Raw genomic sequence first — 115,343 nt, 5'->3', positions numbered from 1 at the left:
ACGGGGGTAGAGTGCCAATAGGTTGTGTGACCCACAGTTGTTCACCCGCGACGACGGCTGTGCTGGAAGTACCAACCGGCACATAGAAACCATTCTTGCTATGTCATATGGAGGAATATCGTGGCGAATGTAAACATCAAGCCGCTGGAAGACCGCGTCCTGGTCCAGATCAACGAGGCCGAGACCACCACCGCATCCGGTCTGGTTATCCCGGACTCTGCTAAGGAAAAGCCGCAGGAAGCCACCGTCATCGCTGTGGGCCCGGGCCGCTGGGGCGACAACGACGAGCGCGTCCAGATGGACGTGAAGGAAGGCGACGTCGTGGTGTTCTCTAAGTACGGCGGAACCGAGCTGAAGTACAACGGCCAGGAGTACCTGCTGCTGTCTCAGCGCGACATTCTCGCAGTCATCGAGAACTAAGGAGGGGTCGAGCCACTTATGGCGAAACTCATTGCTTTTAACCAGGAGGCCCGCGAGGGCATCCAACGCGGCGTCAATACTCTCGCCGACGCCGTCAAGGTCACCCTTGGTCCCCGCGGCCGCAATGTGGTGCTCGAGAAGGCCTTCGGCGCCCCGACCGTCACCAACGATGGTGTCACCATCGCCCGCGATATCGACGTGGAGGAGCCCCTCGAGGACCTCGGCGCCCAGCTGGTGAAGTCTGTGGCCATCAAGACCAACGACGCTGCCGGCGATGGCACCACCACCGCCACGCTGCTCGCCCAGGCGCTTATCGACGAAGGCCTGCGCAACGTAGCGGCAGGCTCCAACCCCATCGGCCTCAACCGCGGTATCGCGGCTGCGGCGGACAAGACCGTGGAGTTGCTCAAGGCACGTGCCACCGATGTCTCCTCGGCCTCCGATATTGCGAACGTGGCCACTGTGTCCTCGCGCGATCCGGAGATCGGCGAGATGGTGGCCGGCGCCATGGAGAAGGTGGGCAAGGACGGTGTGGTCACCGTTGAGGAGTCCCAGTCCATGGAGACTACCCTCGACATCACCGAGGGCGTGTCCTTCGACAAGGGCTTCCTTTCTCCCTACTTCATCACCGACGTCGATGCCCAGCGCGCCGAGCTGGACGATCCGCTGATCCTGCTGGTGCGCAATAAAATCTCCTCGCTGCCGGACTTCGTGCCGGTGCTGGAGAAGATCGTGGACTCCAAGCGCCCCGTGCTCATCATTGCGGAGGACATCGAGGGCGAGCCGCTGCAGATGGTTGTGGTCAACGCCCTGCGCAAGACCCTCAACGTGGTGGCCGTGAAGTCCCCGTACTTCGGCGATCGCCGCAAGGCCTTCATGGATGATCTCGCCGTGGTCACCAACGCCACCGTGATCGACCCGGAGGTGGGCATCAACCTCTCCGAGACCGAGATGAGCCACTTCGGTTCCGCTCGTCGCGTCACCGTGACCAAGGATCAGACCGTGATCGTCGATGGTGCCGGCTCTGCCGAGGACGTCGAGGTGCGCCGCGAGCAGATTCGCCGCGAAATCGAGTCCACCTCCTCCACCTGGGATAAGGAAAAGGCGCAGGAGCGTCTGGCCAAGCTCTCCGGTGGTATCGCCGTGATTAAGGTGGGCGCCGCCACCGAGACCGAGGTCGGCGAGCGCAAACTGCGCGTGGAGGACGCCATCAACGCTGCCAAGGCTGCTGCCGATGAGGGCATCGTGGCCGGCGGTGGATCCGCCCTGGTGCAGATCGCCGAAGAGCTCAAGGCCTATGCCGAGGAGTTCGAGGGCGAGGAGAAGATCGGTGTGCTGGCTACCGCCCGCGCGCTGACCAAGCCCACCTACTGGATTGCCGCCAACGCCGGTCTGGACGGTGCCGTCGTGGTCGCCCACACCGCAGAGATGGACAATGGTTCCGGCTTCAACGCCGCCACCTTGGAGTATGGCAACCTCATCGAGCAGGGCATCATTGACCCTGTGAAGGTGACCCACTCCGCCGTGGTGAACGCCACCTCCGTGGCTCGGATGGTGCTGACCACCGAGGCCTCCGTGGTGGATAAGCCGGCCGAGCCCGAGGAGCAGGAGGGTGGCTGCGGCCACCACCACCACTAAACTCGGCTCATACTGCAGCAACGCCCAGCGCCCTGACAATCTCAGGGGCTGGGCGTTTATGCTGTGGTGCCTCCGGTGGGGCGTTTAGCGGGTGCGGAGGATGATGGCGCGCTCGGATTCAGAGAGCCCGCCCCAGATGCCATAGGGCTCGCCTACGCGCAGGGCGTGATCACGGCATTGCTCGAGGACGGGGCAGCCATGGCAGACTTCCTTGGCTTTGTTTTCGCGATTGAGTCGGGCGCGGCCGCGCTCCCCATCGGGGTGGAAGAACACCGAGGACTCGTGCCCGCGGCAGGCTCCCTTCATCTGCCAATCCCAAAAATCCGTGTAGGTGCCGGGTAGCTCGCTCGGCTGGGGCATGAGGATGCTCCTTGATGAATAAAAGGCGTGTGAACAAGACGATGGTGATACGCCGATCAGTGTGCGCGCTACGGGTAAACGACACATTAAGCATTCATGGCACCTGATTTAAAGAAATGCTTTTCCTAACAAACGCATATGCCCTGTACAGGGGCTATGGAGCGATATGAACGATGTGTGAACTCTTGGGTGGGGGCACGCTGGGGAGGGGGTTAGTCTGGCGGGGGGTGTTCAAAAAGTTTCAATAGGACGTGTCGTTATACTTAAAACGTACTGTTTACTGTCCGAGCTAATGTGCGGGCTCTTTAGCGAGAGGCGGCCACGCTGTGGTTTGCCAAGCGTGGTGCCGGTAGGACATTTGTCATATTCGTATCGCAGATAGTGGGAGGCCCGACGAACAGTGTCAGGTGAACTGGAGCAACAGCTCGCCCCGCTGATCGCGCCCGCTGCTGATGGGGACAACAGAGCTCTACAGGAAATTATTCGGCTGATTCACCCTTTGGTGACTCGCTATGTGCGGGCGCGTATCTCCCGCAGCCAGTACCCCGCGCCCGAGGACGTCATCCAGGATGTGTGCCTGGCGGTGGCTACCGCGGTACCGAACTATAAGGACCATGGGCGCCCCTTCATGGCCTTTGTTTATGGAATCGCTTCCAATAAAGTGATCGATGCACATCGAGCTATGGGGCGCGATCGATTACACCCCACCGACGAGGTCCCCGACACCGCAGATCGCTCGATGAATCCCGAAGATGTAAGTCCAAGTCTCGACGGTAGTAACGAGGTGAGGGCCTTGCTCGATCTATTAAGTGATAGGTCTCGCGAAATCCTTGTACTCCGCCTCTTTGTGGGACTGAGCGCAGAGGAAACTGCGGAGGTTCTGGACACCACAGCAGGGGCAGTACGCGTGGCGCAACACCGAGCGCTGAAGCAGCTGCGTAAGAAATTTGAAGGAAGCACACGATGACATCTCGTTCTCATGAAGATCCGAGGGATCTGTCTGTGCAGCGCGATGAATTTTTTCAGTGCGATGCGTTCCTCGACGAACTCGCCGCCGGCGCTGATCCCAGCCACGGCTCGGATCCCCTCGCCGCGGCCCTCGCGGGCATGCGCGAAGAAGTGCACAGCGATGCCGCCAGCGATGCGGTGCCGGATATTCGCGCGCTGCTGGACCAAGCGGCAGACAATGGCACGGCCACCACGGATTCCACCGCTGCGCCGGTGGCCTCGATGGCCACGCACCGCGCTCAGCGGCGCCGGCCGCAGCAGCCACGCTTGATGGGCATGGTCGGTGGCGCCGCACTCGGCGCCGTGGCTGCCAGCGCCATGATCGTCGTCGGCGGCACCACCGTCTACAACGCCCAGCCTGGCGGCCCCCTGTGGGGCGCTCGCGTCGCCGTCTTCGGCGAGCCCCGGGCCGATATGGTGCAACTCGCCTCTACCTTGGAGGAAGCCGATGAACTGCGCGAGCGCGGCGATGTGGAAGGGGCCAAGCGCCTCATCGCCCAGGCCCGTGAGTTGATCAACTACCTTGATGAACGTGATCGGGAGCTCGCACACCGCCGCGTGGAAGAAGCCCAGCGCACCGTCACCATGACTCCCGCCGCGCCGCGCCCGTCCACGCGGACCTCCACGGTGACGGCCACGGTCACGCAGTCGAATTCCTCGGCGAGCACGCAGTCCTCGAAGCCGAGTGCGACGACGGAGACCACTACCGCGACCGAAACCATCACGGAAACGGTCACCGAGGCCCATGAGTATGGCGAGACCACCCGACCGGTGCGGCCCAGCCGCGAGCCGGAGGCCGTGGACTCGCCGCTGGCCCCGGGCGAGCGCTCCCTCGAGGTGGACACGAAGGAGTCCAAGGACGACAAAGAGAAGTCCGTGGTGGAGCGTCTGATGCACGATGGCGGACACGAAGCGCCCGAGGCCGTGCGCGATCCGCTCTAAATACTGCCCAGCTATAGCAACAGGCCCCGCCATATGGCGGGGCCTGTTGTGATGTGTGGGAGCTTAGCGCCCGAAGCGGTGGTGGGTGATGCCGTCGAGAAAGCCCATGCAGTACTCCCAGGGGGCATATTCATCGGGATTGGGGTTGGCGCTCGGCTCGTGCACCGGCGGCAACTCGTCCTGCAAGGTGGCGCGAATATTGGATTGCATCATCTCCCAGTCGCAATAATGGGGGCGATCGCAATCCTCACAGAAATACACGATGCCCTTGATCCCGCGGGGAGCGAGATGAGTGCGGAACTCCTTAACCAGCTTGAGATCCTGATGCAGGCCGGCGCGCTCGTCCTCGCTCAGGGGAGCAAAGGGCTCGTCCTCATCCAACAGACGGGCGGGGTCGTTGGGATCGCCTTCAAAGGGATCACGTGGCATCTCAGAGAAATTCACATCGTTCAGGGTATTGAGTGTGCCCTCATTAATCAACTGTCATCCTCCGCTCAGCAATCGGGCATCCCCACCTCCTCCCTCTGCCACGAGTAGGGGTAGCAGGGGAAAAGTGTTCTCAACTCTGAGGCGGAGGGATTAGTCTTGAAGGCACCTGTATCTGCACCGTGCCGGTGAGCGTGGCCGCGAGGTGGCGTCGATAAGCATCGAACGGCCGCAAAGACGGTGGCGCTGGGACAGTGACGGGGATACGCGCGACTACGAGGAGGATCTTTCAAGCAGATGAATAACGAGCGAGTGACAACCGGTGGCGATGATCCTAATAAGGTGGCCTTGGTGGGGCTGACCTTTGATGATGTGCTGCTTTTGCCCAATGAGTCCAATGTGATCCCCTCCGAGGTGACGACGTCTGCGCAATTGACGCGCAAGCTGCGCCTGCACATTCCGGTGGTGTCGGCGGCTATGGACACCGTCACTGAGGCCCGCATGGCGATCGCCATGTCCCGCCAAGGTGGCATGGGTATTTTGCACCGCAACCTCTCCATTCAGGATCAGGCCGAGCAGGTGGAGCTGGTCAAGCGCTCCGAATCCGGCATGGTCTCCGACCCCGTCACCTGTCGCCCCGATCAGAGCATCGGCGAGGTGGATGCGCTGTGCGCCCGCTTCCGTATCTCTGGTCTGCCCGTGGTGGACGATAACGGCGTGCTGCTGGGCATCTGCACCAACCGCGATATGCGCTTCGAGCCGGACTTCAACCGCCCGGTCGCCGAGGTCATGACTCCCATGCCGCTGGTGGTGGCCAAGGAGGGCGTGAGCAAGGAGGAAGCACTACACCTGCTCAGCGCCAATAAGATCGAGAAGCTGCCGATCGTGGACAATGACAACCGCCTGGTCGGTCTGATCACGGTCAAGGACTTCGTGAAGACCGAGCAGTACCCGCACTCCTCCAAGGATCAGCGCGGCCGCTTGCTGGTGGGCGCAGGCATCGGCACCGGCGATGAGTCCTGGCAGCGCGCCGGGGCGTTGGTGGATGCCGGCGTGGATGTGCTCGTGGTGGACTCCGCCCACGCCCACTCCCGCGGCGTGCTGGAGATGGTCTCCCGAGTGAAGAAGGAATGGGGCGAGACCGTCGAGGTGATCGGCGGTAACCTGGCCACCCGTAGCGCTGCGAAGGCCATGATCGAGGCCGGCGCGGACGCCATCAAGGTGGGTATTGGCCCGGGTTCTATCTGCACCACCCGCGTGGTCGCTGGTGTGGGCGCCCCGCAGATCACCGCCATCATGGAGGCCGCCACCGAGGCCCACAAGGCCGGCGTGCCCATCATCGCCGATGGCGGTATGCAATACTCCGGCGATATCGCTAAGGCCTTGGCCGCCGGCGCCTCGACCGTGATGCTCGGCTCCATGCTGGCCGGTACTGCCGAGGCCCCGGGCGAGATCACCGTGGTCAACGGCAAGCAGTACAAGATGTATCGCGGCATGGGCTCGCTGGGGGCCATGCGCGGCCGCGGCCTCTCCGGCGAGCAGCGCTCCTTCTCCAAGGACCGCTACTTCCAAGCCGATGTGAAAAGCGAAGACAAGCTGGTGCCGGAAGGCATCGAGGGGCGCGTGCCCTTCCGCGGCTCGATCGACTCCATCACCCACCAGCTGGTGGGCGGGCTGCGCGCAGCCATGGGCTACACCGGCTCCTCCAGCATTGAGGAGCTTCACGACGCTCAGTTTGTACGGATCACCGGTGCCGGGTTGCGCGAGTCGCACCCGCACGACATTCAGATGACCGTTGAAGCTCCGAACTACTACCAGCGCTAAGATGAAGGCTCTAGGCAGACGACCTAGGGCCTTTCTTCTTGGCCCTAGGCACCTATACGCCCCCGACATAGACGGAAAGTGAATACCAAAGACTATGCGTGACATCGTGGAAATCGGCATCGGCCGGGAGGCCCGCCGCACCTACTCGCTCGCCGACATCGGGCTTGTGCCCGTGCGCCGCACCCGCTCCTCCAAGGACGTGGACACCACTTGGCACTTCGATGCCTACAGCTTCGATATTCCTTTCCTCTCCCATCCGACAGACAGCCTCGCCTCCCCAGAGTTCGTCAACGCCATGGCGGACAACGGCGGCCTGGCCGTGATCAACGCCGAGGGGCTGTGGGGCCGCCACTCTGATCTCAAGGGCGCCATCGCACAAGTGGTGAACACCGAGATGGAGCAGGGCTCCGAGGCCGCGGTGGCGCTGCTGCAGCAGCTCCACGCCGCAGAACTAGACGTGGATCTGCTCACGGAGCGCATCCGCGAGGTGCGCTCCGGCGACGCCACGGTGGCCGTGCGCGTCTCTCCGCAGCATGCCCGCGAGCTCTCCCCGGTGTTGGTGAAGGCCGGCGCCGAGATCATCGTCATCCAGGGCACCATTATTTCCGCAGAGCATGTGGAGACCGGCGGCGAGCCCCTGAACTTAAAGGAGTTCATCGGTACCCTAGATGTGCCGGTGATCGCCGGTGGCGTGGGCGATTATCACACCGCGCTGCACCTGATGCGCACCGGCGCCGCCGGCGTGATTGCGGGTGGCGGTTCTAATACCAATGACCTCACCGTGGGTATCCACACCCCGATGGCCTCCGCCATCGCCGATGTGGCTGCGGCGCGTCGTGACTACCTCGACGAGACCGGCGGCCGGTATGTGCACATCATCGCCGACTCCGATGAGCTGGTGTACTCCGGCAATGTCGCCCGCGCCATGGCCTGCGGCGCTGATGCCGTCATGCTGGGCAGCCCGCTGGCTTTTGCCACCGAGGCTGCCGCTCCCGGCTGGTTCTGGCCTTCGGTGACTGCGCATCCTCGGTTCCCGCGCGGCATGGTGCAGCAGGTGGGCTTCGGTGGAGATTCCGAGGGCAGCGACCTGGTGCCGCTGCAGACTCTGCTGCACGGCCCCTCCAGCTCCTGCTATGGCTCGGAGAACTTTGTCGGCGGCCTGCGCCGCGCCATGGCCAAGTGCGGCTATTCGGATCTGAAGAGCTTCCAGAAGGTGGAGCTGATGGTGCGTAACACGCCCTTTTAAAGCGGTGTGCACCGCCGCGCCCGAGACCATGGGCCGGCGGCCACGCTTCGTGCAGCGAGGCTGCACCCAACACGAACCCCACGCCGAAAGCGTGGGGTTCGTGTTTTTCTAGTGGGCGTTGAGCCAGTCGATGACCTTATCCATGGCCTCGTGCTTGGCGGGCTCGTTGAGCACCTCGTGCATCTGGCCCTCCCAGTAGATGAGCTCCTTATCGGCGGAGCCAATGGCGTTGTACCAGTCCTGGGCGAAGTACGGCGGCACCAGCCCGTCTTTGCTGCCGTGCATGATGAGTGTCGGGGCGGTGAAGAGATCAGCGTTCGCCGCATCGTAGAAGCCCGCGAAGGCCATCTGCTCGGCCATGCCGAGGCTGATCTTCTTATTGACCAGCGGATCGGTCTGGTATTCGGCGGTGACCGCCGGGTCGGAGGCCACCCCGTTGGTGAAGGCATTGGGCACCTGGATGAGGTCGCTGCCCAGCGGCGAGGGCATATGAATATCGCGGCGGCCGGGAATCATCTCATTGACCATGTGGGCATTAAAGGTGGTCAGCTCTCGGAAAGGCAGGCTCTCGTAGATGCTCGGCTGTGCATTGCGCTGAGTCTCGGTGATCGCCTCGGGGGTGATGGTCTGCCCCGGGTTGTTCACCCCAGAAAGGTTGAGCGGGGCGCCGCCACCATTGGTGACAAAGGCATCGATCTGGCCGGGGTATTTAATGCCGTAGAACTGTGCCGCAAGTGCGCCCATGGAGTGGCCGAGCATAAAAGTCTTCATGCCCGGGTTCTCGGACTTGGCTTTGTTCACCAGCTGGTTCATATCGTCGACGAGATAATGAAAATCATCGATGTGGCCGCGCACCACCGCATTACCCAGCTCGGGGAGGGCGGACTTGCCGTGGCCCCGGTGGTCCAGCCGGTAGACATTGTAGCCGGCGTCGAGCAGGCGGTTGCTCACGTAGTCATAGCGGCCCGAGTGCTCGGCGGCGCCGTGGATGACCACCACGGTGCCACGGGCGTGAGGCTGGGTCTGTGACTTCCACCAGATCTGGGTGCCCTTGCCATCGGCGCTGGTCATGTATCCCTCCTGCACCTGGACCTGGGCGTGGTCCTCTACTGCGGTGGGTGCCTCCGCGGCGTAGACCGGTGCGGCCACGGCGAGCGGTGCTGCCAGAGTGGCCAAGGCGGTGGTGGTGGCGATGAACAGTGTGCGCTTCGAGTTCATGGTCGGCCTCTTTTCCATAAAGTGACACGGGAGCACGAGCATAAATGCCCCCTTTCTGGGGTGGCGCGTTGTATGTGGATTAAATCGCGGCGTCGGTGCTTATCGACGCAATCCGCGGCACATGCGCGCCCGAGCACGTGGTGAAACGTTGGTGATGGCGAGGGTGTGGCGTCCCAGCAGTGCGGGGCGTGGCCTCGTCGGCATCAGCGCTTATTACGTAACCGTAAGTCTATGGCTCCCGCCGCACCTCATCAAGGATAGACCTGCACAGTTGTGGATCGGCGGGGTAGGCCCCTCGGCGTATTGTGTGCGGTGGGCATCACAACAACATCCGGGGCCTGTCGGGGCTCACAGCATAAAGGTGCTGGCTGGCGGCCTATTTTATGTCGCCGCTGGTCACTGCCGTTTTGGTCTCGGGGAGAGGGGTAGTACGTCAGGCGACCAGAAAGTAATGGGGGTAAAAACTACTGTGGGAATCTGCGGATAAATGGGGCTGTGATGTCCGTTTTGCTCTAGGTCGGCGCGGGGTGAGCGAGCGGCGGCGGGGTGCTGGGCAGGAGGTGGGCGTCGAAAAGCGCCTGCGGGGGAATGCACTAGAGTAATCAGTCATGAGCGAGCAGACTAAGAAGCAAAAACCCGCCGAACGCGTAGATGATGTGCCTGAGCAGTTGCGAATCCGTCGCGAGAAGCGCGAGAAGCTGCTCGCCGAGGGGCGCGATCCCTACCCCGTGGAGGTAGACCGCACCATCTCGATCACGGAGCTGCGTCGCCAGTTCTTTGTGCGCAAAGACGATGCCGCCGAGGCCCCGGAGGGGGCGCGAGTGCTGGAGGTCGGGGAAGAAACCGACACCGAGGTGGCTATCGCCGGGCGCGTGATTTTCGTCCGTAATACCGGCAAGCTGTGCTTCGCCACCCTGCAGGAGGGCAGCGGCGAGACCATGCAGGCGATGCTCTCGCTGCGGGAGGTCGGCGAGGACGCCCTCGCCAGTTGGAAGCAGGACGTGGACCTCGGCGATATTGTCTCCGTGCGTGGTCGTGTGATCGCCTCCAAGCGCGGTGAGCTCTCCGTGATGGCCGCGCGCTGGCATATGGCGGCCAAATCCCTGCGCCCGCTGCCGGTGGCACATAAGGAGATGAGCGAAGATACCCGCGTGCGCCAGCGCTATACCGACCTCATCATGCGCGAGCAGGCCCGCCGCAACGCCATGACCCGCATCAAGGTCATGCGCGCGCTGCGCCACCACCTCGAGGGTGAGGGCTTCGTGGAGGTAGAAACCCCGATGCTGCAGACCCTGCACGGCGGCGCTGCGGCGCGTCCTTTCGTGACTCACTCCAATGCCATGGACATGGATCTCTATCTGCGTATCGCGCCGGAGCTCTATCTCAAGCGCTGCGTGGTCGGCGGCCTGGAGCGCGTGTTCGAGGTGAACCGCAACTTCCGCAACGAGGGTGTGGACTCCTCCCACTCTCCGGAGTTCGCCATGCTGGAGACCTACCAGGCGTGGGGCACCTACGAGGACGGCGCCCGCACCATCCGCGAGCTAATTCAGGCCGTGGCCATGGAGGTCTTCGGCTCCACCACCGTCACCCTCGCCGATGGCACCGAGTACGACCTCGGCGGCGAGTGGAAAGAAATTGAGATGTATCCCTCGCTCAACGAGGCGCTGCAGCGTAAATTCCCCGGCCAGCCCGAGGTCACCATCGACAGCAGCGTCGAGGAGCTGAAGCAGATCGCTGCAGCGATCGGCCTAGACGTTCCGGCCACCGGCGGCTGGGGCCACGGCAAGCTGGTCGAGGAGATCTGGGAATTGCTCTGCGAAGATCAGCTGCACGGCCCGATCTTTGTCAAGGACTTCCCCGTGGAGACCTCCCCGCTGACCCGCTCTCACCGCGAGAAGCCCGGAGTGACCGAGAAGTGGGACCTCTACGTTCGCGGCTTCGAGCTGGCCACCGGCTACTCCGAGCTGGTCGATCCGATCATTCAGCGGGAACGCTTCGAGGATCAAGCCCGCCTGGCCGCGGATGGCGACGATGAAGCCATGGTGCTGGACGAGGACTTCCTGGCCGCCATGGAGCAGGGCATGCCGCCCACCGCAGGCTGCGGCATGGGCATCGATCGCCTGCTCATGGCGCTGACTGGCCTCGGTATCCGCGAGACCGTGCTCTTCCCGATTGTGAAGCCCGAGCTTTAAAACCTCGCTGCCAAACATACACGCACCCGCCGGCTGCAGCTGGGGATTCTTCCCGAGGCGCAGACGGCGGGTGCCGTGTGTATAGGGGCCTTTAGGAGCGCTCGCGGTTGTCCGCGTGGGCGGTTGCGGCGCGGTCTTTTCTCTCGCTGCGGGCGGCGGTCCATACCGCAGCGGCGGCCCGAGCGTCTCGCAGTTTTACGTGCGGCAGGTAGCAGCGAGACACAGCGAGGCCGATGGCGGGCAGCGCAGTGGGGTCGTCATAGCAGAGTAGCCAAGAGTGCTCCACTGGCTTGAACTTGCGCTTGAAAGCGGCAAGTGAGCGGAAGCCATAGAGGGGCTCGAGGACTCTGCCGAGTTCATTGAGCATCGTGCCCAGCAGGCTGGAGGTATCCCCGCCAGAGAGCGGAGCTCCGGAAAGGGAGACCCACTCCAGCTGCGGACCATAGATATCGGGGGCGGTGGTGATCGCCTCGGCGATGAGGAATTCCACCACGGGCCGAAATCCTTCGCGATCTCGACGCATGAAATCTAGGGTGATGCCGACGATCTCGCCATTATGGCGTACCGGCAGCCAGCTGGTGACACCGTGCACGTGCATGGTGTCATCTACGGCGATCAGCAGCTTCACCTCATCATCGATGAGTTCTGATACCGAGCCTAGGGTAAAGCCCATCTCCGGCAGGGCCTTTTCCGAGACCCATTGTTCGCTCAATGCGTGGATCTGGGCACGAATCACAGGGTTGGCCTGGGACCATGTGGTCCACTCGTAGCGAATATTCTCCTTGACGGCGCGGTTACGGGCCGTGCGCACATCCTGAAATTTCTTGCCCTTGAACTCGATGCCCACCTCTACCACGGACTCCTCGGCCACGTGCAGGGAGGAATAATGTGCGGCACGCGTGGAGGCGAACTCGTTATTCACCGAATACCAGGCCACCCGCCAGCCTTGGTTGCGGGCATACTGTTCGAACTCATCGGCCACACTCGACAACTCAGCAGCATCTAGCACCACCGGAGCACCGACGGTAACCGCGATAGAAGCGTGGACACGATAGGCTACATAGCCGCGTTCGTCTGCTGCGATCCAGTAGGAATTGTGCGGCCATGTACCCATCCACGAAATGTGGTCGCCGGTTCCGTTTTCCAAGATCCGGCGCACTGCTGGGGGCACGGTCGATGGGGTGGGGGCGGTGAACAGCCGCCACAATATGGTCGCTGCGGCCGTCCAGAAGATCACCGGGGTCCACTCAAAGCTGAGGCTCTCAATGCCCGATTCTGGAATAAGTGGTGCCGGCGAGAATCGGGACAACACTGGGGGGAGGAAGCGCCACGGTAACTCGCGCAGGCCGGTCATGGTGGGCAAGATCGCGAGCCAGAGCCCTGCGAGTACCATGGTGAGACCGCCCATGATGGCCATAGAGCGCACCACAGCTCGACGTGATCCCGCCGAGGTGAACCACTTCCTTTGGGCAATGAGGGCGAGAGCCTGCACCACGAAGGGGGCCCACGCGATACCGACGCGTGAGGATGCGGCGATAATCACGCCGGCGGTGGCGAGAAGCAACACGATAGTGGCATAGAGCGCGCGGCGGCGGCCACGGGCGAGTCCGTAGCAGAGCACTCCAAAGACGAGTGCGATGGCCACATTGCCGAGGAAGGGCGCAATACCTGCATTGTTTACGGAGTTCGCAGCGCTCATGCATGCTGCACTATGGCGAGCATGAGCGCATACCTCCTCCGCTGAGTCAAGAGACCAAGACGGGGAGGTGACAAATAGTCCGAGTGAGGAAAGTACCGCATTGCTGTGTGGATTCATGGCGGCCAAAAAGGGGCCGATGGCAACAGCGAATACTGTGATTGCGGAAATGCGGCGCTTTTCTCGCACAGTCGCCTGCCAGTCCCAATGGCGGATCGTGATCAACCCGCATCCCGTCACCGCGATCGCTATCGCAACATCCTGCAATGTTCCGGAATAAAGGAGCAAGACTACCGCGATCACGACAGAGAAGAACTGTACTCTGCGTCGCCACACCACGGTGTAGTGAGGTGCAGCCAACATGCTGACGGCCAGCAGCCACACTGTTGGGGTAAGAATTGTGCCCGAGGCGATCCCTCGGGCCCACCCAGAGTGCGCTGTCCAGAGCTCTCCGAGTGCGACCGCAGTGCCGACAGCGAGGGTTTGAGACAGTATCGCGGCGAGTAGATAGCGCCACGTACCTAGGGTGCGCTCAGCGGGTATGCCGAGGAGGAGTAACCCAAGTGTGGCGGGAAACAAGCCCTGCAGCGTTTGGGTACTGAGCCCGCTAATCGCTACCTTTTCCAGATAGCTTTCTGGGCCGAAGACGGCGTTTATTCCCACCAGATGGATGATCCACGCACAGGCGATCATCGAGAGGGTGACGGGTCCAGAGACTGCATAGTTGAGCAGTCGGCGGCGCAGGAGTACCAGCAGAGTTGGTGGCTCAGCTTTCGGGTCGGTTGTAGAATCGTGAGCCGTGGCGTCGGGTGAGTGTGTCATGTCAGTCCCCCTCGTTGAGCAATGAATTCAAAATCGTTGGTAATGGCCGCGCGCCATACTTGCCACGTATGGCCGCCTGGATATTCCTGGTAGTGGCTGTCTACCCCAAGGGAACGCAGTTGAGAGTCAAATCCCTGCATCGCCCGCTGAGCATCGTGATCGCGCGCCCCAGCAGCAAAGCGAGCGGCGCGCCCCCGATAGGCCGTGGAGTTGGAGTTCAGGGCAGCAGTGAGGACATCCCGTGGATTGTGAGCAGCGAAAGCATCTTCGCTGCCCTGAAAGAGCTGATCCACGGTCTGCTTATGATTGCCCACCGATGGTTCCGCCTCACCGGAATAGTCCAAAACTGTGCCGAAGGCATCGGGGTGTCGGGAGAATATCTGCAGTGCACACGTGCCACCGTAAGACAAACCTCCGATACTCCACCGGCTGCGATCTGGAGTGGCTCCGAGGGAAGAAATCGCATAGTTAGGCACTGTGGTGCGTACATAGTCCTCTACCTCGCCGACACATTTCGGGGCGCCCGCGAGGGTGCCGGTGGCATCGACACTCAGAATCAGGGGCGCGGTGCCGTTGTGCCTCTGCTGGAAGGCATCAGCTATGTGAGTGAGCTGTCCGGTGTTGAACCACTGGGGTGGCGAACCGGGAGAACCGGGCATGAGTATCAACACTGGTAATTTCTCCCCTGCAAAGAAAGCCGGTGGCAGATAAGCCTGGGCTGGGCGCGGCTGGTAGCCGCTGCCGCTGGGGATGTCGATGCTGACGAGTGCACCGACGGTGTCTCCGTCCTTATTCTCCGGAACGGTGTTCTTGGCACGCATCGCCTCCGCCTCGCTCATGCTCATCTTCGCTGCATGTGGCCGCGGATCCAAGGCTCCGAGCGTGGGATAGACCTGATAGGCGGTGTTGGCCACCATCAGCGCTCCGATCAGGGCAAGTACGACGAGGGGGAGAAGCAGCACTCCGCGTCGCCGCGGCCGGATTGCGAGGCTCGTCAGAGCTGCCACGAGTACAGCCACCGTCACTCCACCGGAGAGGTAGATCTCGGTGGGGATGTGATCGGGGAAGGGGCGCCAGATCTTTTCCAGTCCGATCCATATTCCGAGTGGCACCAGCGCTCCCGCTGCTAGAGCGACGAGCCCAGCTCGGCGATGCAGGCGGCCCCCGCGCAGCAAAAGTAGTGCTGCGGCCACGATCGCGATAATCAACAGCGCGATACTCACCGCAGCTGCCTTGTGCGTCGTCAACGGCACCGCCGTGAGTGTTCTCCACACTGTTGTCATAGTCGGAGACACTAGCCTGCTCTGCGCCGTCGCCCTAGTCGCTCCGCGGGTGTGATACCCCCTGTGATTCATTATTCAAAACAAATGCAAAAACCCAGCTCAGGGCGGTGCGCGGGGGTGGAAGGGAGGGGTAATCTGGAGATCAGCTGTGAATCCGCTAGCGGCTTGCTGAGGACTTGTACCCAAAATGCTCACAACACGCCGGAGTAGTGGGCCGAGCGTGTCCTAACTGTCATCAAATATGTGGCTGATCTCACTGCAGCTAGGGTAGGCGCAGGTGGGTGAATCGACGCGCAGCGGCTGGCTGGGGGCTACTACGCTTAATAAGCGAGACATGCGCCCGCCGCTCGCTGTGCTGCGGCGCGCACCCTACGATTGCATTTACGAGAAGCGAGGCAGGGCCCACGCCATGGAACCGAAGAACCGGCTAAACCACGATGAACACAAGGTCCAGAGCAATATCTCTCGGGTCCGTGCCCGCCCCTTCCGCCTCACCGAGGATCGCGTGACCCTGGCCCACGGTTCCGGTGGCAAGGCCTCTGCCGCGCTCGTTGAGCAGGTATTCCTCGATGCCTATGGCAATCCCATCCTCTCTGCCGGTGGCGATTCGGCTGTGGTGGCAGCAGACTCCTTCATCCGCGAAGCGGGCAGTGCGCTGGCGATGTCCACCGATTCCTATGTGGTCAATCCCATCGAGTTTCCCGGCGGTTCCATCGGCGACTTAGCCATCAACGGTACGGTCAATGATCTTTCGATGGCAGGTGCACAGCCCGCGCTGATCTCGGCGGCTTTTATCTTGGAAGAAGGGCTCGAGATTGCGGTGTTGCGTCGCATAGTGGAGGACATGCGCGCCGCCGCCGATGCAGCGGGGGTCACCATCGCCACCGGCGATACCAAGGTGGTGCCCAAGGGGGCAGGCGACAAGCTCTACATCACCACCGCCGGCATCGGCACCATCCAGCCGAACCTGCAGCTTGGCTCCGAGCATGTGCAGGTGGGAGACAGCATTATTATCTCCGGCCCTATCGCCGACCACGGCATGGCCGTCATGCTGGCCCGCGGTGATCTGGCCATTCACGCCCCCATCGAGTCCGATACCCGGGCCCTCAATTCCGCTGTGCAGGCGCTTATCGACGCCGCCCCGCAGGTGCGCTGGATGCGGGATGCCACCCGCGGCGGCGTGGCCACCGTGCTCAATGAGCTTGCTCGTTCCACCGGCCTCGGAGTTGCCATCGACGAGCACGGGGTGCGGGTGCGGGATATGACCCGCGCCGCCTGTGACATGCTGGGCATCGACCCGCTCTATGTGGCCAATGAGGGGACCTTTGTCGCCGTGGTTCCGGCGGCGCAGACCGAGGCGGCGCTGCGCGCCCTCCATGCCGCGGGCGCGCCTGAGGCCGTGGAGCTGGGGCAGGTCGTGGAACAACCGGCCGCCTCGGTGGTGCTACGCACCGGCTTCGGTGGCACCCGCATGGTGGACATGCTGGTCGGGGACCCATTGCCCCGCATTTGCTAGCCGCGCCGCCACGGCCTGGCCGAGGGAGAGCCCGCCATCATTGGCGGGAACGACGCGGTGCTCCTTCAATTCCGGCAGCGCGCGGCGCAGATGCCCGAGCACAAGCCGGTTGAGGCCACAGCCACCACTAATACCCATGATCTCCGCCCCAGTCTCGGCGGCAATGCGGCGCATCTGGGTGGCAAGAATCTGTGCCAGCCCGTGGTGGAAACGCCACGCCGCCGTCGCGGCGGCGGTGCCATCAAGAGCCTCCTGCACCAGCTCGGGAATGCTGTCCGCCTCCGAGGGCAGCTGCTCGGTGGCGCTGCGGGCGCAGGTTTCCAGCCGCAGCGCGGCATGGGCCTCAAAGCTCTGTTCGGGGCAGAGGCCAAGCATGGTGGAGATGGCGTCGATAAGCCTGCCTGCTGAGCTGCACTCCACCGCCCCGTATCCGGTGCGCAGCTGGGCTTCTACCAGCTCACGCTCTGCTGCGGGCGCGGGCAGCGGCGGGCACTCGAGGCCATAGGCGTGGCTGAGCCCGACGGCGATGCGCCAAGGATGACGGACCGCACGGTCGCCGCCGAGAAGCGGAAAGCGGGGGATGTGCCAGGCGCGGGTGCAGCCACGATCCGGGGAATAGCTGAGGATTTCGCCGCCCCAGATCGTGCCGTCGAGGCCATAGCCGGTGCCATCCAGGGTGGCGATCACCGCCGGCTGATCGAGAAGCTGCTGCTCGGCGAGCAGCGAGAGAGCGTGGGCGTGGTGATGCTGCACCTGCACCACGGGCAATCCGGTGCGCTCCGCCCACGCCGTGGTGGCATAGTTCGGGTGCAAATCGCAGGCTACGAGCTCTGGCTCAGCGCGACGCATACTCAGCAGCTGCTCCACGGCGCGCTCAAAAGCCTGCTGGGTCGCCCAGGAGCCCATGTCGCCGATATGCGCGGAAATATGGGCGGTCTCGCCGACGAGCAAGGTGAAGGTGTTTTTTAATTCCCCGCCCACGGCCAGCACCGGCGGCGAAGACCTCGCGCCGGGCAGCGAGAGCGGCAGCGGAAGCGGCGCCTTACCGCGCGAGCGGCGCACCGGCAGCAGCCGATCATGGTGGGCAAGATCCACGGAATCCTCCACTGGGACGTGGATCGGCCGGTCGTGCATCACCCACCCATCGGCCATTCCTGCAAGCTGGGCGCGGGCGCGCTCATTCTCGAAGCAGAGCGGCTCGCCGGAGATATTGCCGGAGGTGGCCACTACGGGGCGATCCACGAGCAGGGTGTGCAGCGGGGTATAGGGCAGCATAATGCCAATATCCGTATTGCCTGGGGCCACCTCGTCGGCGAGGTCATAATCGGCTGCCTGCGGGGCGATAACGATGGGCTGGGCGGGCTGAGACACCAGCGTCGGGTCGATCTCCGCGAGGCGTTCGACCTCGGCGAGCGGCGCCATCACCGCGAAGGGCTTATGGGGTCGCTGCTTCCGCCGGCGCAGCCGCGCCACGCTGGCTGAGTTGCGCGCATCGCAGAGCAGATGGAACCCGCCTAAGCCTTTGACCGCCAGAATCTCCCCTGCGGCCAGCCACTCGGCGGCGCGGGTGAGATCGCCCTCCACCCGGCGGCCCTCGCGCTCCAGCCAGAGCTGCGGGCCGCAGTCGGGGCAGCTGATGGGCTGGGCGTGATAGCGCCGATCCAGCGGGTCGGCGTATTCGGCGGCGCAGCGCGGACACATGGGAAACTCCCGCATGGTGGTGCGGGGGCGGTCATAGGGCAGGGACTCGATTATCGATAGCCGTGGACCGCAGTTGGTGCAGGTGGTGAAAGGATAGCGGAAGCGCCGATTGTGTGGATCCGCCATATCGGCCACGCACTCTGGGCAGATGGCCACATCTGGCGGCAGCAGGGTAGGGGTGGCGCCGGAGTGCTGTGAGGCGACAATGCGAAAGCCGCGTTCTGCAGGGCGCAGCGGTATCGCAGTGGTGTGGTGGTGCTGCACCTGCGCTAGCGGCGGCAGCTCGTCGATGACGGTGTGGAAGAACTCCGCAAGGACCGCCGGGTCGCCCTGGGCCTCGATATAGACGGCCGAGTCGGAATTACCGCAGAACCCAGTGAGCGGAAAGCGCGCGGCACACCGGGCGACGTGGGGTCGAAACCCGACGCCTTGTACCACCCCGAGAATCTCGGCGCGTCTACGCTCACTCACCATATCCCCGATAGTAGTAGCGGCTGCTAGATTCGATCACGTGCACGAAGTCGCTCTGTCCACCCAGCTCGCAGCGGTGGTGCGCCGCGCCGCCGCCGGCCGCCGCGTACGCGTAGTCCATCTCGAGGTGGGACAGCTGCGGCAGGTGGTGCCCGCCTCTTTCGAGTATGCGTGGCACTTCGTCTCTGCCGGCACCGAACTCGACGGCGCCCAGCTCGACACCCGCTGGATTCCGGTGTGGCTGGGATGCTCCTGCGGTTTTCACGGCGAGATGGGCGCCGAGCTGAACCTATGCTGTCCCCGCTGTGGTGGGGCTGCCGAGATTCTCTCTGGGGAGGAATTCCGGGTGGTCGATATCGAGGTGGAGGGGCCGGCCTCCGCGCTAAGCTAAGGGCACAGCCACTTTCTGCGAGCAGGCGAAAAGAGAAGAACTATGGGACGATTCCACCGGCACGATGATGGCACAGTACACAGCCATGAGCACGGGCATAGCCATGAGCACGGGCACGCTCCGGCACTGAGCAGCGAGCGCGATCTCGGAGATCACTCAGCCTATGACACTGGGCGCGAGCGTATCTCGGTATTGGAAGACATCTTTACGGAAAACGACCGCTGTGCCGCCGAGAACCGTGCCGCATTCGACGCCCACGGCGTCGAATGCATCAACCTCATGAGCTCCCCCGGCGCCGGCAAAACCACAGTGCTGCAGCGTAGCCTCGCCGCCCTCGCAGGCCAGGTGCGTATCGGCGTGATCGAAGGAGATATTGAGACCTCCCTGGACGCAGATCGGCTCCGCGGCCATGGCGCCCAGATTTCCCTGCTCAACACCGGCCACGGTTTCGGCGGGGAGTGCCATCTCGACGCCCCCATGGTGCACCGTGCCCTGCAGGGGTTGGATCTCTCCCAGCTGGATCTGGTGATCGTGGAGAACGTGGGCAATCTCGTCTGTCCTGCCGAGTTTGCGGTGGGAGAGCACCGCAAGGCCATGATCTTCTCCATTACTGAGGGCGAGGACAAGCCGCTGAAATATCCCGTGATGTTTAAAGCCGTCGACGCCATCGTGATGAACAAGATGGATCTCGCACCCCATCTGGACTTCGACATGGAGCTGTTCCGCTCCAATCTGCACTCAATAAACCCGAATGCGCCGGTGATCGAGATGTCCGCCCGCACTGGAGAGGGGCTGGAGGACTGGCTGGATTGGCTCCGGCCTAGCCCTGCCTAAAACTGGTGCGGGACTAGAGCAGGTACACCTTTTGGGGGTAGAAGACCGCACCGCTGTGCTCTTCTGGCAGATAAAAATGTGAATTACTCCATCACAGAGCGCAGTAATTCTCGCGATAAACAAGGTGTGCCTACTATTGGCTACGCTTCCGTAGAAATCCCGCACGCTTGGCGAAAGCGCTCAGAGCGCTATTCGCGTGGCCGGATACGCGCTGCGGGGTGTGAGATATGCCCTGCGCAACGCCCTGAAAGGGCGATGATGCGGTTGATAAAATCGATGCTGGACTATCCGCGTGACAATGTGGCTGCGCATCGCCGCTTCCTGTGTCTGTTCCAACGGTGAGATTTGCGACTTATCACAACACATTCATGCCACGCGGCAAGCGAATGGTTAAAGATAAGGGCACCATATATGCATCTGGCGAATAGTTGGCAAGGGAAAAACCTTCGAGAAAATCTGGAAATGCGCGGAGTACCGCGGCGTGACTTTCTCAAGTTATGTGGCGCCATGGCGGGAGTATTTGCCACCGGCGTTCCAGTAATGAGCGGATTTGAAGCCCAGGCAGAAGAAATTGCCGAGAAACTAGGCAACGTCGAGAAGCCCAATGTGGCGTGGCTGCAGCTGCAGGAATGTACCGGCTGTATGGAATCGCTCATCCGTTCCGGCGGCACCACCGTCGAAGATATGGTGCTGGATCTGCTGTCGCTGAATTACAACGAGCTGCTCATGGCCGCCTCTGGGCATGGGGCCGAGAAGGCCCTCGAGGATATGCGCGGCGAACCCCATATTTTGGTGGTTAATGGTTCGGTGCCCACCAAGGAAAACGGCATCTACTGCATGATTGGCGGCAAAACCTCGGAGCAGGTGCTGCGCGAGGCCGCCGAGGGGGCCTCGGTGGTGCTCGCCGTCGGGGCCTGTGCCGTCTATGGCTCGGTGCAGGCGGCTCGCCCCAATCCCACCGGCGCGGTGGGCGTGGAGGAGATCATCACCGATAAGCCGGTGATTAATGTCTCCGGCTGCCCGCCGATCGGCGAGGTTATTACCGCCACCATCACCTACCTGCTCACTCATGGCGAGCCGCCCAAGGTGGACGCCGAGGGGCGTCCGCTCTTCGCCTACGATCAGCGCATCCACGATTCCTGCCCCAAGCGCCCCCACTTTGATGCCGGGCAGTTCGTGAAGACCTTCGACGATGAAGGCGCACGCAATGGCTGGTGCCTCTACGAGGTGGGTTGCAAAGGCCCCTCCACCTTTAGCCCCTGCCCGATTGTGCAGTGGAATATGCGCTCCGGCTGGCCGATCGGCGCCGGTCACCCGTGTATCGGCTGTACCGAGAAGCACTTCTTTGACAAGTTCACTCCCTTCTACGAGGAACTCCCCAATGTGGGTGCTTTTGGCGTCGAGTCCTCCGCGGAGAAGGTGGGGTGGGGTCTAGTAGGCGCCGGCATTGCTGGGGCGGCCGTGCACGCCGGCATCACCACATTTAAAACAATTCCGATCCGCTCGGGAGATAAGGACGAGGAGCTGCTCGCGGCCTTCGGTGATCTTCCCGCTGCTGCTGGCGAGGCCGAGGAGACGGCGTCGTCACGCGCCCACCCTACCCCCGAGGCAGGGCCGGCGGAACCGCACACTAAGGAAGGTAAGTAAATGGCAGAGCGCGTTGTCATTGACCCCCTCACTCGCATCGAAGGACACCTGCGTATCGAGCTGGAGCGCGAGGGGGAGAAGATCACCAACGCATGGTCGGAGACCACGCAATTTCGCGGGATCGAGGAAATCGTGGAGGGCCGTGACCCGCGTGATGTGTGGGCCTTTGTAGGCCGCATCTGCGGGGTGTGCACCGGCGTGCACTCGATCGGATCGGTGGTGGCGGTGGAAGACGCCATCGGCTCCACCGTGCCCAAGCAGGCGCGACTGATTCGCGATCTGGTGCTGGGATCGCAGGAAGTGCACGATCACGTGGTGCACTTTTATCACCTGCACGCCCTGGACTGGGTGAATGTGGTCTCTGCGGCCGAGGCTGATCCGAAAAAAGCCGTAGAGTTTGCCGCCTCGATCGGATCGACGTGGAAGAACAACAGCGAAACCACCTTCCAGAAGGTGAAAGAGACCATCCAAGGGGTGCTGGATTCCGGCCAGCTCTCCATCTTTAGCAATGGCTACTGGGAGCACCCTGATTATCGCCTGCCGCCGGAAGCGAATCTCATGGCGGTCTCGCACTACCTCGATGCGCTGCAGTTCCAGCGCTCGATCATCCGCATCAATACGGTCTTTGGCGGCAAGAACCCGCACCCCAACTTCCTCGTCGGCGGAATGGCGTGCTCGATTGACCCCAATAAGTCCGAGACCGTCAACCAGGTGCAGCTCGATCAGGTGTCCTCCTGGATTGATGAGATCCTCGAGTTCGTCAACGACTGCTACTACCCAGATGCTGTCGCGATCATGGGGGCCTATAAGGACTACTTCGATATTGGCGCGGCGGCCCCGAACTTCCTCGCCGTAGGCATGGCGGGCGCCACCTATGGCGGCGATCCCACCGGCCGTCCCGTGTCCTCCTTCCACCCCGATATTCGGCCCGGCGTGATCCTCGACGGCGATTACTCCACCCTGCACGAGCTGGACCCAGCCAAGATCACCGAGTTCGTCAGCAGCGCGTGGTTCAGCTATAGCGAGGGCAAAGACGTGGGGCTGCACCCCTCCGAAGGCGAAACGGTGGTGGATTACACTGGGCCGCAGCCACCCTATGAGTGGCTCGGAGACAGCGAAGAATACACCTGGTCGAAAGCACCCCGCTACGATGGCCGCCCCACACAGGTCGGGCCGGTCGCGCGGGTGCTGCTGGCGTATCTGCAAAAAGAACCCACCACCACACGGCTGGTGAATGAGGCCATGAAGGCGCTGGATATTCGTGTGGAGCAGCTCAACTCCACCGCTGGGCGCACCTTCGCCCGCGCCGTGGAGGCGGTGACCACCGCCGAGGCCCTGGCGGATACGATTCTGCCCGCGTTCATCGACGGCCTGCGCCGCGGTGATATCGACGTCTTCGATTCCTCCACCTGGGAGCCTTCCAGCTGGCCGCAGGAATGCGAGGGGTTCAGCATGCTGGAGGTGGCTCGCGGCACGCTCGGCCACTGGGTGCGGATTAAAGACGGCAAGGTGGATAACTACCAGGCGGTGGTGCCCACCACCTGGCTGGCGGGCGGCCGCGATGCCCGCGGCCAGATGGGGCCCTATGAACACTCTCTCGCCCATGGCGGCAAGCACCCGCTGGTCGATCCGAAGCAGCCACTGGAGCCGCTACGCACCATTCACTCCTTTGATCCGTGCATGTCCTGCGCGGTCCACGTGCTCGACCCCAACGGGGAGAGCGTGATGGAGGTGATGACGCCATGACCACCCTCCACACACCGCACGGTTCGGGCCGCGGGGCCGAGTCACACTCGAAGAAGCGCCGCCCCCAAGGCGCAGAGCGCGTGCTGCGCCCGACTCGGGCCTATTCGGTGGGGCACTATTCCAGCGGTCGGCTTCTGGCCTTGGCCGCGGTGGGGCCGCAGGACAGCACCGATCCCGTGGAGCGGGCGCTACGCACCTCGCTGCACGTCAATCGCCCCGATATCGACCAAGCGGAGCTGACGGCCGTATCTTTCGACGCGGCCAGTACCGAGCGCCCCTATTCGCTGGCGGTCTGTGACACGATCACGATCAATAAAGAGCACCAGACCCGGATGATTATGCGCGGCGACTATGAGGCGGTACTCGAGCAGTCGCAACTGTCGAACGAGGAGCGCGCCCCACTGGTGCAGACCGTCAAGACGGCCCGCCGTAAGGGTGAACGCCTCCTCGGCATCGCCACCGCCCATGTGGATGCCGATGGCCAGCCCGGCCCCTTCCGCTTTCAAGGCGTGGTGGGGGTGAAGGTCGAGGACAAAGACCGCGCGATGAAGGATGTGCGCGCTAATCCCAACCAGTGGGTGCGGGTGAATCTGTGGACGGTGCCGCTTCGCCTGCAGCACTGGGGCAATGTGGCGCTCATCGTCATCCTCTCCGTCACCGGCTATTTCATCATGAACCCCGGCCTGCTTCCCGCCCAGCAACCCGGCGGCGATCTGGGCTATCTCATGGGCTGGGTGCGCTTTATCCACTTCGTGGCCGCGTTCCTCTGGCTGCTGCTGGGCTTTACCCGCTGCGTGATCTGGGTAACTTCGCGGCACCGCCAGCTACGATGGCGAGCGATGTGGCCCATTCGTTCCAAACGGGATCTACACGGGCTGGTGGGCACCCTGAAGTACTATCTCTTCCTGCAGAAGCACCCGCCGCTCTATCTCACCCACAACCCGCTGCAGCAATTCGCCTATACCGCGATCTATCTGCTCTGTCTCTTCCAAATGCTCAGCGGACTAGCGCTCTACGGGCTCTACAACCAGAACTCGATCATCTGGTCCTTCTTTAGCTACCCGGTGCACTGGACCGGTATCCCCACCATGCGGCTCATTCACGCCATGATCATGTTCATCGTGTGGATGTTCGTCTGGATTCACGTCTATCTCGCGGTGCGGGCGGACTCGGTCGAGCGCCATGGTGGCGTCTCCTCCATGATCAACGGCGGAGTGTGGCTGCGCCGCGGCGCCCAGCCCTATGACGCCCCGGAGATCGGCTAGTGGCGGCGCCGGTGACGGTGGTGGGCATTGGTAATCCCATCATGTCCGATGACGGGATCGGTCTCGAGCTGCTGCGTCAGCTGGCCACCGGCGACAGCGAGGTCGCAGAGCTGGCGTGGGTGCCGAGCCATCGCCGCCAGCCCCTCGCGGATCCTGCCTGCCCCGGCCCCGTGGAATTCATCGATGGCGGCACCTCCGGTATGGAGATTCTTCCCGTGGTACAGCAGGCGCGCCGTTTATTGCTTCTCGACGCCATCGCGGGTGCCCAGCCGGGACAGGTCACAGTCCTGCGCGGAGACCAGCTGCCGCGGCTCGTGCAGTCGCATCTTTCCCCGCATCAAGTGAGTCTGCTGGATCTGCTTGCTGCGGCGCGCTTATTGGGCACAGAACCCGAGGAGATAGCCGTGGTGGGCGTGGTGCCCGCCAGCACTGAGCTATCGGTGGGCCTGAGCGAACCGGTGATCGCCGCGCTGCCGGAGGCTGTCGCCGCCGCCCGCGAGGTGATCGCCGACTGGTTGGCCGCCGAGAGCACCGACACGGGGAGGTGAACGCTGTGGAGCTACGAAGCCGGGGGATCGGTGAGATCAATATAGGCGATCTCGAACTCGCGTCCCCGCCGCAGGTCCGCCGTGGGCGTGCCGCAGCGGGGGCAGGTCAGGGCAAAATACTCATCAATCTCCACCTCCCCAGCGCAGCTGGGGCAGTAAACGGTGGCGGTGATGTTCTCCACGTCCAGCGTCGCCTCGGCGCAGCAGGTGCCGCTGCGGGCCAGCGGCCACGCGGCGTACAGCGCCTCGGTGACCACACCGGCGAGGCTGCCCACGCGCAACGCCACTTTTTCCACAGTTCTTCCCGGGGCGTGGGCGGATACAGTGGAGACAACGCCGCTCAGCAGGCTGAATTCATGCATGGAATCTATTATGTCTAACTCCTCCACCAGCATCCGCCTCGACGCCATCATTGATCCTTTCGAGGCCACGGTGCTCTACACTCGCGATAGAGACGGGCGCATCGTTGATGCCCACTTTGACCTCTCGGGGCTGCCGCGACTGGAGCCGCTACTACTCGGAAAACCGGTGGCCGAGGTGGTGCACATGGTGACTCACCTCTGCGGACTCTGCCCCGTGGCCCACCACTTGGCGGGGATGGCGGCGCTCGATCGGATGCACGGTGTGTCCACTCTGCCCGCCACCGCCCGCGCTGTGCGGGAGCTCCTGCTCCACGGTGCCGCTCTGTCCGCCTATGCGCCCAAGTTCCTCAGCGTGAGCCCGCAGAGTGCACGGGCGCTCAAAGAGCGTGGCGACGCACTCATGGCGGCTGCCGGGGCCACCGGGCATTTTCCCCGCGTAGCCACCCCGGGTGGGGTGGTGGCCCCCGCCGATAGGGGCGCGGTGGAGGCGCTCGATCTGGATGTCGAGCAGTTGTGCGCGGAGCTGCTGGAGTGTGCCGCGGCGGAATCTCCCGTGCCCCCGTGGCAGGGAGTGGATATGCACCTGGGAACGGACCCGGTGGGGGACCGGATTGTGCTCTCCTCAGGCGAGAGCTTCGCCGCGGCGGACAGCGCTGAACGTATCCGCGAAACGCGCCCCGGTGATCCGGCACCCCGCCCGCAGGTGCAGCTGTCCTCGGGGCAGTGGCAGCCCTACCGGGTGGGCCCGGTGGCACATGCTGATGCCGCCACTGCGGAGCGGGGCCTGACGGCGGTCATGGTGGCGGAGATTCGCCGCCGCATGGCGGCAGTCGAGCGGCTCCGCTCGGAAAAGGAGCTCTATGGTGCGGATATTCAGGCGGAGCTGCAGCCGCGGGCGGGCAGTTTCACCGGGGTCGTCGATGGGCCGCGCGGGCTACTCGCCCACACATATACGGTGGATGAGCAGCAGCGAGTGGTGGAGTGCCGCATCCTCACCCCCACCGCCCAGAACGAGTACTGGTTGGCGCAGATGATGCGTCACGCGCTGGTGCAGGACTCCGATGTGGAGGAATCGATCCGTACCGCTGATCCCTGCCTGCCCTGCGCCGCTGCCCCGCGGGGGCAGATGGGGCTGCAGCTGCGTGAAGATACCGTATCGGCTGCGAGCGCCGAGGAGGAGGACTAAAGATGTGTCTCGGAATCCCCGCCAAGATTCTCTCCCGCGAGCCTGGCCTGTTGAGCATGGCCGAGGTGGATATGGCCGGGCAGCGGCGGGAAGTGAATATGTCCTATCTGCCCGAGGCCGAGGTGGGCGACTATGTGCTGATCCAACAGGGCTTCGCCATGACCGTGGTGGACGCGGCGGATGCCGAAGCCTCGCTTCGCGCTATCGCCGAGCTCAATCTGCTGCGGCCGGAGCGGCTGCCGCGGGGGCACCGCCAGGGCCCATCCGCGTTAGGTGAGCCCGCGCAGCGGGAGTAAAATTTGTGAATAAAGCTGAGAATCCTCGCTAGCACCGAAGAAGGGAACACCGATGTGTCTGGGAGTACCCGCACAAGTCGTGGACATTGAGGATGGCCACCGTGCCACAGTGTCAATGTCTGGGGTGAGCCGGAAGATTTCCACCGATCTCTTGGTGGGCGAGGCCCTCGAGGAGGGGGAATGGGTGCTGGTGCATGTGGGCTTTGCGCTATCGAAGATCGACGAGGATGAGGCCGCTCTCACCCTGCAGCAAATCAAGCAGCTCGGTGGTGGGACCTTCGATGATGAGCTCGATTCTTTCTCTCGTTCGGATATCGGATAGCGGTTGCGATGAAGTTTGTTGATGAGTTCCGTGACCCCGCCGCAGCGCGGGCCCTGCTAGATCGTATTGAACGCGATGCCGCTGCCCTCGAGGAGCCGTTGTCTTTGATGGAGGTCTGCGGCGGGCATACCCACACCATTTACCGCTATGGCATCGAGAATCTGCTCCCCGATTCCATCAATCTCGTGCACGGCCCTGGCTGCCCGGTGTGCGTGATCCCCATGGGGCGTGTCGACGACGCCCTCTGGCTGGCGTCCCAGCCGGACGTGCTCTTCACCACCTTCGGGGACATGATGCGCGTGCCCGGATCGGAGGGCTCGCTGCTTGATGCCCGAGCGCGTGGCGCCAATGTGGAGTTCGTGTACTCGCCCTTGGATTCTCTCGAGCTGGCGAAGAAGAACCCCGATAAGCACGTGATCTTCTTTGCCGTGGGATTTGAAACCACGGCGCCCTCCACCGCTGCCACGCTGCGCGCCGCCAAGGCGCTCGACATTAAGAACTTTTCGGTGTTTTCCAATCACGTCCTCATTGAGCCGCCCCTGCGGGCGATCGTCAATGGCTTCATCGGGCCTGGGCACGTGGCCGCGATCGTGGGCACGGACGCCTTCGAGTTTTTGCCCTTTGAATACGATATGCCCGTGGCGGTGGCCGGTTTCGAGCCGCTCGATGTGCTGCAATCTGTGGCGATGCTGCTGCGGCAATGTATCAGCGGTGACGTGGATGCTGGGCTGGCGCGAGTGGATAACCAATACGCCCGCGTGGTCCAGCCCGGCGGCAATAAACAAGCCATGGCCCTGCTGGGTGAAACCTTTGTGGTGCGGGAGAGCTTCGAGTGGCGCGGACTGGGGACACTGCCCGAGTCTGGCCTGGCTATCCACGAGGACTATGCGCCGTGGGATGCAGAGAAGCGCTTCGATATTCCGGGCCGCCGGGTGGAAGATCCGAAGGCCTGCGAGTGCGGGAGTGTGCTCACCGGCCGGATCAAGCCCTGGCAGTGCCGCGTCTTCGGCACCGCCTGCACGCCCGCCACCCCGATCGGTACCTGCATGGTCTCGCCCGAGGGGGCCTGCGCCGCCTACTACAATTTCGGCCGTATTGATCGCTCCGCCACCGCGGCCCTCAACCGCTAGATTCTCCTAGCGCCGCTTGTGAATACATCGATGAAGGAAAGGCTCCACGGTATGGATGCTCGCGATGAACAGGCCCTCCGCGCGGCGAAGCTCTACTACGAGTCTGAGATGAGCCAGGCCGAGGTGGCCGCCGAGATGGGTATTTCCCGCCCCACCGTGGCGAAGCTGCTGCAATACGCCCGGGAGCGCGGCTATGTCGTCATCCAGATCCTCGACCCGCGGGAAGAACGCGGCCATGTGGCCGAAACCCTGGTGGAACGCTTTGGCCAGTACGGGCTGAAAGAGGTGCGCGTGGTGCACACCGCCCGCGATTCCTCCGAGGAAATTCTCAAAGAGCTCGGCCGCATGGGGGCGCTGGTGTTGCAAGAGCACGTCGATGACGGGCATCTCGTGGGTGTGAGCTGGGGAAACACCATGTATGCCGTGGCGCGTGCCCTCGGCGATACCCCGCGCCAAGGCGTGGAGATCGTGCAGCTCAAGGGCGGGTTGAGCTATAGCGAACGCTCCAGCAACGATATCGAGACCATCAATCTCTTCTGCCGTGCCTTCGGTGCCTATGCCCGCACCCTGCCGCTGCCCGTGATTTTCGATAACCCCGAAACTAAAGCCGTGGTGGAGCAGGATCGGCTCATCAGCCACACCTTGGAACTCGGGGCGCATACGGATGTGGCGATCTTTACCGTCGGCGCGGTGCACCGCGACTCTTTGCCACTATCCATGGGCTATCTCAGCGAGCGTGAGATCCAGCAGCTGGAGAGGGACGCGGTGGGCGATGCCTGCTCGCGCTTTTTCACCAGCGAGGGCGCCATTGCGGCCCCGAGCGTGGACGAGCGCACCGTGGGGATTAGCCTCTCTGATCTCTCCTCCCGCCCGGTGCGCATTCTCGTGGCCGGAGGGCTATCCAAAACCGCCGCCATTGCCGCCGCGCTGCGCATGGGGCTGGCCACGCATCTGGTGATTGACCACCAGACCGCCTGCGCCATCCTCGAGCGCTAAGGATTCCCACCGGCTGGCGCGGCTGCGGCGTGGTGGCCCTGGACAGAGGAATGCCTCCCCACCGCAGTGTGAGTGGCGGCGGGGAGGCGTCGATAAGCGTCGAAGCTAGAAGGCGACGATGCCTACGATGGCGGCGTTGAGCATATTGGTGCAGAAGCCGGCGAAAAGGGCTTTGATGCCGAGCTCGGCTACCTCGGAACGGCGCTCGGGAACGAGGGCGCCGAAGGAACCAATCTGGATGGCGATAGAGGAGAAGTTGGCGAAACCAGCCAGGGCGAAGGAGGTGAGCATCACGGACTTCGCGGAGAGATCATCCACGTGCTCGGAGAAGGCGGTATAGCCGACAAACTCGTTGAGAATGGTCTTTTGGCCGATGAAGTTACCCACCAAGCTGGCCTCCTCCCAGGGCACGCCGATCGCCCATGCCAGCGGGGAGAGGAGCACGCCGAATAGTCCCTCGAGGGACCAATTCTCTTGGCCGAAGATGCTGCCGATGCCGCCGATGCCGGCATTGACCATAGCGATACCGGCGATGAAGGCCACCAGCAGGCAGGCCACGGTGACGGCGATCCGGCCACCGGAGAGCGCGCCGGTGCCGATGGCGTCGATAATGTTGCGCGAATCTTCATCGCGCACCTCGCGCACATTGGCGTTCACCTGCGATTCTTCCGTCTCGGGCATGAGGGCCTTGGCCACCATGAGCGAGCCGGGGGCGTTCATCACCGAGGCGGCCAGCAGATAGGGCAGCGGTGCGCCCAGCAGTGAATAGCCCACCAAGGTGGAGCCGGCCACGGCGGCGAATCCGCCGGACATGCAGGTAAATAGCTCGGAGCGGGTGAGCTTGGGCAGCCACGGCTTAATCACCAGCGGGGCCTCGGACTGGCCGAGGAAGACAACCGTCGAGGCCCACACACCCTCGATCTTGGATACGCCCAGCACCTTGCGCAGAATGGTACCCACGATCTCCACGAACCACTGCAGAATGCGTAGATAGTACAGGGCGCCGATGATGGCGCCGAGGAAGATAATCACCGGCAAGACGTTGAGGGCGAAAATAAAGCCCACGTCCTCGCCGAAGAGGGGACCAAAGACAAAGGAGGTGCCTTTGTTGGTGTAGTCGATCAGCTTCTCAATTGCGCTGGAGACAGCTTCGAGAGCGTGGAAACCGGGAGTCCACTTCAGCACCAATAGTGCGAAGGACACCTGGAGCAATAAGCCCACGCCCAGGGTGCGCCAATTGATCTGGCGGCGATGTGAGGATAACGCGATCAGTACCGCGAAGATCACAAAAATGCCGATGAGGCCTTGGAAGCGATCCATAGGTTATGCCTCCTTAGAGAGGTGTTCGGGCCCGAAGGAATAGGGCAGGAGTGTGTCGAAATTCAGGCTGAGAGGCTCGCCCTTGTCATCCTCCACCACGACGGTGGTGCAGCCGAACTCGCGGAGCACTTGGCGGCACGCGCCGCACGGCCAGCAGGGAGCCGCGTTCAGGCCCACGATGGCGACCGTATCGATGCGTCGTCCCACGCTATCGCTGGGGTCGAGACGGGCGATCATGGTGGTAGTGGCATTGCGCTCGGCGCACAGGGTGAGCCCATAGGAGGCGTTTTCTACATTGCATCCGGTGTAGATTGTTCCGTCTGCGCTCAGCACGGCGGCTCCCACGGGGAAGTCGCTGTACGGGGCGTAGGCGTGCTCGGCGGCTTCGCGGGCGCGCGCGAGCAAGGAGGCGTGATCAACCATGCGAGGTGGTCCTTTCGCTGGGGAGAAGAAGCACGCTTGACGACGCCGCTCTCCGGGCATGAATCGGCGTTGGCTGCGGTCAAGCTCTTAGCTGATCAGCGTACGGTCCCTCGTCGGAAAGCACAGCGCGACAAACAGGGAACAATTGGCAATCCACGTATTGACATTTGTTCTAAGCGGGATGATACTTGGTCTCAAAGAGCAATATCAAGGGTCTACCTAACTTTTGGGGAGCCATGGTGAGTGGGGTCACTGCCGTGGTGGGGCCCGCTAGAGGAAAGAGGACAGAGGCGATATGGCTGAACAATTCGATGTCGTCGATATCATCCGCACCAAGCGTGATGGCGGCGAACTCTCCACTGAGCAGATCAACTGGGTCATCGATGCCTATACCCGCGGGGTCGTGGGTGATGAGCAGATGGCGGCACTGAACATGGCCATTTTCATCCGCGATATGAACCGTCGCGAGATTGTGGACTGGACCCAGGCGATGATCGCCTCCGGTACCACCATGGACTTCTCCGGGCTGTCGAAGCCCACCACCGATAAGCACTCCACCGGCGGCGTCGGCGACAAGGTGACGCTCCCGCTCGGGCCGCTCGTCTCCTCCTATGGAGTGGCGGTGCCGCAACTCTCAGGCCGCGGCCTGGGCCACACCGGCGGCACCCTCGACAAGCTGGAGTCCATCCCTGGCTGGCAGGCAGATGTGCCCAATGATCGCCTCATGTCCATCCTTGAGGATTCGGGCGCGGTGGTGGCGGCCGCGGGCGCCGGCCTCGCCCCGGCGGATAAGAAGATTTACGCGCTGCGCGATATCACCGCCACTGTCGACTGCATCCCGCTGATTGCCTCCTCCATCATGAGCAAGAAGATTGCGGAAGGCACCTCGGCGCTGGTGCTGGACGTGAAGGTCGGCTCCGGCGCGTTCATGAAGGACCTCGACCAGGCCCGCGCCCTCGCCCGCACCATGGTGGATCTGGGCAATGACGCTGGAGTGAACACCCGAGCACTCCTCACCGACATGAACACCCCCTTGGGGCGCAAGATTGGCAATGCCCTCGAGGTGGAGGAATCCCTCGAGGTGCTCGCCGGCGGCGGCCCCGCTGATCTGGTGGAGATCACCTGTGAGCTGGCCCGCGAGATGCTGGAGCTGGTGGGCGTACATGATCCGGACGTGGAGGAGGCCCTCAAGGATGGCCGCGCCATGGATTCCTGGCGGAAGATGATCCGCGCTCAAGGCGGCGATCCGGACGCGGCCCTGCCCGTGGCCCCGCATCAGGAGGTCGTGCGCGCTGAGCGCGATGGCGTGCTCACCCAGCTGGATGCGCTCGCTTTGGGCGTGGGATCCTGGCGCCTCGGCGCCGGTCGCGCCCGCAAGGAAGATCCCGTGCAGGCCACCGCCGGCATTGAAATTCATGCCGAGATTGGCCAAGAGGTGAAGAAGGGAGAGCCACTGCTCACCCTGCACACCGAAACCCCCGATCGCATCGAGCGGGCGCTGGAATCCATCCGCCCGGGCATCGTCATCGGCGATGGCCCAGCCCCGGCCCGCACCATCATTCTTGATCGCATCGTTTAAGGAGACTGTTGTTATGAGCTTGAACCGAGCAGAACTCGCCCGCTATATCGACCACACCCTGCTGAAGCCGGAGGCCACCCGCGCCGATTTTGAGGCTCTCGCCGCCGAGGCCGGCGAGCTAGGAGTGTTCTCCATCTGTGTCTCTCCCTCCGAGCTGCCCATCACCGCCCCCGAGGGTGTTGCTGTGGCCACCGTGTGCGGCTTCCCCTCTGGTGCCGTGCAGTCGGAGATCAAGGCCGCTGAGGCCGCGCTGTCGGTGCAGCAGGGCGCCGACGAAGTGGACATGGTGATCAATATCGCCGATGCCAAGGAAGGCGACTTCGAAGCCGTGCAGGCCGATATCGCCGCCGTGCGTGCGGCCATCCCGAGCGCGCTGCTCAAGGTGATCATCGAATCCGCCGTGCTCAACGACGAGGAGATCGTGGGCTGCTGCCAAGCCGCCGAGGCCGCTGGGGCTGACTTTGTTAAAACCTCCACCGGATTCCACCCGGCCGGCGGCGCCAGCGTTGCGGCCGTTCGCCTCATGCGCGAGACCGTGGGCGACCGCCTCGGAGTGAAGGCTTCCGGCGGGATCCGTGATCTCGCCACCGCCCGCGCCATGATCGACGCTGGGGCCAGCCGTCTCGGCTGCTCCTCCTCCGCCGCCATTCTGAAGGAGTTGGACTAAATGACTATCGATCGTTCTCGGATCGCTCGGTGGATCGAGCACGACCCCGACGAGACCACTGCCGCCGAGCTGCAGCGCCTGCTCGACGCGGCTGATACCGAGGAGCTCGCCGCCCGCTTCGCCGGCCCGCTGGAGTTCGGCACCGCCGGTTTGCGCGGCCGCCTCGAGGGCGGTGAGTCACGGATGAACGTGGCGACCGTCTCCCGCGCCACCGCCGGCGTGGCCGCATGGCTGAACTCTCAGGTGGAGCGGCCCGTGGTGGTGATCGGCTGCGATGCGCGCTATGGCTCCGCCGGTTTCCACCAAGCTGCCGCAGAGATCTTCGCCGCGGCAGGGTGCATCGTGCACCTGATTCCGCCGCAGCTGCCCACCCCCTTCACTGCCTTCTGCGTGCGTCATTTCGATGCCGATGCCGGCGTGATGGTGACCGCCTCGCATAATCCGCCCAAGGATAACGGCTATAAGGTCTACCTCGGTGGCCGCGTGGTAGATAGTGATGCCGCCAAGGGCGTGCAGCTGATCAGCCCCGCCGATAAGGAGATCGCGGAGCTTATCGCCGCCGCCCCAGACGCCGATGAGATTCCGCGCCGCAAAGAAAATATCGAGCCGGTGGCCGAATCGGTGCTGGAGGAGTATCTCTCCCGTGCGGTGAGCCTGCGCCGGGGCAGCGGGGAATCCGATCTGCCCATCGTGTTCACCGCCATGCATGGTGTGGGTGGCCGCGTGCTGCAGACCGTGCTCTCCCGCGCGGGATTCAGCGCGGTGACGCCGGTGGCTGAGCAATTCGAGCCCGATCCTGATTTCCCCACCGTGGCCTTCCCCAACCCGGAGGAAGACGGGGCGCTGGATCTCTCCATCGCCACCGCCGAGCGCTCCGGCGCCGAGCTCATCCTCGCCCTCGACCCCGATGCGGATCGCTGCTCCGTGGCCATTCCTACCGCCGAAGGCTGGCGCCAGCTCTCCGGCGATGAGGTGGGCGCCGTACTCGCCGAGGACATCGCCCGCTCCCACGAGGGTGACGACGCCACGCTGGCGGCGTCGATCGTGTCCTCGCGCCTGTTGGGCAAGGTGGCAGAGCGCCACGGCCTGCGCTTCCAGCCCACCCTGACCGGGTTTAAGTGGATCGCCCGCACCCCAGAGATGATCATGGGCTACGAGGAAGCACTGGGCTACTGCACCGATCCGGAGATCGTGCGCGATAAGGATGGCATCACCGCTTGCCTGCGCGTCGCCGATCTGGTGGATCGCCTCCGCGCCGAGGGAAAGAGCTTGCAGGATTTCCTCGACGAGATCGCCGCAGCCTATGGGCTGTATGTCACCTCGCCATTGACCTTCCGCATGTCCGACCCGGCGGCCATCGCCGCCGCCCTGGAGCGGCTCAAGACCACTCCGCCGACCACGTTGGCGGGCGCAAGCGTAACGGATTTCTCGGATCTCTCCGCCGGATTCCGCGGGCTGCCGCCCACCACCGGATTCTGGGTGGAAACCGATGGCGGCGATCGCATTGTCGCCCGTCCCTCTGGCACAGAGCCGAAGCTCAAGTGCTATCTCGAGGTGATCGCCTCTGATCGCGCCGCCGCTGAACAGCGGCTAGAGCAGCTCAAGGAAGAGTTCGCTGCAGCCCTCGGACTCTAATAACCGCGCCCTTGCCGTTTACGTCTGTTGACGTCTGCGATGGCAGCATCCTCTGATGAGGGTGCTGCCATCGTTGTCATTGTGGGGGGCGTGCAGAGTGGCGGGGTTTAGCCGCGCGAGGAGCGGGGCTTGCCCTCCTGGTAGCCGGCGGCAGATTGAATACCCACCACGGCGCGCTCGTGGAACTCCGGAATCGAGGCGGCACCGGCATAGGTGAAGGAGGAGCGTACACCGCTGATGATGGAATCCACTTGGTCCTCGACCCCGCCGCGGGCAGGATCGAGGTAGATACGCGCAGAGGAAATGCCTTCTTCAAACATTTCGCGCCGGGCGCGCTCGAAGGCCTCGGTGCGCTGATTGCGGTTTTCCACCGCCCGGCGTGATGCCATGCCGAAGGACTCCTTGTACATGCGCCCATCGGCGTCGTGCATGAGATCGCCCGGGGATTCAAAGGTGCCGGCGAACCACGAACCGATCATCACATTCGAGGCGCCCGCAGCAAGTGCCAGCGCCACATCGCGAGGATCGCGCACCCCGCCATCGGCCCACACATGCGCCCCGAGCTCACGGGCCGCCGCCGCGCATTCGAGTACCGCCGTGAACTGCGGGCGGCCCACGCCCGTCTGCATGCGCGTGGTGCACATCGCGCCCGGGCCGACACCCACCTTGATAATGTCGGCGCCCGCTGCGACGAGATCGCGTACGCCCTCGGCCGTGACGATATTGCCGGCCACAATCGGAACCCCTGGATCCATTGCCCGCACCCGCTTTACGGCGGCGATCATGGAATCCTGGTGGCCGTGTGCCGTGTCTACGACCAAGACATCAGCGCCGGCGTCGACAAGCACGCGCACGCGCTGCTCAATATCGCCATTGATGCCGATGGCAGCGCCCACCCGCAGCCGCCCAGAGTCATCTACTGCGGGGGTGTAGACCGTGGCGCGCAGCGCGGAGGTGCGGGTCATGATCCCCGCGAGACGGCCCTCGCTATCGACCACCGGGGCGAGCTTGCGGGAGGCATCCCGCAGCCGGCTAAAAGCCTCTTGCGGATCAATATCCGTCGGCAGGGTGAGTAGGGAGGTGGCCATGAGCGCGCCCACCTGGGTGAAGTTATCGGCGCCCACAAGGTCCTTTTCCGTAATAAGGCCCACCGGTTTATCCTCCGCCACCACGATGGCGGCGCCATGCGCGCGCTTATGAATCAGGTTGCGGGCATAACCCACGGTGTGGTGGGGCTTGACCGTGATAGGGGTATCGAAGGTGAGGTGGGCATCCTTCACCGTGCGAATCGTCTCTGCGGCAATCTCTGCGGGCACATCCTGCGGCAGGATTGCGAGCCCGCCGCGCCGGGCGATCGTTTCCGCCATGCGGCGACCAGCGACGGCCGTCATATTGGCCACCACGAGAGGAATGGTGGTGCCGGTGCCGTCACTGGTGCTGAGATCAACGTGCATACGCGAGCCCACGGAGGAGCGCGAGGGCACCATAAACACGTCGGAGTAGGTCAATTCATGGGTAGGTTCTTCGAGAAAACGCATACCCCGTACTCTACGTGCGTGCCAGGACACTACTCGTTTCCGGCTCTCGGCGCGCGTGCTCGGCGGAGCCACTGGGTGCGGGCTGCTGCGGCGGCGACAACCAGCGCAGCGCCCACCACCCAGCAGGGGGTTAGATCCCAGTGAGCTCCTTGAGATCGCCAAAGACCTCCATATTGTGACGGAAGGCGCGGGCAGCCTCGTCGAGAACATGCTCGCGCTGCGCCTCGGTGAGCTGCAGATTATCCAGCTTCTCGCGGTAGGAGTCCTTATACTTCTTGGGCTTGTCGATGCCGATGAAGCGGTAGAAGTTCAGCGCCTCCTCATTCACCCCGTAGTGGCGCTTGAGCATCACCGCAATCACCTGGCCGCCCGAGAGATCGCCCAGATAGCGCACATAATGGTGTGCGAGAGCCGCCGGTCCATCGGCCAGTGCGCCGATCTCCGCGAGGCGGACGCAATAGCGGGCGGTGGCGGGAAGCATGGTGAGATTTTCCCGCCATGTATCCGAGCCGTGCAGGGCACGCAGATCCTTGCGCAGTTGCGGCAGGCGCATCAGCGTCTCGTCATAGATGAGCGCGAAAATCGGATCATTTTGCAGGCCGCGGCTCATGGACTCCAGAGCGGCATAGAACTGATAGGTCTGCTCCAATAGGGCGGTGTAGGCGGCGACATCGAGTTCGCCGCCGACTACCTTTTTGATGAACTCGGCGTTTTCCGCCAAGTCGTGGGCCTGGGCGGTAGAGGCCTTCAATGCTAGGGACAAGGGCTCGGCAACAGAGGCAGTCATGAATGTCCTTTCACCAAGGGTGGGGCAGTGGTGAGCCCCTACGAACTCGGTGCGCTGCGCAGCGAATAGGAGGGAGCTCAACCCCCACACAGAAAATGTTAGAGTGTAGCCTAACCTTATAGTTTTTTGAGGGCAAGGAGCGAGGCGCGTTGAGAACGCCTCGCCCTGCGTGTTCGCTACAGGCGTACACCTTCCACAAGGCGGCCTGAGCAGCACAAACATGCGCAGGGCTGCCGTGGGAGGAGGTGCGGCAGCCGGCGACGGGGATGACCACCGCCGCGCGCGCGTTAGAGTGTGTGTAGCGAATAACACCAGTTGAATGAGCCGGCGCGCGTACTATCGCGCGCGGCTTATGAAGTAAAGGGGACACACAACACTATGTTTGAGAGATTTACGGACCGAGCCCGTCGAGTGATCGTGCTAGCGCAGGACGAAGCTCGCATGCTTAACCACAACTACATTGGCACCGAGCACATCCTGCTCGGTCTTATTAGCGAGGGTGAAGGTGTAGCCGCGAAGGCGCTCGAGTCGATGGGCATCTCTCTCGACGCTGTGCGCCAAGAGGTCGAGGAGATTATCGGCCACGGCACCCAGCAAACCAGTGGGCATATCCCCTTTACTCCACGCGCCAAGAAGGTGTTGGAGCTGTCCCTGCGTGAGGGCCTGCAGATGGGGCACAAATACATCGGCACCGAGTTTTTGCTGCTCGGCCTCATTCGTGAGGGCGAGGGCGTAGCCGCACAGGTGCTGGTGAAGCTCGGCGCGGATCTGCCGCGCGTGCGTCAGCAGGTTATCCAGCTGCTCTCCGGCTATGAGGGCGGCCAAGAAGGCTCCGAGGACGAGGGTGGCGCCGCACCTGCCGGTGGCAAGGTGCTCGGCGCCGGTGCAGCCAGTGGCGGCCGCGGTGGCGGTGGCGCTGGTGAGCGTTCTAATTCCCTGGTGTTGGACCAGTTCGGGCGTAACCTCACCCAGGCCGCCAAGGATGGCAAGTTGGATCCCGTGGTGGGCCGTGAGGACGAGATCGAGCGCATTATGCAGGTGTTGTCTCGCCGCACGAAGAATAACCCCGTGCTCATCGGCGAGCCCGGTGTGGGTAAGACCGCCGTGGTGGAGGGACTTGCCCTCGACATCGTTAATGGCAAGGTTCCGGAGACCCTCAAGGATAAGCAGCTCTACTCGCTGGACTTGGGTTCTCTTGTGGCCGGTTCTCGTTACCGCGGTGACTTCGAGGAGCGCCTGAAGAAGGTGCTGAAGGAGATTAACCAGCGCGGCGACATCATTTTGTTCATCGACGAGATTCATACCCTCGTGGGTGCCGGCGCCGCCGAGGGCGCCATCGACGCTGCCTCGCTGCTGAAGCCCAAGCTGGCCCGCGGTGAACTGCAGACCATCGGTGCCACCACCTTGGATGAGTACCGCAAGCACATCGAAAAGGATGCGGCCCTCGAGCGTCGTTTCCAGCCGGTGCAGGTTCCCGAGCCGTCGGTGGAGGACACCATTGAGATCCTCAAGGGACTGCGTGACCGCTACGAGGCGCACCACCGTGTCTCTATCACCGATAGCGCCCTGTCCGCAGCCGCTAATTTGTCCAACCGCTACATCAATGATCGCTTCTTGCCGGATAAGGCCGTGGATTTGATCGATGAGGCGGGTGCCCGGATGCGCATTAAGCGCATGACCGCCCCCGACTCCATCCGCGAGGTGGATGAGCGTATCGCGAGCGTGCGCCGCGAGAAGGAAGCCGCGATCGACGCCCAGGACTTTGAGAAGGCCGCCGGCCTGCGCGATAAGGAGCGCAAGCTGGGTGAAGAGCGCGCCGAAAAGGAAAAGCAGTGGCGCTCTGGCGACCTCGAGGACATCGCTGAGGTCAGCGAGGAGCAGATCGCGGAGGTGCTCGGCCACTGGACCGGTATCCCCGTCTTCAAGCTCACCGAAGAGGAATCCGATCGCCTGCTCCACATGGAAGAGGAGCTGCACAAGCGCATCATCGGCCAGAACGATGCCGTGAAGGCAGTGTCTCGTGCCATCCGCCGCACCCGTGCTGGCCTGAAAGATCCGAAGCGCCCCAGCGGTTCGTTCATCTTCGCCGGCCCCTCCGGTGTGGGTAAAACGGAGCTGTCCAAGGCTCTGGCAGAGTTCCTCTTCGGCGAGGAAGACGCCCTCATCCAGATCGATATGGGCGAGTTCCATGACCGCTTCACCGCCTCCCGTCTCTTCGGTGCCCCTCCCGGGTATGTGGGCTATGAAGAGGGCGGCCAGCTCACCGAGAAGGTGCGCCGCAAGCCCTTCTCCGTGGTGCTTTTCGACGAGATCGAGAAGGCGCATAAGGAGATCTACAACACCCTGTTGCAGGTCCTCGAGGATGGTCGACTCACCGACGGCCAAGGCCGCGTCGTGGACTTCAAGAACACGGTATTGATCTTCACCTCGAACTTGGGCACCCAGGACATCTCCAAGCCGGTGGGCTTGGGCTTCACCGGCACCTCGGAGATGGACCACGAGGCCCAGTATGAGCGGATGAAGCAGAAGGTGGATGATGAGCTGAAGAAGCACTTCCGCCCCGAGTTCCTCAACCGTATTGATTCCACGGTGGTGTTCCATCAGCTCACCCGTGATGAGATCGTGCAAATGGTGGATCTTTTGATCTCCCGCGTGCGGGATGCGCTCGCCGAGAAGGATATGGGTATCGAGCTCACCGATAAGGCCAAGAACCTTTTGGCGAAGCGTGGCTTTGACCCGGTCTTGGGTGCTCGTCCGCTGCGTCGTACCATTCAGCGCGATATCGAGGATGCTCTGTCCGAGCGCATCCTCTTTGGCGAGGTCGGTGCCGGAGAGATTATCACCGTCGATGTCGAGGGCTGGGACGGCGAGTCCAAGAACACCGACGACGCCACCTTCACCTTCACTCCGCGCCCGAAGCCGCTGCCGCAGGAGACTTTCTCCGAGATCTCCCCCGAGGCTGCCGCCGCGATCAAGGAAGTCAGCGACGCCGCCGAGGAGGATGTTCCCGAATCCGATAACACCGTGGTTCCTGCGGCGGATGACGAGGACAATGCCGATACTAGCGGCGAGGACGATGACTCCCGCGGCGAGAACAACTAGGAGATAACCATGGGAATCACGTTCCGTAAGCGCAAGAAGGTGGGCAAGAACTCGTGGATTAATTTCTCGGGTTCTGGCGCCTCCACCTCCACCAAGGTTGGGCCGGTGACCTTCAACTCTCGCGGTGGTGTGTGGGTGAATCTGCCGGGTGGCCTCACCTACCGCGGCCGCTGGAAGTAGTCCCGCCGCACAGCGCGCACTCCCCACCGAATGGCATAGCCCGTTCGGTGGGGAGTTTTTAGGCTTATCGACGCCACCCTCTGCCCACCTCACTCGTTGCCCAGAGGTGAGCGGGCAGGGGAGTGGGTGGGCGTATAAGAAAACTGCTCTCCTTCCCCCTGTGACGAGATAAGTAGGGGAGGAGAGCAGTGGTCTAGTGGCAGTGGGAGGCGAATCCCTTTACTGTCCGCGCACTAGCGTGAGGACGCTAGGCGTTCTTCCGGCGGTGAGCGAGGAAGACGGCAGCTGCACCGGTGAGGATCAAACCGAGAGCCATGCCGGTGGTGCTCATCACCGAGGCGCCGGTGTTTGCAAGACCGGAGGAGCCGTGCGAGTGATCAACATGAGTTCCGCCGTGGGAACCATTGTTGTCGTTCCCAGCTGGAGCCTCGTGGTTGTGATCGTCAGTGGAGCCGTGGCCGTCAGTGGACGGCTTCATACCACCGTCATTGTCGGTGTTGGGCTTGTGGCCGTCCTCAGGCTTCGTACCATTCGAGTCATTGTCGTGACCCGAGGTGTGGTGGTCGCCGGGGGTTTCGGAGTCGCCGCCGTCAGCGTCGCTGTTGTCGGCATCGCTGTTGTCAGCGTCGCCGTTGTCGGAGTCGCCGTTGTCAGCGTCGCCGCCGTCGGCATCGCTGTTGTCGGTGTCGCTCTCGCCAGCGTCGCCGCCGTCAGTATCGCCGGGGGTTTCGGTGTCGTCGTTGTCAGCGTCCCCGGGGGTTTCGGAGTCGCCGCCGTCAGCGTCGCCGCCGTCAGCGTCGCTGTTGTCGGCATCGCTGTTGTCAGCGTCGCCGTTGTCGGTGTCGCCCTCGCCAGCGTCGCCGCCGTCGGCATCGCCGTTGTCGGTGTCGCCCTCGCCAGCGTCGCCGCCGTCGGCATCGCTGTTGTCGGTGTCGCCCTCGCCAGCGTCGCCGCCGTCAGTATCGCCGGGGGTTTCGGTGTCGTCGTTGTCAGCGTCCCCGGGGGTTTCGGAGTCGCTGCCGTCAGCGTCGCTGTTGTCGGCATCGCTGTTGTCGGTGTCGCCCTCGCCAGCGTCGCCGCCGTCAGTATCGCCGGGGGTTTCGGTGTCGTCGTTGTCAGTGTCCCCGGGGGTTTCGGTGTCGTCGTTGTCAGTGTCCCCGGGGGTTTCGGTGTCGTCGTTGTCAGCGTCCCCGGGGGTTTCGGAGTCGCCGCCGTCAGCGTCGCCGCCGTCGGCATTGCTGTTGTCAGCGTCGCCGCCGTCAGTGTTTCCGTTGTCGGTATCGTCACCGTCGGCATCGCCGTCACCTGGGACCGGCTCGGAATCAGGCTTATCGCAGTCCTCGCCGAAGGTCACAGAGCCCACCTTCAGCGGTGATACGGGCTCCTTCTCGGCGTTGTAGAAGCCGCCAAATGCGACCTTTCCTTCTTCGGTCAGGTAACCGACACCGTCGCTGGTGAAGGTGACGGTCTCGCCCCACTGGCCAGTGAACGGTTCGGAGAGGGTCCACTCTGCGAAACGAACATTGTTCATGGTCTCCCATTCGCCAACGGTCGTCATGCCCTCAAACTTGCGGAACTTTGCATCCAAGTACATCACGGCTTGCGTGCCAGTGATCTCGAGGCGGAAATTGGAGAAAGTATTGTCCAATTTCGCATTCTCGCCTTCTCCGTGCCCGGTGAAGTGGAGGGTACCGGGAACAAACAGGGTCACGGAGTTGGGGTCCGCGGAGTATGCCTGCCCAGCGGTGAACGTCCAATTCTTTCCGCTACCCGCATCGGTCACGGAGCCAGTGGACTCCACGCTGCCGCGGGCGACAAAGCCTGTGACGTAATTAACAAAGGAGTCACGCAGACTCCATTCGAAGGTACCGCTGTGTGCGGCAACGATCTTATTGTCGGCAACACAGCTCTTGTCCTGCACTACCTCTGCGAAGGCGGTGGCGGGGGTGAGGGAGACTGCGAGTGACGCAGAGACTGCACCAGCAAGCGCCATGCGGCGAATACGGGCGCGGGAAGAGCGATTCAGAGACATGATGTCAGATACCTTTCGATATAAGGGTTGGTGTTACTGGGAGTTGGGGTTGTACAGGGCAGTGGCGAAGGCGAGAATCATCTCGCCCGTCTGAGGGCCGAAGCTCAAGGCTTGGCTGTCCGCGATGGTGATGAAGCGTTTATTCTTGGCTGCCTCAGTCTCGGCCACGCCGGGGCGGGAGAGCATGCCATCGATACCGCCGGTGGACTCGAGCCCTTTGGACATCATCACGATGACATCGGGATTGAGCTTGGCGAAGGCTTCGGCATTGGCCGGGGCCATGTCGGCGATATCGGCTTCCTTGGCCGTATCCACCGCGCCCACAGACTCGAAGAGTTCTGCGGTGCCGCTTTCCGGTCCAAGAATGAAGAACACCCCAGAGGAACCTCGCGCGTACACGAAGGCAGCGCGGGGAGCCTGATCGGGGACGATCTCGCTGACGGCGTCGATTGCTTCATCGCGTTCCTTCTCCGCGCGTTCCGCGAGTTCTTCCCCCTCGTCGTCGAGGCCTACGACCCCGGCGATGGTGCGGATGTCGTCGCCAATCGATGCCATCTTCCGGCTCGGATTGATCACCACGGTGGTCACGCCGGCATCGCGGAGCTGGTCAATAGCTGAGTCTGGGCCGATGGAGTGATCCACGATGATCAGAGTCGGGTCGAGAGCCAGCACGGCCTCCACATTGATGTTGTGGCCGCCTTGGGTCACCACCGGCAGCTCCTGCAAGCTGGGCTCTTCGGAGCTGACGGTGCGGCCCACGATGTTGTCTCTGAGCCCCAGGCCCGCAATGGTGCGAGAGGTAGTGCCGTAGAGGTCCAGAGGCATGATCCGCGAGACATCGGTGACGGTGACGTCGTAGCCATCGGAGTCGCTGAGCTCCACGGGAAGCTCAGGGCTGACGTCCTCGGCTACGGGAGTGACATCCCCGACGAGCTGAGTCTCTACAGCTCCGCTATCTCCGATCTCTGCAGAGCTGCTGTTCAGGTTCTGCAACGCCTGCTCGAAACTGGTTTGTTCGGCGCGAGCGTTGTTGTTGTTCTCACCGGGCGTGGATACGTTGAGTCCACATCCGGCGAGCACAACGGAGCCGATGAGGCTCAGTGCCGCGAGGCGGATTTTCACTTAGGCTCCTTTCTTTTGTCGCACCGCGAGGTAGCTGGTTCCGGCCGCCGCAAAGATGAACACGAGGCCACCGGCTACGAGCTGCCATGGGCTCATGCCCTCGCTGACAGAGGCCAGAGTGGTATCTTCCGCCTTCTTGTTCTTCTTTTTGTTCTTGAACTCGACGTCCTTGCCCTCTTCGAACATGGACTCTTCCTCGCCTTCGCCCTCGGCTTCGGCCAGTTCTTCTTCATCGATCACGCCGTCACCGTTGAGGTCCACAGCGTCGACCGAATCGCCATTGGCGAGGGCGTCGGCAGCGGCGGCACCAATCGAGGCCATTCCGCCAGTGCCGCCGGCGGAGCTGGAGGTGGCGGCCGAACCATCGGCGCAGGCGGATTTCCCGCTGAGCTTGGCACGGAAGTTCACTGGATCCATGGCCGTTCCGGGCGGATAGAACTCGGCGAAAGCGCGGGACCCGGCCTGGGTGAGTACCACGTTCGCGGAACCAGACACAGCGGAGCTAGTGGCGTTGAGGCTGTTCACCTGCAGGGTGCCGATAGCCACATCACCGAAGTTGGAGGGGTTGCCCGAGGTGTCGGAGGAGGTGACATTGGCTACGAGCTGGCCCGAGTTGCCCTTGATCACCACGCGTGGGTTACGGATCTTCATGTCCAGTTTCCCCTTGTGGCCATTGAAGGCCACGGTGCCGGAGGTAGCGATCGTGCCGGCGCGTGCATCGGGATCGAAGCTGCCGGATCGACCGGAGAACACGAAGATGCCGCCATTATCGCGAACGCCGCTGGTGCGCCAGCCACCCTTCGCAATCGAGCCGCGAATATAGCTGCGGAAGGATTGCTTGACTCCCCACGCCACTTGTCCCGAGGACACGCCATTACAGGTGCGCGCCGACGCAGACTGTCCGGGTGCGGCCGCCACGGGCTTCGTGCCACCCGCATTGCCGGAGACACCAGGCGCGTTCGGGGAAACGATACCGCCGTCGGAATCGGTATTACCGGGAGTGTCCGCACCCCAAGGGGCGTCACCGAAGGGGTTGCCGCCAGCGTTGCCACCGGCGGGTGATTCGGAGTCCCCGCCACTTGGGCGGGAGTTGTCCGAGTTCCCGTTATCGGTCTCGCGGCCAGGCTGCGGCTTCTTCCCAGAGTTCGTGGAGTCTCCACCAGAATCCCCAGGCGTGGGCTTGGGGGCTTTGCCGCAGGCTTCTTTCACCTTGATGGTGAGGCTCACCGGATCCAGAGCATCGCCGGCGGGGTAGAAGTTGGAAAGCGCATCAGAACCACGCTGGGTGATACGCGCTTCAGCCACGTGCTTACCCGAGGTAATGGGAGCCGTCCGGAACTCGAGATCGGCGAAGTGTACCTCTTTGTCCAGCCCCTTCACTGGGTTTCCTTCGGGGTCTTGGGTGTACATCGAGGTAAAGAGCTTCGCCGTGCGTGGGGAGGTCATTTCCACGACGGGATCTTCGAAGATGGTCTTGAGCAGCCCACCGTGGCCGTTGAACTCCACCTTGCCTTCGCTACGGATCAGTCCCTGAACCTTATCGGTGGTCACAAACCCCTTGTCGATGGGGAAGATGAAGCTGCCGTTGTTCTCCTTCGCTGGGGAGCTGACCTTCCAGCTGCCCTTGGCGATCGGCCCCTTGATGTATTTCCGGAAGGACTCGCGCACACCCCAGGACACATCGCCAGAAATGTTCACGCCTTCAGATGCGGAGCATCGCGAGGGTGAAGATGGCTCGGGCTCGGGCTCGGGGCTGGGCTTGGGGCTAGGGGAGGGCTTGGTGGTCTCCGTCGGCTCGGCGGGGGATGGTTCTGGCTGCGGCCAGCTGCCGGAGGAACCCCACAGGTCTGCGGATGACGATGCCTTGGACTGGCTGGTGCTTGGGTCTGGCTGCTCCTTAGTCGTAGAGGATGTGGCACTGCTTGTCGTTGTGGTGGTGGTGTCTTCCGCCGCGGCCGTGGGAGCTAGCGGCATGACACATGCGGCCGTCAAGGCAGCCGCTGATAACCCCGCTGCCAGTCGGCGGCGGGTGCGCTGCCGACGGACGCGGGGCAGAAGTGAGAGTGACATATACTCACCCCTCCTTTACATGTTTGCGCAAAGGTTAAACCAAGAGAGAAGAAAAGTATAGGGTAGGCTAACGAGACATGTGTTCGGACCAAGATTATTTTGCGCCAGAAAAATGGGACCCAGCAGGGGTCTTAGATGAACATAAATATTATGCTGTTACCCCCATAGAGAGGGGGCTGTTCGCCTTCGTGATGGCGGCAGTGGCGGTGTCCATAACGATGGGGAACGCTTATCTGTTTATTGGATTCGCCACAGCATTGCTGGCCTGCGTTATTGCTATATTCTTTCACCCTCTGCGGCGGCGGTTGCAGGCCATGAGTGTCGCGGAGGAAAGGGTGAAAAGCCCAGCTAAGACAATAGTTGTGACCGTGGCGATGTGGGCAGTGGTGTTTATGCTCATCATTATTTTCTCCGCTTGGACCCCGCCGGAGGAGTGGCTCACAATGGTGGGCTATATAGCTGTTGGCCTATGTTCAATTGCGGCTACTCAGCTCGCTTTGGGCAATGTATGAAATAAACGAATATCAATCTATTCCCCCTGTGGGGGTGTGCCTGTTCTGCGTATATAGATGGGCGTGATCACCCCCTATTGTCCATGTCATCCTACGTGTAGTTACCTCATTAGGAGCAAGGGCAGCCTAACTAGTGGGCTGCGTGGATTATGGAGTGAGGGCACAGTGACATCTTCCAATCGAGCCCAGACTGGAAATATTATTAACCGCACCATCGTGGCCTGCACGGCCGCCACGACCGTCTCTCTGGCGGGGCTGCTCTACCCCAGCGCTATCGCTGGTGTGGTGGAGGCCGGTGGCGGCGAGGTGGCGTCGACAAGCGATAAGCAGCAGAGTGCGGAGTACATGGAGTGGGCGCTGCGCGAGAGCTTCATCAATTATGTGGGCGGCGCGACGAGTGTGAGCGGCGGGGCGAGCAAGACCATCGAGGGCGATGCCCTGGTCGAAAGCGGTTATCGATTCACGCTGAAGAAGGTCAGCTATGACGAGGACACCGCAACCACCCGCGCCGAGTTCAATGGCGCCGTGCACTTCCTGCAATATTGCAACGGATCGACGCCCGCACGCGGCAGCTGCGATCTGGACCTAGAGTTCAGCGATCCGACGATCGTGGTGGGCGGGGACTCCTATCTCGAGATGGACGTCTACGCCAAGCAGTACCGCAGCGGGGACGTGTTTGAGAAGAAACGAGCGCGCATCGCGACGATCAACCCCTCCTCAGCCACGTTCACGCAGGACGGGTCAATGGCGCAGTGGAGCAATCTGGTGCCGACGCTCACCGCCGATGGGGTGCGTGCGTTCTCCAATTTCTACAATCTCGGCAGCCCGCTGGCGCCGGTCTCGTTCGCGTATGAGGGAAGCGGCGGCATGCCGGCCGGTGCGGCAGGCGGACGCAAGCTGGTTGGTGGGGTTCGCACCGATTTGGAGGCGGAATCCTCCCGCGCCGTGATGGTGGGAGACTATCTCGTGCTGGCCACCAAGAGCGGGCTGAGTGTGCTGGATGTGCGCACAATGCAGCAGATTCAGCACCTGTCCATTTCCTCGGATGACAGCGCCTGGGTGGTTTCGCCAGGCAAGAACACGCTGTTCTTCCTCGATGACGGCGCCGTGAAACAGGCTACCGTGGGGCCGAAGGGTCTGGAGAACATCACCGAGGTGATCGCGAAGGACGAGGCCGGTACCATCACCGGCATCGCCAGCGCTCCCACCGAGCATGGCTGGGTGCTCTACGCGCTGCGCAATGAGGGCGCCGGCAATGCCACGCTGATCACCCGCAGCTCCGATGGCACCCGCAGCGACCGCGCGATCGCCAATGTTCGCTCCAGCATTGACGGGCTGGATGCTGCCTCCGATCAGGCGTTGGGCTCCGTCTACGGCGAGAGCTACTCATTCGCTCCGATGCGCGATATGGCTGTGCTTGATGACGGTTCGCTGCTGTTCTTCCCCGCCTCTGGGGTGGATCAGGACGAGGACACTTGGCGAGTGCCGCCGCTGCGTATTGATCCCGCCGCCGACAACCTCCAAGCCACAGTGGTGCCTGGCAGCGATTCGGTGGCCGCCGACATGCGCCCCTCGGGCATGGCTGTTTCCGGGGGCACGGTGGCCTTCTACAACAGCGGCTACACCACGGGATCCCAGGTGCAGTTCTTCACCTACAACAACGGTGAGCTCACTCCGCTTGGCGACGCCGCCCGCATCGGCGAACTACACAGCATTTCAGGGGTTGTGCCCCTCGGCGATGGCACCGCGGTAGTGACCGCCGAAAGCGATGGCTCCCTGAATGTGGTGGATATGCGCACCTTGGAAGTCATCGATAAACAGACCATTCCGAACACCAAGGGCACCAGCGGCACGACCCGCGTGCTTCTAGTCCGCAGCCCCGAGGACATCATCACCGGCGGCGTGGTCACCGACACCACAACCTATAAGGACTTCCTCGAGGTCAATCGCTTCGCCACCAGCGAGGCACTGGCTGTGGATAGCGAAGCCGAGGATGAAGAACTCCTCGGCGAGGAGGATGAGGACACCGAGAGCGAGGACGCTGAGGGCGAAGAGAGCGGTGAGAGCACCGAGACATCCGACGCCGCCGAGCCTGAGAAGGACAACGACGCATCGGAATCCGGAGACACGGATGCCAGCGAGACCTCCTCGGAGCCGAGCCCGAGCGAGGATCCCAGTACTGACCCCAGCGAAGAGCCGAGCGAGGACCCCAGCGAAGAGCCGAGCTCCAGCACCGAGCCGAGCGCTGAACCTAGTGACGAGCCGAGCTCCAGCGCAGAGCCGAGCGAGGACCCCAGCGAAGAGCCCAGCCCCAGCACGACCGCTGAGCCTGGCGCAGAAGACATGGATGACGGTGAGGCCGAAGAGGGCGATAGCGAGGATGCTCCGGAGAGCACCTCTGAGCCAGCCGAGGACAACGAGACGAGTACTGAGCCCTCGGAGTCGAGCAGCACCACCGAGACTCCCGAGCCGAGCCCTGCCGCGCCAGAGACCTCGGTAGAGGAGACCCCTGACGCCGAGGACACCACAACCGCCGAGGCCCCGTCTTCCGAGAGCGCTCCGTCATCGTCGAGTGTTTCCTCGTCGAGCGAGACCAGCGTCTCCCCCGAGTCCAGCGTTGTCAGTCGCCCCGCATCTCAGGGCGTGGAGACCCCAGCTGATACACAGCACGCCCCGAAGCCGGTTGAGAACTCGGCGGCGCCCACCTCCCCGCAGGGGCGAGAGGCGGCGAGTGCAGGCTCTGCCGCAGAGGAGAAGTCTGGTTTGGCCCGCACGGGTGCGGCGGTGCGCGGCATGGCGATTGTCGCCGGACTCATCAGCGCTGTTGGTGTGGCGTTGATCGTGCGTGCTCGCGTGCAGCGGTCGAAGAACGAGCGCTAAATACGCAGCCTCGATACCTAAAGAGAAACAGCGGTGAGCATTCACCGCTGTTTTTCTATTCTCGCCTTCGCCGCTTTAGCGCGGACGAATCCACGGGTGATCGCCCTCCCAGGTGACGTCGATGTCCCAGCCGTAGACAGAGCTGAGAATCTCGGGGGTGCACACCTCGCGTGGGGTGCCAGAGACCACCACGCGGCCGTGTTGCAGCAGCACGAGGCGATCGCAGTGCCGAGCAGCGGTGGCGAGATCGTGGACGATGATGAGCACCCCGCGGCCGGTCTGGGCGACGCGACGAATGGTGTGCATGGTGGCCTCGGCCCAGCCGATGTCCATGGCAGCGATCGGTTCGTCGAGAAGCATCGCCTGCGATTGCTGTGCAATCACGCGTGCCAAGGCGGCCCGGGCGCGCTCACCGCCAGAAAGCGTGGAGACTTCGCGGTGGGCGAACTCGGTGAGATCGAGCAGTTCGAGGGCCTCCTGCACAATCTCCGCGTCGCGGTCCGGATCGGGCTTCCATGGGGTGCGGCCCATGGCCACCACGTCCTCGACGGTGAAGGAAAAGGCCACCGAGGTGTCTTGCAGCATCACCGAACGCAGCTGTCCGGCTTCCCGCGGTGAGGTTTCGGCGTAGCTGCGCCCGGCGAGCTGCACCTCACCGGAGTTGGGGGTGTAGTCGCCGGAGAGTGCGGCGAGGAGGGTGGATTTGCCGGCGCCATTGGGGCCGATCAGCCCGAGCACCTCACTGGGCTGAAGGTCGATGGAGATATCGCTGAGCAGGTCGCGTTCCGTGTTATCCACGGTGATGCTCACGTTCAGATTCTTCGCTGATAGCAGGGGAGTGCTCATGGGGTACTCGACTCGGTGTGTCCTCATACAAACAGGGGTGGTGGGTTTAGAGCTGGCCGCGCTTGAGCAAGTTGCGGCGCAGCAGCACGAAGAACATCGGCCCGCCCACGAGGGCGGTGAAGATGCCGATGGGTAATTCGGAATAGGGGATGAGGATTCTGGCCACCAGATCCGCGCCGGTGACGAGGGTGGCGCCGCCGATCGCAGAAAGCGGCACCAGCCAGCGATTCGAGGGGCCGATACCTTGGCGCAGAATATGCGGCACGATCAGCCCGACGAAGGAGATGATGCCGGCGAAGCTCACCGCTGCGGCGCACAGCGCAGTGGATAGGGCGATCACTCCTGGGCGCAGCACCTTCATATTTGCCCCGGCATGGGCGGCGGCGCGTTCGCCGAGCGCCAATAAGTCCAGCGAGGGGGAGATGCGAATAGCAAGAGCAATGCAGACGGCGATGGGAATAAGGACTGTCACCACGTGTGGCCATTGGGCGCCGTTGAGCGAGCCCATCTGCCAGAAGATGATCTGCTCGCGGGAGGTGGTGGGCGCCAAAAACACCAAGAAGCTAATGGCGGCCCCAGCGACGGCATTGACGGCGATGCCGGTGAGGATCAGAGTCACCACTTTGACGCTGCCGCGGATGGAGGAGAGCAGATACACCAAGGCCGCGGTGGCGATACCGGAGATAAACGCCAGCACGGGCACCGTCGCGGTGGAGACAAATACGAGGTTGAACACGATGGCCACGGCCGCGCCCACGGCGCAGCCACTGGTCACGCCGATCACGCCGGGTTCTGCCAGGGGATTGCCCAATAATCCTTGCAGCAGCGCCCCCGCTACGCCCAAGGCGGCACCAACGAGCAGCCCTAAAACAACGCGGGGCATGCGCACATTCCAGATCACGGAATGGGTGGCATCCACCCCAGTGTCGCCATAGGGCCCAGCAAATAAGGATTCGATGGTGCGCTGTGGGGCTATGCCGTACTGCCCCAGGGCGATATTGGCGATTATGCTGAGCAGGCAGGCGCCGATGAGCGCGGCGATCCAGAGGGTGCGATAGCGCTGGCCGCGCGGGCGCTGGGCGGCGTCGGCGCGGCGACGTCGAGTGGCGAGGGTAGTCATGGGCTCCCTTAGTACGCAGACAAAATAATAAAGTAAGCCTACCCTGTAGCCAAGGTCATCTGCTGGTTGCTCTCCCGCGCCGTGTTCTTAGCGCGGCAGGGCGAAACGATCGTCGGCTACCGCTTCGAGTAAACCGTCATCGAGCAGCGAAAATAGTGCCCGCGCTAGCTGTGCCTTGTCCTCCCACACCGCATCGATCTCTGCCCGCTCTACCTGTTTGTGGGCGCGGGCTAAGGCCATAATCTTTCCCCGCACTTGGCGATCGGTGCCCTGGAATTTCTGCACTCGCTTCTTGCTGGCCTCTAGTTCCGCCGCGCTGGGCTCCGGGCAGCCCGCGAGCTGCCAGCGACAGCTGTTCAGCAAGGGGCATTCCGCGCAGCGCGGCGAGGAGGCGGTACAGACCAGTGCGCCGAGCTCCATGATGGCGGTGGACAGCTCCGCGGCGCGCTCCTCTGCTGCGGCATCGGTGCCGGCGGGCAGCAGCGCCTCCACATCGGCTAGGTCCTTCTTGCGGGCAGGTCGGGGCAGATAGCGGCCGTGCACTGCCCGGGAGATGACGCGCCGAACATTGGTATCAACCACCGGAACGCGGCGTCGATAATGAAAAGCAAGGACCGCCCGAGCGGTGTAGTCGCCGATACCGGGCAGATCCAGCAGCGCTGCAAGATCGGCGGGAACCTCGCCGTGGTGGCGGTCGGTGATGGCCTGGGCGCATTCCTTGAGCCGCAGCGCCCGGCGCGGATAGCCCAGCCGATCCCAGGCGGTGAGGATGTCTGCGGTGGAGGCCTGCGCCACATCCTGCGGGGTGGGCCAGCGCCGCATCCACGCCTCCCACTGCGGTTCGACCCGCGCCACCGGGGTCTGCTGGCTCATGACCTCGGAGACGAGCACGCCCCAGGCGCTGGTGCTGGGCGCGCGCCACAGCAATGGGCGGCGGTGGGCGGTGAACCATGTCAGAAGTGCGGCCGAGTTAAACATCAGGGTTTATTAGCCTAGTCGGGGGGATATGGGGAGTAATAAGCACCCATGATGTCCTGCCGGAGTGGAAGAATGACACGTATGGGTAAAGCTGAAAACTACAAGACGCTCACTCCGCAGGAAGCCTGGGATGTGTTGCAGGAGGGCAATAGGCGATGGCGGGAGATGAGTCCCGCGTATCCTCGCCAGTGCTCGCAGCGTCGCGAAGAATTGCGTGAGGGGCAGGCGCCGAGCGTGTGCGTATTGGCCTGCTCGGATTCGCGTGCACCCATTGAGACCATCTTCGATCAGGGTCTCGGCGATGTTTTCGTGATCCGCACCGCCGGAGAAACCGTGGACAACGCCGTGCTGGCCTCCTTGGAATTCGCGGTGGAGGGCCTCGGCGTGCCGCTCTTGGTGGTACTCGGCCACCAATACTGCGGTGCGGTTGCTGCCACCGTCGGCGCGCTCGACGAGGGCCCCATCCCGGAGCGTTTCCAACGCGAGCTGGTGCAGCAGGTGGCCCCCTCTGTCATCGAGGCCCGCCGCAAGGGCGGTGACAGCACCGATGACTACGAGCGTGAGCACGCCCTCCAAACGTTGAAGTCGGTCATTCACCGTATCCCCATCATTCAGGAGCTTGTCGACGCCGGCTCGCTCGGTGTCGTCAGCGCGCGCTACCGCCTCGACGACGGTGTGGTGGAGAAGCTCATCGCCTTCGGCGTGGAGTAGGCTCCGGCCAAGGATTCGGGCGCTGAGCTGTAAGAATGAGGCAGACACGCCGGTGTCGTTGCCGGCTGTCTCGCAGGGAGTGCAGTTAAGCTAGAGGGCGTGAACACTCCCAGACCGCAGAAGAGACTGCCCGATGAGATCTACATGCGCCGCCGCGTTGCGGCCGTGGTGATCTTGGTTGTCGTCATTGGCCTGCTTGTGTGGATCATCAGCGCGCTGGCCGGCGGGGACGATAATTCCACCGAACCGGATAACGCTGCACAGACCACCGCCACCTCTGCTAGTAATGAGGAGACGAACACGGACGAGGGCGAAGCTGACTCGGAGGAGGCGTCGACAAGCGTCGAAACCTCCGCGAAGGAAGAGCCGAAGCCCAGCTGCCGCTTGGAGGATCTAGAGATCCGGGCGGAGATGAGGCAATCGGAGTTCGAACCGAACCAGACTCCGACCTTCTACATGATCGTCAATAATCCCACCAAGGCGGACTGCACCATTGACCTGAGCAAGGAGCAGCTGCGCTATGAGGTGTACAACCTCGACACCAGCGAGCGGGTGTGGGCGGACACAGACTGCAACCCGCCGGAGGATGATTCCGATAAGGTCTTCGAGGCAGGGACCGAGACCAACTATGAGGCGCAGTGGTCCAAGACCACCTCGGCACCGGGGCAATGCGATAACCGGCAGCGGGTGCCCAGCGGCGCCTACTTCCTGCACACCGTCATCGGCGATAATGCCTCCGAGGCTGTGACCTTCAACCTGAAATAGCTGCTAGCGCCGAGAATCGAGAGCCACGATCGCATCTTGGATCGTGGCTACTTCTCTAATATCCATCGATCGGGCGCCCTTCGGTGCGCCGGCGGGCAGATTCCCCGCGGGAATCAGGGCGCGGGTATAGCCGAGTCGGCTGGCCTCCACGAGGCGCTTATCGGCGTCCGGGACTCGCCGAATTTCCCCGGCCAAGCCGACCTCGCCAAGCACCACGGTGCGGGAGGGCAGCGGGCGACGATTCATCGCGCTCACCGTGGCCAGCGCCACCGCGAGATCCGCCGCGGGTTCACTGACCCGCATGCCCCCGACCGTGGCGACATACACCTCTTTATCGTCCGAGCGCTTCTGGGCGCGGGCGGCCAGCACCGCCAGGATCATCGGCACGCGGGTGGCGTCGAGGCCCGTGACGGCGCGCCGCGGATTCTTCGATTGTGTGTCTACTAGGAGGGCCTGTACCTCGGCGAGTATCGGGCGCACCCCATCCATGGTGACCGTCACCGCCGAGCCATCGGGGGTGGTGCCCATGTGGGAAAGGAAGAGCCCACTGGGGTCCTTGACCTCCTTGATTCCGGAGGAGGTTTGTTCGAAGCAGCCCACCTCATCCGTGGCGCCGAAACGGTTCTTCATCCCGCGCAGCATGCGCAGCGAGGAGTGTTTATCGCCCTCGAAGTTGAGCACCACATCCACCAGGTGTTCGAGTACCCGTGGGCCGGCAACAGTGCCGTCCTTGGTCACATGCCCCACCAGTAGTACGGGGATACCGGAGGCCTTGGCCATGCTGGTCAGGGCGGCGGTGACCGCGCGCGACTGGGCCACACCGCCCTGCACGCCATCGATATCGGCGGCGGTGACAGTCTGTACCGAGTCCACGATCACCAGCGAGGGCTGGAGCTGCGTGATGTGGCCAAAAATGGTGTCTAGATCCGACTCGGCCGCAAGGTAGAGGCTCTCCCGCAGCCCGCCGGTGCGCTCGGCGCGCATGCGGACCTGCCCCGCTGATTCCTCGGCGGTGACATAGAGGGCGGTGCGGGTGTTCTCCCCCTCACGCTGGGCGGCCCAGCGGGCAGCGACTTCCAGCAGCAAGGTGGACTTTCCCACGCCCGGCTCGCCGGCCATCAGAACCACGGATCCGGGCACAATGCCCGCTCCCAGCACGCGATCCAGTTCGGAGATGCCGGTGGTCATAGCCAGCGAGGAGGTGGGGTCGATGCTGGTGATCGATGCCGCCGCCGTGGTGGGAGTGAGCCCCTGGGTAGAACGAGACGCTGCCGCGCCGCCACGCCCCGTGGCGTGCTGGGCCGGGGCGGCCTGCTCTGTCAGCGTGCCCCACTCGCCGCAGCTGGGGCAGCGTCCCAGCCACTTCGGGCTCGAGTGGCCGCACTCGGAGCAGACGAATGCTGTTTTGGGTTTGCGGGCCATGCAGCAGAGCCTTTCTAGACATGGGAAGTGGGCAAGAGAGGGACAGGCGGAGCAGCGGGGCACGCGGGCAGCGCTGCTACGGCGGGCACGCCAGAATGCAAAAATCCGGCATCATCAACTCTTGGAGGAAGTGTTGAGGATACCGGATAGGGTACGCGCCGTGGTGGTTTAGTTCTCCACTTCGCGTTCGCTCATGAAGGTCTCCTGCTGGTTGCCAGTGACGGTGGCGATCATGTCGATCGTGGCGTCATTGAAGGTGAAGGTGACGTTCACGTTGCCGCCGGCGGGGAAGCCCGGGTTATTCACGGTGGAAGTGGCGTAGGTGATGCAGGCATCGTCCTTGCCCGGCTTCTTCAGGGCCTTAATATTCTGCGCGGTATCGGCCACGAGAGAGCAGTTCTGACCCAGCGAGGGATTAGCGGAGAGCTGCACCTCATTGCCTTCCACCTCGACGGACTTAAGGGTATGCGAGGTGCCACTCGGATCCTGGTTGATCGCAGTGAACTTTAGGCCGGTGGTGGCGTCGTCCTCCACAATCACGTGGACATCCCGCACAGCCATGAGGCCATCCTCGGTGCCAGCGGAGGCACCGTCCACAGCGGCAACCTGATCAGAGGTCTGGGAGACCTGTCCGGCACCGCAGGCGGCGAGTGCAAGGGCCGAGAGGCCGGCCACCGCAGCCAGTCCGGCGCGACGGGCTGCCGAGTTCAGTGGATTCTTCACGTTCAATGCCCTCCATCTAAGGCTTCGCATGGATCTAGATTATTAACAGTCACTCTAGCTAATTCTAAGGTTATTCACACAGTTTCTTCCCCGTACGGGGGCGAGACTGAGACGGGTATTACCGCCTGCTTAGGGCACACTATCCCACGTGTGTCTGCCTCGCGACGACCGCCGCTGCGGGAGGAAAAGCGGGCTGTTCCCGCGGTGATCGTGCGAGCTGAACTGGGCACTCTTTAGCGGCTGTGCTGCGGGCGCGTGCCCGCGGCTGTCGAGCTGCACCCGCCGGTGCGGTGTGATGCAGGAGGCGCTAGGGGAGCGGAGGGGCCCAGACCAGCTAGGCGGGCACCGCAGGTGGCGCTGCTGGCGTGCTAGAATAGACGCGCTTTACGTATCAGTGTCGTGGCGCGGTGCGCGCCGCGAACTGTGGAGCCGCCAACGCAGTGAGTCACACATTTCCCCAGTGAAGAGAGTGCAAAAGGTATGGATTTTAAGGTCGGAGACACGGTCGTCTACCCCCATCACGGTGCCGCCCGCATCGAGGCCATGGAGCAGCGGCAGATGGGAGACGACGTGCTCGACTTCCTCGTGCTGCAGATCCTGCAGTCCGATCTGGTGGTGCGGGTTCCTGCCAAGAACGTGGAGCTGGTGGGCGTTCGCGATGTCGTGGGCGATGAGGGCCTGCGCAAGGTCTTCTCGGTGCTGCGCGATATGGATGTGGAAGAGGCCGGTAACTGGTCTCGCCGCTATAAGGCCAATCAGGAGCGCCTCGCCTCGGGTGATGTGAATAAGGTCGCCGAGGTGGTGCGTGATCTGTGGCGCCGCGATCAGGATCGTGGCCTGTCCGCAGGTGAGAAGCGCATGCTGGCCAAGGCCCGCCAGATCCTGGTGGGCGAGCTGGCCCTCGCCAAGGAGCTGGACGAGTCCAAGGCGGAGGAGCGCGAGAAGCAGTACGCCGACGCCATCGCGCGGCACCGCGCCGCCGCGTCGGGAGTCACCGCCCCGGTGGAGGACGATGACCTCGATGATGTGGACCTCGACGACCTCAACTTCGACGACTAACCCTCAGCCCGCCGCGCCGCCATGTCCCCCACAGTGACTGCGATTATTGCCGCCGCAGGTTCCGGCACCCGCCTCGGTGCGCCGATGCCGAAGGCCTATGTGCCGCTGCGCGGAGTGACCTTGTTAGAACGCAGCATCACCGCGATGCTCACCTCTCAAGTGGTCGATGCCATCGTGGTCACCGTCAGCCCAGACATGGAGGACTACGCCCGCACCTTGCTGCGGAAACGGGGCCTTGACGGCGAGGTGACCCTCGTGCATGGCGGTGCCGAGCGCGCCGATTCCGTATGGCGCGGATTGCAGGCCATCACGCATGAGCAGGGCGTTGTGCTGGTGCACGATAGCGCCCGCGCGCTCACCCCGCCGGGCATGATCGCCCGCGTCGCCCGAGCCGTGGTCCAAGGCGCACCCGCGGTGATCCCAGTACTGCCGGTGGCGGATACCATCAAAGAGATCCGCGAGGTAGACGGGCAGCAACAGGTGGCATCCACCCCAGACCGCTCCACCTTGCGCGCCGTGCAAACCCCGCAGGGTTTTGATTTGGCGGTGCTCCGCGAGGCCAACCGCGCCTATTTCGCCCAGCCGAGTTTTGTGGCCACCGACGATGCCAGCCTCATGGAATGGTTCGGGGTGCCGGTGCGCTGTGTGCAGGGCGATCCCATGGCCTTTAAAGTAACCACCCCCATGGACATGCTCTTGGCCACTCAGGTGACCGATAGCGCAGAGTCCACGATTTTCGAGGTGCCCAGTGACTAGTCCCATCATTCCCCGCGTTGGCATCGCCACCGATGCCCACCAAGTCCAAGACGGCAAAGACTGCTGGATCGCCTGCCTCCTCTTCCCCGGCCAGCCCGGCTGTGAGGGACATTCCGACGGTGACGTTGTGGCGCATGCGCTTGTCGACGCCCTGCTCTCGGCCGCCAACCTCGGCGACCTAGGTAGTTTCGTCGGTGTGGGGCGGGCCGAATATGACGGCGTGAGTGGCGAGCAGCTCCTGCGCGAATGCCGCCAGCTGCTCGCTGAGCACGGGTTTGTCATCGGCAACGTTGCCGCCCAGCTTGTGGGCCAGTCTCCACGATTAGGACAGCGTCGACAAGAAGCAGAAGAAAAGATCTCCGAGATTCTGGGCTGCCCAGCATCCATCGCAGCCACATCGACCGACCACTTAGGCTTCACCGGCCGCCATGAGGGGCGCGCCGCCGTTGCTACCGCCGTGGTGTGGCAACCGTTAGACTAAGCGGCGTGACTTTACGCATTTTTGACACCGCAACCCGTAGCCAACGTGATTTCATCCCCGTGCGGGAAGGGCACGCCAGCGTCTACCTCTGTGGCGCTACCGTGCAAACCATCCCGCATATTGGGCACGTGCGTTCCGGTGTGGCCTTCGATATTTTGCGTAACTGGCTGGAAGCCAAGGGCCTTGATGTGGCGTTTATCCGCAACGTCACCAATATCGACGATAAAATCCTGAGCAAAGCGGCCGAGGCCGGCCGGCCGTGGTGGGAGTGGGCCGCCACGCACGAGCGCGCCTTTACCTGGGCCTATGATCAATTGGGCGTGACCCCGCCCTCACTCGAGCCGCGCGCCACCGGCCATATCACCGAGATGATCGACTATATCCAGCGCATCATCGACAATGGCCACGGTTATGCCGCCGAGGGCAATGTGTACTGCCAGCCCACCACGATCGAGAACTACGGCATGATCTCCGGCCAGAAGCTCGAGGAGCTGGACCAAGGCGAATCGGCGGGCACCGGCAAGCGCGATCCGCGTGACTTCACCCTCTGGAAAGCCGCCAAGCCCGGTGAGCCCTCCTGGCCCTCGCCCTGGGGGCCGGGGCGTCCCGGCTGGCATATCGAATGCTCCGCCATGGCCACCGCCTATCTTGGCCCAGAGTTCGATATCCACTGCGGCGGGCTAGATCTGCAATTCCCGCACCACGAGAACGAGACCGCCCAGGCGCACGCCGCCGGCGATGGCTTCGCCAACTTCTGGATGCACAACGGCTGGGTCACCATGTCCGGGGAGAAGATGTCGAAATCCCTCGGCAATGTGCTTTCCGTGCCGAATATTCTCGAGCTGGTGCGGCCGGTGGAATTGCGCTACTACCTCGGTTCCGCCCACTATCGCTCCATGCTGGAGTACTCGGAGCAGTCGCTCACCGAGGCCGCCCAAGGCTATCGCCGCATCGAGGCCTTCCTCGATCGCGTGGGCCCGGTGGAGTCCACCACCTGGACCGAGGCCTTCGAGCAGGCCATGGACGACGATCTGGGCGTGCCCGCGGCGCTGGCAGAGATCCACAATGCGGTGCGTCGCGGCAATCAAGCACTGGCCGATGGGCGCACCGGGGACGCCCGCGCCGTTGCCGGTCAGGTGCGCGCCATGGCGGCGGTGCTGGGCGTGGATCCGCAGTCGCCAGTGTGGGCTGCCCGCCGCGATAGCGGCGACTCCGAGGCCACCAAAGCCCTGGACGTCTTGGTCGGAGCCGAGCTGGAGCGCCGCGCCGAGGCCCGCGCCGCCAAGGACTGGGCCACCGCCGATGCAGTGCGTGACCGCCTCCAGGCCGCAGGTATCACCGTGGTAGACGGCAAAGATGGCGCAAGCTGGACTTTAAGCTAAGCTAACCGGATGCGCTGGCACCGGCGCCACCGTAGATGCGAGCCCAGTGACAGTTCATCGCATACGCGGCGTTGCGCCCTGGAGAAGGCACCCGCGGTGTGCGCGAGACGATGTGTGAGGAATAGAAACAATCATGGGACAGAAGAACCGGCACGGCGGCGTTCGTAAATCTAATAAGAAGGGCGCGCCCAAGGGCAGCGGCGGTTTGGGGCGCAAGGCTCTGCGCGGCAAGGGCCCCACCCCGAAGGCCGAGGACCGCGAGTACCACAAGGCCTATAAGGCCAAGCAGGAAAAGAAGCGCCGCGATCAGGGCCGCCACTTTAAAAAGACCACCGTGGATGAGCTGGTCGTAGGCCGCAACCCGGTGGTGGAGTGCCTACACGCCAAGGTACCCGCCCAGACTCTATACGTGGTGGCGGGAACCGCCTATGATGAGCGCCTCAACGAGGCCGTCACCTTGGCTAAGTCCAAGGACATCGCCATCGTGGAGGTGCCGCGCCCCGAGCTGGATCAGATGACCGGCAATGGCCTGCACCAGGGTATTGGCCTGCTCATCGAGCCCTATAGCTACAAAAACGTGGAGGACCTCATCGCCGAGATCGCCGCACTCCCCGAACCGGGCATGGTGGTGTGTTTGGATAACATCACTGACCCGCGCAACCTGGGTGCGATTATCCGCTCGGTGGCAGCCTTCGGTGGCCACGGGGTAGTGATTCCAGAGCGTCGTTCCACCCACGTCACGGGCGTGACCTGGCGTAGCTCCGCGGGCACGGCCGCCCGCGTGCCCGTGTCGAAGGTGACGAACATGACGCGCACCGTCAAGACCTTCCAAGACAATGGCTACCAGGTCGTCGGCCTCGATGCCGGCGGCGATCACACCCTCGATACCTACGATGGCACCACTCCCGTGGTGATCGTGGTCGGCTCTGAGGGCAAGGGTATTTCTCGGCTGGTGCGGGAGAACTGTGACACCCTGATGTCCGTGCCCATGGCGGAGTGGGTGGAATCACTCAACGCCTCCGTGGCAGCGGGCGTGGTGCTCAGCGAGTTCGCCCGCCAACGCCGCGTCGGCCACTAGTAGCAAAACGCAGCACTACGCAGCAGCGCCTCCCGGTGTTTATTCGGGAGGCGCTGCTGTGTGCTGCGAAGAGGATATCCGCGCGGGGCTAGCCCGCCCATTGGGCATAGAGGCTGGCGTAGTGCTCCCCATTGGCGATGAGCTCCTCGTGCGTGCCGTCTTCGATGATGCGGCCCTGCTCCATGACGAGGATGCGATCAGCGCTGCGGGATTGATCGAGCCGGTGTGCGATCACCAAGGCGGTGCGGCCCTTGACGGCGCGCTGGGCGGCGGCCTCGAGATCTTGAGCATAGTCCGAGCCCGCCTCCGAGGTGGCCTCGTCCAGGATGAGAACGGGCGGATCCACCAAACTGATCCGGGCCAGCGCTATCTGCTGCATCACCTCTGGGGCGAGGTCCTCGTGCCCAGCACCGACCTTGGTGTCGAGTCCCTGGGGCAGCCAGCGCTGCCAGAGCGGAGACCGCGGCTGCAGTCCTGCGGCCGCCAGAGCCGCCATGAGCTCTGCGTCTTTCGCGCCGGGCCGAGCAAGCTGCAAATCCTCCCGCAAGGTGCCCGAGAAGACGTGCATTTCCTGGTTGGCCATGCTGATATGTCGCGCCACCCAGTTGTGCGAGACCTCCGCGGTGTTGATGCGGCCGGTGGGGGTGTCTACGTAGATGGCGCCGCCACTGGGCTCGAGCAGCCCGCTCAGCAACTGGGCGAGGGTGGATTTTCCGGCGCCGGAGGTGCCCACGAGCGCAGTGGTGCTGCCGGCCTCGAGCGTGAGGTTGAGGGGTTCAATCACATTCGATTGGCCGCCGTCATAGCTGAAGCTCAGATTCTCCACGGTGATCGCGGGAGGGGTGGTGAGATCCTCCTCGTTATCATCCTTGTCCTGGCCGCTGAGCAGCGCCAAGGACACAGCGCGGCCCAAGGAGGTAGAGGCCGATTGGATCATGCTGGCGAAGTCGAGCACATTGAAAATATGAATTTCCATGCGGAACGCTAGGAGGATCGCGGCGGCCGCTTGGCCGGGGGTGATGATCTCCTGCACCGCCATCCACGCGCCCAATGCGGTGGTGGAGAGCAAAAGAATCGAGAATCCGACATAGCCGCCGCTGAGGATGCGCGCATTGAGAGGAATGATGATGCGCTCGGCGTTGATGACCTGCCACGAGGTAGTAGTCATGCGGTGACGGGCCCAGCGGGACAAACCATAGTTGTGGATAGTGTCGAAACCCCGGATCGAGTCGAGGAGCACGTTATTGCGCTGCGCTTCGGCGGCAGCGGCACGGTTGACCGCGGCGGGTAGCTCGCTGAGCGAGCGGCGCAAAAATAGCCCCACGGGCACGGCCACGAGCACCCAGCACAGCAGGAACGCGGGGTGGATCGCCACCGTGGCGATGAGCGTGAGCGGAAACATCACCAGGGTGATCACCAGCCGCGCCCCGACCATGGTGACGGTGCGGTAGAGGTTATCGATATCGCGCGTCAGACGGGTGATCACATTGCCCGTGCCGAGCTCCAGAATGCGTGGTGCGGGGGCGCGGAGCACGGCCGAAAGACAGCGCTGGCGCAGCTCAACCGAGACCGTGCGGGTGAGAATGGACAACATATAGACCACGAGCTCGGTGGTGAACATCCGGGCTAGGGTGAGCGCGCCGATGGCGATGAGTACCCAGGTGACCGCGGAGGGGCCGGAGCCAAAAATACTGAAGGAGCGCCCCGAGAACACGTCGATGGAGCGGCCCATGATGACGGAGCTGAGGTTTTGCGCCGCCACCGTCACAATCGCCACGGCCACCAGCAGTGCCCACCACCAGCGGCGGGGATAGGCGCGCAGGCTACGCAGATAGCGCAGGCTCTCGCGGGGAGTAGCGGGGGCGAGAGCATCGGCCCCAAGATTCTCGCTCTGGCTCATGAGGCGTCCTCCTTGTCCTGCGTCGCAGCGCGAGCGGGTGTGTCCTCGGCAGCGAGGATGCGATCGGCGGCGTGGCGCCATGCCCGCGAGCTGCTGATCACCACGGTGAGCTGGGCGGCACGTTGCTGCTTCACGTTGTGTATCACCCGCGAGAGCGTCACCGCGTCGAGGCCGGTGGTGGGTTCATCGAAGATGAGTACCTCGGCGTCGCTGAGTACGGCGCGGGCCACGCCGATGCGCTGGCGCTGCCCGCCCGAGAGATTCAACCCGGCCTCGCCGATGGCCCCGGTGGGCAGCTCGCCATGGGGCCCATAGCCGCCGAGGCGGCGCACGATGTCTTCACAGCAGGCGACGTCGAGGGCGTGGCGTAGTTCCGCGTCGCCGTGGCTGTGCTCGGGGTCCAAGTTTTCCCGCAGGCTCGTGGCGAAAATGGTGCTCACATGCGGCACCCGCAGCCCTGCCCAGCCGGGATCGCTATCGGCCACGACCAGGCCGGTGGTGGAGGTAGTGGTGTAGCGCTGTGCGGCGCTCGTGGTATCGAAGCCCGCCACGAGCTGGTGAATACGGCCGGCGGAGGTGCTGGCGCGGGCCACGGTTTCCACCGAGAGCCCCAGGGCCTTACCACTGATAAATAGTGCCGGTGGGGCACTGAGCATGATCGTCATGAACTCGCCGGCGGTGATATCGCCCGAGCTCACCAAGGTTCCGGCCAGAGCCACGCAGGCCACAATGAACACCACGGGGACGAACTGCCGGGCAAGCGAGGCATAAAACGCGATGCGAGCGTCGTGAAGCATGGCCCGCAGCGAGTGGGTGGCGGCCTCATCGAATCGCTTCTCGCAGGTATCGACCGCGCCGAGCCCCTTGATCACGCGGGAGCCCTGGGCAAAATCGGTGCCTAAGGAGACAACGTGAGCCTCAGCGGTGCGGCGCGAGGACGCAACCTGAGTGATGAACCGGCCGGTGTACATCGAGGCGGCGAGAGTGGTGAGGCCACCGAGGGGGATAAGCAGGGCTAGGCGGTAGTCGATGGGAATCGCCACGATCGTGGTGGCGAGGAGCATCATCACCATCTGCAGCGGGAAAGTATTGAGATACTTAGTAAGCGAGACGGTGTGGGAGTCCTCGTCGATGGTGTTCATCACCGTGCCCGGTGATGTGTGCAGATCATGGGCGCTTAAGAGCCGCTCAACCACGGCATTACGGATGCGGTGCACGAGACGGACACGCCCTAGCTCCACGAAGGCGGCGCTGTGTATCTCGGCGATCCAGCTGATGACGTAGAGAACCACGATGATCAGTAGGGGAATGAGCACCTCTGTAAAGGAGATGGCCTCGCCGAGGAGACGATCGGTGATGACACCAAGCAGGCGTGAGACCACGACGGATAGAGGGGTGATCAAAAGCCCCAAGGCCAGCGAGAGCGAGGCGACCTTGGGGAAGGAGAAGAAGGCGCGCCACGTGGCGCGAGTATTACCGGGCCACGAACCCTCGGCCGCAGAGCGGACGAGGGCGATCTCTTCTTCCTCGGGTGGGGTCGTGGGCGCGAACCACAGCCACGTAGGAAGCGGGCGCGGCCTCGTGAGCTGAGAAAAAGATGTCCGAGCCATAATGCCCAAGCTACAACACGATAGTGAGATAGCGCACTAGAGGTTGAGCTGTGCTCGGCATGCGAGCACAGCGGGCTACTAGGACACGGTGGCGGACTCTGCCTGCGGGGCCGGCTGGAAACGGAAGTGGCTTTCGGACTGGCGGGACTCGTGGGTGGGAGTCAAGGGAATGCCGGCTCGTTCCCGCAGGATGAACGCGCAGAAGAAGCCAACGCACGAGGCGACGACCAAGTAGACGCTCACAGCGAAGGTCGTGCCGGTGGCGCCCACCAGCGCCGCAGCGATGGTCGGGGCGAAGGCGCCGCCCACGATCGAGCCGAAGGCGTAGGTGATGGACACGCCCGAGGCGCGAATAGAGGCGGGGAAGAGCTCGGCGTACATGGCGGACTGTTGGCCATAGGTCAGGCCGAGACCAACGGTGAGCAGAATGAGCGCCATGTAGAGCTTGCTCACATCGCCGGTATTGGTGAGCGGGAAGAGGGCAGCGGCACCCACGGCCTGCAGCACGAAGCCGATGAGATAGGTGCCGCGACGACCGATATAGTCCGAGACCCAGCCCGCGAACAGGGTGAAGATCATCCACGTGAACGCTGAGACAGTCACAGCATTGAGCACCACGGAGCGCTCAATTCCTACATTGTCGCTAGCGTAATTCTGGATGTAACCGCCGGCCGTCATATAGCCCACGGCGGAGTTGCCGGCGAAGATGAGTGCGCCGGTGATGACCACGGGGAGGAAATTCTTGAAGAGCACGCCAATGGGGTTGGTCACTTCGTCCTGCTTGCGTTCGGCGATCTCGGAGAACACTGGGGACTCGTCCACCCCGCGGCGAACGAAGTAGCCGATCGCCACCAACACGATGGAGAAGAGGAAGGGGATGCGCCAGCCCCACTCCACGAAGGCATCACCGGGCGCGATATAGGTCATCATCGATAGCGCAGCCGAGGACATCAGCAGGCCCAAAGGCACACCGATCTGTGGGCCGGCGCCGTAGATGCCGCGCTTGTTATTGGGGGCGTGCTCAACGGCCAGCAGTACCGCCGAGCCCCACTCGCCACCGGCAGAGATGCCTTGGATGATGCGTAGGGCAATAAGCAGGATCGGGCCCCAGATGCCGGCGGTCTCATAGGTGGGCAACAGGCCAATGAGGGTAGTGGCCAAGCCCATGGCGAAGAGGGTGATCATGAGTACTACGCGGCGGCCGACGCGATCACCGTAGTGGCCAGCGAGGAAGGCGCCCAGGGGGCGGAAGAGGAAGGACAGGCCAACGGTGAGGAAGGCGATGACCGTGGCCAATCCACCCTCGAGGGAGCCGAACATGGTGGTCTTAAACACCAGTCCGGCAACCGCGGCATAGAGGAAATAGTCATACCACTCGATGGCAGTGCCGATAGTGGTGGCCGCGAGGACGCGGCGTCGCTCGGCAAAGGAAATGCCCTGAGTGTGTGGTTCGTGTGCCATATGTATATCCGTGAGGTAGGAGGGATTTATGGAAATTGACGCAAGTATATTTTCAGCCGCCCTCCCAAGCAACTGCGGGATGCATGACATGGGAGGTCGAATCGCGAGTCCAGAGCACCCTGAGGGAGGGTTATCTAGCCCGCGTTGTCGCGCATGTTGTGCGCTGACTCACTAAACACTAGCAAACGTTATTGATTTGTAATATTTATCCGCTGTGCACCAGCATCGCTGTCGCGGCGCGTGCGGTGTGTATCGGGAGTGAGTGAGGGGGCAGGGCGAGGGGAAGGGGATAGCGAAAAGTGCACGCCGAGCGTTCGAAACGCTGCGGTCGTGCACTCAACACAAAGATGCTGCCTTAGCGGGGCCTTAACAGGGATTTAGCTGGGCTTTAGCGGGGATCGCAGTGCGGTTCCTGCATGTACTGCGTGTGTTCCGCCGAGGTGATGCGGCGGCCCCGAACCGCGCCGATGCCGCGGCATACGAGATAGATGAGAAAGGACAGCGTAGTGACAAAGACCGAGACGGGAAGGCCTGGGGCGAGCGAGAGAATAATGCCGCCCACCGCAGATATTTCCGCAAACAGGGTGGAATAGATCACGGCCCGCACGGGGTGGGAGGTGATCTGCACGGCTGCCGCACCGGGAGTGATGAGCAGGCTCATCACGAGCAGGGCACCCACAATCTGCACCGACTGGGCGGCGGTGAGGCCAACCAGAACTGCGAAGCCCACAGCCACCCAGCGGGTGGGGATGCCGCTCGCGGCGGCCAGCTGCGGATCGGCGCTGGCAAAGAGTAGGGGCCGCCAGAAAATCACCACGGCCCCCACCACGACCACGACCACGGCGGCAAGAAGCCACAGCGAGGCGGAGGAAACGCCCACGATTTGGCCCGTGAGAAGGGAAAAGGCAGTCGAGGTTTTACCGGGGTAGAGGTGAATGAACAGCACGGACAGGCCCATGCCGAAGCTCATCACCACGCCCACGGCGCTGTCTTGGCGTTTCATGCCCAAAAGTGCCAAGACAACCGCGGCGATCACGGAGCCCACCACGGCTCCCATGCCGATATTGATTCCGGCCAATAGTGCGGCGGAGGCGCCCATCAGTGCGAGCTCCGAGGTGCCATGCACAGAAAAGGACATCTGCCGCAGCACAATCAAAGGTGTCATCACACCGGAGACGATGCCGAGCAGGGCGGCGGCGATGAGCGCATCCTGCACGAAGCCGACGCTCAGCAGGTAGGCGGTGTCTTCCATGAGAGTAGAGATAGTCATTTACACCACCACCAAACGGCCATCGACCTCGGCGACCGTGACCTTGGTTCCGTATAGCTCACTAAGAATTTCAGAGCGCATCACCTCAGAGACGGTGCCCAAGGTGTGGCCCCTGGGGCCGATGTAGAGCACGCGGTCGGTGACCGAGAGAATCGGGTTAATCGAGTGCGTCACAAACACCACCGCCATGCCGGCGCGGCGCCGCTCATCTAGACGTTGCACCGTCGCGCTCGAGGCGCGGAAGTCGAGCGAGAGCAAGGGCTCGTCACAGAGCAGCAGCTCGGGGTTGCCGCCAAAAGCCTGCGCCTGACGAATCAGTTGCTGCTGTCCGCCGGAGAGTCGACCCACGCGGGTCGAACCGAAGCCGCTTGCCCCCACCATGTCGAGGAGCTCATCAACTTGGCCGGCCTGGGGGCGGCGATGCCGCAGCACCCCGTGTGCCAAGGACAGCGATACCAGGTCGCGGGCGCGCAGTGGCAGCTCGGGATCAAACATTCGCTGCTGGGGAATGTAGCCGATCTTATTGGTTGCGGAGATCGAGCCTGAGGAGAGTGCTCGGTTGCCCATGATGGTGTGGAGCAGCGTGGATTTTCCCACACCATTGGGGCCCAATACGGCCAGAAACTCCCCTGGCGCGAGATCAAAAGAAAGATCGTGCCATAGGGGAGTGACCGCCGCGCTAGTCAGCGAAAGAATCATTGCTGCAATTCTAGCCTTCGTCTCCGCCGGCCCTGAGGCGATGATCGTCCCAGGGCCGGCGGGTTGGCGTTGAGGTAGGTGAAAGAGGGGCTGGCCTACTTCTTAATCTGTTCGGCCTTCTCCTTCAGCTCCTTGACGATGTTGTCGAGGAAGTCGAAGAAGTTCTCGCCCTGTGCGGGGGTCTCGGTGATTTCCACGATCGGAATATCCTGCTCCCCCGCGGCGTCGCGCAGGCGCTCGGTGTACTCGGTGGAGGTCTCCGGGGTATCGACCATCAGCTCCACCTCACCACCGTTGACAGTCTCCAGCGCCTTGGCGAGGGCTGCTGCCGAGGGCTCCGAGTGGTTCAGGGTGGCCTTGCGGTAATCCTTGGGGGTCACATCGTGGAACTCGGTGTGCAGGAAGAGCTGGTCTGCGATCGGGTGAGTCTGCAGGAAGTGAATGTGCGGCAGCTCGTGAAGCTGATCGTGCAGGCTGTCCATGCGCTTATCGACGCGCTGTGCATCCGCATCAACCTCAGGGTGATCCTTCTCCAGACGCTGGTCCAAATCGTTTGCCACGGACATCACGAGCTTCGGGTTGAACCAGGAGTGCTCGTTCTCGGCGGCTCCAACGAGGGAGTGACTGTGGTCGTGGTCGTGGCCGTCTTCGCCTTCGTGGCCGTGGTCGTGGTCGTGGGCAGCTTCGCCCTCATGGTTGTGGTCGTGGTCGTGGGCAGCTTCGCCCTCATGGCCGTGGTCGTGGTCGTGGGCGTCCTCGCCCTCATGGCCGTGGTCGTGCCCATGATCGTAACCGTGGTCGTGGTCATGGTGGTGCTCGGTGAGCGGCAGGGCGTGGATGATCTTGTCGTTGTTATCGAGGGCGTTGTAGAGCCAGGCGTCGTAGCCGCCGCCACCGACGATGACATAGTCGGCTTCTTCAACCTTGGCCATGTCAGAGGCGGTGGGTTCGAAGGAGTGGGGATCGATGCCATCGCCATCGATGATCGGGGTGATGGTGACGTCGTCGCTGTCCACTACCTCGTCGGCCACATCGGACCAGATGGAGGTAGAGGTGACGATGGTGATGGCGTCAGCATTCTTGCTGGAATCCGAGGCCGAGCTAGAGTCGGCCGAATCGGAGGCTGAGGAACATCCGGCTAGTGCAAGGGCACTGGCACTGGCGATACCAATGAGGGCTTTTAGGTGCTTCATACTCAACAGTGAACGTGTACTGAAAAGCATTGTCAACTGGAAATCAGTGAAAATGGGCGGCGTGCTAGATTTTGGCTATGGCCACCAACTCTCGCAGGCGTAATAACGGGCGCAGTAGCACCGGCAGTAGAGGGACTCTTGCCTCCATAGCGGCGGAACTCGGCATCAGCCGCACCACGGTGTCGAATGCCTATAATCACCCCGAACAGCTCTCTGAGGCACTGCGCGAAAAGATACTGGCCACCGCGCGTCGCGTGGGCTATACCGGCCCCGACCCCACCGCCCGCTCGCTGCGGATGAAGAAGACAGGCAACGTGGGCGTGCTCCTTACCGAGCACCTGCCCTATGCCTTCGAAGATTCCGCCTCGGTGGACTTTCTCGCCGGGCTCGCGGAATCCACCGTCGGTCGCGATGTGGCTCTCACCCTCGTGCCCTGTGGTCCAGAAACCAGCGAGGATAAGGACCTCGCCGCGGGAGTGGTGAACTCCAGTTCTGTCGACGGATTTGTGGTCTACTCCGTCTCCGCTGCTGATCCTTATCTGCATGCGGCGCGGCAGCGCGGACTGCCGCTGGTGGTCTGCGATCAACCCGACCGGTATGAGGACCTGCCCTATGTGGGTATTAATGACTACGACGCGATCGCCCCGGCCGCCCAGGCGCTGATCGACGCCGGCCACCAGAAGATCGGCATCCTCTGTATCCGCTTGGCCAATGTGCGTCATGACGGCATGGTCGATGAGCAGCGCCTGCGCACCGCCACCATGAATGTGCAGCAAGATCGAGTGCGCGGCGCACTCGATGTGCTGGCGGCCGCCGGTATCGATCCGGCGACGGTGCCGATTGTGGAGCGCCATATCAACGATCACGAGAACAATGTCGACGCCGCCCGCGAGCTACTGAGCTCTCATCCCGAGCTCACTGCGGTGCTGTGCACCACCGATTCTATGGCTATCGGGGTGCTCGAGTATGCCCGCTCCCAGGGGCTCTCGGTACCTCAGGATCTCTCGGTCACTGGCTTCGATGGCACCGCCGTGGCATTGCTGCGCAACCTCACCACGGTGATCCAGCCCAATAAACTCAAAGGCAAGACCACCGGCGAGCTGCTCAGTGCAGTCATCGACGCCGCCGAGGGCGGCGCGGAACCGGAATCCATTCGGGTGCAATTGGAGACCACCTTCAACGAGGGCTCCACCGTTGCCCCGCCACGGTCCTAGGCCCCGCCGCCGACCGTTGGAGCACTATTTATAGTCGCGGCGTGCCTCGTAGAGGGCGGTGAACATATCGGCAACGGCCTCGAGATCGTCCTCGAGGTGCATATGTGCTGCGCTCTCACCCGCTCCCACTTTGACACCCAGGTCGAAGTCGCCCAGGGCGCGGAAGCCATCCTCGTCGGTGACATCATCGCCGGCGAATACCACGCAATCGCAGTTCAGCTGCTCGCGCACCGCATCGATCCATGTCCCTTTGTTGATGTCCAGCATCGCCAGCTCGATGATGTTCTTGCCGCCCTTGACAATCACATCTTCACCGGAGAGCACCTCGCGGGCGCGGGCCAAGGCGTTCTCGCGCTTCTCGGGGTTGTCCATGCGGCGCACATGGAAGACGCGGTGGAAGGGTTTGCGCTCAACATACGCGCCGGGATAGTCCTCGGCCACTGCCTCGAGCGCCGTGGTGCAGCGCTGCAGAACAGTGACCTGCTCGTCGCTGAGCGTCACCGGTGAGGAGGAGGATTCAGCGCCATGCGAGCCCACCAGCATGATGGGGGCGTTGAGCTCCACGAGGGAGGTGAGATTGTCCAGGTCGCGGCCGGACAGGATAGCCACGAAGGTATTGGGCAAAAGGGCGAGCTCCTCGAGGGTGTGCATGGTGCGTGTGTTGATGGGCACCTGCGTGGGATCGTCGGCAAAACCGGCGATCGTGCCGTCGAAGTCAGAGACCACGAGGAGCTTGATGCTCTTGGCGGCGTCGATAATGCGGTCGGTCATGCTGCTCATAGCCATAGGGCCCTAGTGTACCGACGGCGCTTTGCGCATGAGACCCACTTAGAGTGCAGAAGTAAGCCGTAGGGCGGGGGCGTCGATCTCTTCAGCAGAAGAGCGCAGCAGCAGGCTGGACTCCTTGTACTCAATGTCGAGCTCACTGTTGAGCAGGGAAACGATGTGCTCATGGAAGTACTGGGCGGCACCCTCGCAGGTGGGGTCGTCGATGCGCAGATGATCGAAACGCAGGTGGGTGGCGTCGGCAGAGGTCGAGCCCTCCCCATCGTGGGAGTAGTGCACCTCGGCCTGGAAGGGGGCGCAGCCGGTATCGCCGGCGACCGTGTGTTCGCCCAGCGACATAACGGCCTGGCCGGCGATGGAATCGGGCAGCTGGGAGGGCGAATCCGGCTGGGTGTACACATCGGTGATATACCACGCAGGCCCAGTGATCGGGCTCTCCGGGCGCTCCTCGCTGCCGCAGCCGCTGAGCAGGATGAGCGAGAGGACTGTAGCTATCGCCGCATAGGGACGCATCACTTCTCACCCCCAGCCGGAGTGGCGAGAGCAGAGAGGAAGGACTCGGCCCAGTAGTGCACGTCATGTTCCATGACGGTGTGGTTCATTGCCTGCATGCGCTCCTTGCTCTGTGTGGAATCGTCTCGCAGATCGCGGACTGCAGAGAGCAGGGCGCGTTTGATCGATTCGATATCGTGCGGATTGCACAGATAGGCGTCGTGCAATTCCGCGGCGGCACCCGCAAATTCGGAGAGCACCAGTGCGCCATCGCCTTCGGGGTGGGCGCACACATACTCTTTGGCCACCAGGTTCATGCCGTCTTTTAGCGGGGTCACCAGCATGATATCGGCAGCGGCGTAGAGATTGACCAGCTCCGTTTTGTCCACGGCGTGATGCAGATAGTGCACCACGGGGCGGCCGATCTCGCCGAAGCGGCCATTAATCCGGCCCACCGTGTGTTCCACGCGGGCGCGGGTGGTGCGATAGTGCTCGATGCGTTCGCGGCTAGGGGTGGCCACCTGAACCACGACGGTGCTGGCCGGATCGAGCGCCTCGGTGTCGAATAGTTCCTCGCAGGCGTCGAGGCGGGCCTCGATGCCCTTGGTGTAGTCCAGACGATCAACGCCCAGGATCAGTACCTCGGGGTCGCCGAGCCGGGAGCGTAGGGCGGGCACATCCGCCGAGTTGAGAGCGGCGGTGATGTCGGAGGTATCGAGCGAGATCGGGAAGGAACCGATGCGCACGCTACGGTCGGTCGCGGTGGTCACCGTGGCCCGGTAGCAGTGGTGTTCTTGTGCGGAGACATCCGTGTCAAGGTCGCACTCTCCGTCGGCGCAGTACTCGCTGATAGCGAGCTCATCGGGCTGGCCGGTATGGGAGCCGGCGAGCCCGCCGACGCTACGGGCCAGGTGGACAAAGTTGGCGGCATCGCGGTCTAAGTGGAAGCCGATTACATCGGCGCCGAGCATGCCGCGCACGATCTCCTCGCGCCACGGCAGCTGTCGAAACAGGTCGGGGGAGGGGAAGGGAATGTGTAAGAAGAGCCCGATGGTGAGATCGGGGCGCAGATGGCGCAGGATGCCGGGGACCAGCTGCAGCTGATAGTCCTGCACCCAGACGGTGGCGCCCTCTTCGGCGATGGCGGCGGTGGCTTCGGCGAAGCGCAGGTTCACCTCGCGGTAGGTCTCCCACCAGTGGCGATGATATTCGGGGGTGACGATGAGGTCGTGGTAGAGCGGCCAGAGAGTGGCATTGGAAAAGCCCTCGTAGAACTCCTCGAAGTCGCGCTGGCGCAGCGTAACGGGGTGGAGATCATAGCCCTTCTCAGAGTGCAGCGGCTCGGGCGAAACATCTGGGATGCCGGGCCAGCCCACCCACGCGCCCTCATGGGCAGCGAGCACGGGGGTCAGCGCAGAGACCAGCCCGCCGGGGCTGGGAACCCAGCGTTGATTGCCTTTCGAGTCGCGCTCGAGATCTACGGGGAGTCGGTTGGCAACGACGATAAAGGAATAGCGTTCACTGCTAGCGCTGGACACGGGCGGGCCTTACTTCTCAAGCGGAGGTGGTTCGCGGCATCGTTCCTTCCGCTCAGCGACGACGCCACGCTAGGGTCTAGGTGGCCTTTTTAGTGGCCTTGGAGCTGGCTTTCTTCGTAGCCTTTTTGCGCGTGGTCTTCTTGGAGGACTTCTTGGTGGCCTTTTTGCTGGCCTTCTTCGACGCTTTCTTCGTAGCCTTTTTGCGCGTGGTCTTCTTGGAGGACTTCTTGGAGGCTTTTTTGCTGGCCTTCTTCGTAGCCTTCTTGGTTGCTTTCTTCTCTTCCGGCTCCTCGAACTCGGCGGCCACCTTGGAGTAGATCAGCCCCTCTGGTTCGATTCCGAGCATGCACGAGAGAGTGACAGCGTCGAGGAAGTCTTCGGAGTAGCTGGACACGATCTTCCGTGCGGCTTCGGCTGTCTCCTTTTCAACCGCGTGCAGCGACTCGGCGGCAGTGGAACGGGTGTCAGTCACCTTGGGTGGCAAGGATCCTCCTGTGAGAAATAAGAGAAAGCGTAAACAGACGTCAAGGAAGCAATTATACGCCATGGGTGGCGCGGACGTGCAGCCTAGACGGGGTCAATACCGGAGTGGGGCTGCGTTGTCGTCGTCGCGGTGCTGTAGCGGCGGGGGTGGCGAATAGCGCGATAGGCACGCATGATCGGCGGGCGGCGCAGCTTGCGGGCAATCCACTCACCAAACACCACGCCCGCAGCGAGCCCACCGGCGGTGGCGACTGCCAGAGCGATATAGGTGAAGCCGTTGATCAGCTGCTCATTCAGCATGGAGTACATGCCGCGATAGACCGCTAGACCCGGCAAGAAGGGGGTCACGCCGGAGATGGCGATGATCAGCGGCGGGATCAGGAATCGGCGGGCCAACAGGCCGCCGGCCAAGCCGATCATGGTGGCGGACATGGCCGTGGAGGTCAGCGCCCCCACTCCGAGCGGCTGCAGTACCAGCAGGTGCAGGGAGAAACCGGCTGCGCCGGTAAGCCAGGCCACCGCCACGGTCGACCATTCCGCATAGGAGCCCACCGCGAAGGTCGCCGCGGCGAGTGAACCCGCCGCCACCTTCACCACCGAGGAGGAGAACTGCAGCGGGGGAGAGGTCTGAATCGGCGGCAGTTCGACGCCCATCGTGGAGGCCACCTCGATGCCGAGGGCGACGCCACCGATGATGCCGCCGGTGATGAGCATCGTTTCAAAGAAGCGGGCAGAGGCCGTGACGGGCGCGCCCGTGATGCCATCTTGAAGGGCCTGCACCAGGGTCAGGCCGGCCAGCAGCACGATGATGCCGGTAGCAATGACCTGGCTGGGGTTGAAGGACCAGCCCAATTCGGTGGCTAGGCGATAGCCAAAGGCGGCGGGCAGGGTGGCGACGAAGCCGCCGAAGACGTTTTGGAAGAAAGAGGGCATGCCCTGCCGGTCGAGCAGGATATTAATAACCATGATGGCCAAGGTGGTGGCGAAGGAGAGCGAGGCCACCAAGGCATTACCGCCGAGCAGCACCGAGACGGCGGCCGCCATCGAGGCCCAGCCCAGCACCGAAATCTTGGCGCCATAGGGCGGCGGGGCGGCGATGATCTCGGTGAGGATCTTGTCTGCCACTTCCGGTGGGGTGGCGCCGGCCTGGATAGAGCGGATAAGGCGGTCGACGTCGCTCAGCTTGGAAAAGTTCACGTCGATGCGTCCGGCCACGCGGAAGGCGCTCACCGGCCGGCGACGCTTGCCGCCCACGTGGGAGAACACGGTGATGGTGTTCATCGTGATGTCCACGTGGCAGTAGTGCAGGCCATAGGACGAGCACACGGTGTGGATCTGCGATTTCACATCGTTATTGGCGGTGCCGGAAGAGAGCAGAATATCGCCGATACGGATGGCGACGTCCATCACGAAGGCCACTTGGTCGGCATCGGTGAGGTCAATAGGTGCGAGCGGGGAGGGCGGCGCGGCGGCCTGCGAGGCGTCGATGGTGGCCACGCGGCCCGAGGGGAACACCCACTCTTTAAAACGAGAGTAAACGCTAGTCACGGAGGTGGAACTTCCCATTCTGGTGGCGAATGATAGGGGAGAGCGCGCACAGCCGTCCGCCGGCGAGGCGGAATCCGGAAATTCAGGCGTTGTACTGCGCAGATTGGCAGTCTAACGCGCCTGGGCATCTGGCGCATATAGACTGCGCACGCCCTACTTTTGTGGAGCCCTAGACACGCGCCCGTCCGCGGTAGCGTGACGACGCCACCTCGCGGCGGTTCTGGCTTGGAAATCCCGGCCGCTGGACTGTAATATTGTGCCTCGTACCTCGCTGCCTATACAGGCGGTGTATGTATGTGCTGGAGTGGCGCAATCGGTAGCGCAACGGTCTTGTAAACCGTAGGTTGCGAGTTCAAGTCTCGTCTCCAGCTCAACCTGAAGGCCAGGTGTGAGCGCGTCACGTTCGCAGCTGGCCTTCAATCGTGTGCGGGTGGGGTTCCTGAGTACCTGCTGGTTTTCCTGAGAGTAGCCTAGGAAAATAGAATGTCTACGGCTGCGAACGTGCCGTGCATGGTCACGGGCGTGGTCAGTGTTGTTTTATCGCCTATTGTCCACGACTATGAAGGGGTTGTTCCCGCATGTCCACTGCCGTTGCACCAGCACCTACTGCCACCCCCGTCGAGGTCGTGGATGCCACGCTAGCCTCGGGCAAAGCCAAGGCAGCCAAGCCGTTGGTATCGCTGATCATTCTGGGTTTCTTCGCCGGCGCCGCCATTAGCCTCGGGGCCGTGGGCAATGTCATTCTCGCCGCCCCGCAGTCGGAGACCGATAGCATCGGGCTGCTGCGCTTCTTGGGTTCGGCGGTATTCCCCGTTGGCCTGATGGCGATCGTGCTCCTCGGGATGGAGCTCTTTACCTCGAACACCATGATGGCGGCCGGACCGCTGCGCGGCCGTTTCTCGTGGGGTGCCATGCTCCGCAACTGGGGCATCGTCTATCTCTTCAACTTCGTCGGCGCCTTCGCTATCGCTGCGGCCGCTATTAAATCTGGGCTTTTCGACGCTCAGATGACCGACTTCCTGCTCACGCTCACCGATAAGAAGGCTCACGCTGGCGCGGGCAGCATCGTGGTCAAGGGCATCCTCTGTAACGTTCTCGTCTGTGCCGCCGTGCTCATGGCCACGGCCGCCCGCCACACCGTGGGCAAGCTCTTCGGCATCTGGTTCCCGATCATGCTCTTCGTGCTCCTTGGCTTCGAGCACTGCGTGGCCAATATGTTCTACATGCCGGCCGGTCTGCTCGCCGGGGCGGATTATGGCCTCGGCGGGATGGTGTACAACATCCTGTGGGCTACCGTCGGCAATCTCATCGGTGGCGCCGGTCTCTTTATCGGGCTGATGCTTAGCCACCCTCGCTCTTAATCTGTCGCGGCAGCTACACCCGAGGCCCCTGTTCCTTCATTCGTGAGTGAGGGGCCTAGTTCTCGTTTTCGGGGTGTGTGGGGCGGCAGGGTGGCGTCGATAAGCGAAAAAATGTGAAATAGCTCACCACTCTAGACCCCTTTTCTATAGGTGAACAGGGAAATTCTTGCAGCTAGAGGATAGTGGCACGGAGAAAAAGTGGGCAGAGCGCCGGAATCCATGTAGCGTGTGCTTATCTCAAGAAGTCAAACTATTGAAGGAGAGACAATGAGCACTGTACGCGCCGGCATCGTCGGCTACGGAAACCTTGGTAAGAGCGTGGAGAAGATCATCAACGATCAGCCCGACATGGAGCTGGCCGGAATCTTCACCCGCCGCGATAGCCTCGATACCGACACCCCAGTCTTCCCCGTGGACAAGGTGGAGGACTACAAGGATCAGATCGATGTGCTGTTCCTGTGCGTCGGTTCCGCTACCGATATCCCCGAGCAGGCCGTGAAGTTCGCTGAGCACTTCACCACGGTGGACACCTATGACAACCACCACGACATCCCGCGCCACTACCGCGATATGGATGCTGCTGCGAAGCAGGGCGAGAACGTCGCCGTCGTTTCTACCGGCTGGGATCCGGGTATGTTCTCCCTCAACCGTGTGATGGCTGGCTCCTTCATCAATGGCCAGCAGTCCACCTTCTGGGGCCCGGGCCTGTCCCAAGGCCACTCCGATGCGCTGCGTCGTATCGAGGGCGTGAAGAAGGCTGTGCAGTACACCCTGCCGGACGCCGAGGTGCTGGAGAAGGCCCGCAATGGCGAGCAGGTTGAGGCCGTGCACAAGCGTCAGTGCTGGGTCGTTGCAGACGAGTCCGAGCACGCACGTATTGAGGAAGAGATCCGCACCATGCCGGATTACTTCGTCGGCTACGAGGTAGAGGTGAACTTCATTGATGAGGCCACCTTCGATGCCGAGCACACCGGCATGCCGCACGGCGGTTATGTGATCAGCCACGGTCACGCCGGTTTCTCCGAGCACCTTGTGGAATACAAGCTGCAGCTGGAGCGTAACCCCGACTTCACCGGTGGTGTGATGGTGGCCTATGGCCGCGCTGCACACCGCTTGGCTGAGCAGGGCAAGACCGGCGCGTTCACCGTGCTTGAGGTCGCCCCCTACCTGCTCTCCGCCACCCCGCTGGAGGAGCTCATCGCTCAGGTCTAAACCGCGAGCATAGCTCAGCATGCGGCCTGCTCTCAGGCCGTATGCACATGCAATCACCGGAGCCCGCTATTCCGAGGTGTCTATTCCCCTCGAGATAGCGTGAGGCTCCGGTTTTTCTGCGCTGGGGCTTATAGCGCCGCTAGGCGGGCTGGCTGCTGTGGTCCAACTCGGGTTGGCGTACCGGTAGCAGGAGCAGCGCCCCGGCGGCGAGTACGACCACGATGCCCAATACGCCCGCGCGATCGCTGCCGGACAGAGCCACGAACAGCGCGAAGAGGGCGGGGGCGAGCCAGCTGATGGCGCGCCCGGTGGTGGCGTAGAGACCATACATTTGCCCATTGCGGCCAGCGGGGCTCAGCCGCTGCAAAAAGGACCGCGATGCGCTTTGGGCGGGGCCGACAAAGAAGCACAGGATCAGCCCGAGAATCCAGAAGGCGCGAGGTCCCTCAGCGAAGAAGAGGGCGATCCCATCGAGCACCATCAGCCCCAGCGATGCGAGAATCACCGGCTTCGGGCCGAAGCGATCGTCCAGCCAGCCGGCGCCTAAGGCCCCGAGTGCGGAGATCACATTGGCGGCGATACCGAAGAGGATGACGTCGTCTGCGCCCAATCCATACACCGTGACGGCGAGGACCGCTCCGAAGGAGAAGACGGCGGCGAGCCCATCGCGAAAGACCGCGGAGGCGATGAGGAAAAAGACCGCTCGACGGTCGCTGCGCCACAGCTGGGCGATCACCCGGCCGAGGTCCTTATAAGAATCCACCACCCCGCGCGGTGTGTGCGCCTCAGGCTGTGGCTCGATCTCAGGGACGCGCAGCAAGGTGGGAAGCGCGAAGGCCCCAAACCAGGCGGCCGCGAGTAGTGCCACCATACGCACGTTGAAGCCGCCCTCGGTGGGTAGCCTCAGCAGCCCGCCATCGCCGGAGATAAACCCGAAGAAGCAGATGAGCAGCAGCACGATACCGCCGAAATAGCCCATGGACCAGCCGAAGGCGGATACTCGTCCCACATTCGCCTTGGTGGAGACCTGCCCCAGCTGCGCAAAGTAATTGACCTCCGCGAACTGGAACGTAATGCTTGCCAGACCCATGATGGTGATGCCCACCCAGAAATAGATGGGGTGATCATTGCGGATAAAAGCCAAGCTGGCCATGAGCGCCACTGTCACTGCTGACCACAACAGCAGAGCGCGTCGACGCGTGCCGCGCACATCGTTCCGGCGCCCCACAATGGGAGCCAGCAGGGCAATGGCCACCCCAGCGAGCGCGATTGCCCAGCCCAAATAGGACGATGCTGGGGTGGATCCGCTGAGCGTCTGGCCCACCGAGTCGGTGAGATACACCCCGAAGATGAAGGTGACGAGCACAGCGTTGAAGGCGGCCGATCCCCAGTCCCAGAGCCCCCAACAGAAGACAGTGGTGGAATCGGTGCGCGATGTGGTGCGGCGAGTGCCCATGATGCGTGTGTCCTCTACGAAAAATTAGGTGCCGGGGGCTTTTCGCCCATTCCGCGAAAACAGATAGCTTTCCGGTACTAAGTGAGTGCCAAGGCTCAGAATAACAAGCGCTCTGTGCTGCGCAGTCCCTAGCCGGTGCGCAGACCACCGCGCCGCCGCAGCCCGCCGGCAGCTCGGATGTGTGATCAGCGGCACGGCAAGGAATAAAAAACCAGCACACAGCCGAGAATCTGGGCCGGTGGGTCCGCTGGGCGCGGGCGGGGCCCTAGCGCGGGGCGCGGGAAAGGGGCACAGTAGAGCGGGGTGGAGGCCCTACTGCAGCTGCGCTGCACGCTCAGCGGCCCCCAATAATCCCCGCACAGAAACCTATAAGGAGAATAGTCATGGCTTCATACGCACAGGTATTGGTGAAATACTTGGAAGATCTCGGTGTCAAGCGCATGTTTGGCATCGTCGGCGATAGCTTGAACCCCATCGTGGACGCCGTGTCCTCGTCCAGCATTGAATGGGTGCACGTACGCAATGAGGAGGCCGCAGCGTTTGCTGCCGGGGCCGAATCCCTCGTTACTGGTGAGCTCGCCGTGTGCGCCGCCTCCTGCGGCCCGGGTAATACCCACTTCATTCAGGGGCTGATGGATGCCCACCGCAATGGGGCGAAGGTGCTGGCTTTGGCCTCGCACATCCCTGCGGCCCAGATCGGGTCCAACTTCTTCCAAGAGACCAAGCCGGCCGAGATTTTCCGCCAGGCCTCCGGCTACTGCGAGACCGTCTTCAGCGGCGATCAGGGCGCCCGCATTACGCATCACGCCGTGCAGTCCACCTTGGCCGGCAAGGGTGTGTCTGTGCTGATTATTCCCGGCGATGTCTCCACCCAAGAGGTAGAGGACACGCGCTGGCTGGACTCCGCGGTCACCTCCAAGCGCTCCGTGGTGTACCCGAACCCCACGGATGCCGCTCGGCTGGTGGAGGCCATTAATGAGGCCGATACGGTGACGCTGTTCTGCGGTGCCGGCTGCGCCGACGCCCGCGAGGAGGTATTTGCCCTCGCGGAAAAGGTGAAGGCCCCGATCGGTCACGCCCTCGGCGGCAAAATGTATATCCAGCACGGCAATAGCTATGACGTGGGTATGTCTGGTCTGCTGGGCTATGGCGCCTGCCACGATGCCTGCGATAAGGCCGAGCTGCTCATTCTCTTGGGCACCGACTTCCCCTACGATGACTTCCTGCCGAAGAAGAACGTGGCTCAGGTGGATATCAAGGGCGAAAACATTGGCCGCCGCACCACGGTGCACTACCCGGTGGTGGGCGATGTGAAGGCCACCATTGAAAATATCTTGGAGCATGTGGAGGAAAAGAAGGATCGCAGCTTCCTCGACAAGATGCTCAAGGAGCACTACACCAAGCTCAATGACATCGTGGATGCCTACACCACGGGTGTGGAGGAATTGAAGCCCATTCATCCCGAGTATGTGGCCGATGTCCTCGATGAACTGGCGGATGATAACGCCGTGTTCACCGTGGACACCGGTATGTGCAATGTGTGGGCCGCCCGCTACATCAACAACCCCATGGGTGAGCGCACGCTGCTCGGCTCTTTCCGCCACGGCACCATGGCCAACGCCTTGCCGCAGGCCCTCGGCGCCCAGGCCGCCGACCGCGAGCGCCAGGTGATCTCCATGTCCGGTGATGGCGGTCTCGGCATGCTCATGGGCGAGCTTTTGACCGTGAAGCTGCACAACCTGCCGATCAAGACGGTGGTGTTTAATAACTCCTCTCTCGGCATGGTCAAGCTGGAAATGCTCGTGCAGGGGCTGCCGGAAAGCGACACCGACCATGAGGGTGTGAACTACGCCGCGATCGCCGAGGCCATCGGCATCAAGCACGTGCGCATCGAAGATCCGCAGGATGTACAGCCCAAGCTGGCCGAGGCCCTAGCCTATGACGGCCCCGTGCTCATCGATGTGGTCACCGATCCGAACGCGCTGTCCATCCCGCCGAACATCACCATGGACATGCTGTTGGGCTTCTCCAAGGCGGCTACCCGCACCGTCTTCGGTGGCGGCGTGGGGCGCATGGTGAACTTGGCTCGCGCCAACCTGCGCAATATCGGCCCCAGCGTCAAGCACCTCTAAGCACCTCTCCGCCCCGGCCCCGCGCCCCTGCCTTCTCGCGCTGCAAGGCAGGGGCCGGTGGGCCTCGAGTGCAGCCCCCGGCCACCCCAGCGGCAACCTCCACTTCAACCATGGCGAAAGGCTAGGGCAGAATAGAAGCCATGAGTGTGACAGTGATGGTTGTGGACGATGAACCGAACATCGTCGAATTGCTCGACGTATCGCTGAAGTTCCAAGGCTTCACCGTGGTCACCGCCTACTCTGGGCCGGTAGCGCTGGAGAAGCTCAAAACCGAGCAGGTGGATGCCTTCATCCTTGATGTGATGATGCCGCATATGGACGGCTTCGAGCTGCTATCGACTATCCGCGCCCAAGGCAATGACGCCCCAGTGCTCTTCCTCACCGCGAAGGATGAGGTACCCGATAAGATCCGTGGGCTAACCCTCGGTGCCGATGACTATGTGACCAAGCCTTTCTCCTTGGAGGAGGTGGTCACGCGGCTGCGGGTGATCCTGCGTCGCTCCCAGAGCAGCCAGCCCGCAGAGCCTGGAGGGCGCGCCGGGCAGCGGCCGGTGCTGCGCTACGCCGATCTCGAGCTGGACGATAACACCCACGAGGTGCGCAAAGCCGGCGAGGTCGTGGAGCTTTCTCCCACCGAATACAACGTGCTGCACTATCTCATGGACAATGCCGAGATCGTGCTGTCGAAGGCCCAGATCCTCGACGCCGTGTGGAACTACGATTTCGGCGGCGATGGCAATGTGGTGGAATCCTATATCTCCTATCTGCGCCGCAAACTCGATACCACCGAGCCGCACCTGATCCACACTGTCCGCGGCGTCGGCTATATTCTGCGCGTTCCGAAGGATTAATAGCCCATGGCTTCCGCCTATTCCGCCGAGGAGAATCAGCCCCGCTGGTGGCGTCGTCCCCAGCGCCTGCCCTTACGGGTGTCTGTGGTGCTCATTGTGGTCGCCATCATGGGGGTGGGCATGATCGCCAGCGCCACCGCGGTGAATTCGATCATGCGGAATTTCGCCTATAACGAGGTAGATGGCCAGCTGGTGGGTGCCGCGAGCGGCTGGGCCAGCAATAGCGAGCTCTATTCCTCCCAATCCACCCAGCCCCGCCCGCCTTCGAGCTTCTATGTGGAGCAGATCTTTAGCGATGGCACCTCGGTGCGCTATAACGATTCGAATTCCTCCCCCGATTTGTCCATGGTGCGCATCGGGGAAGGCCCCTTTACCGTGGGCGCCTCGCCTGGTTCGGCAGATGAATCGAAGTGGCGGGTGGTGGCGATCGGCGATAATCGCAGTATCACAGTGGTGGCGCGCTCGGTGGCGGACGAGGAGCGGCTGCTGCGGAATTTGCGCACCGCGCAATGGGGCATTGGCGTGATGGTGCTGCTGGCAGCGGCTGGTATCGCCGCGGTGGTGGTGCATCGTTCTTTGCAGCCGCTGCGCAATGTGGCCGATACCGCAGAGGCCATCACCGGCGGCGATCTCGATCGGCGTGTGCAGTACACCTCCCACTCCACGGAGGTGGGCAAGGTCGGCGCCGCGATGAACACCATGCTGGAGCAGTTGCAGTCCTCGCTCACCGCCGCCCAGGACAAGGAAGAGCAGATGCGCCGCTTCGTTGGCGATGCCTCGCATGAGCTGCGCACCCCGCTGACCAGCGTGCGCGGCTATGCGGAGCTCTATCAATCGGGGGCGATGAATGACCCGGATCGGGTTGTGGCGAAGGTGCGGGAAGAGGCCGACCGCATGAGCGAGTTGGTGGAGGGGCTGCTGGCCCTCGCCCGAGCGGAGGGCATGACTTTGAACCTGCAGGACACAGACCTCGTGGAGCTGTGTCAGCGGGTGGTTGGCGACTATCGTGACGCCGAGATCACCGTGGCGGCCTCAGGCCCCGCGCGGGCGACGGTGGATGTCGATAAGATCCGGCAGGTGCTGGTGAATCTTCTCAATAATGCCCGTGCTCACGGCGCCGAACCCATCACGGTGCGGGTGCAGTCCACCCCCGAGCAGGTGGAGATCATTGTGGCCGATTGTGGCCCAGGGATGAATGAGCACGACGCCCAGCATGTATTCGAGCGTTTTTATCGCGCCGATACGTCTCGGTCCCGCGCCTCGGGCGGCAGCGGGCTCGGTTTGGCGATCGTCTCTTCGCTTGTCGACGCCCACCAGGGGCAGATCAGCCTCGACACCGCCGAGGGGCGCGGCGCCGTCTTTAGCGTGCGCCTGCCCCGCACCCCTGATCCCGACGCCTAGAAGAGATAACTGACCTCGTAGGGGCCTTCGGAGTCGCGTTTAGTTTGGCAGGCGAGACGCTGATCATCGGCCACGTCATAGTCATCGAGCACGGCGTTGTTGTCCATATGCGATTCCCCGCCTTCGAGCGTGCATTGGCAGGCCCCGCATTGGCCCATCGTGCAGGAGTGGGGTGCCGGGATGCCGGCATCGAGCATGGCGCTCAACAACGTGGTGTCGGCGGGCCAGTCGAAACTGTAGTCCTCGCCGTCGAGCTCGACGGTGGTATGTGCCATGGTCGCGTCCCCTTAGCGGTGGGGGTAGCCGTTGTCGTCGGTGTCGAGCACCGCGCGTAGCTTGGCGGCGGCCTCGTCGAGTTTGGCCTCTTCGGGCTCGGCGATGGCGTTGCCGAAGTTGAAATCGCTCATCGCGTTGGCGGGGAAGACGTGAATGTGGGTGTGCGGCACATCGAAACCGGCGATCACGGTGCCGGCGCGCTCGCAGCCGAAGGCTTCGATCTGGGCGCGGCCCACCTGCTGGGCCAGTTCGGTGAGAGAACGCAGCTCGGGCTGGGGCAAGTCAGTCCACTTATCCACCTCAGTCACCGGGACCACAAGGGTGTGGCCATAGGTGAGAGGCCGAATATCAAGAAAAGCGACCACACGGTCATCGCGGTAGACGAAACGGGCGGGAAGTTCTCCGGAAATGATTTTCGTGAAAATGCTGCTCATACCTTCAAGGCTAGACGAGATCGCTACGCGAATGTGGCGCCACACGAGACGGGGGGTTGAGTGTGTGTGCGGTCGCTACACTAAGAGCCATGCGCATCTTGGTTATCGGGTCGGGCGCCCGCGAACACGCCCTACTGCTGGCACTGAGTAAAGACGACTCCGTCACGGATCTGCACATCGCCCCTGGTGGCGATGGCATGACGGATCTGGCGGTGTGTCATCCCGAATGGGAGGGTGCCGCCATCGACGTGGAGGATGGCGCGCAGATCACCGCGCTCGCCACCGAGTTGCAGGCCGATCTCGTGGTGGTGGGGCCGGAGATCCCGCTGGTGGCCGGGGTGGGTGATGCCCTGCGCGAGGCGGGTATCGCCGTGTTCGGCCCCTCGAAGGAGGCGGCGATGATCGAGGGATCCAAGGCCTTCGCCAAGGATGTGATGAATGCCGCTGGGGTGGCCACGGCGACGGCCACCCGTATCGAGTCGAGCGAGGACATCGAGGCCGTGCTGGACGCGTACGGCCCGCAGTACGTGGTCAAAGACGATGGCTTGGCCGGCGGCAAGGGAGTTGTGGTCACCAGTGACCGCGCCGAGGCGGCGGCCCATGCCCGCTCGGTGCTCGACGCCGGCAATCCGGTGTTGGTGGAATCCTTCCTCGACGGCCCTGAAGTCTCACTCTTCTGCTTTGTCGATGGCGAGACCGTGGTGCCGCTGCTGCCGGCGCAGGACCACAAGCGCGCCTTCGATAATGATGAGGGCCCTAATACCGGCGGCATGGGCGCCTACGCCCCCTTGCCGTGGCTGCCGGAGGATGCCGTTCAGCGCATCGTCGATGAGGTGTGCGAGCCCGTAGCCCGCGAGATGGTGGCCCGCGGCTGCCCCTATTCGGGTCTGCTCTATGCGGGCCTGGCGTGGGGGAGTGCGGGGCCCGCCGTGGTGGAGTTCAATTGCCGCTTCGGCGATCCCGAAACCCAGGCCGTGCTGGCGCTGCTGACAACTCCGCTCGCCGAGGTGCTGGCCGCGACCGCGCAGGGGCGCCTGGCGGAGCTGCCGCCGCTTGAGTGGCATGAGGGAGCGGCCCTGACCGTGGTTCTTGCCGCCGCAGGCTATCCGGCCGCACCGCAGAAGGGCGATGTGATCCATGGCCTCGGCGCCGTGGATTATGAGGGGGATTCCTATGTACTGCACGCCGGCACGAAGCGTACGGAGGCGGGGGAGTTCGTGGCCAATGGCGGCCGCGTGCTCAACGCAGTGGCTCGGGGCACAGATGTGGAAGACGCCCGGGCTAAGGCTTATGAGCTGATCGAGTCCCTCGAGCTCGAGGGCGGTTTTTATCGCAGCGATATCGCCCTGAAGGCACAGCGCGGCGAGATCAGCATCTAGCGATGCGGGACCGGCAGGGCGCCCAGCGCCCTGCCACCCAAACGGGGGCCGTCTACCCCTTGTGATCCAACAAGCCCTTCATCTTAAGTGTGGAGTAGTGCACAATGGATCCATGAGCGAAAACAGTTTTGATCCCGAGACCTACTCCACGCTGGAGCAGATGCGCAGCGGAGAATGGTACTTGCCGAAGTCCAAGGAGCCCGCAGAGGCCCGTCGTGCCGCGGCCCGCACCCTGCGTGATTTCAACAGCACCACCGATGAGATTCGTCAGCAGGACCTGTTGCTCGGTCTGCTCGGCCACTTCGATACCGAGGACACCGAGGTGGAATCGCCGATCTATATCCAATACGGCGTGCACACCTCCATCGGCAAGGGCAGCCGTATCCAGGCCAATGTGACGATCCTCGATTCCGCCGAGGTGAAGATCGGGGAGCGCGTGAATATCTCCCCCGGTTGCCAGCTCTACACCGCCATGCCGCCGGTGCACGATGCGGAGATGCGCTCCTATGGCTGGAAAATAGCCAAGCCCATTACGGTCGAAGACGATGTGTGGATTGGTCCTGGCGTCACCGTGCTGCCGGGTGTGACCATTGGCCGCAAGTCTGTGATCGCTGCTGGTTCCGTGGTGGACCGCGATGTGCCGGCCCACTCCATCGCCTCCGGAAACCCCGTGCAGGTGACGAAGGGAGTTAACCCCGGCGCCAACGCTGAGCGGGATGAGCTTCCCGCGGGAATTCCCGTCGATCTGGGGGAGAGCGACGCCTAGCGGCGCAGCCACCCCGCAGGGCAGCGCAAAAAAGTTCACTGCCTCGCACTCTGTCGCACCCGCCCGTCGCCGAGATCAGTTCTCGGTGGCGGGCGGGTGTGCGTCGTGGTCTTGGGGCGTGCGCAGCGAAAAGTGTGTGAAACGGGTGTAAGAATGAACACGCCTGTGTAACTACCTATGAACCTAAGAGAGGCATATACTAGCGCTCCATGAAACGACCTGCGTTCCTCGTGGCGGGAGGATTCCTTATCCTCATCGCCATCGGTACCGCGCTACTGAGTCTGCCCGTGGCCCATGCGCCAGGGCAGAGCTACGACTTCATTACCTCTCTGTTCACCGCCACCTCGGCGGTGTGTCTGACCGGTTTGATTGTGGTGGATACCGCCAGCTACTTCTCCCACACCGGACAGGCCATCATCATGGTGCTGATCCAGCTGGGTGGTTTAGGCATTATGACCTTGACCGTGCTGGTGAGCTGGCTGGCCCTAGGCAAAGTGGGCCTTAAATCCAGCATCACCACCACCGCCGAAGGGCGAGTTTCGCACCTGGGTGATGTGAAAAAGGCGGTGCTCACTATCGTCGGTATCTCCTTGACCATGGAGCTTGTCACCGCGATCCTGCTCGCCGCACGTTTTGCCAAGGGCTATGGCTTCACTCCCGGCCAGGCCGTGTGGCAGGGCGGATTCCACGCCGTCTCCGCATTCAATAACGCCGGCTTTGCGCTGCATAGCGACTCGCTCATTCCCTATGCCAGTGATGCCCTGATCCTGCTGCCCGTGGCGGCGGCGATCATCATCGGCGGTCTGGGGTTCTATATTGTGGCCGCCCCCTCCCGGGCGATGAAATCCCTTTCTGGCTGGTTCACCGTCTGGGGCACCATCATCCTGCTCATCGTGGGCACCCTCGGTGCGCGCATGTTCGAAGACACTTCGTGGCTGCTGTCCTTCTTCCACTCGGCAACCACCCGTACCGCCGGCTTTAACGCCATCGACATGGAAACCATCCACCCCGGCTATATCGTTCTCACCGAGGTGCTCATGGCCATCGGCGGCGGCTCCGGCGGCACCGCCGGTGGTGTCCGCATCACCACGGTGGCCGTTCTACTCGTGGTGGTGCTGGCCGAGGTGCGTGGTCGCGAAGAGGTAGATATTCGCCGCAAGCGCATCCCCAATGCCACCGTGCGCCAGGCGCTGTCGGTGATCATGATGTCGCTGACCCTGCTCGTTGGCGCTACCCTTGGGGTGACCATGCTGGCGCCGGAGCTGGGCATGGAGAAGGTGACGTTCGAAGTCATTAGCGCATTCTCTACGACGGGACTATCCCTCGGCATCACGGATGCACTGCCGCCGGCGGCCCAGCTGATCCTAATTGGGTTGATGTTCGCGGGCAGGATCGGCCCCATTACCGTGGTGGCCGCGCTCGCCTCCCAAAAACGCAGCCATCTGTCCTATCCCAAAGAAAGGCCCTTCATTGGCTAAGCAAAGAGTTGTCATTCTCGGTCTGGGGCGCTTCGGCCTCGCTCTCGGCGAGGAGCTGGTTGCCTCCGGAGTGGACGTGGTGGGCGTGGACATTTCCGAACGCGCCCTCAAAGAGGCAGAAAAGCTCACCCATAGCGTGATCGCCGACGCCACCGATATCGAGGCCCTCAAACAGCTCGGTGTGCTCGATGCGGAACACGTGATCGTGGGCATCGGCGAGGACATGTCGGCCTCGCTGCTGACAGTGAATAACCTCAAGGAGCTCGGAGTCACGGGGGTGTGGGCCAAAGCGGATTCCAAGGCGCATGCCACGATCCTGCGCTCGATGGGCGTCAATAACCTCATTCGCCCCGGATTCTCCACCGGCAAGCGTTTGGCGCATGTGATCTCCGGCCACGCCGAGGACTATATCGAGTTCGATGTGGACTATGCGATGGTCAAGCTCGCCGCGCCGCGCTGGTTGCACGGGCACCAGGTCGCCGAAGCCGAACCGGACATTGTGGCCCTTAAGCGCTCCGGGCGTAGCTTCCGGCCCACCGTGCCGGACGATGTCATCGGCCCCGATGACATTCTCATTGCCGCCGGCCCGGTGAAAACCCTCGAGCGTTTCTGCGAGCGGCGCCGCTAGTCGCCTGCCCACTCGTGGGGCGGCAGGAGAGCGTCGATAAGCGAATGCCCGCGCCTTGAGAGCGTGGCGTGCGATAATAGCCACTATGTCGACACCACGCATCTCTAATGTCCTTGCTTCCCGCTATGCCTCGCCTGCACTGGCGCAGATTTGGAGCCCCGAGTACAAGATCATCACGGAACGCCGCCTGTGGATCGCCGTGATGCGCGCCCAAGCCGAGCTGGGAGTGGACATCCCCGCCGAGGCCATCACCGCCTATGAAGAGGTAGTGGAACAGATCGACCTGGATTCGATCGCCGCTCGCGAGCGGATCACCCGCCACGATGTGAAGGCCCGCATCGAGGAGTTCAATGCCCTCGCCGGCTATGAGCACATCCATAAGGGCATGACCAGCCGCGATCTCACCGAGAATGTCGAGCAGCTGCAGCTGCACTCCTCGCTTGAGCTCATTCGCAATAAATCCGTGGCCGTGCTCAGCCGCGTGGCCCGCCTCGCCGCGGAGAACAAGGCGCTGGTGATGGCTGGTCGTTCCCACAATGTGGCTGCCCAGGCCACCACCTTGGGCAAGCGTTTCGCCTCCGCCGCAGACGAGATGCTCGTGGCGGTGCAGCGCATCGAACACCAGCTGGAGAATTATCCGCTGCGCGGCATCAAGGGCCCGATGGGCACCGCCCAGGACATGCTGGATCTCATGGGCGGCGATCCCATGAAGCTGGCCGCTCTCGAGCGCAGCATCGCCGATCACCTCGGCTTCAGCCGCACCTTCGATTCCGTCGGCCAGGTCTATCCCCGCTCCCTCGATTTCGAGGTGCTCTCCGCTCTGGTGCAGCTGGGCGCCGGCCCCTCCTCGCTGGCCACCACGATCCGTCTTATGGCGGGCAATGAGGTAGTCACCGAAGGCTTCAAGGAAGGCCAGGTGGGCTCCTCGGCGATGCCGCACAAGATGAACGCTCGCTCCTGTGAGCGTGTCTGCGGCCTGCAGGTGGTGCTGCGCGGCTATCTCACCATGGTGGCCGATCTCGCCGGCCAGCAGTGGAACGAAGGCGATGTGTTCTGCTCGGTGGTTCGCCGCGTCGCCCTGCCCGATGCGTTCTTCGCCATCGACGGCATGTTTGAAACCTTCCTCACTGTCCTCGACGAGTTCGGGGTGTTCCCCGCCATGATCGAGCGCGAGCTGGATCGCTACCTGCCCTTCCTTGCCACCACCCGCATTCTCATGGCCGCCGTGCGCGCTGGGGTGGGCCGCGAACAGGCCCACGAGGTGATTAAGGAAAACGCCGTGGCGGTGGCGCTGAATATGCGCGAAAATGGCGCCGAGCAGGATCTGATCGAGCGCCTGGCCGCCGATGAGCGCCTTCCTTTGGGCGAAGAGGAGCTCAACGCCGCCCTGGCTGATCGTCACGCCTTCATTGGTGAGGCCGAATCGCAGGTGGAGCGGGTGCTCAACCACGTCCAAGAGCTGGCCAATCAGTACCCGGAGGCAGTGAACTACACCCCAGGAGAAATCGTCTAATACCCCGCCTTGCCTGCGGGGCAGAACAAACCTGAGCATAAGGTGTGCACCCGTGGGGTGAGAGGTCTACACTGCTTAATCATGCGTCCAGAACTTTCATCGTATGACCACGTCTCCGCAGGCAAGGTCCGTGAGATCTACGAGGTCGATGAGGAGACTCTGCTCATGGTGGTCTCCGATCGCATCTCGGCTTTCGACTACATCTTGGACACCGAAATCCCGGACAAGGGGCGCGTGCTCACCGCCATGAGTATGCACTTCTTCGACATTCTCGATGTACCCAATCACCTCGCCGGCCCCATTGACGATGAGCGAATCCCGGAGGAGGTGCTCGGCCGCGCCGTTCTGTGCAAGAAGCTGAAGATGCTGCCTTTCGAGTGCGTGGCCCGCGGTTATCTCACCGGCTCGGGTTTTGCCGAGTATCAGGAGCACGGCACCGTCTGCGGTATCGAGCTTCCCGACGGCCTGCGTGAGGCCTCTAAGCTGCCGGAGCCGATCTTCACCCCTGCCACGAAGGCGGAATTGGGCGATCACGATGAGAACGTCTCCTTCGAGCGAGTCGTGGAGAAGCTCGGCGAGAAGCGCGCCGATCAACTGCGCAAGGCCACTCTCTCCATCTACCGCACCGCTGCGGCCCTCGCCGAGGAGCGCGGGCTGATTCTGGCGGACACCAAGCTGGAATTCGGCGTGGACGAAAACGGCACCCTCGTGCTTGCCGATGAGGTGCTCACCCCCGATTCCTCCCGCTATTGGCCGAAGGACGGGTACAAGGAGGGCGCGGTTCAGCCCAGCTTCGATAAGCAGTACGTGCGCAACTGGCTCACCGGCCCGAAGTCGGGGTGGAAGAAGTCGGATCACACCCCGCCGCCGGCCCTGCCCGGCTCCGTGGTGGAGGCCACCCGGGAGCGCTATATCGACGCCTATGAGCGGGTATCGGGCAAGAAGTTTTCCGAGTGGATTGGCACCTGCGTATAGCAGCCGCCCCATCCCCTCCACGGTCGAGGTAGACTGCATAGCCTATCCTCAGTAGTTTGTAGCAAAGCCGAGAGTGTTCTACGCTCTCGGCTTTTGTGTTCTCGCAGTTCAGCAGGCGGTGTGATGGAAGAGTTACCTACCACACCTAGCCAACTTAGCTAAGCCTATGTTAGCATTCACAAGTTCTATCAAATGGAACGCAGCGTTGCTGAGTTTATCTTTGCTGAGCGTGGCTTTTAGGTGTCAACGCAGGGCGGGGAGTGCCCGCGTGATGGCGTGGGTGTGAAGGGCGCTGCGTTCACACAAGTACCTGCAGGAGGAACTTCATGAGACGTGTGCGTAGTGTGGCACTCGGTCTAATCGCCACCGCTAGCCTCGCGCTGAGCGCCTGCGCCGGAGGAAACGGCGCCGACTCGGAGGCAGAGAAGGAAAGCACCACCCCAGAGGACACGGCGGTGACTGTCACCGACGTGAAGGGCCGGACCGTCACCTTCGACGAGCAGCCGGAGCGGGTGATCCTCGGCGAGGGCCGTGCCCTCTTCGCCACCTCGATTTTGAATAATGAGGACCCAATCGACCACGTGGTGGCGATCGGTAGCGACCTGACCAAGGGCGCTCCCTCCTTTAAGAAGCGCCTCGAGGAGTCCGTGCCCGAGGTCAACGAGTTGCCCGAGATCGGCAATATGGCCAAGGGCGATGTCACCGTGGAGAATCTGCTCTCCTTCGAGCCGGACGCGCTGGTGATGACCGCTGACCACTATGATGCGGTCTCCACCACCGGCATGTTGGACAAGCTCGATCAGGCCGGCATCAAATACATTGTTACTGACTTCCGCCAGCACCCGCTGGAGAACACCACCAAGTCCGTGACCGCATTGGGTGAGCTCTTCGACCACGAGGACGCGGCCGAGAAGTTCAACAAGGACTGGCAGGACACCATCGACCGCCTCGAGGAGAGGACCAAGGACCTCCCTGATGAGGATCGTCCCACCACCCTGCTGTGGCGCGCCGCTGGTCTGAAGGACTGCTGCGCCACCGTGTCCAAGTCCAACTTGGGCGAGTTCATCAACGTCGCCGGCGGCAAGAACCTCGGCGATGAGATTCTCGACACCGAGTCCGGCGATATCACCGCAGAAAAGGTGATCGCTGAGGCACCGGAGGCGATCATCGCTACCGGCGGTTCTTGGGGTGCCGACGTCACCGGTTCCAAGGATGATGCCACCAAGCAGGCTATCCCGCACGTGGAGCTCGGCTATTTCGCCACGGAGGAAAAGGCTCAGGAGACCCTCGCTGGTCTGCTCGCCACCAATGGCTTCGACCAGCTGGAGGCCCCGAAGCAGGGACACCTCTACGGCGTGTGGCACCAGTTCTATGATTCGCCGATGAACTTCCTCGCCCTGGAGCAGTTCGCCGCATGGCTGCACCCAGAGCTCTTCAAGGATGAGGACGTAGCGGCCCACTGGAAGCAGGCCCACGAGGACTACCTGCCCTTCGAGGCATCGGGCGTGTTCTTCGTCAAGCACAACAAGTAGGCACCTACCCACTTTTCGCGGCGCAGTCGGCTCACGGCTGCGCCGCCGTGTACTCAGGGACATTATTCATGACCTCACGCGTGCAAGATTCCAGCACGACATCACCCACGAACACCGCCGCCGACGCAGAGAATAAGAATGCGTCCGCCCGCCCCACCACTTTTGCCAGCACGGAGGTAACGGCGCAGCTGGTGCGGCAGCACCGCGCCACCACCGTCAAGCGCTGGCTGATTATCGCCCTTCTCGTGGCCGTGGCCATCATCGGCTTTATCGCCGCCACCGTGGTCGGGCCCACTAACTTGGGCGCGCGCGGCGTGGTGCTCGGCCTCATTAACCCCGGCTCGCTGAATAGCCAGGACCACACGGTGCTCTATAGCCTGCGCCTGCCGATGTCGGTGATGGCGCTGCTGGTCGGCATCGTGCTCTCGGTGGCCGGTGCGCAAATGCAAACCATTCTGGGCAATCCGCTGGCCGAGCCCTTTACCCTTGGTATCTCCGCCGCCGCGGCCTTCGGCGGTGCCGCCACCATCGTGCTGGGCTGGGTGATCATCGATCAACCCCAGTTCAACCTCGCCATGGTGGCGTGGGTGTCGGCGATGATCGCCACCTTCGTGATCGTCGGCGCCTCTATCTGGCGCGGCGCCAGCGCCGAAACCATGATCCTGCTCGGCATCGGCCTCGTCTTCCTCTTCCAGGCCCTGCTGGCGCTCATCCAATACCGCGCCTCCACCGAGGCCCTGCAGCAGATCGTCTTCTGGTCCATGGGCTCAATGACCCGCGCCACGTGGGCCGGCAACCTAGTGCTCGCCATTGTGGTGGCCATCAGCATCCCCATCTTCGTTCTGCTGTCCTGGCGACTAACCGCATTAAAGCTTGGCGACGCCCGCGCCCAGGCCATGGGCGTGAACGTCCAACGCCTCCGCGTGGGTGTGCTGGTGCTGTGCTCCCTCATGGCCGCCACCGCTGTGGCCTTCTCCGGAATCATCGGCTTCGTCGGCCTAGTGGGCCCGCACATCGCCCGCATGCTCGTGGGCGAGGACCAGCGCTACTTCATCCCCGCCTCCGCCGCCGCAGGGGCGGTGATGCTCTCGGTATCGCACGCGGTGAGCATGCTCATCATCCCCGGTGTGGCCGTGCCCATCGGCATCATCACCGCCCTGGTGGGCGTGCCCTTCTTCATCACCCTCATCGTGACCAAGAGGAGGAACCTGTGGTGACCACCCTGAACCTCAACCACGTATCGGTGCGCTATGGCCGCAGCGTGATCGTGCCCGGTTTCGATTGCGAGCCGCTGCACGCTGGAGAGCTCACCGCCCTGCTCGGCCCCAATGCCGCCGGTAAGTCCACACTGCTCAAAGCGATTTCCGGGGTGAATAAACACCGCGGAAGCGTGGTGCTCGATACGGGTGCGGAACGCTTCCAGGGCGCCAGCCTGCGCCGGCACGTGGGCTATGTGCCCCAGGATTTGCCCAGCACCGCGGCGCTTCACGCCTTCGAGACGGTGCTCATCGCGGCGCGCCGGGCGAGCACCACCACCGGCAAGCCGGAGGAAGCGGCCGCCGCCACCATGGAGCGGCTGGGTATCGCGGATCTGGCGCACAGCTATCTCGGCGAGCTCTCCGGCGGCCAGCGGCAGCTGGTGGCCGTGGCCCAAGCCCTGGTGACCTGCCCAGATGTGTTGGTGCTCGATGAGCCCACGAGTGCCCTTGATCTGCACCGACAGCTCTTTTTGCTGGATCTCGTGCGGGAGTGGGTGCGCGAGCACAACGCCATCGGCCTGCTGGCGATTCACGATATTAACCTTGCTGCCCGCTATTCGGACCGCCTAGTCGTGATGCAACAAGGCGAGCTGCACGCCGATGGTGCCCCCGATGCGGTGCTTACCCCAGAACTCATCCAGAACGTCTACGGGGTGCATGCCGAGGTATTCGAGCGTGGCGGGATGCGGATGGTGCAACCGCTACACGCGCTCGAGCACGAGGAACTGGCGCCGCATATATTGTCGGTGACATCACGACCGAAGGAAGGACAGTCATGGGAATCACCGAAATTTTGCTCATAGCCCTATCTCTGCTTCCGTTCATCGCGGTGCTCTACGGGCTCTACTGGATGGCCACGAAGCTCAACTCGATTGAGAAGAAGCTCGACGAGAATCTCTCCCGGCGCTAAACAGCACTAAACGGCGCTAAACAGCGCCCCGCCGGCTCGCTAGCGTGCGGACTGGGCGGGGCGGGGGCAGCAGAGAGGCGTCGATAAGCGTGGGCAGTCACCGGCGGGGAAGGGGACTGGACCTCATTTGTAGAATGTGGGGTTATGACCGTACAGCCCCCTGTCGCTGACATCCGACCGATCACCCGCACCCACCATGGCCGCAGCTTTGTGGACAACTATGAATGGATGCGGGAGAAAACCGCCCCCGAGACGATCGAGTATCTCAACGCGGAAAACGCCTATACCGAGCAGGAAACCGCGCACCTAGCACCGCTGCGCGAGGCAATTTTCTCCGAGATCTCCTCCCGCATCAAGCAAACCGACATGTCCGTGCCCTCGCGCACGGAGAAGTACTGGTATTTCGGCCGCACCGAAGAAGGCAAGTCCTATGGGCGCTCCTGCCGCATCCCCGTGGAGGACGACTCCTGGACTCCGCCGGAGATCCACCCGGACAGCCCGCATCCGCGCGAGGAAGTAGTGCTGGATATGGACGCCCTCGCCGAGGGCCATGACTTCTTCTCCCTCGGGGCGATGGTCGCCACCCGATCCGGGCGCTATGTGGCCTATTCCACCGATACCAGCGGCGATGAGCGCTTCGAGCTCGTGATCAAGGACCTCAGCACGGGCGAGCTGCTCCCGGATCGTATCGCCGACACCTTCTACGGGGCGTTGTTCTCCGAGGATGAGCGCTATATTTTCTACACCCGCGTCGATGAGGCCTGGCGCCCCGACTCGGTGTGGCGTCACGAGATCGGCACCGACGCCGCCGCGGATGTGCGCATCTTCCACGAGCCGGACGAGAAGTTCTGGGTGAGCATCGGGAAAACGCGCTCCAATAAGTATCTGGTGATCGACGATTCCTCCAAGCTCACCTCCGAGCAGTGGGTGTGCCCGATGTCTGATCCCACCGGCGAGTTCACATGCCTCATGCCCCGCACCCCCGGCGTCGAGTACGGGGTGGATCACGCCGTGGTGGGCGGCGAGGACCGCTGGCTGGTGCTGCACAACGCCACCGGCCCCAATTTCGCACTGGGCTGGGCCCCCGTGGGCGAGCTGACCACGGTGGAGGACCTCCACGAGCTGCTGCCACACCGCGAGGACGTGCGCCTCGAGGGTGTGGACTGCTTCGCTGAGCAGCTGGTTCTCAGCTACCGCAGCGCGGGGCTGGCGCGGCTGGCCATTATGGACCTATACGGTGCCGACTTTGGGAATTTCGAGCCGATCGAGTTCGATGAGGAGCTCTATTCCGCTGGGTTCGGCTCCAATGCGCTGTGGCACGCCCCGGTGCTGCGCATGGGCTATAGCTCCTACACCACGCCCACCCAGGTGCTGGACTATGTGGTGGCCACCGGCGAGCGCATCGTGCGCAAGGAGCAGGAGGTGCTCGGCGGCTATGAGCGCGATGACTACACCGCCACGCGGGAATGGGCCACCGCCAGCGATGGTTCGCGCATCCCGATCTCGCTGATTCGTCGTGCCGATCTGGACCTCTCCCAGCCCCATCCGACCATGCTCTACGGCTATGGCTCCTATGAGATGTCGAATGAGCCGGGCTTTTCTGTCTCCGCGCTATCGCTGATGGATCGAGGCATGGTGATCGCCATCGCCCATATTCGCGGCGGCGGCGAGATGGGCCGTGCCTGGTATGACGAGGGCAAGATGCTGAAGAAGATGAATACCTTCACCGACTTCATTGCCTGCGCCGACTACCTGCTGGATTCCGGCATGACCACCTCGCAGCAGCTGGTGGCCCAGGGCGGCTCCGCGGGCGGGCTACTCATGGGCGCGGTGGCCAACCTCGCCCCCGAGAAGTTCGCCGCGATCCAGGCGATTGTGCCCTTCGTGGATCCGCTGACCTCCATTCTCATGCCGGAGTTGCCGCTCACCGTGACCGAGTGGGAGGAGTGGGGCGATCCTTTGCACGATGCGAAGGTCTATGACTACATCGCCACCTACGCTCCCTACGAGAATGTGTGCGCCCAGAACTATCCCAATATCATGGCGATCACCTCGCTCAATGACACCCGCGTGCTCTACGTGGAGCCGGCGAAGTGGATTGCGAAGCTGCGCGCTACCGCGACCGGCGGTCAGTTCCTGCTCAAGACCGAGATGGTTGCTGGTCATGGCGGTGTCTCCGGCCGCTACGACAAGTGGAAGCAGACCGCCTTCGAATACGCCTGGGTGCTCGATCAGGCGGGGGCGGCCTAGCATGGAGCTTTTCGACGCCATCTCCCGGCGCCGCGATGTGCGGGCCGAATACACCGGCGAGCGTATCGACGCCGACTCGCTTCGCCGTATTCTCCGCGCCGGCCATGCGGCCCCCTCGGTGGGTAACTCCCAGCCCTGGGACTTTGTGGTGGTGCAGGATACGGCCCGTCTCGAGGCCTTTGCCGCGCACGTGGCCGAGCGCCGCCGCGCCTTCGCGGACTCGCTGCCGGCAGAGCGCAAAGAGGTATTCAATCCCATCAAGATCGAGGGGATTCGCGAGTCCGGCACTGGGATTGTGGTGACCTATGATCCGGAGCGGGGTGGGCCGCATATTTTGGGCCGCCACACCATCGATGAGACCGGGTTGATGAGCGTCACCCTCGCCATTGAGAACATGTGGCTCGCTGCGACCGCGCTGGGGCTGGGTATGGGCTGGGTGAGCTTCTATGAGGAGGACTTTCTGGCCGACTTCGTGGGCTGCACGGGCCGCCAGCGCCCCGTGGCCTGGCTGTGCGTGGGGCCGGTGAGCCACCTCGAGGAGGTGCCGGATTTGGTGCGCTTCGGCTGGAACCACGCTCGCAGCCTCGACGACGCCGTCCACCAAGAGCGCCTGCCCTAGCGGCCTGAACCTAGGGCTGCTCGCGCTGCGGGCGCGGCGCTGGGGTGCGATAATCGCGCTATGCATCCCACGCTGCTGGTTTCACTCACCTCGGTTTTCGCTAGCACCATCGACGATGCGGCCGCGTTTGTGGAGCGGTGTCAGTGCCGAGATCTGCCGGTGTCCATTCTGGTGGCGCCGCGGATCGAGGAGTGGCGGCTGAAGCGCGATCGCGCCACCCAAGAGTGGCTGCGCGACTGCACTGAGCAGGGCCATGCCCTCGTGCTCAACGGATTCGATGCCTCGGTGCAGGGCCGCCGCACCGAGTTCGCCACGCTGCCTGCCCACGAGGCGCGGCTGCGGCTCCGTGGGGCGCTGCGGCTGATGGACGATGTCGGTTTCGAGCTCGACCTCTTTGCCCCGCCGCGCTGGCGCATGTCCACCGGCACCCTGCAGGTGCTGCCTGAACTGGGGTTTCGCGGTGGTGCCTCCACCAAAGGTATCTACGATTTTCAAACCGGTGACTTCGTGCGCACCCGCAATCTTTCCGTGGGTGAAGGCTATGGCAGTGTCTCCTGGTGGCGCAGCAGCATCGCCAAAGCCGCCCGCCGCGGCGCCGCCCGCGGCAATACAGTCCGACTGTCTATCTCCGCCCGCTCGCTGGCGAAACCGGGGGCGGAACGCGACTTTTTCCACGCCATCGACGCCGCCACCGGCTATGGTGCTGAGCCGCACACCTATCGCAGTATCCTCGATCGTTCCTGTGCGTAGGCTGGGAGCATGAGCACTTTTTATGACATTCCCGTGACCACTATCGATGGCAAAAAGACCACCATGGGCACCTGGGCTGGCCATGCCCTACTGATTGTGAACACCGCCTCCGAGTGCGGGCTCACCGAACAATACGAGGAGCTGCAGGAGCTCTTCGAGGAGTACATGATGCGTGGCTTCTATGTGATCGGCATGCCCTGCAATCAATTTGGCGAGCAAGAGCCGGGCAGTGATGCCGAGATCGCCGAGTTCGTGCGCCAGGACTTCGGAGTGGAGTTTCCGATGCTCGCTAAGGCCGATGTGAACGGTGAGGGAGCGCATCCGCTCTTTGCACACCTGAAGGAAAAGACCGGGGGAGAGGAGATCTCTTGGAACTTCGAGAAGTTCCTTGTGGATGACTCCGGCGAAGTCAGCGGCCGTTTCGGGCCCAAAACCGAACCCTATGACGACGATCTCATTGTGGCACTCGAAGAGATCCTTCCCATATAGATGTAGGTCTTTTCTACCAGCGGATTTGCAATAACGGCCCCTTAGTGAAAAGATAAGGTCGAAGAGAGTTTCCCACCGGGAAACTGATTGTTCCCAACTGGAGGCAATCCCCCAAGGATCTGTTTGAAAGAAAGGCGTGTTTTAAGATGACTCACGTACACGAGAACCACGATCACGAGCACGGCGAGGACTGCGGACACACCGCCTTCACTCACGGCGATCACACCGACTACGCCCACGACGGCCACATTCATCGCAAGGTCGATGGCCAGTGGGTCGAGTGCGAGCAGGATGCTCACACCGTCCACGAGGGGCACGACCACGAGCACGGCGAAGGCTGTGGCCACGAGGCCGTAAAGCACGGCGATCACGTGGACTACATCCACGATGGTCACCGCCACGCCAAGCACGGCGATCACTGGGACGATCACTAAACATCGTTCCGACGAGGGGCCTCAGAACCCCGCGTTGAACCGCTAGTTTACGTACACGCTTTCACCGGCACCTACCACGGGTAGGGGCCGGTTTTTGCTGTATATGTCCAGCTCATGCCTGGTGTTGTTCCGCCTATCGGAAAAGAGCCACGGTGGTGAGCGTCGCCTCGTTATGTTGTTAGTTACACAGTGACCTACAGCACATATCCAGTGTTTGTTGAGTTGCATCTCAGCCCATAACAACAGTCATTCGATTCCATCGCTTCCGCGTGAGGAGACAGGTCCCGCGCACCGCAGCGGAGTCAATAGACAACGAGGAGGCAACCAGTAATGGTTGATATGACGAAATTGATCGACCCCGTCGGGGGATATGTCTCTGGAAAGATCTTTGCCGACGATGAGATCTACTCCCAAGAACTCGAACAGGTATGGAAGCGCACGTGGGTGTTCCTCGCCCACGAGACAATGCTGCCCAAGAAGGGCAGCTATATTCAGACCTATATCGGCGAAGATCCGGTGGTCGTCGTCCGGCAAAAAGACGGTAGCGTGCGCGCGTTCATGAACCAGTGCCGCCACCGCGGCATGCGGATCTGCCGCGCTGATCGGGGACAGGCCAAGAGTTTTATGTGTTCCTTCCATGGTTGGGCCTATGGACTGGATGGCACGCTCGTGAGCATCCCGCATGAGAAAACCGCCTACCCGCAGGGAATTGATAAAACCAAGCTCAGTGCGGTGTCCGTGCCGCGTATCGAGAATTACAAAGGCTTCATCTTCGGTTCGTGGGATGAGACGATCCCGCCCTTGGAAGAGTATTTGGGCAACGCCAAGTACTACTTGGATGGCTACATCGACCGCTACGCGGGCGGCATGGAAGCTATAGCCGTGCATAAGTGGGTGCTGCCGGCGAACTGGAAGTTTAATGTGGAACAGCCGACCAGCGATATGCAGCACTCCGAGATTTCCCACGTCTCCGCAGTGGAGGCATTGGCGAGCGGTTCAGACACCTTCGACCGCAAGAAAGGCCGTGAGAAGATCCCCACCGGCCGTCAGTTCTTCAGTCCATTTGGTCACGGCGGCGCGTGGTTTGGCCGTCGCGGACAAGAGATCCCCAACACCACTCCCAGCCTGATCGAATGGGAAAACAGCGTGCGCTCCTCCATTGAAGAACGCTTAGGCGAGTTCCGAGAGGTACGAGGGCATATGAATGTCTTCCCTAACTTCATGCTGCTGGGCAACTACACCTTCCGTGTTACCCATCCGCGTGGGCCGCATGAGATGGAGATTTGGTCTTGGGCTTTCGTGCCGAAGGACGCCCCCGAGGAAATAAAGGAAGCCATCCGCATGGACGTGATGCGGACCTTCTCCCCAGGCGGAATGTTCGAGCAGGACGACGCCGAAAACTGGGAGGAGATGCAGCGCATCCTCCGTGGGGCCAAAGCCCGCGAGACCGGCTTCACCTACAACATGCGTGGGGTGGATGTCAGCGAAGACGAGGATGGCTACCCCGGTGGATCCACCGCTCACGTCTACTCCGATAACGCCGCGTTGAACATGTACGGCTTCTACCGCGACATGATGAACGGCCACAGCTGGGAAGAACTGGTCGAGATGCGCTCCGGCACGCCGGAAGTGGCCGAGGCCGACTTCAGCGCCGTCATGCCGGATGACGCAGACAGCAAAAACATCTCCGCCGAAATCGATATCGACGCCGAAAACGCAAAGGCTGCCCGTATCGAAGCCGCTGCCGACACGGCCGCCGCGGTCAGCAGCTAGCGCGGCCACAGCCACCCGCAACATTAACGAGGAGCACCCATGGCCACCGCATCTCAGCCAAGTTACATCGCTAATCGCCGCCCACTTGTGGATGCAGATACCGAACGACGTCTGCAACGATTCCTCTTCGACGAGGCAGAACTCATTGACAACATGGAGTGGGATGATTGGCTCACCTGCCTACACCCAGAGATCTGCTATTGGGCACCGGTTCGCGAAAACCGCGTGTACCGCGAGCGCAAGCACGAGTTCTACCCCAAGGGGACCTCGGTGTACTTCGAGGAAAACTGGGAATTTCTTCGCCAGCGTGTCTTTCGGCTCCAGACCCAGACCGCGTGGGCGGAAGAGCCCGCCTCCCGCTCACGTCACCTCATCACCAATATTCGCGTAGACGCCCGTGAGGATGGCGATTACGACGTGCGCTCGAATTTCTTCATCTACCGCAGCCGCGGCGAGCGTTCTCAAGATCACATCGCTGGTGAACGTCGCGACATCATTCGCCGCGATGACTCCGCACCCTTCGATTTTCTCATTCTCGAGCGCGAGATCCGCTTCGATATGGCCACCATCTTGGTCAAAAACCTCAGCCTGTTCTATTAACCCTGCCCGAGAAAGGACTCGGTACTCGCCCATGAACACCACTATTTTGAATCGCATTGGCGTTGTGGTCTATGACCTCGATGCCGCGGTCCGCTCCTACGAGAAGATCTACGGCATCACCTCCTGGGAACGCGGCACCCACGCCCCCGAAGACGGCATCAGCTATGGCCGCCACAACACCGAAACCCCCGGTCGTTGGGCCTCAGCGGTGGGATCGAATGAGAACCTCACCTTTGAGCTCATTCAACCGTTGAGCGGTGAATCTCCCTTTAATGAGCATCTCCGAACCAAACGTGAGGGCATCTGCTTCATCCAGGTAGCTGTTCCTGAACTCGCCAACGATGCCGCTATCACGCACCACTTCGCCGAGCTAGGTATTCGACAGGCCTACTCCGCTACGGTGGACGGCACCCAGCGCCGCTTCTATGACACCCGCACCGAACTGGGTGGATTTATGGTGGAGATGGTATCGGAACAGCGCCCCATGGGCGGCGGTGCGAGTGCGGACGCGCTCCTTCCGACCGAAGGCATCTATCACTTCGGTGTGCTGGTCCACGATGTGATGGCCACTCTCGAACACTATCGCGCTATCTTCGGCATTCAGCGCTATGAGATGAAGACATGGGAAACTGGCGCCGGGCGGCTGGATCGCTCGCAATATCGTGGCGAACCGGTGGACCACGGCTACTTCACCGCGCAAGGCACATGCTCGAACTTCGCCTTCGAGATCATCGAGTGTAACCACGGTCCCAGTCACTACAACCGCGAATTTTTCGATATTCGCGGCCCGGGCATCCACCACGTATTTACGACTATGACCACCGACTCCGCGGAATGGGACCGCATTATTCACACCGCTGCTGCAGCCGGCTACGAGCTGTGTATGGGCTCCCCATTGCGAGGCAATGCCGCCGAGTTCGGCTATCTCGACACCTTCGATGATCTAGGTGGCTACCTGGTGGAAATCGTGGTGCGACGCCGTACCCCTGATCCTGCGTATGCATCTCCTGACTGGGTGATCGACTACTCCACTCAGTTGGAAAAGGAGTGCTGAAGCGATGCTACGGGTACTTCATGACATCGCCGAGCCCGCTGCCCACGGCATCGATCCCGAGGCGCTGCGTACCGATATCGCCCACCTGCGTGAGCAGCTTCCCAGCGCCGAGCTTTACCGCAGTCTCGTTCCCGGGGAGCCTGCCCTTGCAGTGAGTATCTTGGTCGCGGATGAAACCAGTTGGAGTGCGGTAGTGCGCGCACGTGAGAGCTATCCAACCTATCACCAGCTACTGCGTGCAGTCGGCGCCGAGATCTACGCAGCGGAGTCCTTCGCGATCCAGAACGGCCAATGGGTCAGCGAGGAGACACTGACAGAGAACTCTGATTCGGTGATTTTCTGGCCAGGTGACGCCCCAGTCCGTATCGCTATTCACAACGCCGTGGAGGACAATCCCGAGATGCGCGCACTCACAGCGGCCGAGATCGCCGATACTCGCCGCGAACCCGGCTGCGAGAGCTATTGCTGGTACGAGAACGTGGAGCTGAAGAATCACCTATTGCTGCTGGAGCTATGGAGCGATCAACAGATCTATGACTTGCACTGGTTCGGCCGGATGGACACCGGAGATTATCGCGGCGACTCTGGCCGCCAGCCCAGCGAGATGTATCGCGGCCAGCCCAGTCGCGAGTTCTATCGCTATCACCACTTCGACTACCACTACGGCCGACTACTGCCGCGCCGGGCAGCGCACAACTCCCACACCGTGCGCTGGTCTGCCCGTTAAACCCCAAGACGAAACACAGTGGTGGGAACGTTCGTCCCACCACTTTTCATCCCCCACCGTATTGTCGCGCCGTTCCTGCCGACAACAAATCATGCAGGAACGGCGCGTTATTCATACCTTGGAGAAAAATAATGTCTACTCCCGATTCGGCTGTGCTCCGCAGTACGGCAGATAAGCGTCGCGCGCTCATCTCCTCCTTCCTCGGCAGCACCGTGGAATACTACGACTTCCTGCTGTACGCAGCTGCCGCGGGACTGGTGTTCCCGCAGCTGTTCTTTTCCACGCTCTCGCCGGCAATGGGCACGACCCTGTCTTTTGTCATTCTGCTCACCGGCTATATCTCTCGCCCCCTCGGTTCCATGGCCTTCGGGCATTTCGGTGATAAGTACGGCCGGAAGAACGTCCTGGTGATCACTCTGCTCACCATGGGGTTGGTGTCGGTCGCCATTGGGTTGATGCCCAGTGCGGACGACGTGGGCATCATCGCACCCATTGTTCTGGTGGTGTTGCGTGTGGTCCAAGGTGTCGCGGTCGGCGGCGAATGGGCCGGCGCCACCCTCATGGCTATGGAGCATTCGGAGGACGGTAAACGCGGTTTCGCGGCCTCGATTGCTATCGCCGGCGGGCCAGCCGGAGCTGTGCTGTCCACCTTCGTGTTGGCGATCTTCTCCTCTATATCGGGCGACCACTTCGCCGATGCCTCCCAGTACTTTGTCACCGACTGGGGCTGGCGAGTGCCGTTCCTCTTCTCCGCCGCGATCGTGGTGGTCGGGCTCTACCTGCGCTCTCAGGTGAAGGAATCCCCCGATTTCGAGGCCGCCCGCTCTCGCGGCGATGTGCACACGGGTGCCCCGCTACTAAAGATCCTCAGCTCCTCCCACAAAGAGCTGCTGCTCGGCACTCTTGCTGCCTCGGGTGGACTGTTCATCCAAGGCCTGCAGGCCGCCTACCTCGTGCCCTATCTGGTGGCTTCCACCGCGGACAACCCGCATCCGATCACGCGCGAAGATGGCCTGATGATGGTCACCCTCGGCTCCATCATCGCCATTTTTGCCATGCCCTTTGCCGCGCATCTCAGTGACCTTTTCGGCCGCCGGCGCGTCATGCTGGCCGGTGGTGGCTTCACCATTGTTGGGCTGTGGATCACGCTCACGTTATTAGATAGCGGCGACCCCGTACTGGTCTGGCCTGCACTCATCGCCCTGGTGGGTGTGGTACAGCCCTCCCAATACGGTGCGATTGGAGCCTTTATCTCGGAGAAATTCCCGCCAGAGCAGCGCTATACCGGCTCCGGTTTGGCGTTCCAGCTCGGCGCTATTCTGGGCGCTGGGCTGGCCCCGCTGGTGGCTACCCGCCTGACCCAACTCGATCAGGGCCTCGTGCCGGTAGCCATCTATGCCACGGTGATGATGGTAATCTCGACTACCGCGATCGCGTTCTCACGTACGCCTACTCATACGGCAGAGGTAGTAATCGATAGTCCACCACAATCCAACCCGCAGCTCAGTCGACACGGCTAAACCTCCTGCGTGAGAGCACGCACCAAGGCCGAGGTGGCCTGCTTATTCCCACTCGGCGAGCGGCGGGGTGTAGAGCTCCGCGAGGCAGTCGTCGCTTTCGAAAACCACCAGCAGTCGCTCGTCGACTCGGAGGGCGTCGCTATAGCCGAAACTGCCGGTGGTGAGCGGGATGGTGCTGCCATCAATCATGTTGCTCAGCACGCCGGCACGGCGCTGCTGGTTATCGCGAGGGTGCAATAGCCACGGTCCGAGCTGGGTGCCATTGCAGCCGGGATCCTCCAGCTCGCGCACCTGCACTGGGCTAAAGTGCAGGCCATCCTCGCTTGTTGCCCAACAGCGTCGTCCCGCGCCACGCCCCTCGAAGCCCTGTACGCGGGCGTTGAGCACAATGCGCCCCCGATATATCGACAAGCTGGTTTCGTCCAGATTGAGCTCAGGATGGGCAATCGGCTCGGAACAGACACGAACATCGGTGCCGACCACGTGCGCGATGCGGATATGGGTGCGTTCGCCCTGCCGCACCACATAGGGCACCAGTGCTGCGCCCTCCCACGTGATAGTGGAACCCGAGGTGGCGAATAGAGCATCGGCCTCCCAGTGCACATAGAGCTCGTCGAGTCTGCGGTGGACCAGTTTTTCGGGAGAGGGGCCGCTGGCCACCCACGGCTCGAGGCGCGGGCCGTGCCGAGTCGAAGAGATGTAGGACACGGGGCCGCTGACCGAGGCATAGGCCACCGTCATCCGGCCCTGGCTCGAAGCCACACAGGCATCGCTGGATACTGCCGGTCCGCCCTGCAGTGTGCGGGGCGAGGACCACTGCCCGGCGGCACCGCGGAGGAGATATGCCAGCCGATTGGGATTAGGCAGATCCGAGGCCATCACTTCGCCATTGAAGTCCGAGCCAACGCCATGTGGGGGACGGGGGCGTTGATCAAAGAAGCAATACAGAATGCCGTTATGGCGTACGAGGGCCGGAATCCGAACCTCTCCATCGGCGGAGGGGGAGAGGATGCGATGAGAATCCAACACCGTTTCATTGTGACGCGCAGAGAGCCCGAATTCCTCGATGGTTGCTGTGACACTTCACTCTTTTCTGTAGTCCAAGAACACTAATGGCGGTTTATTTCCGAGAAAATGCAGGACACCGCCCGTGGGGGAGAACTCGCCGGGGCCAGCTGCGTGTGCGGGGCCAATGAGCGGGGCGCATAGCTTTTCCTATAGATAGAAATAAGGGGGCCGTGAGCTGCGAAAACACTAAATAGATAGGATTGAATGTTGGGTTATTAGCACTCATCACCCCTCTTTAAGGGGAGGTGTTGTCTGGTTGTTCATAGCGGGTGATAAAAGAGATGTAGACCTCTTTTCTGTGCGTTCGTGGATTAATCACACGCACCCGACATTCCTGCTCTCATGTCCGCCATCGTGGATTCAGGGGCGGGACCATAGCTGAAAAGGATTTCTATGGAAACGTGGGAACAAACACTCGGGGCCGGGCCATTGCTCGGTATTGCCGCGGGTGCCATCGCGCTCATTCTCTTTCTCATCATCGGGCTGAAACTGCACGCATTTCTGGTGCTCATTCTGATTTCTGCTGTCACCGCACTCGCCACTGGTATCCCGGTGGCTGAGATTCCTGGGGTGATGGTTTCCGGATTCGGCTCCACATTAGGAAGCGTGGCGCTTCTGGTGGGGCTTGGAGCCATGCTGGGCAGGCTAGTGGAAACATCTGGCGGTGCTCAATCCCTGGCTGATGTGCTCATCCGGCGCTTCGGTGAGGACAAAGCACCCTTCGCGCTCGGTGTGGCGTCGCTGTTTATCGGCTTCCCCATCTTTTTCGACGCCGGTTTGATGGTCATGCTGCCCGTGGTCTTCGCCGTGGCTCGTCGCCTTGGCGGCCCGATCCTGCTCTACGGCCTGCCCGCCGTGGGCGCCTTCTCTGTGATGCACGTGTTCATGCCGCCGCACCCAGGTCCGATCGCGGCTGCAGAGTTCTATAACGCCGATGTGGGTGTCACCCTGCTCGTTGGCCTCATCATGGTGTTCCCCCTGTGGTACATCACCGGTTATGTGCTCGCGAAGGTGCTGGGCCCGAAGTATAACCTCCCCGTGCCGGAGCTGCTCACCGGTGGACCCATGGACCACGATCAGCCGGCCAAGCCGGCGTCTGCGGGCTCCGTCGTGGCCCTGCTGGCCATCCCGCCGCTGCTCATCTTCCTCAACACCGGTACCTCCATGGCGGTAGCCGAAGGCTGGATCGCCGCTGATTCGCCCCTGGTGAGCATCGGCTCCTTCTTCGGTAACACCGCTATCGCCCTGCTAATTGCCACCCTTACCGCCGCCTATGTGCTGGGTACACGCCGCGGGCTCGACCGCAGCGCCATGGAGAAGTCCCTCGATGGTGCCCTCGGGCCGATCTGCTCGGTGGTGCTCATTACCGGCGCCGGCGGCATGTTCGGTGGTGTGCTGCGCACCTCCGGTATTGGTGACGCTGTGGCCAGCTCCATGGAGGGCATCGGTATTCCCGTTATTCTCGCCTGCTTCCTCGTGGCCGTCGTGCTGCGCGTGGCGCAGGGTTCGGCCACTGTGGCTCTCACGACCGCCGCAGCACTCATGGCCCCAGCGGTCGCCGCAGCCGGCTATAACGAATGGCAGCTGGGCACCATCGTGATGGCCACCGCCGCCGGTTCCGTCTTCGCCTCGCACGTCAATGACTCCGGCTTCTGGCTGGTGGGTCGCCTCATGGGCATGGACGTGGCCACCACGCTCAAGACCTGGACGGTGAACCAGACACTGATCGGTATCGTGGGCTTCGCCTTCTCCTACATTCTGTTCCAGATTGGAGCGCTACTCTAAATGACAGCTCAGGCTAGCGGCGCGACCTCAACCCCCACCGTGCGGCACATCGTGTGCATGGGTGTCTCGGGCACCGGAAAATCGGTGGTGGGGGAGTATCTCGCCGCGGAACTCGGGGCGGTATTCGCCGATGCGGATAGTTTCCACCCGCAGGCCAATAAAGCCAAGATGGCAGCGGGTATCCCGCTCACTGACGAGGACCGCTGGCCATGGTTGGAGAATCTGCGCCAGTGGATCGCCGATCAGGATAAAGATGGCGTGACCACTGTGCTCGCCTGCTCCGCGCTGAAGCGCTCCTACCGAGACATTCTCGCGGCTGGGGCCGAGGGTGTGTTCTTCTTACACCTCGTGGCCTCCAAGGCAATCACGGCCGAACGCATGAACGCCCGCGCTGGGCACTTCATGCCGGCCAGCCTCCTCGACTCGCAACTGGCTACCCTCGAAGACCTCGCCGCTGATGAGTTCGGTGAAGAGGTATCTAATAACGGCAGTTTGGAGCAAACACAAGCCTCGGCGCTGCGTAGTATCGCCGAGCACTCGCCCGAGGCGACGCGCTAGCGCGTGAGCCGCTGCCCGCCGCGGGCGGCGGATGATAGATGCACAACAACCCCCGAATCCCAGCTTCTGCTGAGACGGGGGTTGTTGTGTGCCTATAGGCGGGCGTCGATAAGCGCCTCCGGTGTCGGTAGCGCCACAGAACGCGAACCGCCGCGTCCCGACAGTGCGGGAACGCGGCGGTGAGGTGAGAGGTTTAGCCCTCGGAGTTCAGCTCGGCGTCGACGCGCAGGATGCCTGCGCCGTCCTCACCGGCCACTGCGAGGCGATCGATGATCTCGGAGACGGTGGCCTCCTCCTCGATCTGCTCGTCGAGGAACCAGTTGAGCATCGGGCGGGAGTCGAAGTCAGAGGCTTCGTCGGCGGCACGAACGAGATCGCGGATCATTTCCGAAACCTTCTTCTCGTGCTCGAGAGCCAGCTTGAAGGCGTCGATGGGCTGGACGACCTTCATCTCCGGAATGCTGACGGTGTTGATCTGGGGAACAACGCCGCGGTTGAGCAGGTGGTTCGAGAAGCGCTCGGCGTGGCCCATCTCCTCGACGGAGTGGTTGCGCATCCAGGCAGCCATGCCGGTGAGGCCCTTGTTCTCCAGCTCGTAAGAGAGCTGGAGGTAGATCATCGAGGCTTGAATTTCAGCCGTGGTCTGGTCGTTGAATTTCTTTGCGAGGTCCTGTGGAAAAGTTGTCATGCTTCAAATAGTAGCACCACACACCCACTGATGTTTAATTCACTGCCCGCTTCACTAGCTTTTTAAAGTATGGTTTACCTGCATGTTCTATGTTAGTAAAGCCTAATGTAAATGCGTCTAACGTACTGATGGACGTAAATAAAATATTTATTAAGACGTTTATTTGCCGGACAATCGGGGATGGTCAATATTGTTTGTGCATTTCTCTATGTCGGTATTCACATGAATCTATATGTCGGGCGGGCGCGAAGAAGGTGAGCCTTGCTCTCTCACCGAACGGGGGTAGCGCGGCGGCAAGGGTGGGGTATGGGGTGTCGATATCGTTGATAGGCAGTGTCCTGCACCGGACCGAAGCCGGCGCTGGGGGAGGGGGCGAGTCGGCGCCCAGCGGTAGTGCGTGAGGGGCGTGCGGGGGTTAAGCTAGGTGCTCTAATTGTGGCGCGCGCGAGCGCCGCCACTGCTATAGCACCGATTGTTGTATGTCCTCCATGCGCAACGCCGTGTCCTCGCTTCTATCTATTGAGGCGGGTACACGGCGTGGGCGCTCACGTGTCGCGCGTAGGCGCGACGTTGCTAGATAAGAAGGGAAAGAAACCATGGCGGTTCATCCTGAAGCCCAGACTCCCGTGCACATCACCTCGGGCGAACCTGGCCGCGCCACCCCGGTGCAAGCTATTGACTGGAACACCATCCCCGACGAGAAGGATCAGGAGGTCTGGGATCGCCTCACTGGTAACTTCTGGTTGCCGGAGAAGGTGCCGCTGTCGAATGACATCAAGAGCTGGAGCACGCTCAATGAGCTGGAGCAGCGCGCCACTATGCGCGTGTTCACCGGTCTCACCATGCTGGACACGATCCAGGGCACCGTGGGTGCCGTGTCGTTGATCCCCGATGCTATTACCCCGCATGAGGAGGCGGTGTACACCAACATCGCCTTCATGGAGTCGGTGCATGCGAAGAGCTACTCCTCTATCTTCATGACGCTCTCCTCCACTGCGGAGATCAACGATGCCTTCCGCTGGTCCGAGGAGAATGAGAACCTCCAGAAGAAGGCTCACCTCATCTTGGACTACTACAAAGGCGATGATCCGCGGCGGAAGAAGGTGGCCTCCACGTTGCTGGAGTCCTTCCTCTTCTATTCGGGCTTCTATCTGCCGATGTATTGGTCTAGCCACGGCAAGCTGACCAACACTGCCGATGTTATCCGCCTGATCATTCGCGATGAGGCCGTGCATGGCTATTACATTGGCTATAAGTATCAGCGCAATCTCGAAGCGATCACCGAGGCGGAGCGTGCGGAGCTGAAGGAGTACACCTTCGACTTCCTCTACGACCTCTATGAAAACGAGATCGAGTACACCGAGGATCTCTACGATGATCTCGGCTGGACCGAAGACGCCAAGCGCTTCTTGCGCTACAACGCCAATAAGGCGCTGAATAATCTTGGCTATGAGGGACTCTTTCCGGCCGATGAGACGCGGGTGTCGCCCGCTATTCTCTCCGCGCTCTCGCCGAACGCCGATGAGAACCACGACTTCTTCTCCGGCTCCGGCTCGTCCTATGTGATCGGCACCGCCGAATCCACCACGGACGATGACTGGGACTTCTAAGTCTCACGAGGCTTGCTCGGGCGCGTCGATCAGTGCCATGCTTATCGACGCGCACCTATCGGCCGAGCTAACCCCCCTTTAGGTGTAGTCTCTCCATAAAAAGTGTGTTCGACGTCACTATCCCTAAGCATTTTCTTAGGTAGAGCGACGATTGGCGCAGCGGAAACCCTATTCTGGTTCCCAAAAGTAGTGGTAGCCGCTAAGGTAGGGGCAAGTCCAGATCCTAGGAGGACTGGCAGAAAAACTTATACTTCCCTTAAGATACGGAGTGTATGAACGTCGGCGGTGGGGGTTTATCTCTCAACGCCACCTAGTCAGGAGGAAATTATGACCGCTGTAGCGCCACGGGTCGACCAACCGGTCGCACCCACGCGGCCTGCGCCTACAGGTCACGCTCGCAAGGGTAATCTGGCCTGGCGGATGCTAACCACCACCGACCACAAGGTCCTGGGCATCATGTACATCATCGTGTCCTTCACCTACTTCTTTGTCGGCGGTTTGATGGCACTGCTTATCCGTACAGAGCTCTTCGAGCCTGGCCTTCAGATGCTGTCTAATGAGCAGTTCAACCAGCTGTTCACCATGCACGGCACGGTGATGCTGCTGCTGTACGGCACGCCCGTCGTGTGGGGCTTTGCCAACTACGTCATGCCGCTGCAAATCGGTGCGCCGGATGTTGCCTTCCCGCGCCTGAATGCCTTCGGCTTCTGGATCACCACCGTCGGTGGTCTCGTTATGCTCGCCGGATTCCTCACCCCTGGTGGTGCTGCGGACTTCGGCTGGACCATGTACTCGCCGTTGAATGACGCCATCCACTCCCCGGGCATCGGCTCGGACTTCTGGATCGTGGGTGTGGGCGCCACCGGTGTCGGTACCATTGCCTCGGCTATCAACATGCTCACCACTATCCTGTGCCTCCGCGCACCGGGTATGACCATGTTCCGTATGCCGATCTTCACCTGGAACATCTTTGTTACCTCGGTGATCGCACTGCTGATCTTCCCGCTGCTGACTGCAGCTGCTCTGGGCGTTCTTTATGATCGCAAGCTGGGCGGCCACATCTACGCCCCGGGTAACGGCGGCGCTCTGCTCTGGCAGCACCTGTTCTGGTTCTTCGGCCACCCCGAGGTGTACGTGCTGGCACTGCCGTTCTTCGGTATCGTCTCCGAGATCGTGCCGGTGTTCTCCCGCAAGCCCATGTTCGGCTACGTCGGACTGGTCTTCGCTACCCTCTCCATCGGTGCCCTGTCCATGGCCGTGTGGGCCCACCACATGTTCGTCACCGGTGCTATCCTGCTGCCCTTCTTCTCCTTCATGACGTTCCTCATTTCGGTTCCGACCGGCGTGAAGTTCTTCAACTGGGTGGGCACGATGTGGCGCGGTCACATTTCGTGGGAGACCCCGATGATCTGGACCATGGGCTTCCTGGTGACCTTCCTCTTCGGTGGTCTGACCGGCATTATGCTGGCCTCCCCGCCGCTGGACTTCCACATCTCTGAGTCCTACTTCCTCATCGCTCACTTCCACTACACCCTCTTCGGTACCATCGTGTTCGCGTCCTGCGCTGGTGTGTACTTCTGGTTCCCGAAGATGACCGGTCGTATGCTGAGCGAGGGCTTGGGCAAGATCCACTTCTGGCTCACCTTCATCGGCTTCCACGGCACCTTCCTAGTTCAGCACTGGCTGGGCAACATGGGTATGCCGCGTCGTTACGCCGATTACCTTGAGTCCGACGGCTGGACCACCCTGAACCAGGTCTCCACGGTGTTCTCCTTCGTCCTGGGGCTGTCCGTGATCCCGTTCATCTGGAACGTGTTCAAGTCTTGGCGCTACGGCGAGATCGTCACCGTCGACGATCCGTGGGGTTATGGCAACTCCTTGGAGTGGGCAACCTCCTGCCCGCCCCCCGGCCACAACTTCACCTCGCTACCGCGTATCCGCTCCGAGCGTCCCGCGTTCGAGCTGCACTACCCGCACATGGTTGAACGCATGCGCAAGGAAGCACACGTGGGTCGCCACTAGGCACCACGTTCGAGGGACATAACCTCCTAGAAACCTCCTCGACTAAGGCGTTACCGTCTGGATCCACCTCCAAGGTGGCCGGGCGGTAGCGCCTTTTGTGCGTTGTGCACCGCGGCCATTCGCCCCCGTATGGGCCTAAAAAGGCGGGTCCACGCGGCATAACTTCAGGAAAACACCGTGCAAGCGGGTAGCGTGAGAAATTTGTCAGAGCCATTAGCCCGCCTTCCATGCGCCCATAGCGCTTTGGGAGGGGCATCGATATCTCGAAGGACAGCAACTACCGTGACCACTCCGGCGCTTGCCACCAGCACCACCAGCGATATTTCCACCACCCTTCGGGAGGGGCTCACACCCGCCGTCATGACTGTCACGGGTCCCGACCGTTCCGGAGTGACCGCCGCCTTCTTCCGTGTGCTTGCCGCCCATCGCGTGCAGCTCTTAGACGTGGAGCAGTCCCAGTTCCGTGGCCGCCTATCACTGGCCGCGCTCGTCGGCTTCAATGTGGACAATGAAGAGATGCTGCGCGTCGGACTCACCGAGACCATGCGTGCCTATGGCATGCAGATCACCGTGGAAGTCAGCGATGCACTCTCACCCACCCGCCCCATGTCCACCCACGCGGTCGTGGTGCTCGGCTCCCCAGTGACGGCACAGCATATCTCGGCCATCGGCCAAACCCTGGCGGACTATGGCGCGAATATCGACACCATTAGGGGCCTCTCCGACTATCCCGTCACCGGAATCGAGCTGCTCGTCAGTGTGGCCAACCCCGAGCCTGGCGGCGGCGTCAGCCTGCGTAAGGCACTCGCCGAACTCACCGCCTCCTTGGGCATTGATATTGCGATCGAACGGGCGGGGCTGCAGCGCCGCTCCAAGCGCCTCATCTGCTTCGACTGCGACTCCACCCTCATCACCGGCGAGGTCATCGAGATGCTTGCCGCGCACGCGGGCAAAGAGGCCGAGGTCAAGGACGTCACCGATCGGGCAATGCGCGGCGAGTTGGACTTCGAGGAATCCCTGCGCGAGCGCGTCGCCGTGCTCGAGGGACTGGATGCCTCCATCATCGACGAGGTGGCCCGCGATATTCAGCTCACCCCCGGTGCCCGCACCACCATCCGGACCCTCAAGCGTATGGGCTACCGGGCCGCAGTGGTCTCCGGCGGCTTCATCCAGGTGCTGGAGAACCTCGCCGCCGATCTCGATCTGGATTATGTGCGCGCCAATACCCTCGAGATCAAGGACGGGAAACTCACCGGCAAGGTGATCGGGGAGATCGTCGACCGCGCTGCCAAGGCGCGCTTGCTGTCGGAGTTTGCCGCCGACGCTGGGCTGCAGATGCACCAGACCGTGGCCGTGGGCGATGGCGCCAACGATATCGACATGCTCTCTGCCGCCGGTCTCGGTATTGCCTTCAACGCCAAGCCGGCGCTCAAGGAGATCGCCGACACCAGTGTGAACCACCCGTATATGGATGAGATCCTGCATATCCTCGGCATTTCACGCGAAGAGATCGATTCCGAGGACCTCGCAGAGGGCACGTTCCGTCGCGTGCCGCTTGCCACTCACAGCTAGTTCTTCTATCCGCATGAGCGATATCCCCGATAGCTTCCGCGTGGCCCATGCGCGGCTCGCTGCTCTCAGCGAGCCGCGGCCGCCTCATCACGAGGATCCCTCCGATCCCTCTACGGTGCAGGCGATGCCGATCGTGCTGCACATGCCCAAGAATGAGCGACCGGATCGGCTGAGTCTGTCTGCGGCGGCAGCAATGGCCGTCGTGGCGTGCTGCCTCGACGAGCGCGCCGGCGGCGATACCGCCTACGCTGCGGGGCTCGCGGGCTGGTACGGTGCCAGGATCCGCAAGGTATCGCGCCGCGCTCGGAATATCCACTGGCGGCGCGCCCAAGAGGTACCTGGGGTGACGTGCAGCGTGAACGACGCCCACGCACGGGCCTGTGTACCCTCGGCCATCGCAGACACCGATCCGATGATTGCGAAACTGCAGATCGGCGGAACTGATCTCCCTTCGGTGGAGGAGGAGCCGCCGCTGCGGGATGTGCCCCTGATAGCAGTGGATCGGGATTTGCAGATGAGCGTCGGCAAGCAAACTGCGCAAGTGGGGCACGCCTCCATGCTGTTGGCTGCGGCGCTACCCGTGGAGGACGCCTGGACGTGGGCGCGCACGGGCTTCGAACTGCAGGTCCGTGAGCTGCCTCGGCCGCACTTCCGCGAGTTCTGCGCCCAGCCCGGCGCCGTCGAGGTGGCCGATGCTGGGTTTACAGAGGTGGCGCCAGGGTCTGTGACCGCCGCTGCTATCTACTGTTTCCACTAGTGCAGTTCTCGTAGTGCATGCGCTACCGTTGTGGCATGACCTACCCCCAGAATCCTTACGGCGGACAGCCGGATCCGAACTTTAACGCGTACGACGGTTACGGCCAGACTGGAGGAACCCAACCCCTCGGTTCCCCAGACTTGAGCAGCGCGCTGACCATCTCGTGGAAAGTATTTGCCCAGAACTGGGTTCCCTTGGTGTTGGGCAATCTGCTGTTTACCATCCTCTCCACGGCCATAGCAGTAGGCCAACTCGGCCTGACATCCTTTGCCACGGATGCGAGCGCCAACGAGGAGCTCACGGGCTCAGAGATCAGCAGCATGATCCTGTTTCTGTTGCTGTTTATGGCGCTGACCTTCCTCTCGAGCTTCTTCCTGTACCGCACCTCCAGCGATGCGCTCCGCGAGGGCAAGCTGTCGTTTAAGGAGTTCTTCCGGGTTGATCGTTTCCTGGGCTTCCTCGGCATCGGCCTTCTCGTAGGACTGTTTACCCTGATTGGTTTGGTCTTGCTTATCATTCCGGGCATCATCGTGGGCGTGTTGCTGTGCTTCTCCCAGATCGCGTATCTGCGTGAACCCGAGCTGGGTGTCTGGGGCGCGATCAAACGCTCCAAGGATGTTGTGAGCAAAAACGTCGGCGTGGTGCTCTTGGCACTG

101 protein-coding genes and 1 tRNA gene (1 of these 102 cut by a window edge) are annotated in these 115,343 nt (G+C 62.6%); 67 read left to right on the top strand and 35 right to left on the bottom strand.

From position 1 onward, the window contains the following. Positions 1-120 precede the first annotated feature (120 nt). Positions 121-420, top strand: a complete 300-nt coding sequence (gene groES / locus GBB11_RS03765; RefSeq protein WP_151528881.1) for a co-chaperone GroES — start codon at positions 121-123, stop codon at positions 418-420. An 18-nt stretch (positions 421-438) separates the two neighbouring features. Then, entirely contained in the window at positions 439-2,058 is a 1,620-nt protein-coding gene (gene groL, locus GBB11_RS03760) for a chaperonin GroEL (RefSeq protein WP_151549528.1), read from the top strand. A gap of 84 nt (positions 2,059-2,142) precedes the next feature. On the opposite strand, the gene GBB11_RS03755 is transcribed toward groL, so the two are convergent. Next, positions 2,143-2,418 carry a WhiB family transcriptional regulator gene (locus tag GBB11_RS03755; protein WP_151549529.1) on the bottom strand — a complete coding sequence of 92 codons (276 nt, stop codon included), beginning with the start codon at positions 2,416-2,418 and terminating at the stop codon, positions 2,143-2,145. A gap of 400 nt (positions 2,419-2,818) precedes the next feature. Here GBB11_RS03755 and GBB11_RS03750 point away from each other — a divergent pair, with 400 nt between their 5' ends. Further along, positions 2,819-3,385, top strand: coding sequence for a sigma-70 family RNA polymerase sigma factor (locus GBB11_RS03750; RefSeq protein WP_151549530.1), 567 nt, complete (start codon positions 2,819-2,821; stop codon positions 3,383-3,385). Further along, positions 3,382-4,368: a hypothetical protein gene (locus GBB11_RS03745; protein WP_151549531.1), complete on the top strand. Its 987-nt coding sequence runs from the start codon at positions 3,382-3,384 to the stop codon at positions 4,366-4,368. Before GBB11_RS03750 ends, GBB11_RS03745 begins: the two co-directional genes overlap by 4 nt. A 63-nt stretch (positions 4,369-4,431) precedes the next feature. On the opposite strand, the gene GBB11_RS03740 is transcribed toward GBB11_RS03745, so the two are convergent. Continuing rightward, positions 4,432-4,812, bottom strand: a complete 381-nt coding sequence (locus GBB11_RS03740) for a DUF5319 domain-containing protein (protein WP_192796368.1) — start codon at positions 4,810-4,812, stop codon at positions 4,432-4,434. A gap of 279 nt (positions 4,813-5,091) precedes the next feature. Here GBB11_RS03740 and guaB point away from each other — a divergent pair, with 279 nt between their 5' ends. Both guaB and GBB11_RS03730 read left to right on the top strand, forming a co-directional pair. Further along, the gene (gene guaB, locus GBB11_RS03735) at positions 5,092-6,618 is read left to right on the top strand and encodes an IMP dehydrogenase (protein ID WP_151529862.1); all 1,527 of its coding nucleotides are present in this window, start codon (positions 5,092-5,094) and stop codon (positions 6,616-6,618) included. A gap of 94 nt (positions 6,619-6,712) precedes the next feature. After that, on the top strand, positions 6,713-7,864 hold the full coding sequence (locus tag GBB11_RS03730; protein ID WP_151549532.1) for a GuaB3 family IMP dehydrogenase-related protein: 1,152 nt from the start codon (positions 6,713-6,715) through the stop codon (positions 7,862-7,864). Positions 7,865-7,972: 108 nt separating this feature from the next. Here GBB11_RS03730 and GBB11_RS03725 read toward each other — a convergent pair whose 3' ends face one another. Continuing rightward, a complete protein-coding gene (locus GBB11_RS03725; RefSeq protein ID WP_151549533.1) occupies positions 7,973-9,082 on the bottom strand; it encodes an alpha/beta hydrolase in 1,110 nt (369 codons plus the stop codon). Between the two features lie 608 nt (positions 9,083-9,690). Here GBB11_RS03725 and lysS point away from each other — a divergent pair. Next, positions 9,691-11,274 carry a lysine--tRNA ligase gene (gene lysS, locus GBB11_RS03720; RefSeq protein WP_151549534.1) on the top strand — a complete coding sequence of 528 codons (1,584 nt, stop codon included), beginning with the start codon at positions 9,691-9,693 and terminating at the stop codon, positions 11,272-11,274. Between the two features lie 91 nt (positions 11,275-11,365). On the opposite strand, the gene GBB11_RS03715 is transcribed toward lysS, so the two are convergent. Continuing rightward, positions 11,366-13,792 carry a phosphatidylglycerol lysyltransferase domain-containing protein gene (locus GBB11_RS03715; RefSeq protein WP_151549535.1) on the bottom strand — a complete coding sequence of 809 codons (2,427 nt, stop codon included), beginning with the start codon at positions 13,790-13,792 and terminating at the stop codon, positions 11,366-11,368. Next, a complete protein-coding gene (locus GBB11_RS03710; RefSeq protein WP_151640961.1) occupies positions 13,789-15,075 on the bottom strand; it encodes an esterase family protein in 1,287 nt (428 codons plus the stop codon). Before GBB11_RS03710 ends, GBB11_RS03715 begins: the two co-directional genes overlap by 4 nt. A 409-nt stretch (positions 15,076-15,484) precedes the next feature. Here GBB11_RS03710 and hypE point away from each other — a divergent pair, with 409 nt between their 5' ends. Then, entirely contained in the window at positions 15,485-16,591 is a 1,107-nt protein-coding gene (gene hypE / locus GBB11_RS03705; protein ID WP_151549830.1) for a hydrogenase expression/formation protein HypE, read from the top strand. On the opposite strand, the gene hypF is transcribed toward hypE, so the two are convergent. Beyond that, entirely contained in the window at positions 16,520-18,766 is a 2,247-nt protein-coding gene (hypF, locus tag GBB11_RS03700) for a carbamoyltransferase HypF (RefSeq protein ID WP_151549831.1), read from the bottom strand. The genes hypE and hypF overlap by 72 nt on opposite strands. Before the next feature lie 37 nt (positions 18,767-18,803). Here hypF and GBB11_RS03695 point away from each other — a divergent pair, with 37 nt between their 5' ends. The 6 genes from GBB11_RS03695 to GBB11_RS03670 all read left to right on the top strand — a co-directional run bounded on the left by GBB11_RS03695 (position 18,804) and on the right by GBB11_RS03670 (position 25,194). Continuing rightward, positions 18,804-19,154, top strand: a complete 351-nt coding sequence (locus tag GBB11_RS03695; RefSeq protein ID WP_151549832.1) for a hydrogenase maturation nickel metallochaperone HypA — start codon at positions 18,804-18,806, stop codon at positions 19,152-19,154. A 42-nt stretch (positions 19,155-19,196) separates the two neighbouring features. Then, complete coding sequence (hypB, locus tag GBB11_RS03690; protein ID WP_151549833.1) at positions 19,197-19,988, top strand: hydrogenase nickel incorporation protein HypB; 792 nt, start codon at positions 19,197-19,199, stop codon at positions 19,986-19,988. A 411-nt stretch (positions 19,989-20,399) separates the two neighbouring features. After that, positions 20,400-21,635, top strand: coding sequence for a hydrogenase small subunit (locus GBB11_RS03685; RefSeq protein WP_151549834.1), 1,236 nt, complete (start codon positions 20,400-20,402; stop codon positions 21,633-21,635). Beyond that, positions 21,636-23,381, top strand: a complete 1,746-nt coding sequence (locus tag GBB11_RS03680; protein ID WP_151549835.1) for a nickel-dependent hydrogenase large subunit — start codon at positions 21,636-21,638, stop codon at positions 23,379-23,381. Continuing rightward, positions 23,378-24,646, top strand: coding sequence for a Ni/Fe-hydrogenase, b-type cytochrome subunit (gene cybH / locus GBB11_RS03675; RefSeq protein ID WP_151549836.1), 1,269 nt, complete (start codon positions 23,378-23,380; stop codon positions 24,644-24,646). The genes GBB11_RS03680 and cybH overlap by 4 nt, the downstream gene beginning before the upstream one ends. A 41-nt stretch (positions 24,647-24,687) precedes the next feature. Continuing rightward, positions 24,688-25,194 (top strand): hydrogenase maturation protease, encoded by a 507-nt coding sequence (locus tag GBB11_RS03670; protein WP_255441717.1) that lies wholly within the window; start codon positions 24,688-24,690, stop codon positions 25,192-25,194. 11 nt (positions 25,195-25,205) lie between these two features. Here the strand turns inward: GBB11_RS03670 and GBB11_RS03665 are convergent, their stop codons facing one another. Beyond that, complete coding sequence (locus GBB11_RS03665; RefSeq protein WP_151549838.1) at positions 25,206-25,556, bottom strand: hydrogenase maturation nickel metallochaperone HypA; 351 nt, start codon at positions 25,554-25,556, stop codon at positions 25,206-25,208. Between the two features lie 10 nt (positions 25,557-25,566). On the opposite strand from GBB11_RS03665, the gene GBB11_RS03660 reads away from it, so the two are divergent. Genes GBB11_RS03660 through GBB11_RS03640 form a run of 5 tightly spaced genes read left to right on the top strand, consistent with a single transcriptional unit; the run spans position 25,567 to position 29,486 of the window. Beyond that, a complete protein-coding gene (locus tag GBB11_RS03660) occupies positions 25,567-26,742 on the top strand; it encodes a reducing hydrogenase subunit alpha (protein ID WP_151549839.1) in 1,176 nt (391 codons plus the stop codon). A 2-nt stretch (positions 26,743-26,744) separates the two neighbouring features. Then, on the top strand, positions 26,745-27,038 hold the full coding sequence (locus tag GBB11_RS03655) for a HypC/HybG/HupF family hydrogenase formation chaperone (RefSeq protein WP_151529847.1): 294 nt from the start codon (positions 26,745-26,747) through the stop codon (positions 27,036-27,038). Between the two features lie 52 nt (positions 27,039-27,090). Beyond that, complete coding sequence (locus tag GBB11_RS03650; RefSeq protein WP_151529846.1) at positions 27,091-27,360, top strand: HypC/HybG/HupF family hydrogenase formation chaperone; 270 nt, start codon at positions 27,091-27,093, stop codon at positions 27,358-27,360. Between the two features lie 8 nt (positions 27,361-27,368). Next, positions 27,369-28,490, top strand: coding sequence for a hydrogenase formation protein HypD (gene hypD / locus GBB11_RS03645; protein ID WP_151549840.1), 1,122 nt, complete (start codon positions 27,369-27,371; stop codon positions 28,488-28,490). 51 nt (positions 28,491-28,541) lie between these two features. Further along, complete coding sequence (locus GBB11_RS03640; protein WP_151549841.1) at positions 28,542-29,486, top strand: sugar-binding transcriptional regulator; 945 nt, start codon at positions 28,542-28,544, stop codon at positions 29,484-29,486. 105 nt (positions 29,487-29,591) lie between these two features. Here the strand turns inward: GBB11_RS03640 and GBB11_RS03635 are convergent, their stop codons facing one another. Together GBB11_RS03635 and GBB11_RS03630 are read right to left on the bottom strand one after the other, a co-directional pair. Next, complete coding sequence (locus GBB11_RS03635) at positions 29,592-30,806, bottom strand: NupC/NupG family nucleoside CNT transporter (protein ID WP_151549842.1); 1,215 nt, start codon at positions 30,804-30,806, stop codon at positions 29,592-29,594. Between the two features lie 3 nt (positions 30,807-30,809). Beyond that, positions 30,810-31,229 carry a cytidine deaminase gene (locus GBB11_RS03630; RefSeq protein ID WP_151549843.1) on the bottom strand — a complete coding sequence of 140 codons (420 nt, stop codon included), beginning with the start codon at positions 31,227-31,229 and terminating at the stop codon, positions 30,810-30,812. Positions 31,230-31,524: 295 nt separating this feature from the next. On the opposite strand from GBB11_RS03630, the gene GBB11_RS03625 reads away from it, so the two are divergent. The 3 genes from GBB11_RS03625 to GBB11_RS03615 are packed head-to-tail and all read left to right on the top strand — an operon-like array spanning position 31,525 to position 35,110. Beyond that, complete coding sequence (locus GBB11_RS03625; RefSeq protein ID WP_151549844.1) at positions 31,525-32,808, top strand: thymidine phosphorylase; 1,284 nt, start codon at positions 31,525-31,527, stop codon at positions 32,806-32,808. Positions 32,809-32,821: 13 nt separating this feature from the next. After that, positions 32,822-33,475, top strand: a complete 654-nt coding sequence (deoC, locus tag GBB11_RS03620; RefSeq protein ID WP_151549845.1) for a deoxyribose-phosphate aldolase — start codon at positions 32,822-32,824, stop codon at positions 33,473-33,475. Continuing rightward, positions 33,476-35,110 (top strand): phospho-sugar mutase, encoded by a 1,635-nt coding sequence (locus tag GBB11_RS03615; RefSeq protein ID WP_151549846.1) that lies wholly within the window; start codon positions 33,476-33,478, stop codon positions 35,108-35,110. Positions 35,111-35,217: 107 nt separating this feature from the next. Here the strand turns inward: GBB11_RS03615 and GBB11_RS03610 are convergent, their stop codons facing one another. Both GBB11_RS03610 and GBB11_RS03605 read right to left on the bottom strand, forming a co-directional pair. Continuing rightward, on the bottom strand, positions 35,218-36,648 hold the full coding sequence (locus GBB11_RS03610; protein WP_151549847.1) for a GuaB1 family IMP dehydrogenase-related protein: 1,431 nt from the start codon (positions 36,646-36,648) through the stop codon (positions 35,218-35,220). A 130-nt stretch (positions 36,649-36,778) separates the two neighbouring features. Continuing rightward, entirely contained in the window at positions 36,779-37,435 is a 657-nt protein-coding gene (locus GBB11_RS03605; protein WP_151529837.1) for a heme oxygenase (biliverdin-producing), read from the bottom strand. Positions 37,436-37,813: 378 nt separating this feature from the next. Between GBB11_RS03605 and GBB11_RS03600 the strand changes: the two genes are divergently transcribed. Both GBB11_RS03600 and GBB11_RS03595 read left to right on the top strand, forming a co-directional pair. Then, positions 37,814-40,537, top strand: coding sequence for an ATP-dependent Clp protease ATP-binding subunit (locus GBB11_RS03600; protein ID WP_151549848.1), 2,724 nt, complete (start codon positions 37,814-37,816; stop codon positions 40,535-40,537). A 9-nt stretch (positions 40,538-40,546) separates the two neighbouring features. Next, positions 40,547-40,717 carry a DUF4236 domain-containing protein gene (locus tag GBB11_RS03595; RefSeq protein ID WP_151529835.1) on the top strand — a complete coding sequence of 57 codons (171 nt, stop codon included), beginning with the start codon at positions 40,547-40,549 and terminating at the stop codon, positions 40,715-40,717. A gap of 247 nt (positions 40,718-40,964) precedes the next feature. Here GBB11_RS03595 and GBB11_RS03590 read toward each other — a convergent pair whose 3' ends face one another. The 3 genes from GBB11_RS03590 to GBB11_RS03580 are packed head-to-tail and all read right to left on the bottom strand — an operon-like array spanning position 40,965 to position 45,941. After that, positions 40,965-42,749, bottom strand: a complete 1,785-nt coding sequence (locus GBB11_RS03590; RefSeq protein ID WP_151582268.1) for an HtaA domain-containing protein — start codon at positions 42,747-42,749, stop codon at positions 40,965-40,967. 33 nt (positions 42,750-42,782) lie between these two features. Continuing rightward, positions 42,783-43,871 carry a hemin ABC transporter substrate-binding protein gene (locus tag GBB11_RS03585; RefSeq protein ID WP_151549850.1) on the bottom strand — a complete coding sequence of 363 codons (1,089 nt, stop codon included), beginning with the start codon at positions 43,869-43,871 and terminating at the stop codon, positions 42,783-42,785. Beyond that, on the bottom strand, positions 43,872-45,941 hold the full coding sequence (locus GBB11_RS03580) for an HtaA domain-containing protein (RefSeq protein ID WP_151549851.1): 2,070 nt from the start codon (positions 45,939-45,941) through the stop codon (positions 43,872-43,874). Between the two features lie 77 nt (positions 45,942-46,018). On the opposite strand from GBB11_RS03580, the gene GBB11_RS03575 reads away from it, so the two are divergent. Both GBB11_RS03575 and GBB11_RS03570 read left to right on the top strand, forming a co-directional pair. After that, positions 46,019-46,453, top strand: a complete 435-nt coding sequence (locus GBB11_RS03575) for a hypothetical protein (protein ID WP_151549852.1) — start codon at positions 46,019-46,021, stop codon at positions 46,451-46,453. Between the two features lie 165 nt (positions 46,454-46,618). Beyond that, complete coding sequence (locus GBB11_RS03570) at positions 46,619-49,333, top strand: HtaA domain-containing protein (RefSeq protein WP_192796369.1); 2,715 nt, start codon at positions 46,619-46,621, stop codon at positions 49,331-49,333. Positions 49,334-49,408: 75 nt separating this feature from the next. Here GBB11_RS03570 and GBB11_RS03565 read toward each other — a convergent pair whose 3' ends face one another. The 3 genes from GBB11_RS03565 to GBB11_RS03555 all read right to left on the bottom strand — a co-directional run bounded on the left by GBB11_RS03565 (position 49,409) and on the right by GBB11_RS03555 (position 52,277). After that, complete coding sequence (locus GBB11_RS03565) at positions 49,409-50,179, bottom strand: heme ABC transporter ATP-binding protein (RefSeq protein WP_151549854.1); 771 nt, start codon at positions 50,177-50,179, stop codon at positions 49,409-49,411. 46 nt (positions 50,180-50,225) lie between these two features. Further along, on the bottom strand, positions 50,226-51,299 hold the full coding sequence (locus GBB11_RS03560) for an iron ABC transporter permease (RefSeq protein WP_151529828.1): 1,074 nt from the start codon (positions 51,297-51,299) through the stop codon (positions 50,226-50,228). Positions 51,300-51,386: 87 nt separating this feature from the next. Then, the gene (locus GBB11_RS03555) at positions 51,387-52,277 is read right to left on the bottom strand and encodes an A/G-specific adenine glycosylase (protein ID WP_151549855.1); all 891 of its coding nucleotides are present in this window, start codon (positions 52,275-52,277) and stop codon (positions 51,387-51,389) included. Between the two features lie 81 nt (positions 52,278-52,358). On the opposite strand from GBB11_RS03555, the gene GBB11_RS03550 reads away from it, so the two are divergent. Together GBB11_RS03550 and GBB11_RS03545 are read left to right on the top strand one after the other, a co-directional pair. Then, the gene (locus tag GBB11_RS03550; RefSeq protein ID WP_151549856.1) at positions 52,359-52,988 is read left to right on the top strand and encodes a carbonic anhydrase; all 630 of its coding nucleotides are present in this window, start codon (positions 52,359-52,361) and stop codon (positions 52,986-52,988) included. 99 nt (positions 52,989-53,087) lie between these two features. Next, a complete protein-coding gene (locus tag GBB11_RS03545) occupies positions 53,088-53,753 on the top strand; it encodes a hypothetical protein (protein WP_192796370.1) in 666 nt (221 codons plus the stop codon). Between the two features lie 3 nt (positions 53,754-53,756). Here the strand turns inward: GBB11_RS03545 and radA are convergent, their stop codons facing one another. Next, positions 53,757-55,175 (bottom strand): DNA repair protein RadA, encoded by a 1,419-nt coding sequence (gene radA, locus GBB11_RS03540; RefSeq protein WP_151549857.1) that lies wholly within the window; start codon positions 55,173-55,175, stop codon positions 53,757-53,759. Positions 55,176-55,343: 168 nt separating this feature from the next. Next, positions 55,344-55,898, bottom strand: a complete 555-nt coding sequence (locus GBB11_RS03535) for a hypothetical protein (RefSeq protein ID WP_151549858.1) — start codon at positions 55,896-55,898, stop codon at positions 55,344-55,346. 480 nt (positions 55,899-56,378) lie between these two features. Here GBB11_RS03535 and GBB11_RS03530 point away from each other — a divergent pair, with 480 nt between their 5' ends. The 5 genes from GBB11_RS03530 to rlmB all read left to right on the top strand — a co-directional run bounded on the left by GBB11_RS03530 (position 56,379) and on the right by rlmB (position 60,654). Continuing rightward, positions 56,379-56,957 carry a CarD family transcriptional regulator gene (locus GBB11_RS03530; protein WP_151529823.1) on the top strand — a complete coding sequence of 193 codons (579 nt, stop codon included), beginning with the start codon at positions 56,379-56,381 and terminating at the stop codon, positions 56,955-56,957. 21 nt (positions 56,958-56,978) lie between these two features. Next, entirely contained in the window at positions 56,979-57,713 is a 735-nt protein-coding gene (gene ispD, locus GBB11_RS03525) for a 2-C-methyl-D-erythritol 4-phosphate cytidylyltransferase (protein ID WP_151529822.1), read from the top strand. Continuing rightward, entirely contained in the window at positions 57,706-58,194 is a 489-nt protein-coding gene (gene ispF / locus GBB11_RS03520; protein WP_151549859.1) for a 2-C-methyl-D-erythritol 2,4-cyclodiphosphate synthase, read from the top strand. The genes ispD and ispF overlap by 8 nt, the downstream gene beginning before the upstream one ends. Before the next feature lie 5 nt (positions 58,195-58,199). After that, positions 58,200-59,576 carry a cysteine--tRNA ligase gene (gene cysS / locus GBB11_RS03515; protein WP_151549860.1) on the top strand — a complete coding sequence of 459 codons (1,377 nt, stop codon included), beginning with the start codon at positions 58,200-58,202 and terminating at the stop codon, positions 59,574-59,576. Between the two features lie 133 nt (positions 59,577-59,709). After that, positions 59,710-60,654 carry a 23S rRNA (guanosine(2251)-2'-O)-methyltransferase RlmB gene (gene rlmB, locus GBB11_RS03510; protein ID WP_151529819.1) on the top strand — a complete coding sequence of 315 codons (945 nt, stop codon included), beginning with the start codon at positions 59,710-59,712 and terminating at the stop codon, positions 60,652-60,654. Between the two features lie 88 nt (positions 60,655-60,742). On the opposite strand, the gene GBB11_RS03505 is transcribed toward rlmB, so the two are convergent. The 6 genes from GBB11_RS03505 to GBB11_RS03480 all read right to left on the bottom strand — a co-directional run bounded on the left by GBB11_RS03505 (position 60,743) and on the right by GBB11_RS03480 (position 68,787). Continuing rightward, the gene (locus tag GBB11_RS03505) at positions 60,743-62,554 is read right to left on the bottom strand and encodes an ABC transporter ATP-binding protein (protein ID WP_151549861.1); all 1,812 of its coding nucleotides are present in this window, start codon (positions 62,552-62,554) and stop codon (positions 60,743-60,745) included. Further along, the gene (locus GBB11_RS11015) at positions 62,551-64,164 is read right to left on the bottom strand and encodes an ABC transporter ATP-binding protein (protein ID WP_151550464.1); all 1,614 of its coding nucleotides are present in this window, start codon (positions 64,162-64,164) and stop codon (positions 62,551-62,553) included. Before GBB11_RS11015 ends, GBB11_RS03505 begins: the two co-directional genes overlap by 4 nt. Before the next feature lie 78 nt (positions 64,165-64,242). Continuing rightward, on the bottom strand, positions 64,243-65,625 hold the full coding sequence (locus GBB11_RS03495; RefSeq protein ID WP_151549862.1) for an MFS transporter: 1,383 nt from the start codon (positions 65,623-65,625) through the stop codon (positions 64,243-64,245). A 388-nt stretch (positions 65,626-66,013) separates the two neighbouring features. Further along, a complete protein-coding gene (locus GBB11_RS03490) occupies positions 66,014-66,895 on the bottom strand; it encodes a metal ABC transporter permease (RefSeq protein WP_151549863.1) in 882 nt (293 codons plus the stop codon). After that, positions 66,896-67,594, bottom strand: coding sequence for a metal ABC transporter ATP-binding protein (locus GBB11_RS03485; protein WP_151549864.1), 699 nt, complete (start codon positions 67,592-67,594; stop codon positions 66,896-66,898). It lies immediately after the preceding gene. Positions 67,595-67,689: 95 nt separating this feature from the next. Then, positions 67,690-68,787, bottom strand: a complete 1,098-nt coding sequence (locus GBB11_RS03480; RefSeq protein WP_151549865.1) for a metal ABC transporter solute-binding protein, Zn/Mn family — start codon at positions 68,785-68,787, stop codon at positions 67,690-67,692. Between the two features lie 77 nt (positions 68,788-68,864). Here GBB11_RS03480 and GBB11_RS03475 point away from each other — a divergent pair, with 77 nt between their 5' ends. Beyond that, a complete protein-coding gene (locus GBB11_RS03475) occupies positions 68,865-70,001 on the top strand; it encodes a LacI family DNA-binding transcriptional regulator (protein ID WP_151549866.1) in 1,137 nt (378 codons plus the stop codon). 24 nt (positions 70,002-70,025) lie between these two features. Here the strand turns inward: GBB11_RS03475 and otsB are convergent, their stop codons facing one another. The 5 genes from otsB to GBB11_RS03450 all read right to left on the bottom strand — a co-directional run bounded on the left by otsB (position 70,026) and on the right by GBB11_RS03450 (position 74,848). Further along, the gene (gene otsB / locus GBB11_RS03470) at positions 70,026-70,787 is read right to left on the bottom strand and encodes a trehalose-phosphatase (protein ID WP_225979240.1); all 762 of its coding nucleotides are present in this window, start codon (positions 70,785-70,787) and stop codon (positions 70,026-70,028) included. A 42-nt stretch (positions 70,788-70,829) separates the two neighbouring features. After that, the gene (locus GBB11_RS03465; protein WP_151550463.1) at positions 70,830-71,300 is read right to left on the bottom strand and encodes an META domain-containing protein; all 471 of its coding nucleotides are present in this window, start codon (positions 71,298-71,300) and stop codon (positions 70,830-70,832) included. Then, positions 71,300-72,817, bottom strand: a complete 1,518-nt coding sequence (locus tag GBB11_RS03460; RefSeq protein WP_151549868.1) for a trehalose-6-phosphate synthase — start codon at positions 72,815-72,817, stop codon at positions 71,300-71,302. The genes GBB11_RS03465 and GBB11_RS03460 overlap by 1 nt, the downstream gene beginning before the upstream one ends. A 76-nt stretch (positions 72,818-72,893) precedes the next feature. Further along, a complete protein-coding gene (locus GBB11_RS03455) occupies positions 72,894-73,301 on the bottom strand; it encodes a hypothetical protein (protein WP_151529809.1) in 408 nt (135 codons plus the stop codon). Between the two features lie 83 nt (positions 73,302-73,384). Beyond that, on the bottom strand, positions 73,385-74,848 hold the full coding sequence (locus GBB11_RS03450; protein ID WP_225979241.1) for a threonine/serine exporter ThrE family protein: 1,464 nt from the start codon (positions 74,846-74,848) through the stop codon (positions 73,385-73,387). A 298-nt stretch (positions 74,849-75,146) separates the two neighbouring features. Between GBB11_RS03450 and GBB11_RS03445 the strand changes: the two genes are divergently transcribed. From GBB11_RS03445 to GBB11_RS03435, 3 genes are all read left to right on the top strand, one after another. Then, positions 75,147-75,219, top strand: a tRNA-Thr gene (locus GBB11_RS03445). Between the two features lie 207 nt (positions 75,220-75,426). Continuing rightward, the gene (locus GBB11_RS03440; RefSeq protein WP_151549869.1) at positions 75,427-76,209 is read left to right on the top strand and encodes a formate/nitrite transporter family protein; all 783 of its coding nucleotides are present in this window, start codon (positions 75,427-75,429) and stop codon (positions 76,207-76,209) included. Positions 76,210-76,476: 267 nt separating this feature from the next. After that, positions 76,477-77,421 (top strand): diaminopimelate dehydrogenase, encoded by a 945-nt coding sequence (locus GBB11_RS03435; RefSeq protein ID WP_151529806.1) that lies wholly within the window; start codon positions 76,477-76,479, stop codon positions 77,419-77,421. Positions 77,422-77,560: 139 nt separating this feature from the next. Here GBB11_RS03435 and GBB11_RS03430 read toward each other — a convergent pair whose 3' ends face one another. Continuing rightward, positions 77,561-78,877, bottom strand: coding sequence for an MFS transporter (locus tag GBB11_RS03430; RefSeq protein ID WP_151549870.1), 1,317 nt, complete (start codon positions 78,875-78,877; stop codon positions 77,561-77,563). 383 nt (positions 78,878-79,260) lie between these two features. Between GBB11_RS03430 and GBB11_RS03425 the strand changes: the two genes are divergently transcribed. The 3 genes from GBB11_RS03425 to GBB11_RS03415 all read left to right on the top strand — a co-directional run bounded on the left by GBB11_RS03425 (position 79,261) and on the right by GBB11_RS03415 (position 83,261). Next, positions 79,261-81,009 carry a pyruvate dehydrogenase gene (locus GBB11_RS03425; protein ID WP_151549871.1) on the top strand — a complete coding sequence of 583 codons (1,749 nt, stop codon included), beginning with the start codon at positions 79,261-79,263 and terminating at the stop codon, positions 81,007-81,009. 140 nt (positions 81,010-81,149) lie between these two features. Then, complete coding sequence (locus GBB11_RS03420; protein WP_151549872.1) at positions 81,150-81,860, top strand: response regulator transcription factor; 711 nt, start codon at positions 81,150-81,152, stop codon at positions 81,858-81,860. Between the two features lie 6 nt (positions 81,861-81,866). Further along, positions 81,867-83,261, top strand: a complete 1,395-nt coding sequence (locus GBB11_RS03415) for a cell wall metabolism sensor histidine kinase WalK (protein WP_151549873.1) — start codon at positions 81,867-81,869, stop codon at positions 83,259-83,261. Here GBB11_RS03415 and GBB11_RS03410 read toward each other — a convergent pair. Further along, a complete protein-coding gene (locus tag GBB11_RS03410) occupies positions 83,258-83,536 on the bottom strand; it encodes a 2Fe-2S iron-sulfur cluster binding domain-containing protein (protein WP_151529801.1) in 279 nt (92 codons plus the stop codon). The genes GBB11_RS03415 and GBB11_RS03410 overlap by 4 nt on opposite strands. A gap of 12 nt (positions 83,537-83,548) precedes the next feature. Beyond that, positions 83,549-83,971: an HIT family protein gene (locus GBB11_RS03405; protein WP_151549874.1), complete on the bottom strand. Its 423-nt coding sequence runs from the start codon at positions 83,969-83,971 to the stop codon at positions 83,549-83,551. Positions 83,972-84,060: 89 nt separating this feature from the next. Between GBB11_RS03405 and purD the strand changes: the two genes are divergently transcribed. The 20 genes from purD to GBB11_RS03310 all read left to right on the top strand — a co-directional run bounded on the left by purD (position 84,061) and on the right by GBB11_RS03310 (position 104,627). Then, positions 84,061-85,350 carry a phosphoribosylamine--glycine ligase gene (purD, locus tag GBB11_RS03400; RefSeq protein ID WP_151549875.1) on the top strand — a complete coding sequence of 430 codons (1,290 nt, stop codon included), beginning with the start codon at positions 84,061-84,063 and terminating at the stop codon, positions 85,348-85,350. Positions 85,351-85,462: 112 nt separating this feature from the next. Continuing rightward, a complete protein-coding gene (locus tag GBB11_RS03395; RefSeq protein ID WP_151549876.1) occupies positions 85,463-86,116 on the top strand; it encodes a DapH/DapD/GlmU-related protein in 654 nt (217 codons plus the stop codon). 209 nt (positions 86,117-86,325) lie between these two features. Beyond that, positions 86,326-87,594, top strand: coding sequence for a TrkH family potassium uptake protein (locus GBB11_RS03390; RefSeq protein ID WP_151549877.1), 1,269 nt, complete (start codon positions 86,326-86,328; stop codon positions 87,592-87,594). Then, entirely contained in the window at positions 87,587-88,222 is a 636-nt protein-coding gene (locus GBB11_RS03385) for a TrkA family potassium uptake protein (RefSeq protein WP_151529796.1), read from the top strand. The genes GBB11_RS03390 and GBB11_RS03385 overlap by 8 nt, the downstream gene beginning before the upstream one ends. Positions 88,223-88,307: 85 nt before the next feature. Beyond that, the gene (gene purB / locus GBB11_RS03380) at positions 88,308-89,735 is read left to right on the top strand and encodes an adenylosuccinate lyase (RefSeq protein ID WP_151549878.1); all 1,428 of its coding nucleotides are present in this window, start codon (positions 88,308-88,310) and stop codon (positions 89,733-89,735) included. Positions 89,736-89,816: 81 nt separating this feature from the next. Then, positions 89,817-90,710: a phosphoribosylaminoimidazolesuccinocarboxamide synthase gene (locus GBB11_RS03375; RefSeq protein WP_151549879.1), complete on the top strand. Its 894-nt coding sequence runs from the start codon at positions 89,817-89,819 to the stop codon at positions 90,708-90,710. Positions 90,711-91,036: 326 nt separating this feature from the next. Then, positions 91,037-92,242, top strand: coding sequence for an ABC transporter substrate-binding protein (locus tag GBB11_RS03370; protein ID WP_151549880.1), 1,206 nt, complete (start codon positions 91,037-91,039; stop codon positions 92,240-92,242). Positions 92,243-92,310: 68 nt separating this feature from the next. Next, the gene (locus GBB11_RS03365; protein WP_225979243.1) at positions 92,311-93,459 is read left to right on the top strand and encodes an iron ABC transporter permease; all 1,149 of its coding nucleotides are present in this window, start codon (positions 92,311-92,313) and stop codon (positions 93,457-93,459) included. Continuing rightward, a complete protein-coding gene (locus tag GBB11_RS03360; RefSeq protein ID WP_225979244.1) occupies positions 93,456-94,304 on the top strand; it encodes an ABC transporter ATP-binding protein in 849 nt (282 codons plus the stop codon). The genes GBB11_RS03365 and GBB11_RS03360 overlap by 4 nt, the downstream gene beginning before the upstream one ends. Then, the gene (locus GBB11_RS10985) at positions 94,277-94,411 is read left to right on the top strand and encodes a hypothetical protein (protein WP_255441716.1); all 135 of its coding nucleotides are present in this window, start codon (positions 94,277-94,279) and stop codon (positions 94,409-94,411) included. Before GBB11_RS03360 ends, GBB11_RS10985 begins: the two co-directional genes overlap by 28 nt. Before the next feature lie 144 nt (positions 94,412-94,555). After that, positions 94,556-96,661 (top strand): S9 family peptidase, encoded by a 2,106-nt coding sequence (locus GBB11_RS03355; RefSeq protein WP_151549882.1) that lies wholly within the window; start codon positions 94,556-94,558, stop codon positions 96,659-96,661. 1 nt (position 96,662) lies between these two features. After that, on the top strand, positions 96,663-97,280 hold the full coding sequence (bluB, locus tag GBB11_RS03350) for a 5,6-dimethylbenzimidazole synthase (protein ID WP_151549883.1): 618 nt from the start codon (positions 96,663-96,665) through the stop codon (positions 97,278-97,280). 60 nt (positions 97,281-97,340) lie between these two features. Further along, positions 97,341-98,030, top strand: a complete 690-nt coding sequence (locus GBB11_RS03345) for a DUF2334 domain-containing protein (protein ID WP_151549884.1) — start codon at positions 97,341-97,343, stop codon at positions 98,028-98,030. Between the two features lie 9 nt (positions 98,031-98,039). After that, the gene (locus tag GBB11_RS03340; RefSeq protein ID WP_151549885.1) at positions 98,040-98,519 is read left to right on the top strand and encodes a glutathione peroxidase; all 480 of its coding nucleotides are present in this window, start codon (positions 98,040-98,042) and stop codon (positions 98,517-98,519) included. Between the two features lie 146 nt (positions 98,520-98,665). Then, positions 98,666-98,953 (top strand): hypothetical protein, encoded by a 288-nt coding sequence (locus tag GBB11_RS03335; RefSeq protein WP_151529787.1) that lies wholly within the window; start codon positions 98,666-98,668, stop codon positions 98,951-98,953. A 330-nt stretch (positions 98,954-99,283) separates the two neighbouring features. After that, positions 99,284-100,726, top strand: coding sequence for an aromatic ring-hydroxylating dioxygenase subunit alpha (locus tag GBB11_RS03330; RefSeq protein ID WP_151549886.1), 1,443 nt, complete (start codon positions 99,284-99,286; stop codon positions 100,724-100,726). Between the two features lie 39 nt (positions 100,727-100,765). Beyond that, the gene (locus GBB11_RS03325) at positions 100,766-101,326 is read left to right on the top strand and encodes an aromatic-ring-hydroxylating dioxygenase subunit beta (RefSeq protein ID WP_151549887.1); all 561 of its coding nucleotides are present in this window, start codon (positions 100,766-100,768) and stop codon (positions 101,324-101,326) included. A gap of 31 nt (positions 101,327-101,357) precedes the next feature. Beyond that, positions 101,358-102,380, top strand: coding sequence for a VOC family protein (locus GBB11_RS03320; protein ID WP_192796371.1), 1,023 nt, complete (start codon positions 101,358-101,360; stop codon positions 102,378-102,380). A 4-nt stretch (positions 102,381-102,384) separates the two neighbouring features. Next, positions 102,385-103,107: a putative quinol monooxygenase gene (locus GBB11_RS03315; protein WP_151549889.1), complete on the top strand. Its 723-nt coding sequence runs from the start codon at positions 102,385-102,387 to the stop codon at positions 103,105-103,107. 131 nt (positions 103,108-103,238) lie between these two features. Beyond that, positions 103,239-104,627, top strand: coding sequence for an MFS transporter (locus GBB11_RS03310; RefSeq protein ID WP_151549890.1), 1,389 nt, complete (start codon positions 103,239-103,241; stop codon positions 104,625-104,627). A gap of 42 nt (positions 104,628-104,669) precedes the next feature. Here GBB11_RS03310 and GBB11_RS03305 read toward each other — a convergent pair whose 3' ends face one another. Continuing rightward, the gene (locus GBB11_RS03305) at positions 104,670-105,656 is read right to left on the bottom strand and encodes a sialidase family protein (RefSeq protein WP_151549891.1); all 987 of its coding nucleotides are present in this window, start codon (positions 105,654-105,656) and stop codon (positions 104,670-104,672) included. Between the two features lie 432 nt (positions 105,657-106,088). Here GBB11_RS03305 and GBB11_RS03300 point away from each other — a divergent pair, with 432 nt between their 5' ends. Beyond that, positions 106,089-107,480, top strand: a complete 1,392-nt coding sequence (locus GBB11_RS03300) for a GntP family permease (RefSeq protein ID WP_151549892.1) — start codon at positions 106,089-106,091, stop codon at positions 107,478-107,480. Beyond that, positions 107,481-108,038, top strand: a complete 558-nt coding sequence (locus tag GBB11_RS03295) for a gluconokinase (RefSeq protein WP_151549893.1) — start codon at positions 107,481-107,483, stop codon at positions 108,036-108,038. Between the two features lie 193 nt (positions 108,039-108,231). Here GBB11_RS03295 and GBB11_RS03290 read toward each other — a convergent pair whose 3' ends face one another. Then, complete coding sequence (locus GBB11_RS03290) at positions 108,232-108,726, bottom strand: ferritin (RefSeq protein WP_151549894.1); 495 nt, start codon at positions 108,724-108,726, stop codon at positions 108,232-108,234. Positions 108,727-109,322: 596 nt separating this feature from the next. Here GBB11_RS03290 and nrdF point away from each other — a divergent pair. From nrdF to GBB11_RS03265, 5 genes are all read left to right on the top strand, one after another. Beyond that, positions 109,323-110,336 (top strand): class 1b ribonucleoside-diphosphate reductase subunit beta, encoded by a 1,014-nt coding sequence (nrdF, locus tag GBB11_RS03285; protein ID WP_151549895.1) that lies wholly within the window; start codon positions 109,323-109,325, stop codon positions 110,334-110,336. Between the two features lie 327 nt (positions 110,337-110,663). Then, positions 110,664-112,358 carry a cytochrome c oxidase subunit I gene (gene ctaD, locus GBB11_RS03280; RefSeq protein ID WP_151529781.1) on the top strand — a complete coding sequence of 565 codons (1,695 nt, stop codon included), beginning with the start codon at positions 110,664-110,666 and terminating at the stop codon, positions 112,356-112,358. A 360-nt stretch (positions 112,359-112,718) separates the two neighbouring features. After that, positions 112,719-113,930 carry a phosphoserine phosphatase SerB gene (serB, locus tag GBB11_RS03275; protein ID WP_225979248.1) on the top strand — a complete coding sequence of 404 codons (1,212 nt, stop codon included), beginning with the start codon at positions 112,719-112,721 and terminating at the stop codon, positions 113,928-113,930. A 13-nt stretch (positions 113,931-113,943) separates the two neighbouring features. After that, positions 113,944-114,687, top strand: a complete 744-nt coding sequence (locus GBB11_RS03270) for a peptidyl-tRNA hydrolase (RefSeq protein ID WP_151549897.1) — start codon at positions 113,944-113,946, stop codon at positions 114,685-114,687. Positions 114,688-114,722: 35 nt separating this feature from the next. Continuing rightward, positions 114,723-115,343, top strand: the 5' portion of a protein-coding gene (locus tag GBB11_RS03265) for a hypothetical protein (RefSeq protein WP_151549898.1). 540 nt of this gene lie beyond the right edge of the window; 621 of the gene's 1,161 nt are visible here — the first part of the coding sequence; its start codon is at positions 114,723-114,725; the stop codon falls past the right edge of the window.

This window comes from Corynebacterium sp. 74A, from assembly GCF_008930665.1.
Classification (GTDB): domain Bacteria; phylum Actinomycetota; class Actinomycetes; order Mycobacteriales; family Mycobacteriaceae; genus Corynebacterium; species Corynebacterium megadyptis.
The sequence above is the reverse complement of the archived record's forward strand: the minus strand, read 5'-3'. Positions and strand labels throughout refer to the sequence as shown.

Excerpts from the sequence above, each read along its gene's own strand:
- GBB11_RS03555 (WP_151549855.1), bottom strand. The coding sequence starts at position 52,277 with ATGTTTAACTCGGCCGCACTTCTGACATGGTTCACCGCCCACCGCCGC.
- deoC (WP_151549845.1), top strand. The coding sequence starts at position 32,822 with ATGAGCTTGAACCGAGCAGAACTCGCCCGCTATATCGACCACACCCTG.
- GBB11_RS03595 (WP_151529835.1), top strand. The coding sequence starts at position 40,547 with ATGGGAATCACGTTCCGTAAGCGCAAGAAGGTGGGCAAGAACTCGTGG.
- GBB11_RS03465 (WP_151550463.1), bottom strand. The coding sequence starts at position 71,300 with ATGCGTCCCTATGCGGCGATAGCTACAGTCCTCTCGCTCATCCTGCTC.
- GBB11_RS03395 (WP_151549876.1), top strand. The coding sequence starts at position 85,463 with ATGAGCGAAAACAGTTTTGATCCCGAGACCTACTCCACGCTGGAGCAG.
- GBB11_RS03420 (WP_151549872.1), top strand. The coding sequence starts at position 81,150 with ATGAGTGTGACAGTGATGGTTGTGGACGATGAACCGAACATCGTCGAA.
- groL (WP_151549528.1), top strand. The coding sequence starts at position 439 with ATGGCGAAACTCATTGCTTTTAACCAGGAGGCCCGCGAGGGCATCCAA.
- GBB11_RS03575 (WP_151549852.1), top strand. The coding sequence starts at position 46,019 with ATGTGTTCGGACCAAGATTATTTTGCGCCAGAAAAATGGGACCCAGCA.
- GBB11_RS03685 (WP_151549834.1), top strand. The coding sequence starts at position 20,400 with ATGCATCTGGCGAATAGTTGGCAAGGGAAAAACCTTCGAGAAAATCTG.
- GBB11_RS03660 (WP_151549839.1), top strand. The coding sequence starts at position 25,567 with ATGTCTAACTCCTCCACCAGCATCCGCCTCGACGCCATCATTGATCCT.
- cybH (WP_151549836.1), top strand. The coding sequence starts at position 23,378 with ATGACCACCCTCCACACACCGCACGGTTCGGGCCGCGGGGCCGAGTCA.
- ispD (WP_151529822.1), top strand. The coding sequence starts at position 56,979 with ATGTCCCCCACAGTGACTGCGATTATTGCCGCCGCAGGTTCCGGCACC.
- GBB11_RS03600 (WP_151549848.1), top strand. The coding sequence starts at position 37,814 with ATGTTTGAGAGATTTACGGACCGAGCCCGTCGAGTGATCGTGCTAGCG.
- GBB11_RS03365 (WP_225979243.1), top strand. The coding sequence starts at position 92,311 with ATGACCTCACGCGTGCAAGATTCCAGCACGACATCACCCACGAACACC.
- hypD (WP_151549840.1), top strand. The coding sequence starts at position 27,369 with ATGAAGTTTGTTGATGAGTTCCGTGACCCCGCCGCAGCGCGGGCCCTG.
- GBB11_RS03295 (WP_151549893.1), top strand. The coding sequence starts at position 107,481 with ATGACAGCTCAGGCTAGCGGCGCGACCTCAACCCCCACCGTGCGGCAC.
- GBB11_RS03630 (WP_151549843.1), bottom strand. The coding sequence starts at position 31,229 with ATGGTTGATCACGCCTCCTTGCTCGCGCGCGCCCGCGAAGCCGCCGAG.
- GBB11_RS03310 (WP_151549890.1), top strand. The coding sequence starts at position 103,239 with ATGTCTACTCCCGATTCGGCTGTGCTCCGCAGTACGGCAGATAAGCGT.
- GBB11_RS03435 (WP_151529806.1), top strand. The coding sequence starts at position 76,477 with ATGAGCACTGTACGCGCCGGCATCGTCGGCTACGGAAACCTTGGTAAG.
- GBB11_RS03345 (WP_151549884.1), top strand. The coding sequence starts at position 97,341 with ATGCATCCCACGCTGCTGGTTTCACTCACCTCGGTTTTCGCTAGCACC.
- purB (WP_151549878.1), top strand. The coding sequence starts at position 88,308 with ATGTCGACACCACGCATCTCTAATGTCCTTGCTTCCCGCTATGCCTCG.
- GBB11_RS03565 (WP_151549854.1), bottom strand. The coding sequence starts at position 50,179 with ATGAGCACTCCCCTGCTATCAGCGAAGAATCTGAACGTGAGCATCACC.
- bluB (WP_151549883.1), top strand. The coding sequence starts at position 96,663 with ATGGAGCTTTTCGACGCCATCTCCCGGCGCCGCGATGTGCGGGCCGAA.
- purD (WP_151549875.1), top strand. The coding sequence starts at position 84,061 with ATGCGCATCTTGGTTATCGGGTCGGGCGCCCGCGAACACGCCCTACTG.
- hypE (WP_151549830.1), top strand. The coding sequence starts at position 15,485 with ATGGAACCGAAGAACCGGCTAAACCACGATGAACACAAGGTCCAGAGC.
- GBB11_RS03745 (WP_151549531.1), top strand. The coding sequence starts at position 3,382 with ATGACATCTCGTTCTCATGAAGATCCGAGGGATCTGTCTGTGCAGCGC.
- GBB11_RS03665 (WP_151549838.1), bottom strand. The coding sequence starts at position 25,556 with ATGCATGAATTCAGCCTGCTGAGCGGCGTTGTCTCCACTGTATCCGCC.
- GBB11_RS03550 (WP_151549856.1), top strand. The coding sequence starts at position 52,359 with ATGGGTAAAGCTGAAAACTACAAGACGCTCACTCCGCAGGAAGCCTGG.
- GBB11_RS03490 (WP_151549863.1), bottom strand. The coding sequence starts at position 66,895 with ATGACTATCTCTACTCTCATGGAAGACACCGCCTACCTGCTGAGCGTC.
- GBB11_RS03670 (WP_255441717.1), top strand. The coding sequence starts at position 24,688 with ATGTCCGATGACGGGATCGGTCTCGAGCTGCTGCGTCAGCTGGCCACC.
- GBB11_RS03330 (WP_151549886.1), top strand. The coding sequence starts at position 99,284 with ATGGTTGATATGACGAAATTGATCGACCCCGTCGGGGGATATGTCTCT.
- GBB11_RS03320 (WP_192796371.1), top strand. The coding sequence starts at position 101,358 with ATGAACACCACTATTTTGAATCGCATTGGCGTTGTGGTCTATGACCTC.
- GBB11_RS03755 (WP_151549529.1), bottom strand. The coding sequence starts at position 2,418 with ATGCCCCAGCCGAGCGAGCTACCCGGCACCTACACGGATTTTTGGGAT.
- GBB11_RS03325 (WP_151549887.1), top strand. The coding sequence starts at position 100,766 with ATGGCCACCGCATCTCAGCCAAGTTACATCGCTAATCGCCGCCCACTT.
- otsB (WP_225979240.1), bottom strand. The coding sequence starts at position 70,787 with ATGGCTATGAGCAGCATGACCGACCGCATTATCGACGCCGCCAAGAGC.
- GBB11_RS03560 (WP_151529828.1), bottom strand. The coding sequence starts at position 51,299 with ATGACTACCCTCGCCACTCGACGTCGCCGCGCCGACGCCGCCCAGCGC.
- radA (WP_151549857.1), bottom strand. The coding sequence starts at position 55,175 with ATGGCCCGCAAACCCAAAACAGCATTCGTCTGCTCCGAGTGCGGCCAC.
- GBB11_RS03405 (WP_151549874.1), bottom strand. The coding sequence starts at position 83,971 with ATGAGCAGCATTTTCACGAAAATCATTTCCGGAGAACTTCCCGCCCGT.
- GBB11_RS03495 (WP_151549862.1), bottom strand. The coding sequence starts at position 65,625 with ATGGCACACGAACCACACACTCAGGGCATTTCCTTTGCCGAGCGACGC.
- GBB11_RS03315 (WP_151549889.1), top strand. The coding sequence starts at position 102,385 with ATGCTACGGGTACTTCATGACATCGCCGAGCCCGCTGCCCACGGCATC.
- GBB11_RS03655 (WP_151529847.1), top strand. The coding sequence starts at position 26,745 with ATGTGTCTCGGAATCCCCGCCAAGATTCTCTCCCGCGAGCCTGGCCTG.
- ctaD (WP_151529781.1), top strand. The coding sequence starts at position 110,664 with ATGACCGCTGTAGCGCCACGGGTCGACCAACCGGTCGCACCCACGCGG.
- GBB11_RS03610 (WP_151549847.1), bottom strand. The coding sequence starts at position 36,648 with ATGCGTTTTCTCGAAGAACCTACCCATGAATTGACCTACTCCGACGTG.
- GBB11_RS03370 (WP_151549880.1), top strand. The coding sequence starts at position 91,037 with ATGAGACGTGTGCGTAGTGTGGCACTCGGTCTAATCGCCACCGCTAGC.
- GBB11_RS03590 (WP_151582268.1), bottom strand. The coding sequence starts at position 42,749 with ATGTCTCTGAATCGCTCTTCCCGCGCCCGTATTCGCCGCATGGCGCTT.
- serB (WP_225979248.1), top strand. The coding sequence starts at position 112,719 with ATGACTGTCACGGGTCCCGACCGTTCCGGAGTGACCGCCGCCTTCTTC.
- GBB11_RS10985 (WP_255441716.1), top strand. The coding sequence starts at position 94,277 with ATGGGAATCACCGAAATTTTGCTCATAGCCCTATCTCTGCTTCCGTTC.
- GBB11_RS03615 (WP_151549846.1), top strand. The coding sequence starts at position 33,476 with ATGACTATCGATCGTTCTCGGATCGCTCGGTGGATCGAGCACGACCCC.
- GBB11_RS03485 (WP_151549864.1), bottom strand. The coding sequence starts at position 67,594 with ATGATTCTTTCGCTGACTAGCGCGGCGGTCACTCCCCTATGGCACGAT.
- GBB11_RS03625 (WP_151549844.1), top strand. The coding sequence starts at position 31,525 with ATGGCTGAACAATTCGATGTCGTCGATATCATCCGCACCAAGCGTGAT.
- lysS (WP_151549534.1), top strand. The coding sequence starts at position 9,691 with ATGAGCGAGCAGACTAAGAAGCAAAAACCCGCCGAACGCGTAGATGAT.
- GBB11_RS03340 (WP_151549885.1), top strand. The coding sequence starts at position 98,040 with ATGAGCACTTTTTATGACATTCCCGTGACCACTATCGATGGCAAAAAG.
- GBB11_RS03425 (WP_151549871.1), top strand. The coding sequence starts at position 79,261 with ATGGCTTCATACGCACAGGTATTGGTGAAATACTTGGAAGATCTCGGT.
- GBB11_RS03635 (WP_151549842.1), bottom strand. The coding sequence starts at position 30,806 with ATGGATCGCTTCCAAGGCCTCATCGGCATTTTTGTGATCTTCGCGGTA.
- GBB11_RS03710 (WP_151640961.1), bottom strand. The coding sequence starts at position 15,075 with ATGACAACAGTGTGGAGAACACTCACGGCGGTGCCGTTGACGACGCAC.
- GBB11_RS03530 (WP_151529823.1), top strand. The coding sequence starts at position 56,379 with ATGGATTTTAAGGTCGGAGACACGGTCGTCTACCCCCATCACGGTGCC.
- GBB11_RS03605 (WP_151529837.1), bottom strand. The coding sequence starts at position 37,435 with ATGACTGCCTCTGTTGCCGAGCCCTTGTCCCTAGCATTGAAGGCCTCT.
- GBB11_RS03335 (WP_151529787.1), top strand. The coding sequence starts at position 98,666 with ATGACTCACGTACACGAGAACCACGATCACGAGCACGGCGAGGACTGC.
- GBB11_RS03430 (WP_151549870.1), bottom strand. The coding sequence starts at position 78,877 with ATGGGCACTCGCCGCACCACATCGCGCACCGATTCCACCACTGTCTTC.
- GBB11_RS03475 (WP_151549866.1), top strand. The coding sequence starts at position 68,865 with ATGGCCACCAACTCTCGCAGGCGTAATAACGGGCGCAGTAGCACCGGC.
- GBB11_RS03730 (WP_151549532.1), top strand. The coding sequence starts at position 6,713 with ATGCGTGACATCGTGGAAATCGGCATCGGCCGGGAGGCCCGCCGCACC.
- GBB11_RS03480 (WP_151549865.1), bottom strand. The coding sequence starts at position 68,787 with ATGAAGCACCTAAAAGCCCTCATTGGTATCGCCAGTGCCAGTGCCCTT.
- GBB11_RS03725 (WP_151549533.1), bottom strand. The coding sequence starts at position 9,082 with ATGAACTCGAAGCGCACACTGTTCATCGCCACCACCACCGCCTTGGCC.
- guaB (WP_151529862.1), top strand. The coding sequence starts at position 5,092 with ATGAATAACGAGCGAGTGACAACCGGTGGCGATGATCCTAATAAGGTG.
- GBB11_RS03290 (WP_151549894.1), bottom strand. The coding sequence starts at position 108,726 with ATGACAACTTTTCCACAGGACCTCGCAAAGAAATTCAACGACCAGACC.
- nrdF (WP_151549895.1), top strand. The coding sequence starts at position 109,323 with ATGGCGGTTCATCCTGAAGCCCAGACTCCCGTGCACATCACCTCGGGC.
- GBB11_RS03415 (WP_151549873.1), top strand. The coding sequence starts at position 81,867 with ATGGCTTCCGCCTATTCCGCCGAGGAGAATCAGCCCCGCTGGTGGCGT.
- GBB11_RS03270 (WP_151549897.1), top strand. The coding sequence starts at position 113,944 with ATGAGCGATATCCCCGATAGCTTCCGCGTGGCCCATGCGCGGCTCGCT.
- hypF (WP_151549831.1), bottom strand. The coding sequence starts at position 18,766 with ATGGTGAGTGAGCGTAGACGCGCCGAGATTCTCGGGGTGGTACAAGGC.
- GBB11_RS03580 (WP_151549851.1), bottom strand. The coding sequence starts at position 45,941 with ATGTCACTCTCACTTCTGCCCCGCGTCCGTCGGCAGCGCACCCGCCGC.
- GBB11_RS03505 (WP_151549861.1), bottom strand. The coding sequence starts at position 62,554 with ATGAGCCAGAGCGAGAATCTTGGGGCCGATGCTCTCGCCCCCGCTACT.
- GBB11_RS03715 (WP_151549535.1), bottom strand. The coding sequence starts at position 13,792 with ATGACACACTCACCCGACGCCACGGCTCACGATTCTACAACCGACCCG.
- rlmB (WP_151529819.1), top strand. The coding sequence starts at position 59,710 with ATGGGACAGAAGAACCGGCACGGCGGCGTTCGTAAATCTAATAAGAAG.
- GBB11_RS03410 (WP_151529801.1), bottom strand. The coding sequence starts at position 83,536 with ATGGCACATACCACCGTCGAGCTCGACGGCGAGGACTACAGTTTCGAC.
- GBB11_RS11015 (WP_151550464.1), bottom strand. The coding sequence starts at position 64,164 with ATGGCTCGGACATCTTTTTCTCAGCTCACGAGGCCGCGCCCGCTTCCT.
- GBB11_RS03300 (WP_151549892.1), top strand. The coding sequence starts at position 106,089 with ATGGAAACGTGGGAACAAACACTCGGGGCCGGGCCATTGCTCGGTATT.
- GBB11_RS03355 (WP_151549882.1), top strand. The coding sequence starts at position 94,556 with ATGACCGTACAGCCCCCTGTCGCTGACATCCGACCGATCACCCGCACC.
- GBB11_RS03390 (WP_151549877.1), top strand. The coding sequence starts at position 86,326 with ATGAAACGACCTGCGTTCCTCGTGGCGGGAGGATTCCTTATCCTCATC.
- GBB11_RS03650 (WP_151529846.1), top strand. The coding sequence starts at position 27,091 with ATGTGTCTGGGAGTACCCGCACAAGTCGTGGACATTGAGGATGGCCAC.
- GBB11_RS03375 (WP_151549879.1), top strand. The coding sequence starts at position 89,817 with ATGCGTCCAGAACTTTCATCGTATGACCACGTCTCCGCAGGCAAGGTC.
- hypB (WP_151549833.1), top strand. The coding sequence starts at position 19,197 with ATGGGACGATTCCACCGGCACGATGATGGCACAGTACACAGCCATGAG.
- GBB11_RS03680 (WP_151549835.1), top strand. The coding sequence starts at position 21,636 with ATGGCAGAGCGCGTTGTCATTGACCCCCTCACTCGCATCGAAGGACAC.
- GBB11_RS03440 (WP_151549869.1), top strand. The coding sequence starts at position 75,427 with ATGTCCACTGCCGTTGCACCAGCACCTACTGCCACCCCCGTCGAGGTC.
- GBB11_RS03640 (WP_151549841.1), top strand. The coding sequence starts at position 28,542 with ATGGATGCTCGCGATGAACAGGCCCTCCGCGCGGCGAAGCTCTACTAC.